The organism is Streptomyces sp. NPDC004609 (assembly GCF_042873655.1).
Lineage (GTDB): Bacteria > Actinomycetota > Actinomycetes > Streptomycetales > Streptomycetaceae > Streptomyces.
Window position 1 is genome coordinate 1 of sequence record NZ_JBIALS010000034.1, and the last position, 89,869, is coordinate 89,869.

Here is an 89,869-nt window from a genome sequence, read left to right on the forward strand (position 1 = left end):
CTCCGGCACAACGCCCGCGATGCCACCCGCCCTCTCGCGATCCTCACCATCCCGTGATCAAAACCAGGACACACCGGCTTCACGCCGAAGCCCTGGCACCGGACCCCCCGGAGCGACAACTGGGAGCTGAATCCGGCGCCCGGTCAGCGTGTGCGGCGCGTGGAGACGAACGAGGGCCACGGGCCCGACCAGGTGCTGATCCCCATCGCCGTCGTATGTGACGGATCCGCGCCGGTGGTGCACCGGATGTGCCTGTCCGTCACCGAGACCGAGCACCTCCGCGCACAGCTCGACTATGTGCTGAACTCGCCGCTCCGGGCCAAGATGGAGGAGCGCCTGCGGGCGCGGTGATCCGATGTCGCCCGACGCTCTCACAGGACCGCCTCCGCTTGCCCGTACCGCCGAGTGCTGCTGTTGTGAGCGGTCCACCGACGCACCGGTTCCCGTGCGCTGGGTGTCCCGCCCGGACGGCACGGGGACCACGCTCCACGCCTGCCCCGGCTGTGCCCTCTACACCGAACCCGGCCCCATCCGGGACGAACTGGCGGAGTCCGGCTGACGGCGATCCTGGGACCCCGCCCGTCACCGAGAGGCTGTGTGCTTCCGGGCATGCCCGCTCGTGGGCCGACACGGTGCGCGGGCCGGGCCCGTGGGTGTCGGTGGCCGGCGGTGGCGCGGGGGAAGGGACGCGGCCCTGGGCGCCGTCCGCGGTTCGGCCGGGGACGGGCTCGCCCGGTCCCGGTCCGAACAGCCCCGGCCTCCGGCCTCAGTGGCCCCGGTACTCCGGGGTCCGGCGCTCGACGAAGCTCGTGACGCCCTCGTTCGCGTCCCGCGTGGTCATATTGATCTCCTGCGCCGCCGCCTCCGCCGCGAACGCCGTTGCCCGGTCGGACTCCAGCGACGCGTTCACCAGCTGCTTGGTGAGGGCGAGGGCCCGGGTCGGCCCCTGGGCGAGCCGCTCGGCCCACTCACGGGCCGTCTTCTCCAGCTCGTCCGGGGGGACGACGCGGTTGACGAGGCCGAGGCGTTCCGCGTCGGCGGCCGGCAGGGAGTCGCCGAAGAACATCAGCTCCTTGGCGCGCTGCGGCCCGATGAGCCGGGGCAGGAGATACGCTCCGCCGCCGTCCGGGACCAGCCCCCTTCGTACGAACACCTCGATGAACCGCGCGGGTTCGGCCGCGAGAACCAGATCGCAGGCGAAGGCGAGATGCGCGCCGATCCCGGCGGCCGTGCCGTTCACCGCGGCGACGACGGGCTTCTCGCAGTCCAGGACCGCCGCGATGAACCGCTGCGCGCCCTGGCGGATCGTCCGGGCGACGTCCCCGGCGACCCGCTCCCGCCCGGTCGACGGCGAACCCCGCAGATCCGCGCCCGCGCAGAACCCCTTGCCGGTGGCGGTGATGACGACGGCCCGCACCTCCGGGTCGCCGGACGCCGTCCCCAGCAGCGCGATGATCCGCTCGCGCTGGTCCCAGGTGACCGCGTTCATCGCCTCGGGCCGGTTGAGGGTGATCCAGGAGACACCGTTCTCGACCCGGTGCAGTACCTCGTCCGCGTTCACCTGCGCGTCCTTCACCTGCGCGTCCTTCACCGGCGTATCGCTCACCGGCGTATCGCTCACCGGGGAGGCGTTCACCGGTGCGTCGTTCAGCGGCCCGTCGTTCACCGGCGTTCCTTTCATCGGCACACCGCCAGCGCGTCCAGCGCCACCGCGCCCTGACCGCGCGGCAGCACCGTCAGCGGATTGATGTCCAGTTCGGACAGTTCGTCGCCCAGCTCCAGCGCCATCCGCTGGACCCGCAGGACGACCTCGACGAGGGCGTCCACATCCATCGGCGGTCCGCCCCGGACGCCGTCCAGCAGCGCCCGCCCGCGCAGTTCGTCCAGCATGGCGCGCGCCTGGCCCTCGCCGAACGGGGGCACGCGTACGGCCGCGTCCCGGAGGACCTCCACCAGCACCCCGCCGAGCCCGACCGTCACGGTCGGCCCGAACAGCGCGTCCTGGGTGACGCCGACGACCATCTCCACCCCCCGTTCCACCATCTGGCACACCAGGATGCCGTCCAGCTCGATGCCCTCGTACCGCGCGATGTCGGTGAGTTCGCGGTAGGCGTCGCGTACCTGGCTCGCGGAGGTCAGACCGACCTTGACCAGGCCGAGTTCGGTCTTGTGCGCGAGCTGGGTGCCGGACGCCTTCATGACGACGGGGTAGCCGACCAGCCCCGCGGCCCGTACGGCCGCCGCCGCGCTGGTCACCAGTTGCTCGCGCGGCACCCGGATCCCGTACGCCCGCAGCAGCTGTTTCGCGGAGTGCTCGCTGAGCTGTTTGCCGGGGCGCATCAGCGCCTGGGCCTTGCGGAAGGAGGGGGAGGGGGTGCGCGGGGCCTCGTCGAAGGGGGAGAGATAGCCGGAGGCGAAGCGGTGGTGGTCGAGATAGGCGCGTACGGCGGTGATGCAGTTACCGAAGGTACGGAAGGTGGCGACGCGGGAGGACCCGAGCAGGGTCTCGCGGTACGCCGGCTCCGTACCGACCGGCGAACCCCACACCACACAGACCAGTTTGTCCGTCGCCTCGGCCGCGTCCACGAGGTCCTGGGCGAGTCGGTCGCTCATGGGCGGGAAGGGGCCGGTGATCGGACAGATCAGCACCCCCACCCCGGGGTCGGCGAGGATCGCGTCGATGATCTTCCGTCCGCGCCAGTCGCCCACGGGATGGCCGCCGTTGTCGACGGGGTTCGCGACGTTCAGATACTCCGGTATCCACTGGTGCAGCTCGTCCTGCTTGGCGCCGGACAGGCGGGGGAGACGCAGTCCGGCGGCGGTCGCGAGATCGGAGAAGTGCGCGCCCGTGCCGCCGGAGATGGAGTAGACGACGACCCCGTCGGCCAGCGGCCTGCGGGCGCGGGCCAGCAGGGCCGAGGTGTCCTGGAGTTCGTCGAGGCCGTCGACGCGGATGACTCCGTACTGCCGCATGGCCGCGTCCACGACCTGGTCGGCTCCGGTGAGCTTGCCGGTGTGGGAGGCGGCCATCCGCGCGCCCGCCTCGGTACGGCCCACCTTGACGGCGACGACCGGCACCCCGCGCCGGGCCGCCCGGTCGGCGGCGAGCAGGAAGGAACGCCCGTCCTTGAGCCCTTCGACGTAACAGGCGATGGCACCGACCTCGGGCCGTTCGGCGAAGTACGAGATGAAGTCGGCGGTCTCCAGATCGGCCTCGTTGCCGGTGGGCGCCCAGTGGGAGAGGCGTACCCCCAGCTCCTGCATGGTGAAGACCGGCCGGCCCTGGTGGCCGGACTGGGTGATCAGCGCGATCGCCGGTCCGTCGAGGTCGTCGCGGAACCTCTCGAAGGCGTTGAGATTGGTGTTGGGGCCGAGGAGCCGTACGCCCGCCCGTTCGACGGCGGCGGCGAGCCGGCTCTGGGCCACCGCGCCCTCCTCGCCGGTCTCGGCGTATCCGGAGGCGAAGGCGACGGCGAATCTGACCTTGGCCTCGGCGAGTTCGCCGATGACGGGCAGGGGGTCGCCGACCAGCAGGACGGCGAGATCGACCGGCTCGGGCAGGTCGGCCACGCGGGGGGCGCAGGGGAGCCCGAAGACCTGGTCCCGGGTGGGGTGGACGGGGTAGAGCCGCGCGCCCACGCGTCCGGCCCAGTCGATGAGCTGCCGGGTGATGCCCGTGTTGGGGCGCCCTTCGGCGTCGGAGGCCCCGACGACGGCGACGGACGCGGGCCGGAAGAACCGGTCGAGATCGGGCACCGGCGCGTACAGCGGACGCCCGCTGACATCCATGTCCCCATCGGCCGGGGTGACCGACGCGGTGTCGTGGATGGCGTCGCGGGGCTGTTCTCCGCAGGCCACTACGCGTGCGCGGAGGTCGGAGGTGAGGGTGCCGTGAGTAGATCCAAGCATCGGTGAGCCCCGCTCCTGCTCGTTGCCAAGTCCAAAGTTACTGACGCATAGTCAGATTACAGAACTGACGGCGCGTCAGGAACAGGCGTGCAGGCAAAGGGTGCCGGGGTTCACCGGGCCCCTACCCGAGACCCGGGGTTCTCCGGGCCCCTACTCAGGACCCGGGGGTTCTCCGGGCCCCTACCCGGGAAACGGCACCGGCAGACCACCGGATCGCATCGGTCCGGTCTGGCGTGCCCGGCCGGGGGCGACCCGGCCCGGGTGGGATGCGGTGTGGTCGGGGCCGGTGCGTCGCGATCCGGTGCCGCCGGTGGCCGTGCCCGGTCCGGCCCGGGCGCGGGTCGCCCTTGGTGTGTTCAGCACCTACGTCCCGTACGGCGCATACGGGGACGGCGGGGGCGGCCTGCCGCATGACCGGGTTCCGCCGGGCGTGTGGCCGAATCGCCGAGGCAGTAACAGAGTCGTCCGCGCAGACGCTGAGGTGAGCGGGCGACGAGCTTGCGCTGACCGGGCCGTACAGGGGAGGGCCCGGTCAGCGCGATCGGCCGTACGGCACCGTCCCCGCCCCGGCCACGTACCGCGCTTCCTGCCCGCCCGTCTCTCGGCGTGCCTGTGCCTCAGCGTGCCGCCAGTGCCTTCGCGATCCTGCGCGCGTCGATCGCCAGCTCACGGAGCATCCCGCTGACGGGATTGGTGAATCCGGTGAAGTACAGCCCGGGCGCCTGCGCCGGAGTGCGGCGGCCGTGTGCGAGGGGCTTCCCGTTCGCGTCGAGGACGCCGAGGTGGCCGATCATCCCCTCCAGCGCGCGCCGGTAGCCCGTCGCCGCGATCACCACGTCCGGGGAGAGCCGGGTCCCGTCGGCGAGGACCGCCTTGTCCGCCTCGAAGGCGGCGAGGGCCGCGACGGGTTCGACCTTCCCCGTACGCACGGCGTGGATCAGGCCCACGTCCTGCACCGGGACCGCGCCCTCCTTGACCCGCGAGTACAGACCGGTGTCCGGGCGCGGCAGGCCATGGGCGGTCAGATCCGGTACGGAGACCCGGGTCAGCAGCCCGGCCAGCCGGTCGACCACCGCGGCGGGCAGCCTGCGGACCAGGATGCCGCTGCGCTGGGCGGGCCAGCCGGCCACGGAGCGGCGCACGATGTGCGGGGTCGTGCGCACCGCGAGCCGCACCCGTGCGGCGCCGCCCTCCGCCAGGTCGACGGCGATCTCCGCGCCCGTGTTGCCCGCGCCGACGACCAGGACGTCCCTGCCCGCGTACGGGGACGGCTCGCGGTACTCGCACGCGTGCAGCAGCTCACCGCCCCAGCCGTCGCGGCCCGGCCAGTCGGGCAGCCGCGGGGTGTGGTTGTGGCCGGTGGCGACGACGACCGCGCGCCCGGTCAGCCGCCGTCCGCCCGTGGCGTGCAGCAGCCAGTCGGAGCCCGCCGGTTCGATACGGGACACCTCGACGCCCGTGACGATCTCCAGTTCGTGGAACTCGGCGTACTTCTCCAGATAGCGGACCACGTGGTCGCGGGAGACCCAGCGTCCGAACGACCGGGGCATGGCCAGGCCCGGCAGTGCCGACAGCCGCCGGGTGGTGTGGAGGCGCAGCCGGTCGTAGTGGCCGCGCCAGGAGGCGCCGACGGAATCGGACTTCTCCAGGACGACGGCCCGTACGCCCCGCTCCCGCAGCGCCGCGGCCACGGCGAGACCTCCGGGGCCGCCCCCGACGACATAGACGGGTCGGTCGTCGGTGCGGTCGAAGTCCCCGCCTCTGTCCGCCGGGGACTTCCTCCCGGACCTCCCCGCGGACTTCGATATTTCGCCGGCCATGAGGCGTGAGCGTACTGCCGAGTTCTGTTGGTGTGTCCCAGTCGAGGCGGAAATCGATTGCGAATTGATCACGTACGGTACGGCTGGTTCCGGCTTGTTCCGACTTGTTTCCCCTCCGGCCGGATCGGACGCGCACGCCTCTTGCGCTCCGGTGCCCCATCGGCTGAACTGACGTACCGTCAGAAAGTCTGGGGGAGAGGGAGGTCCGGTCCGGATGCAGACCATCTGGCTCACCGGCGCCGAATGGGGCGCCGTCCTCCGTATCGGTCTCGGCCTGTGGTGGCTGGAGAGCTGGCGGCACAAGGACAGGAAGGGCTGGTTCGAGCGCGGGACCGGCATCGCGTGGGCGGCCGAGGTGGCGGGCAAGCACCGGTGGCCGTTCGTGAAGGACGGCTTCCGGAAGATCGTCGAGCCGCGTCCCCGGATGATGGCGTACATCGTCGTCTACGCCGAACTCGCCCTCGGGCTCGGCCTGGTCAGCGGCTTCCTCACCCCGATCGCGCTCGTCGGCGGACTGCTGCTCAATCTGCTCTATCTGGTGCTGATGATCCACGACTGGGCCGAGCAGGGACAGAACGCGATGATGGCCCTGATCTCGTTCGTCGCCCTCTTCGCGATGTCCTGGCAGACGTGGTCGCTCGACAGCGCGACCGGACTGTTCTGATGGCCGCGAACCGTACGCCGGCGCCGCAGTCGGGGCCTTCGGCCGCGTCTCCGTCCACCGCGACGTCCGCCGCCGTGACTCCCTCGGCCGCGACGCCGTCCACGGCGGCGCCTTCCGCCGTGACTCCCTCGGCCGCGGCGCCTTCCGCCGTGACTCCCTCCGCCGCCACTCCCGACATCGACGACTTCACGCGTACGTACTGGGACGCGGCAGCCGGGGGGCGGCTGATGGTCCGCCGCTGTCGCGCCTGCGTGAAGGCACACCACTACCCGCGCGAGTTCTGCCCGTTCTGCTGGAGCGAGGACGTCGACTGGGAGCGGGCGAGCGGGCGGGCGACCCTCTACACCTGGTCCGTGGTGCACCGGAACGATCTGCCGCCGTTCGGTGCGCGGGTCCCCTATGCCGCCGCCGTCGTCGATCTCGCCGAAGGTCCGCGCATGATGACCGAGGTGGTCGAGTACGCGGAGGGGGAACTGGCCGTCGGGATGGACCTGGAGGTCACCTTCCGCGAGGACGGCGGGTCCCGTACGGAGGACCGGTCCCGTGCGGGGGCCGGGGGTGCGGGCGTGCCCGCGGGGACGTCCGTGCCGGTCTTCCGGCCGGTGCGGCGGTAGCACCCGCGAACGATCCGGATCCGGACCCCTCTCTTTCAGATCTGGCGGACGCACGCCAGACGCTCACTCCGCCAGGTGGTTTCAACCGCCGATGTCTTTGCGGACATATACGCGAACCTCCATTCGGGAGCAGCCTGTTGCGTACGGCACCGGACGCGCGCCGGACGTGTCCGGGGGCGACCCGAAGGGAGTGTGCGCAATGAAGGTCAACTTCGCCAAGTTCGACGGTTCTCTGCCTTATGCGTCCGAGCTGTACGGCGTGTATCAGCCCTTGCTGGGCTGGAAGTCGGCGCGGCTGTCCAGGCGGTTCGGGACGGCGGGCGGCGACCCCGGCCCCGGCCGTCGGCCGCCCCTTGTGCCCGGTGAGCCGAGGGGCTCAGGGCCAGAGCAGATCCCGCCGCCAGCCGCCGCCCGGGTCGCGGCGGTAGCGAAGCCGCACATGGCGCCGCTCGGGGTGGCCCTGGAAGAACTCCACCTCGCGCGGTTCCAGGACGTACCGCGTCCAGGTCGGGACCGCCGTCTCCGGCTCCGCCCGGGCCCGTTGCCAAGCGGTACGGGAGGCGGCGGCGAGTTCGTCGAGCGAGCCGAGGACCTCGCTCTGCCGCCCGGTGAGCGCGGCGGCCAGCGCACCCGTGGACCGGGCGTGCAGATCGGCCCGGCTCTCGTCGGACCCGGCCGCGCCCACCGGCCCCCGGACACGGATCTGGCGCCCCTGCACGGCCCAGTAGAAGCCGAGGGCCGCCTCCGGACGTGCGGCCAGTTGGCGCCCCTTCGCACTGGTCGCGTGGGAGGCGAAGTGCCAGCCCCGTTCGTCGGCGTCGTGCAGCATCAGGGTGCGTACGTCGGGACGGGAGCGTTCGTCGACGGTGGCCAGGGCCATGGTGTGCGGCTCCGGCTGCCCCGCCGCCACGGCCTGTGCGAACCACCGGTGGAACAGCGGCAGCGGCTCGTCCGGCGCGTCGGCCGGATCGAAGGCGGGCAGGTCGGCGTCCCAGACGCGCTGGGCGTGCAGGAGGCTGCGGAACGCGGCCTGAGGATCGGTGTCCATCACCCCAGTCAACCGCACCCGCGGGTCACTCCCGGCCCAGGACCACCGTTCCCGAGGAGCAGAACCAGCCGCCCGTGCCGGAGGCGACCGCCAGCCGGGGCGGTTCGCCGTCGCGCCGGAGGGTCTGATGGCCGCCGGCCTCGCCGCGTAGCTGCCGTACCGCCTCCACCAGCAGGAACAGGCCCCTCATCCCGGGGTGGCAGGCGGAGAGGCCGCCGCCGTCGGTGTTCACGGGCAGTTCGCCGCCCGGTCCGATCCGCCCCTCCCCGACAAAGGCGCCGCCCTCCCCCTTGGCGCAGAACCCCAGGTCCTCCAGCGTCACCAGGGTCATATAGGTGAAGGCGTCGTAGATCTCGGCGATGTCCATCTCGGCGGGGCGGAGCCCGGCGCGCTCGAAGGCGAGGCGTCCGGAGACCGCGGCCGGGGAGACGGTGAAGTCGTCCCACTCCGACATCGTGGTGTGGGAGACGTACTCGCCGGTGCCCAGGATCCACACCGGGGCCTTCGCCGTGTCCGGGACGTACTCCTCCGCGACGAGCAGTACGGCACAGCCCCCGTCGCTGCGGATGCAGCAGTGCAGCTTGGTGAAGGGATCGGCGATCATCGGCCCGTCCAGGACGTCGTCCACGGTGATCGGGCCGCGGAACATGGCGTCCGGGTTGGCGGCGGCGTGCGCCCGGGCCTGGACGGCGACCGAGGCGAGCTGCTCCAGGGTGGTGCCGTACTCGTGCATATGGCGGCGCGCGGCCATCGCGTACTTGGCGATGAGCGTGTGCCCGTAGGGCACCTCGAACTGGAGCGGCCCCCGGCCGCCGAAGGACAGATTGGAGGTGCGGCGCCGGGCCTTGATGTCGGCACGGGCGGTGGAGCCGTAGACGAGGAGGACGGCGTTGGCGTGACCCGCGGCGATGGCATCGGCGGCGTGCGCGGCCATGACCTCCCAGGTCGCTCCGCCGACGGCCGTCGAGTCCACCCACCGCGGCTTCAGCCCCAGATATTCGGCGACCTCGATGGGCGCGAGCGTGCCGAGTCCGGCCGAGCCGAAGCCGTCGACGACCGAGCGGTCGAGCCCCGAGTCGGCCAGCGCGCGGCGCGCGGCCTGGGCGTGCAGGGTGTAGGGAGTGGGACCGTCGACACGTCCGCAGTCCGACAGGGATATGCCGACGATGGCGACCTTGCGGGCAGTCCGCGGGGGAGTAGACATGAATCTGACGGTACATCAGATACCGGGGAGTGGAGTAGGGAGCGGAACATGGTCCAGAGCGCCGCGCCGGATGTGGACGGCTACCTCGCGGAAGTGACGGACGAGGGCAGGCGGACCGCTCTGGCGCGCATCCGGGAGCTGTGCCGTACGGAGCTGGCGGGATACGAGGAGCTGATGGCGTACGGAATGCCCGCGTACCGCCGGCCCGGCGCGGAGCAGGGGGAGATCGCCTTCGCCAACCAGAAGCAGTACATCTCCTTCTATCTGCTGCGTGTGGATGTGCGGGAAGCCTTCGAGGACCGGCTGGCCGGCCATGACATGGGCAAGGGGTGTCTGCGCTTCCGGCGTATCGAGAAGATCGACTACGACCTGGTGCGCGATCTGCTCCGTGCGACGGCGGCGGCGACGGAGGCCGGCCCGGGCCGGATCTGCTGACCCGGGCCGCCGGCGCCCTGGGTGGGCCTGTGCCCTGGGTGGGCCTGCCGCCTTGGGGTGGACCTGTGCCCCGGGCCGCGCCTGCCGACCCGGGTCGGGCCTGTGCCCCGGGCCGCCCAACACCCCGGGTCGGGTCTGTGTCCTGGGTGGGCCTGTCGACCTGGGGCGGGTGTGCCCCGGGCCGCCCAACACCCCGGGTCGGGTCTGTGTCCTGGGTGGGCCTGTCGACCTGGGGCGGGTGTGCCGCGGGCCGCACTTGTGCCCTGGGGGCCTGCCGCCCTGGGGTGGGCCTGTCGACCTGAGGCGGGCCTGTGCCGTGCGCGGCCGCATCTGACCCGGTCTCCCGTGGTTGCCCGGCCCCGCCGTTGACGGCCGGCCGTTGTCGCCTGCCGCCCGCTGCTCACCGTCGCCCGCCCCGGGCTTCACGAGGCGGCCTCGCCCGGGGGTCCGCCCTGGCCTGCCCCGCCCCAACCCGCCCCGGCTTCACCAGGCAGCCCCGCCCGGCGCGCCGGGCTGCCCGCCATGCCCCGCCAGGTCCTCCGCCCCGCCCGGGCGGCCCCGCCCCGGTTCTTCCCCCCCCACGGCCTCCCCGTTTCCTTTCGCCGACGTGTGCAGAGGGCTGTCCATCTGGAGGCGGCCCCCCTAGCATGACGCCCCGTCAGAAATGGAGGGGCCGTATGGACACCGCCTTCACCGCGGAACAGGACGAGATCCGCCGCACCCTGCGCGAGCTGCTCGCCAAACGCTCCGGCCCGAGCGAGGTCAGGGCCGCCGTGCTCACCGGCGACGGCCACGACCCCCGGCTGTGGACGCGGCTGTCCGAGCAGCTCGGGCTGCCCGGACTCGCGCTCCCCGAGGAGTACGGAGGCGTCGGCTGCGGGCTTCCCGAACTCGCCCTCGCCTGTGAGGAGACCGGCCGCGCCCTGCTGCCCTCCCCGCTCCTCGCCACCTCGGGCCTCGGCGCCCCCCTGATCACCGCGCTCGGCACCCCCGCCCAGCGCGCCGACCTGCTGCCGGGTATCGCCGACGGGTCCCTGACCTGCGCACTCGCCGTTCCCGGCGGGGGACTCGCCACCGCGCTCGGCCTCATCGGCGACAACGCCACGGGCGAGTGGGCGGGCGGGGGCAGAGCGGGCGGCATCCAGGCCCGCCCGGCGGACGACGGCTCGGGCGGCTGGCTGCTGTACGGGGAGGCCGCCCAGGTCCTCGACGGCCACAGCGCGGGGCTCCTGCTGGTCGCCGCGCACACCGGGGGCTTCCCGCGCAGCCGGACGCTGCTGTTCCTGGTACGGGAAGGGGCGGCCGGGCTCTCCCGTACGCGCCAGACCACCCTGGACGAGACCCGCCCCCAGGCACGGATCGAACTCCGCGACTGCCCCGCCGAACTGCTCGGCGAGGACATCGGCGAGGCCGGTGACGGCGTCGGCGCAGGCCACGGCGTCGGCGAGCGCGCCGGGGGCCACCGCGCGGCGGAGGTGCCCGGCGCGCTCGCCGCGACCGGTGCCTGGGCGGCGGCGCTGCTCGCGGCGGAGGCGGTGGGGGCGGCGGCGAGCGCCCTGGACCGGACGGTGGAGTACGTCAAGGCGCGGGAGCAGTTCGGCCGGGCGATCGGCTCCTTCCAGGCGGTCAAGCACCGGCTCGCCGATCTGTACGTCCACGTCCAGGCGGCCCGCTCGGCGGCGTACTACGCGGCACGGCACCCGGACGAGGCGGGACTCGCCCTCGCCCAGGGCCTGGAGGCGATGCGCGTGGTCACGGCGGAGGCGGTGCAGCTGCACGGCGGGATCGGCTTCACCTGGGAGCACGAGGCGCATCTCTACTTCAAGCGGGCGGCGGCCGACGAGCTGCTGTTCGGCCCGGTGCACCGGCTGCGGGGGCACGCGGCACAGGCGGCGGGCCTGTTCGTGGCGCCCGAGGTGCCCGCGGCGGAGGCGGTGTGATGGCGACCGGGGCGCCGATGGGCGTACGGCTGTTGCGGAAGGTCTCCTCCACCCGGGGCTTCGCCAGGGTCGCGCCGCACTTCATCCCGGCGATGGACCGCGCGGTGCACCGGCTGACCCGTGGCAAGGTCCTCCTGAGCGCCCGGATGCTGCCGGGTCTCGTCCTGACGGCGCGCGGCGCGAAGTCCGGACTGCCCCGGGTCACCCCGCTGGCCTGTATGCCCGAGGAGGACACCGGCTCCTGGATCCTCATCGGCTCCAACTTCGGCCGCGAGGGCCACCCGGCGTGGACGGCCAACCTCCTCGCCCACCCGGACGCCGACATCAGCTGGAAGGGCGAGGACATTCCCGTGCGGGCGCACCTGCTGGAGGGGGACGAGCGGGAGCGGGTCTGGGAGCGGGCCCTGCTGTTCTGGCCGCCGTACGCGACGTATCAGGCCAGGGTGCCCCGACGGATCCGGCTGTTCCGCCTGACCCGCGGATAACGCGGACGCCCCACCGCCCCGACCCGCGCCCCATTTCCCCAACCCGGGGTGCCACCCACCCGGCTCGGCGCCACCGCTCCGACCCGCGCGCCACCCACCCCGCTCGTGCGCCGCCCCACCCCGCCCCCGGGCGCCCTCTCCCCGGCCGGAGCCCTCGCCTCCGAGGCGCTGTCCGGCCGAAGGGATCCCGTCGGGCACGGCTCGCCGACTGGTTAGCTCTCGTTAAGAGTTAACGTGGATATATGTCCGATATCGGGCTGGCTGAGGAGCTCGGTGAGCTGGTCGTCGGTGTCAACCGGCTGGTGCGCCGCACCCTGCGCGGTGGTGTGGTGGGTCCCCCGCTGCCGACCGCCCAGGCAGAGCTTCTTCGACTGGTCCAGCTGAACCCCGGCATCCGCGTATCGGCGGCGGCGCGGGAGCTCCGGCTCGCCGGCAACTCGGTGTCGACCCTGGTCCGGCGGCTGACCGGCCGGGGGCTGCTGCTCCGGGAAACCGACCCCGGGGACGGGCGGGCGGTACTGCTGTACACCACCCCGGAGGCCGCACGGCGGCTGAAGGACTGGGACGACCGGCGGGCCGCCCTCTACCGGGAGCGGTGGCTGCGGCTCGGCGACGAGGACCGGGCCGCGCTGGCCGCCGCCGTACCGGCGCTGCGCAGGCTCGCCGCGCAGTTCCAGGAGGATTCACCCACCAGTACCCGGAGGTGACCCGGCCATGACCGGGAGCGCCATCGACTGCACCGGACTCGTCTACCGCTTCGGCGACACCCGCGCCGTGGACGGGGTGGACTTCTCCGTCACGTCGGGCGAGGTCTTCGGACTGCTCGGCCCCAACGGCGCGGGCAAGACCACCACCATCAGGGTGATCACCACCCTGCTCCCCGTTCCGGCCGGAATGATCCGGGTCTTCGGGCACGATGTGGCCCGGGACAGGATGGCTGTCCGGCGCCTGCTGGGGTACGTCCCCCAGCAGCTCTCGGCCGACGCCGCCCTGACCGGGCGCGAGAACGTCGTCCTCTTCGCCCGGGTGTACGACGTGCCCCGCCGGGAACGCGGCCCACGCGTGGCGCAGGCCCTCGACGCCGTCGGTCTCGGCGACGCGGCCGACCGGATGGCGGGCACCTACTCCGGCGGCATGATCCGCCGCCTCGAACTCGCACAGGCCCTGGTCAGCTCGCCCCGGCTGCTGATCCTGGACGAGCCGACCATCGGGCTCGACCCGATCGCCCGCACCAGCGTCTGGGAGCGGCTCGACGACGTACGGGCGGCCACCGGAATGACCGTCATGGTCACCACCCACTCCATGGACGAGGCGGACCGGCACTGCGACCGGCTCGCCCTGATGCACCAGGGGCGGATCCGGGCCATGGGCACCCCGGAGGCCCTGAAGTCCGGGCTGCCGCGTCCGGCCCCGGCCGGCCGGCCGGCCACGCTGGAGGACGTGTTCCGCCACTACGCGGGCAGCGGCCTCGACGACGACAACGGAGGCGAATTCCGCGATGTGCGCAGCACCCGTCGCACGGCGTCGCGCCTCGGCTGAACCCGGTGTTCTGCCCATCGAGCCCTCGGTGGTACGCACCGGCTGGGCCGTACTGCCCTCCCGGGTGGCCGCGATGTGCGCGGTGGAACTCCAGAAGCTCCGGCACGACCGGACCGAGCTGTACACGAGGGCGGTCCAGCCCGCGCTCTGGCTGCTGATCTTCGGCGAGACCTTCAGCCGGATCGGGGTGATCCCGACCGGGAACGTGCCCTACCTCGACTTCCTCGCACCGGGGATCATCGCCCAGTCCGCCATGTTCATCGCCATCTTCTACGGCATCATGATCATCTGGGAGCGGGACGCGGGAGTGCTCAACAAACTGCTGGTCACTCCCACTCCCCGGGCCGCCCTGGTCACCGGCAAGGCGTTCGCGGCCGGGGTGAAGGCGCTGATCCAGGCCGTGGTGGTGATCCTTATCGCCGCCGCGCTGGGTGTGGCACTCACCTGGAACCCGCTCCGGCTGGCGGGAGTGGCGCTGGTCGTGGTCCTGGGGTCGGCGTTCTTCGCCTGCCTCTCGATGAGCATCGCGGGCATCGTGCTCACCCGGGACCGCCTGATGGGCATCGGCCAGGCGATCACGATGCCCCTGTTCTTCGCCTCCAACGCCCTCTACCCGGTGGCCCTCATGCCGGGATGGCTCCAGGCGGTGAGCCGGGCCAACCCCCTCAGCTACGAAGTGGACGCCCTGCGCGGCCTGCTGATCGGCACCCCGGCCCACCTTCCCCTCGATCTCGCCGTGCTCTCCTTCTCGGCGCTGGTGGGCATCGTCTGCGCCTCGGCGCTGATGGGCCGGCTGGCCCGCTGAGCACACCCCGCCCGCTCACGAGCGCGAGCACCAGCGCTGCCCCGGAGCGGTCTCCACGGCGCCGGTGAGCCGTCGGGGTACGGCGGCCTGCCGGAGTACGGGACCTGCCCGGGTACGGGACCCGTCGCGATACGGGATCCGCCGGAGTACGGGACCGTCCGGCTACGGGATCCGCCGGGGTACGGGACCTGTCCGGGTACGGGATCCGCCGGCCGAACCGGTCGTACGCCTCCGGGCCGCCCGGCCCGTGGGCGAGACGGTCCGGAGACCGCCGTGGACGGCCGGAGAAGACGACGGCCGCCAGGCCGGCGGCCCCGAGCGCCAGGGGGAGTACCGCGAGCCGCCCGCCCGGGGCGAAGCCTCCGACGGCGAGAAGAGCCAGGGCGGGAAGGCAGAGGGCGAGACCGCAGACCAGCAGGAAGGGGGACCACCAGCCCGTGGGGCCCACGCCCGCCGGTGCGCGGAGCAGCGGTCGCTGAGCCCGCAGAAGAACCGGCACGAGCGGGATCATGACGGCGGTCAGCAGGGCCAGCCAGGGAACGCGCAGGCCCAGCCAGGCCGCGGTGCCGATGGGGGGCTGGGGTGCCAGGCCCGTCGGGTAGAGGGCGAGGGCGACCAGGATGACGGGGGCCATGTGCCAGAGGTAGACGGTCATGACAGCGGCGTTGAGACGGGCGACCCTTCGCCGGAGGCCGGAGCGGGTGAGCAGGCGCCGCAGCGCGGGCTCGGCCATGAGCAGAAGGCCGGTCTGGGTGGCGGCGAAGGCGAGCAGGGCGATCGAGGGCGGGGCGGTGTTGCCCACCCGTGTCCCCGCGCCGATCATGTCCACCGGGAAGGGGCCCAGGCTCAGCAGTGCGACCAGGAGAACGGCTCCTCCCGCGGCCAGCGCCCGGCAGCGCCATCGCGGGGTGGTCAGTGTGCCGTCCTGCCAGGCGAACCCCCACTGGTGCATCGAGCCCCACACCAGCAGATAGTTGAGGAAGCCGGTCAGCGGCAGCCGGGGCCCGAGCACCAGGGCGTCCACACCCGCGGCTCCCAGTGCCATCGCCGCGGGCACCGCGAGTCCCCACCGGCGGTGGGCCGCGTGCAGGAGGGGGGTCAGGAGGATCAGCAGCAGGTAGACGGGCAGGAACCACAGGTGCAGCGCCACCAGCCAGCCCGCCCGGGCCAGTCCTGAGGGTTCGGCGCCCGCGAGACGGGCCGCCGTGACGGCGAACGCGCACACCGCCACGTACACCGCCGTGGGCCACAGCAGGCGCGCGGCCCGGCCCTGCACCCAGGTCCGCCAGTCCTCGCCCTCCAGTCGGCGAGCCTGCCACGAGACCGCGTGCGCGTAGCCGCCCACGAGAAAGAAGACCGGCATGACCTGCAGCAGCAGGGTGACCCAGCGGGCCCAGCCGACATGGTCCAGGGCATTCAGGCCGGACAGCCGTCCGGCCCGGTAGGTGACGTCGACCAGCAGCCAGTGACCGAGCACCACCGCACCGATCGCGCACACCCGCAGGAGATCCGCGCAGCGGTTGCGTTCCGCCCTCACCCCACCCATGATCCCGCGGCGCGCCCCAGGACCGGAAACGGCGCACCCCTGCCCCCTCTACGCCTCCTTCCGCCGGGCGTAGTGGCGGGCGACCCGGGTGCGGTTGCCGCAGCGGGACGCCGAGCACCAGCGTCTGCGCGGATGGGCGGGGACGAACAGCAGGACACAGTCCGGGGCCTCGCACTCGCGCACCCGGCCCGCGTCCGGGCCGGACAGCAGCTCGGCGGCGGCCTCGGCGAGCCATCCCGCCACCCGCTGTCCCAAGGTCGCCCCGGCCCGGTGCCGTACGGCGGTGACGGCGGTCCCGTCCCAGGCGAGACCGCGTACGGCGGGTGCGTCAAGCTGCGCCCTGTTGAGGGCGTCCAGAGCGTCCGCGGGTGGCCGCTCGCCCCGCCGTACGGCTCCGAGGGCGGCCGCGGTGGCCTTCCGCACGTCGCGCGGTACGGCGAGTGGCAGGCGTGGCTGCGGGAGCACACCCCGCCCGTGCTGATCGTCTGGGGGAGCCGGGACCCCTTCTTCCCCGAGCCCGGCGCGCACGCGTATCTGCGCGATGTGCCCGACGCCGAACTGCACACCTTTCCCACCGGCCATTTCGCGCTGGAGGAGAACCTGACCGAGATCGCCCCGCTGATCGCCGACTTCCTCACCCGAGTCTGGAAGCGATCCCGTGAACCGGGAACAACCGTGATCCGCGACAACTGTGGACCGCGACAACTGTGGACCGCGACCTGAACCCTGCGGGCGTGAACCGAACCCCCGGGAAGGCCGTACTCCGGGTCGCACCCCGACGCCCCGACGCCCCGACACCCCGGTGCCGTGTTGTCCGCCGTGCCCCGGCTTGGGTGCCGGTGTCGGCACCGACGCCCATGTCGGAGTGTCCGGGCCCGCCGGGTTCACGGCCGCCCGGCCCTGGCCTCCGGTTTCGGGTGACCTGCTCCCCGTGCCGGGCTTCGGGCGACCCGCTCCCGTTTCCGCCCTTTTTCGCTCGTTCGGGTGATACGTGACCGGATCACGCGGCGCTGGTGGCGTCAACCCGACACCCTCGCAGACGAGTACGAAGGAGACATCAGGTGCTGATACCGCCCCTTTGCCCCCACTGTCCGCAGCGGCCGCCGCTGTGGAAGGACATGACCACCTTCGGCGGCCCGCCGGGAGACATCCGCTGGCGCTGGTTCTGCGCCGGGTGCCGCCGGGGATGGGAGCCGACCGCCGAGCACAAGAAGAGGCTCGCGCACGCGGTCGCGGCGGGGAAGCGGTACGCGTTGAGGTGACGGCCGGCCGGAAGGGGGCCGACGCTGTCGGTTGATTCGGCCCTTCGCGTGACGCCGGCCTTCAAGACCTCCCTACCAGAAGGGCAGCGGCGGTCACCGTCGCTCTGTTAACGGCCCTGGGTTCGGCGGGAGGCATCTCCGGCCCCGCAACAGCTCACCGTCCGCGGGAAGCGGAGCCTCTGGCCGCCGCCCTGACCGGAGCTCCGGACCTCGGCCGGGGCATGCCGTGGGCCTGTCCGGCGGGACACGGTGTTCAGCGGGAGCGGGGTCCGGCGCGGACGTGTACGCGCTCGCCCTGGCCGCCGAAGAGGTTGAGGACCTCCACGGCCGAGTCATCGGCGGGGCCGAACCAGTGCGGCAGGCGGGTGTCGAACTCGGCGGCCTCGCCCGGTTCCAGGACCAGATCGTGGTCGCCCAGGATGAGCCGTACACGTCCGGACAGGACGTACAGCCACTCGTACCCCTCATGCGTGCACGGCTCGGGCCGGTTCTGGGCGGCCGGAACGACCGACTTCCACGCCTGCAAGGGGCCCGGCCGGTTGGTCAGCGGAATCAGGGTCCGGCCGTTGCGCACGCGTGGCCTGCTGTGGATCCGGGGGTCGCCGACCTCCGGGGCCCCGACCAGCTCGTCCAGCGGCAGCTGGTGGGCCTGTGCGATCGGCAGCAGCATTTCGAGGCTCGCGCGGCGCTGGCCGGATTCCAGCCTCGACAGTGTGCTCTTGGAGATCCCCGTGGCCTCGGCCAGTGCGGACAGGGTCACTCCACGCTGCGTACGGATGCGTCGGAGCCGTGCGCCGACCTGTGCCAGCGTGGCGGCGACGGGGGATTGCTCGTCCATGAGCCCATTCAACCCAAGCCGTCCCGGAAATGGCAACAGAAGTTGTCTCCAGCGCAACACTGGAGCACGTTGGGGACCGGAGGTGATCGCCGTGATCAAGGCGACGAAGAACATGCAGAACGGCGGCGTGCTGCCGGGTGGCGACGAGGTCCACGACGTGGCGGTGATCGGCGCCGGAGCATCCGGTCTGAGCGCGGCACTCCTTCTGGGGCGGGCCCGCCGCAGGGTGGTCGTGATCGATGCCGGCGAGCCCCGCAACGCCCCCGCCGCGCACATGCACGGCTTCCTGTCCCGTGACGGGCTGCCGCCCGCGACCCTGCTCGACCTGGGCCGTGCCGAGATCGCCCACTACGGAGTCGACGTCATCCGGGGCCGGGTGGAGCACATCGGGCCCGGTTACGACGTGCGCCTTGAGGGCGGCCCCGTACTCAAGGCCCGTCGCCTCCTGGTCGCCACCGGGCTGCGCGACGAACTGCCCGACCTTCCCGGCGTCCGGGAGCGCTGGGGCAAGGACCTTCTCCACTGCCCGTACTGTCACGCCTACGAGGTCCGCGACCAGCCCCTCGCCGTCCTCGGCACACACCCGGGCGCCGTGCACCAGGCCCTGCTCCTGCGCCAGTGGAGCAAGGACATCGTCTTCCTCACGCACACGCTCGAACTCTCCCCACAGGAACGGGAACAACTGGAGGCGTTCGGCGTGAACATCATCGAAGGCAGGGCGATACGGCTCGTCGTCGACGACGACCGGCTGCGCGGTGTCGAGCTCGCCGACGGCCGTGTGATCCCCCGCACCGCGGCCTTCCTCTTTCCCCGCCCGGCCCCGCGCGACGACCTCATGACCCTGCTCGGCTGCGCCAAGGACGAGCACGGCTGGGTCGTGACGGACCGCACCGGCCGCACCAGCGTCCCCGGGGTGTGGGCGGCCGGCAACGTCGTCGATCCCCGCGCCCAGGTGATCGCCGCCGCCGGCATGGGCTCCACCGCCGCGTTCGCCATCAACGCCGACCTGCTCCACGAGGACGTGGAAGACGCCGTCGCACAGCACCGCGCCGCGATGGCCCTGCCCTGACCACCTACCAGGCCACGGGCGAGGGCTCTGCGCGCGCCCGCAGAGCCCTGTGCGGAGCCGGGGCGTCCAGACGGTCGACCAGGCCCACCCCTGGGCCCGGTCGGTGATCTCGGCGATCGGATCACCCCTGGTGCCGGTGTACGCGTTCACGTCGTCCCACCCGCGCTCGGCGGTTGCCTCAGAGAGGAGTCCCGCTCTCCGGCGCGGGCTGCTTCTGGACCAGCGGCGCGGTGGCGGCGAGGCGGAAGCACATCCTTCGAGCGAGGATGGAGGGGTGGGCTCGGCAAGCAGTATCACTTCTGCCCGGCCGTCTCGTCAGACCTGGTGGCGGGCCCACCGCCGTCGAACGAACGCACCGAACGCACCGTCGTCAAGGAAGACCATGAGCACTGTGAACCTCGGCAAGCAGCACCCCGCCACCTACAAGAGCCTGGGGGCGCTCAACGCGCAGGCCGACACCGCCGTGCGGGAGGCGGGGCTCGATCCACTGCTGGCCGAGCTGGTGAGGATCCGGGTCTCTCAGCTCAACGGCTGCGCCTTCTGCTTGCGCATGCACACCCGCGACGCTCTCGCCAAGGGCGAGAGCACCGACCGCCTCGCCGTCCTGGCCGCCTGGTGGGAGTCGCAGTACTTCACCGCCCAGGAACGCGCGGCCCTCGCCCTGGCCGAGCAGGTCACCGAACTGACCGTCCCGGAGCGGCGCACCTGGGACGACGGTTCCCTCACCGACGAGCAGGTCTCCGCGGTCAGCTGGCTCGCGATCGTGATGAACGCCTGGAATCGGGTCGCCATCACCAGCCACTATGCGGTCGCCCCCTGAAGAGGGCCTTGAGCGCTGTAACGGTTTTTGCCGTGATGGGTGGGTAGTTACTGGTGGTGTGTCCGTCGACCAGCGGTAGCCGAGCGCGGCCAGGCCGATGGACCAGACGACGGCGAGCCACCCGTTGTGGCCGATCTCGGTGCCGAGGAGCAGGTCGCGCAGGGTTTCGACGGCGGGCGTGAACGGCTGGCACTCGGCGATCGGCTGGAACCGGCCCGGCATCGCGTCGACGGGGACGAAGGCGCTGGAAGGGGAGCAGCATCATCGGCTGCTCCCGTCGCCCGCCCGTCCTTCCGGCGGCGCGGCCCCTCCACGTGCGGCGCAGTCAGCGGCGGCGCCTGGGTGATAATCCGATCTTTCTTCGGCTTGTGCGGGAGTGTCGCCTACGCACAGTAATGCTCCCTGTCCAGTCTGTCAGGGAATTCCCGGAACAGGAGACTCACGAGCACTGCACGAGAGAAGTCGATGTGATGAGAGCCGTCCTCGCGCGGTTGCGACAACGCTCCTGGACCACAGGCCTGGCCTGTGCCGTCCTCGCGGCCTCCGCGCCCGCGCTCGCCCTCCGGGACGGGCCCGTATCAGCGTCCTCTGGAGGAGCACCTGCGTGGACCTCGACCGGCAGCTCCTGTGGGCGCAGACCGGCGAGGACGTGGTGTTCGACCCCGTACCGGTACGCACGGGACGGGATTCGGAGGAGACCCGGCCCGGCTGGCACGAGATCTACTGGCGCAGCCGCGACCATGTCTCGACGATCTACGACGACGCCCCCATGCCGTACGCCCGGTTCTTCGACGAGGGCCAGGCGCTGCACGGCCGACTGGACGACCTCTACGACGGCGGGGGCTCGGCGGGATGTGTCAATCTGCGGCTCGGGGACGCCCAGAGGCTCTGGGATCTGCTGGATGTGGGCGACCAGGTCTACATCTGGGGCACCAAGCCCGGCACCGGCGGCTGAGGACGGAAACGGGGACGGCGGGGACGGGACGGCGGGAGATCGGGGGAAAGGGACGGGGGACGGGGCGGGGCCAGGGGCCCGATGTGCGGCGCGGGCGAGCGCGCCCCACTCGGGCCCTACTTCAGCGGCTTCCTGCCCGTGATGCCGAGGTGGACCAACAGCGCGAGGTTCGGCCTCAGTTCGGCCTGCTTCACGCCCCAGGTGGTGAATCCCTTCTGGTGCGAGGCCACCGCCGCCAGCATGGCGACGAGCGAACCGGCCATGGCCGCCGGGCTGACGTCCTTGTCGACCCGGCCCTTGGCCTGGAGTTCCTTCACCGCGTCCGTGAGGGAGTTGGTGACGGAGTTCAGGATCTTCATACGGATCTTGTAGAACCGCTTGTCGCCCTCCGCGGCCCCGAGGTCGACGACCCGCAGGATCGCGTCGTTACGGCGCCAGAAGTCGAGGAAACCCTCGACCAGTTCCTCCGAGGTCTGCCATGCGGCCTTGCCGACCCAGGCCCGGCCGGAGACCAGCTCGGTCAACCCCGCGCCCTCCTTCGCCATTTCCTCGGCGATTTCGAGGACGGCGCCCTCGACGTCGGGGAAATACTGGTAGAAGGTCGCGGGAGACGTGCCCGCTTTCCGGGCCACGTCGATGACTTTGACGTCCCGGTACGGCGAGGAGCTGAGCATCTCGCTGAGGCAGTCGAGCAGCTTCTGCCGCGTCGCCTGGCCGCGTCGTCCGGCCACGCGGCCGTCGACAGTGCGTACTTGTCCTGTCATGCCGTCAGCTTACCGAGGGGTGATCGGCGCGCTATTCGGCCGACTGCAAATGGGGTGCGCGCGGACCGGGGCCGTACCCCCGGTTCGGCCGTGCCGCCGCCCCCGATCGGGCAGAAGTTCGATTTTATCTGCTGCGATGTCTGTGATGCCCGGTTAACTTGGGTTACGCAGGTTTTGCAGACAGGGAGCCGCATTCATGGCCGTATTCCCCGAGGGCACCCCGTGCTGGGTGGACGCGGCACTGCCCGATGTCGAGGCGGGCAAGCGCTTCTACGGCGAGCTGCTGGGCTGGACGTTCCGGCAGGAGAACGGCGACCCCTATGTCGACGCCTTCAGCGACGGGAAGCTCGTCGCCGCGCTCGCGCCCAAGAGCGACGGCCGGATGCCCACGGTGTGGAACGTGTACTTCGCCACCCCCGACGCGGTGGCCCTCGCCCGGCGGATCACGGAGGAGGGCGGCCGGCTGATCGTCCCGCCGCGACGGGTCGGCACCCTCGGCGCGGTCGCGGTCGCCGCCGATCCGGGCGGCGCGGTCTTCGGGCTCTGGCAGGCGGGGGAGCGGGCGGGGTTCGAGAAGCAGGCGAAGCCGGGCTCGTTCGGCTGGACCGAGGTCTACACCTGGGACAAGGAGCGGGCGGACCCCTTCTACGAGAGGGTCTTCGGCTTCTCCGGCACGGATCTGGCGCCCGAGGGCGCGGCGGCCCCGGGTCCCGACCGGGGTCCGCAAGCCGGCGCGGGTCCGGTCACGGCTCCCGGCCCGGGCTCCGGTACGCATGCCGGCCCGGGTCCGGTCACGGATACCGGCTCCCGTGCCGCCACCGCCCCCGGCCCTGCCACCGCCCGCGCCCCCGGCTCCGGTACGGATACCGGCTCCGATACGGCTGCCGGCCCCGGCCCCGGCCCCGGCCCCGGCGCCGATGTGCGGATCTGGTCGCCGCGGGGCGCCGAGCCCGGTGAGGACACGGCCGTCGGCGGCCGGTGCGTGCTCACCGAGCCCGCCTTCCCCAAGGAGCTGCCCGACCACTTCCTCGTCTACTTCTGCGTCGAGGACTGCGACGCCACGGTCGCCGCCGCCGTCCGCCTCGGCGGTCGTGTCCAGGCCCGGCCGTTCGACATTCCCCACGGCCGTATCGCGGTCCTCACGGACGATCAGGGGGCGGCCTTTGCCGTACTGGGGCAGCCCGCGGCCGGGGCGGGTACGCGGACGAGGGCGGCGGACGAGGCCGCGGACGCGGACGATACCGAGCGCGGGACGCGATCCGTGCCCGAATCCGGGTGAGACACCCCGATCCGCCCCCGGGTTCGCCACCGTCGCCTCCGGCAGGAAGAATCGGGGTGCGCAACCGCTGAGGGGCTCGGTGGTGAGACGCTGCACGGGGCTGTGGATGACGGGCCCATTTGGTTCTGGGCCCGTACGGGGAGGTGGCAGGCAGGTATGGAGCAGCTGACGCAGCACGATCCGAGACGGATCGGCCCTTTCGAGGTGCTGGCCAGGCTCGGTGCCGGTGGCATGGGGCTGGTCTATCTGGCCCGGTCGGCGTCCGGCCGCCGGGTGGCGATCAAGACCGTGCGTACCGAACTCGCCGAGGACCAGCTGTTCCGTGTCCGCTTCACCCGCGAGGTGGAGGCCGCCCGTGCCGTCAGCGGCTTCTACACGGCCGCCGTGGTGGACGCCGACCCCCGGGCCGCGGTGCCCTGGCTGGCGACCGCGTATGTGCCGGCCCCCTCGCTGGAGGAGATAGTGAACGAGTGCGGGCCGCTGCCCGCGCAGGCCGTGCGCTGGCTCGCGGCGGGCATCGCCGAGGCGCTCCAGTCCATCCACGGCGCGGGTCTGGTGCACCGCGACCTCAAACCGTCGAACGTCCTCGTCGTCGAGGACGGCCCCCGGGTCATCGACTTCGGTATCGCGTCCGGTGTCTCCAACACCCGGCTGACCATGACGAACGTCGCCGTCGGCACCCCCGCGTACATGTCGCCGGAGCAGGCGCGGGACTCTCGGAGCGTGACCGGCGCGAGTGATGTGTTCTCGCTCGGCTCCACGCTCGTCTTCGCGGCGACCGGCCACGCGCCCTTTCACGGGGCGAACCCCGTCGAGACCGTGTTCATGCTGCTGCGGGAGGGCCCCGACCTGGAGGGCCTGCCGGCCGAGCTGCGCCCGCTGATCGAGTCCTGCATGGGCATGGACGCCGCCCGGCGGCCCACGCCCGAGGACCTCCAGGCCCAGCTCGCACCGCATCTGTTCTCCTCCGGCGGCGACGACAGCGGTACGGCGTCCGCGTGGCTGCCGGTCCGGGCCACGGCGATGATCGAGGCGCGCCGGGGCGGCGGGCGCACGGCAGCGCCCCCGCCCGTCCCGCAGCCGCCCCCCGGCCCTCCTCCCGGTCCCGGTCCCGGCCCGGGTCCCGGTCCCGGCCCGGTCCCGCCGCAGCCCTCGCAGGCCCCGACCCGCCGCAACCCGGACTGGGCGCGGCGCGGCGGCGGCGATCCGCGCACCGAGCCCGCGCCCGTCGCGCCCGTCGCCGGTCCGGCCGCCGCCGGTCCCGTACTGCTGCCCGGTGTGAAGGCCCCCATCGGCCCCGGCCCCCGGGTCGCCGACTCGCGCGCCGCCCTCGCCGACGCGCCGCCCGCGACCGGCTGGGTCCGCCCCCCGGCAGCGCTGAACGGCTCGCCCGCACCGGCCCCCGCCGTCCCCGTACAGCAGCCGGTCCCCCCTCCCGTACCGTCCGCGGACGGGCCCTCGCGCTGGCGTCCCTGGCGTTTCCGGATGTCGAACGACGTCTGGGGAACCCCCGTCGTCGCCGGTGATCTGCTGTACGTCACCTCGTTCGAGGTCCACGCCCTGGATGTGGCCACCGGCCGCCGCCAGTTCAAGACGCGCGATGTGGCCTGGGCGATGGCGGTCGACGGCGGCCGTATCCACGCCTCCGACGGCCCCACGCTCTACGCGCTCGACGCGACAGGCGGCCAGGAGCGCTGGCGTCTGACGACCGACGCCTGGGTCTACTCCCTCAAGGCCGACCGCGGCACGGTCCTCACGGGGACGCGCGGCGGCGGCGTCCAGGCGTGGGAGGCGTCCAACGGCGAGAAGCTGTGGGAGATCACCGGCGCGCAGACGGACTTCGAGACCCCGGAGGCCGGTCCCGTGCTCTTCGGCGACACGGTGTACGTGTGGCGGGACGCCCGGCTGCGCGCGCTGGAGGCCCGTACGGGGGCCGAGCGCTGGTCGTACCCCATCGGTGACGCGGCCTCCTGCGGCAATGTCCCGGTCCGCGTGCAGCCCGCGCCCGACGGCTTCGTCTATGTCTCCGCGGGCACCCGCGTCCTCGCCATCGACGTCTCCAACGGGCTCGTCCGCTGGCACTTCGAGGCCCCCGCGGTGTTCCTCTCCCCGCCCGCGTACGCCCCCGGGCCCGCGGTCACCGGCGGCGGTGTCTACCTGGCCGACTACCTGGGCACGGTGTACGCCCTCGACGCCGTCACCGGCAAGGACCGCTGGCGCATCGCCACCGAGTCCCGCCAGTCCATCGAGCCGGTCCTCGTCACCGGCGGCAACGTCCATGTCGGCAGCGGCAGCGCCCTCTACACCCTCGACGCCGTCACCGGCACTCCCCTGTGGCGCTTCGCCGCGGGCGGTGAGGTCATCGGCGCTCCCGTCGTCGCCGACGGGCGGGTCCACTTCGGCTCCGCCGACCATGTCCTCTACACCCTCGACGCCTCCGGCGGACAACTCCGCTGGAAGCTCGCCACCGGCGGTGAGATCACGGGCTCCCCGGTGGCGGAGGGCGGCGTCGTCTACGCCTGCAGCAAGGACCGCTGCGTCTACGCCCTGGACGCGGTCAAGGGCACGGCCACGGGCCGCGGACGCTGACGGCGGCCTCCCGCTCGCGTCGCGGGGCCCCCGGGCGTACCGTCGTGGCGACGGCCGCCGTCCCACTCGCCGCCCTTCCGTGGCCGGGGCGACGGTCGTCTCCTCGGCCTCATTCGCGCCCGTCGGCCGGTTAAACCACCGCCCCCACCAAGGCTTGGTAAAGCCTTGGCGAACCTGTCACCGTCCGCTGCTAGGGTGGCGCGCACTCGCCAGGGGAGGCGAGTCCAACACGCCACTTTCAACGGGGGGTTGAAAAGTGAAAATGCGTCATGCCCGCGCCGTCGCCGTCTTCGGCATCGTACTGATCACGCTGACCGGAGCCCGCGGCTCGGGCGGCGGAGGCTGCAAGAGTGACAGCGACAGCAGCAGCAGTAGTAGCAGCAGTAGCAGCGGAGGCAGCTCCCCCGGGGGCTCGATCGGCGGCTCCAGGAGCCACAACGCGGCGAACGACGTCACGATCGTCAGCTGTGGTCTGGACGCGACCGGCAAGAACCTGACCGCACGGGTCACCGTGAACAACCCCGACGCCGAGGCGTACAACTACGTCGTGAACATGGAGTTCAAGGGCGACCTCGCGGACATCGATGTCACGAGCGCCTTCGCGACGCTGACCACGAAGGTGGAGGCGAACGCCTCGGCCTCCGCGGAGGGCTCGACCGCGTACACGGGGACGAAGGACGGCTCGGAGTACAAGAAGTGCGAGGTGACCAGCGCGACCCGTACCAAGGTGTGATCCCGCCGGCGCCCGGTCCGGCGGCTTTCCGGCCGCCTGGTCCGAGCCGCCCGGTCCCGGCGGCCCGAGCACCGGGCCCGGTCTCTTCGGCCGGTCCCGCGCCCGGTCGCCGCGGTGCTTCCGACGGCCCCGTCCGGCCCGGTCCGGCGGGGCCGTCCGCGTCGTCGGTGTCGAGCACCTGCAGTCTGTTCGAGGCCGTCCGCCGTTTCCGATGACTTCCGGCCGCCGTGGCGGTCCGCCTTCTCACCCGTACACGCGAGAAGGTGAAGCTGTGACCAGCCTGGGCGACATCCTGAAAACACACGTCGACGACGGAACGGTACCGGGCGCGGTGGGCCTGGTGGCCCACGGCGGCCGGACGGAGGCGGTGGCCGTGGGCTTCGCCGACACCGAGGGGACCACGCCCCTGGCCAGGGACTCCGTCTTCCGGATCGCCTCGCTGACCAAACCCGTCGTCGCCGCCGCGCTGATGATGCTCGTCGACGAGGGCCGTATCGCCCTGGGCGACCCGGTCGGCACCTGGCTTCCGGAACTGGCGTCACCGAGTGTCGTCCGGACGCCGGACGCCCCGGTCGACGACGTGGTGCCGGCCACCCGGCCGATCACCGTCATCGATCTGCTGACCTCCCGCACGGGATACGGCTTCCCGCCCGACTTCTCCTTCCCCGCGGTCGCGCCGCTGTTCAGCGAGGGACTCCAGGCCCCGACTCAGCCGCAGGTGCCGCCCGCTCCGGACGAGTGGCTGGCCCGCCTGTCCCGGATCCCCCTGCTCCACCAACCGGGTGAAGCCTGGCTCTACCACACCAGCTCCGACCTCCAGGGCGCCCTGATCGCCAGGGTGTCCGGCCGTCCGCTGCCCGAGTTCCTGGCGGAGCGGCTGTTCGAGCCCCTGGGCATGACGGACACCGGATTCCACGTCCCGGCCGCCCGCCTGGACCGGTTCACCGGTCTGTACCGGCACGGCCCCGACGGCGGCCTCGAACTCGCCGACGCCCCCGACGGCCAGTGGAGCCGTCCCCCGGCCTTCCCCTCCGGCGGAGGCGGCCTGGTGTCGACCGCCGACGACTGGCACGCCTTCGCCCGCCTGCTCCTCGCCGACGGCACCGCCCCCGACGGCCGCCGCCTGCTGTCCCCCACCGCGATCCGCCGGATGACCACCAACCATCTGCCCCGTCCCGAACGCGAGACCAACCGCGTCTTCCTGGAGGGCCAGGGCTGGGGCTTCGGCGGCTCCGTCGACGTCACCCCCACCGACCCCTGGAACGTCCCCGGCCGCTACGGCTGGACCGGCGGCACCGGTACGACGGCGCATATCGTCCCGTCCACCGGCGTGTGCACCCTCCTGCTCACCCAGGTCGAGATGTCGTCGGCGGCCCCACCCGCGCTGATGCGCGCCTTCTGGGCCCACGCCACCCGCCCGTGACGCTCGTCCCCCGGCACACGACCCGAGCGGCGCGTCCCCGGCCGGACGCGCTCATCCCGCCCGTGCCCGCAGTTCGCCCTTGAGGACCTTTCCGCTCGCGTTCCGCGGGAGTTCGGTGAGGAACTCGACCTCGCGCGGCACCTTGTAGTTCGCCATCTCGCGGCGGGACCACGCGATCAGGTCGTCCGCGGTGAGGGTCGAGCCGCGGTGGCGTACGGCGTAGGCGCGGCCGACCTCGCCGAGGCGGGGGTCGGGGACGCCGATGACGGCGATGTCGGCGATGTCGGGGTGGAGGCCGAGGAGCTGCTCGATCTCGGCGGGGTAGGCGTTGAAGCCGCCGACGATGAACATGTCCTTGATGCGGTCGGTGATCCGGAGGTTGCCGGACGCGTCGAGGACGCCGATGTCGCCGGTGTGGAGCCAGCCGTCGGAGTCGATGACGGCGGCGGTTTCGTCCGGGTCCTCGAAGTAGCCCTGCATGACGTGGTGTCCGCGCACCAGGACCTCGCCCGGTCGGCCCGGTTCGGCCAGGACCCGTATCTCCGTGCCGGGGATCGCGCGGCCGGAGGTGGAGGCGATGGTCTCGGGGGAGTCGCCGCGGCGGCACATGGTGACGATGCCGCTGGCCTCGGAGAGGCCGTAGGCGGTGAGGACGGTGTCGATACGGAGCTCGGTCCGCAGGCGTTCGACGAGCTGGAGGGGGACGACGGCCGCGCCCGTGACGACCAGGCGCAGCGCGGACAGATCGTGGGAGCCGCGCGAGGGGTGGTCGAGGAGCGACTGGTGGAGGGTGGGCGGGCCGGGGAGGACGGAGATGCGCTCGGAGGCGATGTTGGCGAGCACGGTGTCCACGTTGAAGACGGGCTGCGGCACCATGGTCGCGCCCCGCGTCAGACAGGCGATGATCCCCGCCTTGTAGCCGAAGGTGTGGAAGAAGGGGTTCACGATCAGATAGCGGTCGCCTTCCCGCAGGCCCGCCAGCTCGCTCCACACGTCGTAGCAGCGCAGTGTCTGGGCATGGGTGATGACCGCGCCCTTGGGGCTGCCGGTGGTGCCGGAGGTGAAGATGATGTCGGAGGGGGCCGAGGATTCCACCGAGTCGGCGCGGGTGCGGACCTGCTCGGCGCTGACGGAGTCCCCACCCGCGAGGAAGTCCTTCCAGGTGCGGTAGTCCTCGGGCGCGCTGTCGGCGAGCACCACGACCTGCTCCAGGTCCGGAAGATCGGCCCCGGCGCGCCGCAGGGAGGCGACGTAGGAGGTCCCGAGGAAGGTCCCGGTGACGAAGAGGAGCCTGGCCCGGCTGCGCCGCAGGACATAGGCCGCCTCCGTGCCCTTGAAGCGGGTGTTCAGCGGCACCAGCACCGCGCCGGCCGTCACCGCGCCCAGCGCGGAGACGATCCAGTCGAGGGTGTTGGGGGCCCAGACGGCGACCCGGTCGCCCTTCTCCACCCCGGCGGCGATACAGGCCGCCGCCGCCCGTTCGACGCGCTGTCCGAGTTCGGCGTACGAGACGCGGGTGCGGCCGTCGACGACCGCCTCCCGCTCCCCGTAGGACGAAGCCGCGTCGCGTACCAGCTCCGGGATGGTGCCCCACTCCAGGTCGCCGCGCATAGAAAGCCCTCCCGTCGCACTAGCTGACTACTCGTCAGATTAGCTGTAGCCTGACGCGCTGTCAGCAGTCGGGATCGAACGGCGGAGGTACCCGTGGCCGGTCTCAAGGACGCGACGGCGATAGCCGGCATAGGCCAGAGCGCCTTCGCGAAGCAACTACCCGAGTCGGAGAAGACGCTGGCCTGCCGTGCCATCGTCGCCGCGCTCGACGACGCGGGGATCGCCGCGTCGGAGGTGGACGCGTTCGCCTCCTACACGATGGAGGAGACGGACGAGGTCGAGATCGCCAAGTCGATCGGCGCGGGCGACGTCACCTTCTTCTCCAAGGTCGGCTACGGCGGCGGCGGCTCGTGCGCCACCCTCGCCCATCTGGCCGGCGCCATCGCGACCGGCCAGGCGAGCGTGGGCGTCGCCTGGCGCTCCCGCAAACGCGGCAGCGGCCCGCGCCCCTGGAAGAACACCGCCGCCCAGCTCCCCACCCCCGCCCAGTGGACCCGCCCCTTCGGACTGTTGCGGCCGTCCGACGAGATCGGGATGCTCGCCCGCCGCTATATGCACGAGTACGGGGCCACCCGCGACCACCTCTTCAATGTGGCCCTCGCCTGCCGCAACCGGGCCAACCAGAACCCCGCGGCCATGATGTACGAACGCCCCCTGACCCGCGAGATGTACATGACCTCGCGCTGGATCAGCGAGCCGCTCTGCCTCTTCGACAACTGCCTGGAGACGGACGGCGCGCTCGCCTGCGTCATCGTCTCCGCCGAGCGCGCCCGCGACCTCCGGCACCGGCCCGTCTACATCCACTCGGTCGCCCAGGGCCTGCCCGCCCAGCACCACGGCATGGTCAACTACTGGAACGACGACCCCCTCACCGGCCCGGCCTGGACCGCGGCCCGCCACCTGTGGAAGACCGCCGAATTCGGCCCCGAGGACGTCGACGTCGCCCAGATCTACGACGCGTTCACCCCCCTGATCCCGCTCTCCCTGGAGGGCTACGGATTCTGCGGACGCGGCGAGGGCGCCGCCTTCACCGAGGGCGGTGCCCTGGAGATCGGCGGCAGACTGCCGATCAACACCGGCGGCGGCGGCCTGAGCGAGGCGTACGTCCACGGCTTCAACCTCATCAACGAGGGCGTGAAGCAACTGCGCGGCACCTCCACCGCCCAGGTCCCGGGAGCCGCGACCTGCCTGGTCACGGCCGGCGAGGGCGTACCCACATCGGCCGTACTGCTGAGGAGCTGAGCCATGTCCCTGCTGCGACCCGAACCCGACGACGACGGCGCCCCCTTCTGGGAGTACGCCGCCCTGGGCGAACTCCGCGTCCAGACCTGCACAGCCTGCGGCGAACCGCGCTTCCCGCCCCGCCCCTGCTGCCCCCACTGCCAGTCCTTCGACAGCGAGTGGCGCCGGATGAGCGGCCGGGGCCGCATCTGGTCCTATGTCGTCCCGCATCCGCCGCTGCTGCCCGCGTACGCCGAGATGGCGCCCTACAACGCGGTCGTCGTCGAACTCCTCGACGCCCCCCGGATCCGGCTCGTCGGCAATGTCGTCGCCGCCCCCGAAGCCCCCCTGAACTCGGTGGATCCCGCGCGGCTGCGCATCGGCGCGGGCGTCAGGGTCGCCTTCTCGCCCCCCTCGGACGACGGCGTCCGCCTTCCGCGATGGCTGCTGGAGCGCTCATGAGCATCCGCGTGGACACCGACGGGACCGAGGAGACGGGCGTCGCCGTCGTCGTCATCGACCGGCCCCGGAAGCACAACGCGATCGACCTGGAGACGGCCCGGGAGCTGTCCGCCGCCTGGCGCTCCTTCCGCTACGACGACACCGTGCGCGCGATCGTGGTCACCGGCGCGGGCACCGAGGCGTTCAGCACCGGCATCGACCGCTCGGCCGCCGTTCCCCAGCCGACCTCCCCGTACTCCATCGACGACCCGCTCATCGCGATCGGGCCCAAGGCGAACGACCTCTGGAAGCCCGTCGTCGCGGCGGTGGAGGGGATGGCCTGCGGTGGAGCGTTCTATCTGATCGGCGAGAGCGAGTTCGTGGTCGCCTCCCGCGAGGCCACCTTCTTCGACCCGCACACCACGTACGGGATGGTCAGCGCGTACGAGTCCGTCCTGCTCGCGCAGCGCATGCCGTACGGGGAGGTCGCACGGCTGGCCCTGATGGGCACGGCGGAACGCCTCTCCGCGGCCCGCGCCCATCAGACGGGCCTGGTCTCCGAGCTGACCGAGCCCGGGGAGGCGCTCCCCGCGGCGATCCGGGCGGCGGCCGTCATGGCGTCCTACCCCACGGGCGCGGTCCAGGGCACGGTCCGGGCGCTGTGGGCGGCCCGCGAACCCGCCCGCAGCCAGGCCCTCGCCCTCGCCCCGCACCTGATCAGGCTGGGAAACCTGGACCCTCAGGAGCAGGGCCGGCTGTTCGGCTCCCGGAAGAACTCCGGGGGCTACCGGCTGCGGTGACCCGGCGGGACCTCTGCGGCGGACCGGGCGGGTCTCTTGCGCGGACCGGGGGTCCTCTGTGCTGACGGGGCGGGTCTCTTGCGCTGACCGGGGGTCCTCTGTGCTGACGGGGCGGGTCTCTTGCGCTGACCGGGGGTCCTCTGTGCTGACGGGGCGGGTACCGCCTGCGGTGACCCGGCGGGACCTCTGCGGCGGACCGGGCGGGTCCCCTGCGCTGACCGGGCGGGGGCGGAACCCGTCCCTCCCCGCGCTCCCGCCCGCCACCCGGCCGGGGGCCTCGTCCGGGACATGTCCCGGACGGGGATTCCCTGGTCCGGACCGGGCGGCCGGACCCAGGCTGGTGCCGCGTCGGCGAACGACGTGCCACCACACCAGGGGAGCATCCATGTCCCGACCGGTCAGGAAACAGGCGACCAGGGCCGCGCTCGCGGTGCTGCTGGTCGCGGGAGCGATCGCGGGAGTCCCCGCGACGGCCGCGGCGAGTACGGGAGCGGCCACGGGTCCCTTGGCGGCGGCCGCTTGTCCCACGGCCGCGCCGCCCGCCAACCTCAACCCGTGGAGAGAGACGGACTACGCGCTGCGGACCGCGCCCGTGCGGATGGGACCGTACGGCGAATGCCGGTCCGTGGGTTCCTACTCGGCCGGCCAGGCCGTGACGGTCAACTGCTACACCACCAACTCCCACGGCAACACCTGGTCCTACATCCGCGGATACGGCTGGATATGGGACGACCACCTCCGCTACCGGGGGGCCAACAACCGCTGCATCTTCTGAGCGGTTTCACCGGCTCCCCTCGGCCCTCTCTCCCGGGACGATGCCTCCGAGGCGCTGAGGGGTGCCGACGGCCGGTCGTGCGCGACCCCGCGTACCCGGCGGTCCGCGCGCGTTCTGCCCGGCGGCACCGCCGCGCCTCTTCGGCAACGGCCGTCCTCACGGCCCGACGTGTTCGTCCGGGCCTGGCCCCGGGGACAGCAGCGGTGCGCACTCCGGGCACACGTACTGGGGTGTTCGGCCCGTCCGTCGTGCCCGCCGGGGTCACGGATCCCGACAGCAGCACCGCGCCGCCGGACAGGACGTGAGGTCCGTGTCCGGCGGCGGGCCGGGGGAGCGGGACTGACGTTGTGTCAGAGCAGCTCGGGGCGGGTCCTAGACGGTGCTGGACCGGGAGGCGTCCGCTGCGGCGGGTGCCGGGGCCGGGTTGGTGCGGAGGGTGAGCCAGGCGAGGAGCGCACCGGCCGCGGCGATGGCCGCGGCGCCCACGAAGGCGGCCGAGAAGCCGTCGGTCAGGGCGACGGGTTTACCGAGTTCCTTCGCCCCGTAGGCGGAGGCGACGGCGGTCATCGCGGCCAGCCCGAGGGCCGAGCCCACCTGGTAGCTGGTGTTGACGATGCCGGAGGCGAGGCCGCCTTCCTCGGGGCGCGCGCTGGACAGCGCGGTGCCGAGGGAGGGGATGAACGCCAGCGACATACCGGCGGCCGCGAGCAGCGACGCGGGCAGGACGTCGACCCAGAAGTTGCCGTCCGGGCGGGCGAAGGACAGCCAGACCATTCCGGCCGCGAGGGCGAACAGGCCCGTCACGATCAGGGGCTTGGGACCGAAGCGGCCGATCATCCGGGGCGCGAGCACGATCATCATGATCATGATGGCGACCGTCATGGGCAGCAGCGCGGATCCGGAGGCGAACGCCCCCAGGCCCAGGACCTGCTGGAGGTAGAGGTTGAGGAAGAACCACATGGGGATCCAGGCGCCGGCCATGAGGAGTTGGGCGATGTTGGCGCCCGCGAGGTTGGGGGCGCGCCAGATGGCGAGCCGCATCAGCGGTTCGCGGCGCTTGGCCTGGATCGCGATGAACGCGCCGATCAGTACGGCGCCCGCGGCCAGTACGAGCCAGGTCTCGGCCGAGGCCCAGCCGGTCTCCGGGGCACGGACGATGGCGTAGACGGCGATGGCGAGACCCGCGGTGACGGTGACGGCGCCCGCGAGGTCGATCGAGCCGCGGCGCGCGGGGGCGGACGGCATGGCGCGCGGGGTCATGGCCAGGACGATGGCGGCGATGGGGAGGTTGATGTAGAACACCCAGGGCCAGCTCGCGAACTCGGTGATCACCCCGCCGAGGAAGACGCCGGCCGTACCGCCCGCCGGGGCCGCGGCGCCGTACAGGGCCAGTGCCTTCGTCAGCTCCTTCGGGTTGCCGCCGAAGAGCATCATCAGCAGCGTCAGGGCTGACGGCGCGATCAGCGCCGCGCCGACGCCCTGGAGTGCGCGGCCGGTCAGTTCGACCCAGACCTCGCCCGCCAGACCGGCGGCGAGGGAGCCGCCGGCGAGGACGATCCAGCCGGCGGTGAAGAGCCGCTTGGCGCCGAAGAGATCGGAGAGGCGTCCGCCGAGGAGCAGGAGTCCGCCGAAGGCGACGACGTAGGCGTTGAAGACCCAGGACAGGTTCTCCTGCGAGAAGCCGAGGTCACTCTGCATCTTGGGGAGCGCGACGCCGATGATCGAGGTGTCCATGATCACCATGAACTGGGCGAGGGCGATCAGGCCGAGCGCCGTCCAGCGGCGCGGATCGGCTGGAGCGGTGGGTGATGACATGACGTTCTCCTATAGGGGAGGGGGTATGCCCGGTTCGAAGGGGAACCGTATACCCCCCTGGGGTATTCCTGTCCGGCAGGGAAACGCGTCAGAGGTGAAGAGGGCGGGGCAGTCGCGGACGCGTTTCATTCCCTGAGCAGGGGGTGTGGCCTTGTCTTCTGCGGCCCGTACGCATGGCGGACCCGGGGTCGGGCGGAGAGGGGTCGGGCGGGGAGGGGTCGGGAGCGCGGGAGCCGGGCGATCGTCCGGTGGCGTCCCGCCGCCCTTCCCCGTGACCTGGCTGCCGCCGCGTCCTACGGCTCGGAGTGTGCGGCGGTTGTGGAGTGCGGCGGGCGTGATGGCGGTGTACGTGGCCTGACCTTGGCCGCCGTGCTCCGCTCGACCGCGTCCGCCCTGTCGGTGAGTGCCTCTGGAGTCCTCCGCAGTTCGATGGCAGATACCCCAAGGGGGTATTGACTTGCGGGATCTATGTATACCTCCCCCGGGTATGCTCTCGCAAGAGTGGAACCCGAATTGACTACATACCCAGGGTGGGTATGTAGAGGTGGGCAGCCGCCGCTGCGGAGTACCCCTGCGAGGAGCCGCGCCGGACACGGAACTCCAGCTCCCCGCCGCCGCGACCGCCGTCAGATTCCCGCTGAGCCGCGCGGGGCGCCGCCGTGCAGCAGGCCCCGCCTCACTCGGCGGGCGGGTTCGGCGTGCCGGAGGCGGGACCGGGCGGCGGCGCGCTGGCGGATGACGTCTCCGGGTGTTCGCCCCCCGCCAGGATGGCGGTCATGCTCCGGAAGGCGGCGCGGTAGGCGCGGGGGCTGGAGCCCGTCAGGTTGTGGAAGTGGTGGCGGAGGTTGGCCGGGGTGCCGAACCCGGCCTGGACGGCGATCTGTTCCACGGGCAGGTCGCTGTACTCCAGGAGCTGCTGCGCCTCGTGGAGACGGATGCGGAGCAGGTACTGGAGCGGGGGCAGACCCGTCTGGGCGCGGAAGCGGCGGCCGAGGCTGCTGACGCTGAGGCGTGCGTGGGCCGCCAGGTCGGCGAGGGTGAGCGGGCGGTGGGCGTTGGCCTCCAGCCATCGCAGCGTGGGTGTGATGTCGGTCTTCTCGGCCAGCTCGCGTTCCACTTCCCGCCGGTCCGCGGCCACCGTGTCGTACAGGGGCATGATGATCCGCCGCGCGGTCTGCGCGGCGGTCGCGGCTCCGTGGTCACGCTCGACGAGTTCGACACAGAGATCCAGCCCGCCGAAGACGCCCGCAGCGGTGTGGAACGGGCCGTCCTCGACCGTCGGAGTCCCCGCCGGAACGACCCGTACCCGGGGATACCGCTCCGCGAGTTCCCCGAGCTGGAGCCAGGACGTGGTGGCCCGGCGGCCGTCGAGCAGTCCGGTCGCGGCCAGGGTGAAGACGCCCGTACCGATCGCCGCCATCCGGCAGCCCCGGGCCGCGCTGCGGCGGAGTGCGTCGGCGATTTCCGGTGCGGGCGGCTCCCGGAAGGCGCTGTGCCCGGTGACGAGCACCGTGTCGCTGTCCTCCAGGGCCTCCAGACCCCACGGCGTGACCAGGCCGAGTGCGGGCCCGCCCGTGGTCACGGACCCGGTCGCCGAGCAGATCCGCACCTCGTAGTCGGCCGTGCCAGCGGCATCCCCCGCCGAGGCGAACACCAGTCCGGGCAGGGTCAGCTGGTGTGCCGGGACGCCGTCCGCGACGAGGACCGTGATCACGGGCATGAGCAGAATTTAGCGCAGGGAGACAGGACGCCGCTTTTTTGAGGGTGAAGTCCGCTTGCAGGATGGAGGCTGAGCGCCGGAAGCGAGGGGACGCCCGGGGCTCGCCTCCATTCACCTCGGACGGACGGGACAGCTCTGTGCTTCATTTCAGGACAAACCCATCAAAAAGTTCTGACGGCGTCAGCCCCGGGCGTCGTTCGGGCCGGTCAGCGGCCATCGCTCTGGCCGCGATCCTCGGCACGGCCGCTCCCGTCCTCGGCTCGGCCGCTCCCGCCGTCGCGGCGGGCCCGCAGCCCGCCGTGGCCGCCCAGCCCGCCGCCGTGGCCGCGACCGGGTCGGACCGGGCCGTGGCCACGGCTGGGTCCGACCGGGCAGTGGTCGCCGGGATCGAACGCCTCGCACATCCCCTGCGGACCGCCGAACCGGGCGGCCGGAGCGGCGACCTGGCGGCCTTCTCCCGGATCGTCGGGGACGCGAAGATCGTCGGCGTCGGCGAGGCGACCCACGGTTCCAAGGAGCTGTTCCGGCTCAAACACCGGCTGTTCGAGCATCTGGTGAAGAAGAAGGGGTTCTCCACGTTCTCGCTGGAAGTGCACTGGTCGGCCGGTGCGCGGCTCGACGCGTACGTACGCACGGGCGAGGGCGATCTGCGTCAGATCATGCGCGAGGAGTTCCAGTACACCTTCGAGGACTGGAACAACGAGGAGTTCCTGAGCCTCTTCACCTGGATGCGCGAGCACAATCGCACCGCCGGTCCCGCGCGGCAGGTCCGCGTGATGGGCAACGACATCGGCGATGTGGGCCGGGCCCAGTATCAGCGCATCCTGACCTGGGCCGCCGAACACCAGCCCGGCCTGCTGCCCGAACTGCGACAGCGGTACGCCGGACTCCTCGCCCTGCCCGACAGTATGGGCGAGCGGATGAAGCTGCTGGCCACGATGGAACTGGAGCGGCGCAAGGCTTACGACCGGGACGCGCGGGCCGCCTACCGTCTGCTGGAGCAGGCGGGGACCAAGGAGCCGTGGGTGCTTCAGGAAGCGCGGGTCGTCCAGCAGATGACCACGCTCTTCGCGTTCGACATGCTCAACGACCCCGCCCAGCACGCCGAGTCCAACCGCCACCGCGACCGCGCGATGGCGGAGAACACCGTGTGGTGGCAGCGCCACACCGGCGGCAGGGTCCTCGTCTCCGCCCACAACGCGCACCTCGGCTACGAGTCACCGTTCACGGAGACCCACCCGGTGGTGCAGGGCGCCTTCCTGAGGGAGCTGGCCGGGCCCGACTACCTGGCGGTCGGCACCACCATCCACAGTGGTGAGTACCGGGCGATGAACAGCGAGACCAACGAGTACGGGGTGTTCTCCACCGGCCTCGCGGCCCCCGGCAGCAACGAGCACACCCTCGACAAGGTCCGCCACCGCGACTACTACGTGGATCTGCGCCGCGCGGGCCGTGACCCGGCGGTGAGCGGCTGGCTGGACGGCTCCCGGCCCACCTTCGTCGTTCCGGGGGCGTATCCCAACGAGCCGCTTCCGGTCTCGCTCGGACGCGCTTTTGACGTGATCGTGCATCTGCACCACGTCCGTGCGTCGGTGCCGGTGCAGTAGGCACGGAGCGGGGACGCACAGAAGCGCACGACGAGGCGAGGCGAGGCGGGGCACGGACCGTCCCCGCGCCCCGGCCCGCCCCGTGTCGGCTCCGTACCCGGCCCGCGACCGGGCCGGGGCGACCGCCTCGCGATGGACGTCCGCTCCGGCGCACAGCACAGGAACGGCCGCGGCGGCTCCCCTCCGTCGCCGCCGCGACCGTTCCCGATGGTGCCTGTGCCGGCCCTACGGCTTCACCGCACCGCCGCCCTGGGGCGCCGGAGGCGCGGGTGTGTGGCGGTCGGTGCTGGTGATGTCCCCGGCCTGCGGTGCCGGGGGCGCCGGCGTGTGGCGGTCGGTCGAGGTGATGTCCCCGGCCTGGGGCGCGGGGGGTGCCGGTGTGTGCCGGTCCGTGCTCGTGACATCCCCGGCCTGGGGTGCCGGGGGCGCGGGTGTGTGGCGGTCGGTGGAGGTGATGTCCCCGGCCTGAGGGGCGGGCGGCGCGGGTGTGTGCCGGTCCGTGCTGGTGATGTCGCCGGCCTGGGGTACGGGCGGTGCCGGTGTGTGCCGGTCCTGGGGGACGATGCCGCTGTCCACCGGAGGCGACGGCGTGTGCCGGTCCAGGGTGGTGATGTCGTCGGTCGGCGGCACGGGCGTCTGGCGGTTACCGGTCACGATGAAGTCTTCCGAGTTCTTGTCGCTCATGTCTGCCCCCAGTTGGCACGTGGGTCGTTCACTACCTGAACAGAGGCGGCCTTCCGGCCGGAGACTCCCCCGAGGGTCGCCGGACGGAAGGCCGAGAGGGCCTTCCCTCGCCCCCCGGTGAGGGGAAGGCCCAGTGGTGATCCGTCTGCCCCCCGACGCAACGGATCGACTGCACAGAAGCATCCATGACCGTCATAAACGTTCGATGAACGTCCTGGAAGAAAGCTGTCACAAGCCACCTGAGCTGCGTAAATCGGGCGGCCGGACATCGGAGACGGCGACGGGACCCCCGTTCTCCGCCCGGACGCACCCGCGCCCCGCACCCGTCCCCCGCACCCGTCCGGGCCGCGCCCGATCCACGCCCGGCCCGGACACCCGGCGCCCGGCCCGCACGCCCAGGGGCCCGCACTCCGACAGCCCGGGCGCCCCTGCTCTCCGACGGCCCGAGCCCCCTGAACCCCCCGCCGCCCGCTACGCGGTGCTGAGCGGTGACGACAGCAGCCGGCGGGCCTCTTCCGCCTCCGGAGCGCCCGACGCCTCGTGCAGGGACAGCGCCTCGCGCCAGCAGGCGCGGGCCCGGTCCGGCTGGCCGAGGGGGGACAGCGCGCGGCCCAGGGTGATCAGGACGTTCCCGCGGATGCGGTCACCGCCTATGAAGCCGATGGCGAGCGCCTGTTCGGCGTGCTGGGCCGCCTGCGGGGCGCGCCGCGCCGCCAAGTGGGCCTGGGCGATCCGGAAGTGGGTCGTCCCCTCCCACAGCCGCTGCCGGTTCGCCTCGAACAGCTCCAGCGCCGCGAGCAGCTGCTCCAGCGCGTCGGTGTGCCGGCCCGCCTGCGTGAGCGCGATCCCGAGCGCGTAACGCCCGTTCGCCAGCCGCAGGGTGTGACCGATGCACTCGTAGAGCTGGACTCCTTGCTCCGCCATGGTGATGGCCTCGGAGATCCGGCCCATGGAGATGTGGATACGGGACAGATTGCACAGCGCGCTGGCCTCGCCGGGACGGTTGCCGTCCGCCCGCGATCCCTCCGAGGCCCGGCGCAGATGCTCCTCGGCCTCCGAGTACCGCCCCTGGTTGAAGGCGATGATCCCCCGGTCGTTGTCGGACCAGTACCCGACCACCGGGTCGCCGACGGCCCGCGCGAGGGCCCCGGCCACCTCCGCCTCGCCGTCCGCCTGCTCGTAACGCCCCGCCACCAGGTGGACATGGGTCACCGAGGTGCGGGCCCGCGCCTCGGCCCGCGCGTCCCCCGCCGCGTGCGCCGCGTCCCGCAGCGCCAGCGCGGCCCTCTCGTACAGCTTGGAGTTGGCGCCGGACTCCGCCAGATCCCCGGCCGCCCACAGCAGGTCGACCGCGAGCCGCAGCCGGGTGCCGGTGGCGGCCTGACGGGCGCTCGCCAGCAGGCAGTTGGCCTCCGAGTACAGCCAGTCCTGCGCCTGCTGACGGCCGGTGAAGACCAGACCCTCGTGGGCGGCGGGCCCCAGATGGTCCACCAGCCGGTCGCCGGGGCGCTCCACCGCGAACACCCGTACGGCCGTCGCCAGATAGAAGTCCAGCAGCCGCGACAGCGCCTCCTCGGACGCGTCCGGCAGCTCGTCCCGTTCCGCGCATGCACGCGCGTAGAGGCGTACGAGATCGTGATAGCGGTAGCGGCCGGGTGCGGCCGACTCCAGCAGGGAGGTGTCGACGAGGGCCTCCAGCAGGTCCTCGGTCTCGTGCAGCGGCAGCGCGAGGACCGCCGAGGCGGCCATCAGCGACATGTCGGGCCCGTCGGCGAGCCCGAGGAGCCGGAAGGCACGGGCCTGCGCGGGCTCCAGCTGCCCGTACCCCAGCTCGAACGTGGCCTTCACCGCGAGGTCCCCGGCCTGGAGCTCGTCCAGCCGCCGCCGCTCGTCGGCGAGCTTCTCGGCCAGGACGGACACGGTCCATGTCCGGCGCGCGGCCAGCCGGGACGCGGCGATACGGATCGCGAGCGGCAGGAACCCGCACGCCCCCACCACATCGAGCGCCGACTGCCGCTCGGCGCCGACCCGTTCCTCCCCGACGATCCTGGTGAAGAGCTGGAGCGCCTCCTCCGGCGACATCACATCGAGGTCGACCAGATGCGCTCCCGCGAGATCGACCATCCTGACCCGGCTGGTGACCAGGGCCGCGCACCCCGCCGTGCCGGGCAGGAGGGGACGGATCTGCGCCGCGTCCCGCGCGTTGTCGAGGAGGACCAGCACCCGGCGGCCCGCCATCGTCGAGCGGTAGAGCGCCGACCGCTCGTCCAGGGTGTCCGGAATCGCCGAGTCCTGGGTACCGAGAGCGCGCAGGAACGCGCCCAGGACCGCCTCCGGTTCGGCCGGGCGGCTGCCCGTGCCCTGGAGGTCGACGTACAGCTGCCCGTCCGGGAAGTGCGGCCTCACGTCGTGAGCGACATGGACCGCGAGCGTCGTCTTGCCGACGCCGCCGATGCCCGCGAGCGCGGAGACCGCCATCACCGTGCCCTCGGCGGCCGCCAGCCGGCCGCCCAGCTCTCGTACGAAGGAGGCGCGGCCGGTGAAGTCGGGAACCGTGGCGGGCAACTGCGCGGGCTGGGTCATCCGCGCGGGCACGGCGGCCGGCTCACCGGGCGCGGCCAGCTCCGCGTCCGCCCGCAGGATTCGCTGCTGCAACTGCGCCAGTTCGGGGCAGGGGTCGACGCCCAGCTCCTCGGCGAGCAGCCTGCGGGTGTCGGCGTACACGGCCAGCGCCTCGGCCTGCCGCCCGCTGCGGTACAGCGCCAGCATCAGCAGCTCGCGCAGCCGCTCCCGCAGCGGGTGGGCGGCGGTGAGCGCGGTCAGCTCGGAGACCGCCTCCGCGTGCGCCCCCACCTCCAGGTCGAGATCGAGCCGCGTCTCCAGGAGCTGGAGCCGCCACTCCTCCAGACGGGTGCGCTGGTTCTCCGCGTACGGCCCCGGGACATTGGCGAGCGGCTCCCCGTCCCACAACCCCAGCGACTTGTTGATCAGCAGCCGGGCCCGGCCGCGCTCCCCTGCCGCGCGCAGCTTCTCCGCCTCGGCGGCCAGCTCCTCGGCCACACCGAGGTCGAGACAGTCCCGCTCGGTCCGGATCGCGTAACCGCCGGCCTCGCTCACCAGCGCCTGGGGCGTGAGGACCTTGCGCAGCCGTGAGGCGTACGTGCGCACCGCGGCGAGCGCCTGGAGCGGCGGGTCCTCGCCCCAGATCGCGTCGATCAGCTCGGAGGCGGTGGCGGTGCGCCCGTCGCGCAGGAGCAGCGCGGCCAGCAGGGCCCGCTGCTGCGGGGAACCGGACGACAACGGCTTCCCGGCGCGCCATGCCCGCACCGGTCCGAGCACGCTGAAACGCAGGCCGACATCGCCGGCTCCGCTGCTGTCGCTGCCTTCACCGGGCGTCGGAACCCGTTGTTCCGGAACGCGTGGCCCGCTGTCACGGTCCATTGTGCCCCCTGCCCCCAACTGCCGGTTCGCCCCCGACAGTCTGCCCTGTGCACGGCGGGTCCGTCAGCCACCGAGCGGTTACTGTCCGCTCCTTGCCCCTGCGGACCGGCGCGCCGACCGGGTTGGCGTACTCTCGCCGCGCCCGGGCGCGGGCGGGGTGGCGGCCCCGGACGCGGCCCGGGATGCGGCCCCGGATGCGGCCTGGAGGGACGGGCGCGAAGGCGGGGCGGGGTGGGGCGGGGGAAGCCGCCCGGTGGAGGTCCCGGTGGAGGTGTCGGCGTGGCGCCAGGGAGGTGCCGGGTGGTCAGTACGGCCGCCTTCCGGTGGGTCCGGACGGCCCTCGGCCACGGTGGACCCTGCCCGGTTCGGCTTCTGCGGGCGCGAGGAGCTGGGATACGGAGTGTCCTGATCCGTACAGCCCGGGAGTTGCGTGGAGTGCCGTGGTCCGTACGGCCCGGGGGTGCGGACGGGTGCCGGCGACCCCTCCCTTGAACGCCCCTCGCGGGCATCCCGCGGGTCCTCCCGCGGGTGCCGCTTTGGCCCGTCGCCGATGAGGGACCGGCCCCCGGAGCGCGCGCGGGCCGCAACTCAACCGCGTCCTGGTAGCTGACGAACCGTCAGATCGACGCTACCGTGGACCGTATGGAGACCTTCCCGAAGATCATCTCGGTGGACGACCACACGGTGGAGCCCCCCAATGTCTGGCGGGACCGGCTCCCGTCCAAGTACCGGGACGTGGCCCCGCGCATCGTCCGCGCGCCCTTGAAGGAAATGACCTTCATGGGCGGCAAGTTCGCGCCCGTCATGGGCGCGAAGGGCGACGACGGCCCGGTGGGCGACTGGTGGGTGTACGAGGATCTGCACCGCCCCCTGACCCGGCTCGACACCGCCGTCGGCTACGACCGCGACGAGATCAAACTGGAGATCATCACCTACGAGCAGATGCGCCCCGGCTCCTTCAGCGTCCCGGAGCGTCTCGCGGACATGGACGTCAACCATGTCCAGTCGGCCCTGTGCTTCCCCACCTTCCCCCGCTTCTGCGGCCAGACGTTCACGGAAGCGAAGGACCGTGAACTCGGTCTGCTCGGCGTCCGCGCCTACAACGACTGGATGGTCGACGAGTGGTGCGGCCCCGAAGCGCAGGGCCGGCTGATCCCGCTGACCCTGATCCCGCTGTGGGACGCCGAACTCGCGGCGGCCGAGGTCCGCCGCAACGCGGCACGCGGCGTCCGCGCGGTCGCCTTCTCCGAGATACCCCCCTTCCTCGGCCTCCCCTCCGTCCACGGCGACGAGTGGGACCCCTTCCTGCGCGCCTGCGACGAGACCGGCACCGTCATCGCGATGCACATCGGCTCGTCCTCCAAGATGCCCTCCACCTCGGCGGACGCCCCGCCCGCCGTCGGTTCGACCATCACCTTCGCCAACTGCTGTTTCTCGATGGTCGACTGGCTGATGAGCGGCAAGTTCGAGCGCTTCCCCAACCTCAGGATCATGTACGCCGAGGGCCAGATCGGCTGGATCCCCTACATCCTCGAACGCGCCGACGTCGTCTGGGAGGAGAACCGCGCCTGGGGCGGGGTCGCCGACAAGGTCCTGCGCCCGCCGTCCGAACTCTTCGCCGAACACGTCTACGGCTGTTTCTTCGACGACGCCTTCGGCCTGCGCAACCTCGACGCGATCGGTGTCGGCAACGTGCTCTACGAAACCGACTACCCCCACTCCGACTCCACCTGGCCCAAGTCCAAGGAGGTCGGCGAATCCCAGATGGGCCACCTGTCCCCGGACGTCGTCGAACGCATCGTGCGCGGCAACGCGATCGACCTGCTGGGCCTCACGCCGGAGGGACTGTGGGCGGGCTGAGCGGTTGAGGGGCGCCGCTCCGACGCCCCCGCCGCTGCGGACCCCTGTCACGCACTGGATAGAACGCTCACTCTAATTGAGGTACACCCCCGGGCGGGCGGGGACGACGGACTCGTCGGCACCCGCCCGGGCCGACGGCCCGGCATCGGGCCCCGGAGTGCCGGAACATCCCTCAGCGGTACGGGGGGACGATCTTCCGGCACCTGCCTGTCCTGAAAGGCCGGGCCGACGGCACAGGGCACCACGCGCCCCGGGCCGCCCGGCTCCGTCACGCCGTCTGCTCCGGCCTCCTGAGCACCTCCGTCAGAGCCGCCACGCTGTGGTCGCCGTGGCCCGCCTCGGCCGCCCGCTTCACCACGTCGTACAGGGGAGCGAGCCACGCGATGTCGACGTTCGTCTCCTTGGCCAGCTCCTCGTCGTGGGCCTCTCCCGCGAGGAAGAGGTTCACGGAGGAGGCGGCATCCGTGTAGTCACCCCTGTCGATCTCCGTGGCGTAGACGGGCAGCAGGGACTTGATCATGTCCAGCCACTTCCCGGCGAACCGCACCATGCTGCTCACCTCCAGCCCCCGTGCCTGCACGGCCGCGGCTCCCTGGAAGAACCCGACGAGCGCGGGCAGCAGCATGGCGCCCACCGCCATCTCGTACAGGGCGGCGAGATCGGTCTCGTCCCCGAGATGGACGGTGTCACCGCCCAGAACCCTCAGCGCCGTCTCGTACTCGTCGAAGACGGTCTTGTCGCCGCTGTAGTACAGCAGTGTGTCCCGCGCCCCCACGGCCGACGGCACGTTCTTGACGGCCCCGGCGAGGAACCGGACGCCGTGCCCCGTCGCCCAGGCATCCGTCTCACGGGCATCGGCCGGAGAACCGCTGTTCAGGGTCACCAGGGCGCGCCCGGGCAGCGCCGCCGCGGCCGGCTCCAGGACCCGGCGGGTGTCCTCGAAGGTCGTCAGGCAGGTGATGACCAGCGGGCTCGCGGCGACCGCCGCCTCCACGTCCTTGGCCCGGACCGCTCCCTTGGCCACCAGCGGGGCGGCCTTGCCCGGCGTACGGTTCCACACCGTCGTGGGGTGCCCGGCCTCGATGAACGCGTCCGCCAGCGCCCGGCCCATCGACCCCAGCCCGATGACGGTCACGGGCGTGCGCTTGTCCCCAGCCATGTTTCGCTCCAGTCCACAGTCGGATCGTCGATCGCCGAAGGAGCGCCGCGCGGGCACGTCCCCGCTGGTCAGTGGCGTCCTCGGCGTGACGCTCGTTCCATGCTGGAGCTTCACACGCATTCCATCAAGTACCTACTATTCGGTCAGGTACCCACATTTTTGTTAGTAGGAGTCCTGATGCCAAGCGGACCTATACCTGCGGACTCGATGCCGCCATCGCCGTCATGGGAGGTAAGTGGAAGGGGCTGATCCTGTTCTCGCTCGGCGACGGTCCGTTCCGCTTCGGCGAACTGAGACGAACGGTCCCGGGCATCAGCGAGAGGATGCTGACCCTTCAGCTCCGGGAGATGGAGACCAGCGGCCTGGTGCACCGCGAGGTCTACCACCAGGTCCCGCCCAAGGTGGAGTACTCGCTGACCGAGTTCGGCGACTCCCTCAACACCGCGCTGGCGCCTCTCGGCGCGTGGGGCGAGGAACACCTGGACCGCATCGAGGCCCTTTCCTGAACAAAGGGCGGATGGTGTTACGGGGGCCGCTCGCCGTCGGCGTTGTGCAGGAGAGGGAGGGCGCGCGCCAACAGCCTTGGCAGTATCACCAGGTCAGGCCAGAGGTCGGCAAGTGCCGCAGGTCGGGGCGGTAGCTCGGCGTGACTGGGGGGCTCGACATCGGGCTGCCCGCCGGAGTGGTCCTCGGGAACTGTCGCCATCACGGGGCCGCCTCTCCCAGAAGAAGCATTTTCATGGCCCGATGGGGCGCGGGCAGCGGTCGGTGTTCGTGCAGGGCCCGCCGAAGCATCGCGGGTCCGACGAGATAGCGGGACTGGCAGGGGCGCAGCCAGTACGAGCGCCCGGCATCCGGTGCCTGCCGGTCGAGCGGGGGCACCCTGATCGTCGCGGGGGCACCGACACACACGGCGTACGGGTGGTGCGCCCACCGGGCGGTCGTGCCGGGCGGGAGAAGCCAGTACAACCATGGTCGCTCCGGTTCTGCGATGACCGGCCCGCATCCCTGTGGATGCCATAAGTCGATGGTCGCGGCCACGGCGTGCCCCGCCTCCCCGGCCGCGCTGACCGCCACGTCGAACAGTCGGCCACCAAGCGGTACGACGGCTTCCTGACCCGCGTCCGTGCTCATCAGCGCCCTCACGCGCTGGGCAAGGTCCACCATGTCCCGTGCCACCGGCCCGACCGGGCCGGACGGTCGTGCGAAGATCACGAGCCGCTCCGGTCGAGCGTGAGGACGCACCACGTGCCACTGGCCGTGACGCCCCAGCCGTCCGCGAGCGCGCCGACCAAGTACAGCCCTCGCCCGTTCTCGTCGAGTGGCCCGGCTTCCGTCGGGCGGGGCGTGTAGGTGCTGGCGCAACCCACCTCGATACAGAGCTGGGTGCCGGTGCGCCACACCCTTACACCCACGGCACCCTCGCCGTGCTGGAGCGCATTGGTGACCAGCTCGCTCATCAGCAGGTCGACGGTGTCGGCGAGAGCGTCCAACTTCCACAGACCCAGGTGCGCTTGCGCCGCGCGTCGCATGAGTCCCGGCCAGAGCCGGTCCTCGTCGGTCAGTGGGTCGCCGGCCTTTCCGGCCTGGCACAAGCTCACTTCGAATCCGGCCAATGCTGTGGTGTCCGGTCTGGTGATCGTGATCGGCATAGCCGGGTCCTCTCGCAAGCCTGTGATGGGGTCGCGCAGGCGTGCGAACAGACACCTTGCGAGTGCTGAAATCCACAAGGTCGTACCTGCGTGTGCTTCCTCAACTACGGTGGCGCCCAGGCGGAACGGGTCGCAACCGATACGCCGCTGAATAACCAGCGCGAGCTCAAAGTGGACTATGCGCGCATGTGCGCAGCGGCCCGAACCACCTGCGCAGGGGTGCAATACACCTGCGCAGGGCCATACTTAGCAGGCACAAGCGCACTGGAGGGTGCACACGTGGGAGCCAAGCGCGGGGCGACAGGGCGTCGTCTGGAACTCGGCATTCAGCTACGTCAGTTACGGGAGAACTGCCCGCCGGTCGAACGGGCCGGGGCCAAGGGCATGAGCCGGAAGGAAGCGGTCCGAGGGCTGAGGGACTTCTCCGAAGCAACCCTCACCCGGATTGAGCTGGGCGAACTCAATTTTCGCCGCAATGTCGGCGTGCTCCGGACGCTGCTGAAGCGGTATAGCGTGACCGACGAACAACTGATCCAAGAATTGGTGGAGTTGAATCGTGAGGCGCCGAATGAGGATTGGCTGACGCAGTACCGCAGCTTCATGCCTCCCGGAATGCCGCACTTCGTGGGCCTCGAAGCCGAGGCCGTCGCGATTATGGCGTACCACCCGACCGTGGTCTATGGCCTGCTCCAGACACCGGCGTATGCCAAGGAGGTCCACGAAACAGCTCGTGCCATCGAGGATACGACGGCCGAGTTTATCGGTCGTAATGTCGAACTCAGAATGGAACGTAAGCGGAGGGTTCTGACGCGAGAAGACCCTGTACGCCTGCGTATCATCCTTGGAGAAGCGGCCTTGCGGATCCCAGTCGGAGACGACGAGTTGATGCGGGAGCAGTACGAGGAGATTATCAGGCTCGCGGGAAAGGACCACATCTCCGTACAGGTCATGCCCTTCCGGCGCGGGTATCGCACGATCCACGACTTCAGGATCCTGGACCTTGGCGATCTGCCCTCCCGTGTGCAAACCGACAACGCCTGGGGAGCGGTTTCCACGTCTGATAAGCCGCGCGAGGTGGACCGGTTCACTCGTCGATTCAACGCGATGGTAGGCGCGGCCCTCGGGGTCGAAGAATCCATCGAATTCCTGACGGACCTAGCGAGAAGGTAGTAGAGCCATCAAAATTCAGATACTGGCCACCGAGCTGGCCCCTGGACGCGCCTGGTTCAAGTCGTCCTACAGTGACGGCACCGGCAACAACTGCATCGAAGTCGCCTGGTTCAAGTCCTCCTACAGCGGTGACACAGGCAACGACTGTGTTGAAGTCGCCTGGCTCAAGTCGTCGTACAGCGGTGGCACCGGCAACTCCTGCGTCGAAGTCAGCGACCTCACCACCCACATCGGAGTCCGCGACTCCAAAGACGTACAGCGCCCCGCTCTCGTCGTACCCGCCGCCGCCTGGTCGTCGTTCGTGACCTTCGCGGCCGGGTCGGTGTCTCCCTGAGCGGATGCGGACCGACTGACCGTGACGCGGGGCGCTCCTCCCACGACACCTGGGTGAGCGCCTCGCTCACGTGCCTCGTGGCAGCGAGCGCCTGCTGCCCTACCCTCACCGACTGTAATGAATGTTCTATTCAGTCGGACAACAGGGTGTCCGCCCCCCCCTCGCACCCCTCCGCGTCCCGGCCCTTTCGCCTCGGTCCGGCCGGCCCCGGCCTTTCGGTGGGAACGGGGCTCCCGGCAGGGCACGGCTGTGCCACGCTGTGGTGCCTATGAGCTCATGTTCGACAGGAAGACGCATACTCACAGGCGCTGTTGCCGCCGCCGCGGCCTGCTTATTGGCCGCATGCGGAGGCGGTTCGCAGCCCGCCGACGACAGCCCCCGGGGCGACGGGACGTCGAAGCCGACGCCGTCCGTCGCGGGCGCGGCACCAGGGGCCCCGCAGGGTCCGCCGGAGGCGTTCGAGGCGGAGGGAGCCGTACTCGACGCCGAGTCCCCGGGCCTTGTCGACCACCCGGCGGAAATGCTGGCGCTGGGGGACGAAATCGCCTACGGCTACCGCTTCGGGAAGGGCCTGGACGAAGTCCCCGGCATCGACGCGTTCCGGCTGGACTCCGGGGAGGCGGCCTGGCGTGCGAAGGTGCCGGACGGCGCCGATGCCTCCCACGCCCCCGCTCTGGTGGGCGATGTCGTCGTCGGGGCCTTCGCCACACGTACGGAGGGGGAGGGCACGTCCGCCGGGCAGGACGGGATCCGGGTCGTCGCCTACGACGCCTTGACGGGCGAGGAGCGGTGGGCACGCGATGTGATGACGGACCGTGACTCCCTCGATCTCGTGCCCCGTGTCGTGGCCGGACGCGCCGGAAGGGTGCTGGTGTCCTGGGAGGGCAGCGCCTACAACGAGCCGCCTCCCGCGAGCGCTCTGCTGGACACCCGCACGGGCAGGATCATCTGGACGGCGGAGGACTTCGACGGGGTCGACCTGGAGGACCGGGTGGCCGTGGGGATGCGGGCCGGTGGCAGCACCTTCGTGGGCAAATCGGTCTCCGGCAAGGAGTTGTGGAAGCGTAGGCTGCTGCTGTCCGAGTGGGGGTCCAGCCCGGATCCCGGGCCGGGCCTGACCCTGGTGAGCGGCAGGATGCTCACAACCGTTTCCACGGGCGAGGAGACGGATGCCTGGCTGCTCGATCCCCTGACCGGGAAGACACGCCTGGACCTGCGCGACATGTCCCCGGGCTCCTGTGTCCACGACGGTCGGTCCACGACGATCTGCTCCGGGAAGGACACGGTGGTGGCGGTCGACGTGCCGACCGCCCGGGAGCTGTGGCGCCTGCCGGACAAGGCGGCGAACCGGGTCGCGCCGACCGTCACCGCCGCATGGCAGGGCATCGTGTACGCGGAGGGCGTCAACGGTGCCATGACCCTGGACGCCCGCACCGGGAAGGACCGCCGCACGGGCCTCACCCTCGCTCCGGAGCTGGTCAACGGCAAGTACGGCCTCGTCTACGAGGATGGGGGGTGGCGCGGGGTCAAGTCGTTCCGCGCCAGCGGGTGACGTCGGGAAGGGCGGGTGCCGGGCGGGCTCAGCGCAGATCGCGGCGGTGCCGTCCCGGTCCCGGGATCCGGCTCGCGAGCAGATAGGTCGTGGCGACGATCGTCACCGCCTGGGCCAGCGCCGCGATCCACTTGTCCGCGGTCCACTCGGGCTCGTACATGTTCGGTACGGGGCCCAGCTTCCCGACGTCCACATAGCGGTAGACCAGGAGCAGCGCCAGCCCGCCCGCCGCGACGAGCCACGCGAAGGCGTCGGAGGGCGGGCGGCGCCAGACGAGGACGAGGAGGGCGGCGAGGGAGGCGAGGGCGGCCTCGACCCGGAAGAGGTCGCCCTGGCTGACGGTGGCGGAGACGTCGTCGTAGCGGTCGGCCAGCCGGGCGTGGATGTACGCGTCGACGGCGAGGCCCGCCGCGGCGATGAGCCGGGCGACGGCGTGGGCGGGCGGCCGGGTGCTTCGGGGCGATGACATGGTTCCTCCAGGGCCCGGGTGGGTCCGGGCCGGGCCCGCTGCGGGCCGCGGGGCGCGGTCGGCGGGCAGGGGTCAGCGGACGGTGAGCCTGCCCTTCATGTAGGGGTGGATCGTGCAGATGTACGCGTAGTCGCCCGCCGTGCCGGGTGCGGTGAAGGTCGTGGTGGCGCCGGCCGCGATGTCGCCCGTGTCGAAGGGCTTGGCGCCGGTGGCGGTCACGGTGTGGGGCACCGAGTCCTCGTTCCTGACGGTGACCTGCGTGCCGGGGGCGACCGCGAGGGACGCCGGGGTGAAGGTGAAGTTCTTGATGACGATCACCGCGCGGCCACCGGCGGGGGACGAGGCCGTCGCGGGAGCCGTGGCCGGGCCGGTGGCGGACTTCGTGGGGGACTCGGTGGGGGACCGTGTGGTGGGTGTCGCCGGGGAGGACGAGCCGCCGCCGTTCGAGCAGCCCGTCAGCGCCAGCAGGCACAGGGTCCCGGCGATCGCGGCGATCCGCATCAGTAGCCACCGCCCGGTGTGCCGGTCGTCGCGCCCGGGCTCGGAGGGGTGTCCGGGTTCTTGCTCGCACCGACCGGAATCTTGTTGCCGTCCGGATCGACGATGTACCACTCCGCGCCGAAGGCCCGGGAGCCCTCGCCCGTGATGTCGCCGGGCTCCTTGTCGCCCACGTAGTAGTAGAGGGGGTGGCCGTTGTAGGTGACCTGCTTGGTGCCGTCGGCGCGGTCGGTGGTGCCCAGCAGTTCGCCCGTCACCTCGCTGCCGGGGCTCGGGGAAGCGCCCTCGGCCGTCATGGGCGGCCACTCCTTCGCGCAGTCGCCTGTGCATGTCGACTCGTGGGAGGCGTCGGCCTCGAAGAGATAGAGGGTGCGTCCGCCCCCGTCGACGAGATGCCTCCCGAGAGGGCCGGAACGGGTGGTCACCTCCGAGCGGCCCCTGACGGCTCCGGGCGCCGACGAGGTGGGGGAGGAGGCGGGAGCCGCGGAACTCCCACTCGGCGACTCGGAGGCGGACGAGCCCCCGCCGCCGTCGGAACAGCCGCCCGCCAGTACGGCCACGAGGGTGGCCCCGGCGACGGCGGCGCGCGCGTTCGTCCCCCGTCGTCTGCTGGACACGCTGGTCGGGCTGATCATGTCGGAACTCCTGGGCAGGTACGGCATCCGGTCTCCGGCCTCCGGGATCGGGCCTCCGGGTGCGCTGCGCACCACTACACGGCAGCCCCGTCCACCGGGCCACCGGACGGGTCCGTCCGGCCTACGGCGCGAACGGCACTGGAGTGACCGGCACCGGGCGGGCCACCGGTTCCGCTCGACCGGTTCCGCTTGACGGGTTCCGCTCCACCGGCGGTGCGCCGACGGGGGCGGAGCCGACGCCCCGGCTCGTTCCCGTGGGGCCGTCCGGGCGGGTCGTGCCCCGCCCGGGGGAGCGGCACCGGCGACGGATCCCGGCAGGGGCGACCGGCAAGGGCGACCGGCAGTGCCCGGGGCCGCGCGCGGCCCGGCAGCGACTCTGCGGCGGATGTGCCGGAGACCTCGGGAGCGGGTGTGCCGGGAGCCGGGTGTGCGGGAGCCGGAGGAGCCGGGAGCCGGGAGCTGGGTGTGCCGGACACTCCCAGGTGCCGGAGACCTCGGGAGCCAGAGGCCCCGGGAATCGGAGACCCCCGGGAGCGGGTGTGCCGGGTGTGCCGAGACCCCGGGAGCGGAGACCTCGGGAGCCGTAGGCGCCGGGCCGTCCCGGGAACGCGTCGGCCCCGCCGCCTGCCGCCCGGCGCTCCCTCCCGGGCAGCAGTCGGCAGCAGCACTCGGCAGCCGGCAAGGCAGCCGGCAGGCATCGGGGCGCGCACCCCGCACCCCGCGCACCGCCCAGCCCGCACCGCCACCCCCGCGCACCCCCCGCACCCCGCGCACCGCGCACCGCCACCCCCGCGCACCCCGCACCCCGCGCACCGCCCAGCCCGCGCACCGCACCCCCCGCACCGCCCAGCCCGCGCACCGGGCCACCCCGCACCGCGCACCCCGCGCACCCCGCACCCCGCGCACCGCCCAGCCCGCGCACCGCCACCCCCGCGCACCGCGCACCCCGCGCACCCCGCACCCCCCGCACCGCCCAGCCCGCGCACCGCCACCCCGCACCGCCCAGCCCGCGCGTACGAGACCGACGAGACCCTTGTCTGATGGAGTGTCAGGTATCACGATGGGCTCGATCACTATTTGACGATTCGTCAGATCGGACGAGGAGGCCCGTACGGTGCATGCGCAGGTACTGCCCGAAGGACGGCTGTCGTACGGAATGCAGCTCCCCGTCCAGTCCCAGAGCGCCCTCTACGCCGAGCCCTGGGAGGCGCGCGCCGGGGCCGAGGACCTCGCCGAGATCGCGCGGGCCGCCGACCGGGGAGGGTTCGCGTATGTCGCCGTGTGCGACCACATCGCGATACCCCGGCGGCTCGCGGACGCCATGTCCACCGTCTGGTACGACCCCGTAGCCACCCTCGCCTATCTCGCGGCCGTCACCCGGCGCGTACGGCTCCTGAGCCATGTCGCCGTCGTCGGGCTGCGGCATCCGCTCGTGAGCGCCAAGCAGTACGCCACGCTGGACCATCTCTCCGGCGGGCGCCTGATCCTCGGGGTGGGGGCGGGGCACGTCCGGGAGGAGTTCGAGGCGGTCGGAGCCGACTTCGAGGGGCGCGGGCGGGTGCTCGACGAGACCATCGACGCGCTCAGAGCGGCGCTCGGGCCGGAGGAGTTCCCGGAGTTCCGGGGGGAACGGTTCTCGTTCGGCGGGCTCGGCCAGCGGCCCCGGCCCGCCCAGCCGCGTATCCCCGTCTGGGTCGGCGGATCGTCACCCGCCGCCGTGCGCCGGGCCGCGCTGCGCGGGGACGGCTGGCTGCCCCAGGGAGACCCGCGCGCCGAACTCCCCGGCCAGATCGCCCGGCTGACCGCCCTGCGGGAGGAGGCCGGGATCGGGGAACCCATCGAGATCGGCGCGATCGCCGAGCCGCTGTATGTGGGGGAGCCCGGCTGGGAGGTCGGGCGGCGCACCCTCACCGGGAAGCCCGACGCCATCGCGGAGTCGCTGCGCGGCTACGCCGCGATGGGGGTACGCCAGATCCAGGTGAGGTTCCGCAGCCGCAGCCGCGGGGAGCTGACCGATCAGATGGCCGCGTTCGCCGCCGGTGTCGCTCCGCATCTCGACAGCTGAAGGGAGCCGTTCCATGGGAAAGCTCGACGGCCGGGTCGTACTGATCACCGGAGCCGCGCGGGGGCAGGGCGAGCAGGAGGCCCGGCTGTTCGCGGCCGAGGGCGCACGCGTGGTGCTCGCCGACATCCTGGACGACCAGGGCGAGGCCGTCGCCGGGGAACTGGGCGCGGACTCGGCGCTGTACGTCCGGCTGGACGTGTCGCGGGAGGACGACTGGCGGGCCGCCGTCGCCACGGCGAAGAAGCGCTTCGGGCGGATCGACGGGCTCGTCAACAACGCGGGCATCCTCCGGTTCAACGAACTGGTCGCGACCCCGCTGGAGGAGTTCCAGCTGATCACCCAGGTCAACCAGGTGGGCGCGTTCCTCGGCATCCGTACCGTCGCGCCCGAGATCGAGGCGGCCGGCGGCGGCACGATCGTGAACACCTCCTCGTACACCGGGCTGACGGGCATGGCGTACGTGGGGGCGTACGCCGCCTCCAAGCACGCCGTGGTGGGGCTGACCCGGGTCGCGGCCCTGGAGCTGGCGGGCAAGGGGATACGGGTCAACGCGGTCTGCCCGGGCGCGGTGGACACCCCGATGACCGACCCGGCCGCACTCGACCCGGACGCCGACCCGGAGGCGTCGAAGGAGGCGGTGGCGGAGCTGTACCGCAAGCTCGTACCGCTCGGGAGGGTGGGGCGGGCGGAGGAGGTCGCGAAGCTCGCGCTCTTCCTGAGCTGCGAGGACTCCTCGTACATCACGGGGCAGCCGTTCGTCGTGGACGGGGGGTGGCTGGCGGGGGTGAGCCTCATGTGACCTTCCCGGGCGTCCGTCGCGCAGGACCAACCTATCTGACTGTGCGTCAGGTATTGACGGTCCCGGCGCGCGGTGGAACAGTCGAGCACATCGAGATCTGACGATGCGTCAGAAACTTGAGAGACCATAGGACGGTGAACCCCCTTGGAATTCGGGCTCTTTGTACAGGGATACGTCGGCAAGAGGGCCGAGACCGACCCCCTCGCCGAGCACAAGGTGCTCATGGAGGAGACCGAGTACGTCATCCAGGCGGACAAGTCCGGGTTCAAGTACGCCTGGGCCTCCGAGCACCACTTCCTGGAGGAGTACTCCCACATCTCCGCGAACGACGTCTTCCTCGGCTATCTCGCGCACGCCACCGACCGCATCCACCTGGGCTCGGGCATCTTCAACCCGCTGGCTCCCGTGAACCACCCGGTGAAGGTCGCCGAGAAGGTCGCCATGCTCGACCATCTCTCCGAGGGGCGCTTCGAGTTCGGGTCCGGCCGGGGCGCGGGCAGCCACGAGATCCTGGGGTTCATGCCGGGCATCACCGACATGAACCACACCAAGGAGATCTGGGAGGAGACCATCGCGGAGTTCCCCAAGATGTGGCTCCAGGAGGAGTACTCCGGCTTCCAGGGCAAGCACTGGTCCCTGCCGCCGCGCAAGATCCTCCCCAAGCCGTACGGGAAGGCCCACCCGGCGATGTGGTACGCGGCCGGCTCACCGTCCTCGTACGCCATGGCGGGCCGCAAGGGGCTCGGCGTCCTGGGCTTCAGCGTGCAGAAGGTCTCCGACATGGAGTGGGTCGTCGACTCGTACAAGACGGCGGTCAAGGAGGCGAAGGCGGTCGGGGCGTTCGTCAACGACAACGTCATGGTCACCTCCACCGCGATCTGCGCGGAAACCCACGACAAGGCCGTCGAGATCGCCGTGGGCGGCGGGCTGAACTACCTTCAGTCGCTGCTCTTCCGGTATCACGACACCTTCCCGAGGCCCGAGGGCGTTCCCGAGTGGCCCGAGCTGCTGCCGGAGTACAGCGCGGAGATCATCGAGCTGCTGATCGCGGAGGAGCTGATGATCTGCGGCGATCCCGGCGAGGTGCTCCAGCAGTGCAAGCGGTGGGAGCAGGCGGGCGCGGACCAGCTGTCGTTCGGGCTGCCGATCGGGATCTCGTACGAGGACACGATGAACACGATCAAGCTGATCGGTGAGCATGTGATTCCCCAGATCGACACGGATCCGGTGCACCGGACGACGCGGTTCCGTGAGGCGAGTGCCTGAGCCCCCCGGCTCAGGGGCGGGGTGGCTTCCCGGTCCACCCCTGCCGTCGGGCGGGCCCGGCCGACAGGAGCGTACGCCTGCCGGCCGGGCCCGGTCCGCACCGTGAACGTGCTCCGGCCGGGCCCGGTGTCCCCGGCCCGTGTCTCCGGCCCTGTGTCCCCGGCCCCCGCGCCCCGGACGGGCGCGATGACATCCCACCCCACCTCCAGGACGTACGGAAGGAACAACCATGCTCGACCACCTCATTCGCTCCGCGACCGTCGTGGACGGGACGGGGGCGGACGCGTACGTCGCGGACGTCGGGATCCGGGACGGGCGGATCGCCGTCATCGGTGAGCCCGGTACGGTCACCGAGGACGCCGGGAGCAGTGAGGACGCCACCGGGCTGATCCTCACGCCCGGGTTCGTCGATCCGCACACGCACTACGACGCCCAGCTGTTCTGGGACCCCTACGCCACCCCCTCCATGAACCACGGCGTGACCACCGTCGCGGGCGGCAACTGCGGCTTCACCCTCGCGCCGCTCCACCCCGACCGGCCCGAGGACGCCGACTACACGCGCCGGATGATGTCCAGGGTCGAGGGCATGTCCCTGGTCGCGCTCGAAGAGGGCGCCCCCTGGAACTGGCACACCTTCGGGGAGTACCTGGACGCCCTGGAGGGCCGGATCGCGGTCAACGCCGGGTTCATGGTGGGGCACTGTGCCCTGCGCCGGCACGTGATGGGCGCGGACGCGGTCGGCGGGCAGCCCACCCCCGCCCAGCTGCGGGAGATGGTCGATCTGTTCCACGACGCGATGAACGCGGGCGCCTGGGGACTGTCCACCACCCAGTCGTCCACGCACTCCGACGGCGACGGCGCGCCCGTCGCGTCCCGCCACGCGAAGCCCGGGGAGCTGCTCGCCCTGTCCCGGGCCGTCGGGGAGCACGAGGGCACGCAGCTGGAGGCGATCGTCGCCGGGTGCCTGGACCAGTTCAGCGACGAGGAGATCGATCTCTTCGTGGAGATGACCGCCGCCGCCGGGCGCCCGCTCAACTGGAACGTGCTCACGATCGACGCGTCCGTGCCCGAGCGTGTACCGCGCCAGCTGACAGCGAGCGAGCGGGCCCGGGAGGCCGGCGGCCGGATCGTCGCGCTGACGATGCCGATCCTCACCCCCATGAACATGTCGCTGGGCACGTTCTGCGCGCTGAACCTCATCCCCGGCTGGGGCGAGATCCTCGGGCTGCCCGTGCCCGAGCGGATCGAGAAGCTGCGCGACCCTGAGGTACGGGCGGAGATGCTGCGCCGCGCGGACTCCAAGGAGGCGGGCGTCTTCCGGCGGCTCGCGAACTTCGGCCGCTATGTCATCGGCGACACCTACTCGGCGGAGAACGAGGGGCTCAGCGGCCGGGTCGTCGGGGACATCGCCGCCGAACGCGGCCAGGACGCGTTCCACTGCCTGGTGGAGATCTGCGCCCACGACGAGCTGCGTACGGTGCTGTGGCCCATGCCCACCGACAACGACCCCGACTCCTGGGAGCTGCGCCGGGCGACCTGGCAGCACGAGGACGTGATGCTCGGCGGCTCCGACGCCGGCGCGCATCTGGACCGGATGTGCGGGGCGCCGTACACGACCCGGTTCCTCGGGGACTGTCTGCGCGGGCGGAAGCTGGTCCCCCTGGAGGCGGCGGTGAAGATGCTCACCGACGATCCGGCGCAGCTGTTCGGGCTGCGGGAGCGCGGGCGCGTCCAGGAGGGCTGGCACGCCGACCTCGTGCTCTTCGACCCGGAACGCATCGAGGCCGGCCCCGCCACCCTCGTACACGATCTGCCCGGTGACAGCCCGCGGCTGGACGCCAAGGCGATCGGGATCGTGTCGGTGCGGGTCAACGGCGTGGAGACGATCCGGGACGACGAGGTCACGGGCGCGGTCCCGGGCACGGTGCTGCGCTCCGGGCGGGACACCAGGACGGTGTCCACCAAGTGAGCGGCGAAGGGGGCGGGCGGGTGACCGGCCGAGGCGCCGGCGAAGGCACCGGCGGCGGAGCAGACGGCCGGGGCACGGGGCCGGTTGGCGCGCGGGTGAGTGGGAAGGGCACGGGGCCGGGGACCGCGCGGGTGAGCGGGAAGGGCAGCGCGCCGGAGCGTCAGCGGCTGTTCATCGGCGGCGAGTGGGTCGAGCCCGACGGCGGGCACTACGAGGTCGTCAACCCCGCGACCGAGACCGTCGTCGGCCTCGCGCCCGAGGCGAGCCGAGCGCAGGTGTACGCGGCGGCCGGGGCCGCCCGCGAGGCGTTCGGCGCCTGGTCGCGTACGGCACCGGACGAGCGCGCCCGCATCCTCGACGCGGCCGCCGACATCATCCTGCGCAACTCCGCCGCGTACGCCGAACTCGCCCGTGAGGAGAGCGGCGCGACGGCCGCCACCGCGCGCGGTATGCAGGTCGCGGTGGGCGCGGCCCGCTTCCGGCGCTACGCGCGGGGCGCGCTGGAGCCCGTGGAGCAGCCGCTGCCCCCGCAGATCAATCCCGCCGGGCCCATGGGGAAGGCGGGTGTCTTCGGCGCGGTCGCGGTACGGCGGCCCGTCGGGGTGGTCACCTGCATCACCTCGTACAACAACCCCTGGGCCAATCCGGCGGGCAAGGTCGCGCCCGCGCTGGCGGTGGGCAACACGGTCGTCGTGAAGCCCGCGCCCCAGGATCCGCTGTCCGTCTTCAGGATGGCGGAGGCGCTCCAGGAGGCGGGGGTGCCGCCGGGGGTCGTCAACGTGGTGACGGGTTCCGCGCCCGGTGTGGGGGAGGCGGCCGTCGACTCCCCGGACGTCGACATGGTCAGCTTCACCGGCTCCACGGAGGTCGGACAGCGGATCGCGGAGGTGTGCGGGCGCGGGATGAAGCGCCAGCTGATGGAGCTGGGCGGCAAGGGCGCGGCGCTCGTTCTCGACGACGCGGATCTGGACTCGGCGGTCATGGGGATCGGGACGACGTTCTCCTTCTACAGCGGCCAGATCTGTACGGCTCCGACGCGGGTGATCGCCCAGCGCGGGATCTACGACCGGCTGGTCGGGCGGCTGGCCGCGTATCTGGGCCGGCTGACGGTCGGCGACCCGGCCGAGCCGGGCACGGTCGTGGGGCCGGTGATCTCGGCGGCCCATCGCGACCGGGTGGAGTCGTACATCGAGCTGGGCCGCACGGAGGGCGCGCGGCTGGTCGCGGGCGGTGAGCGGCCCGCGTTCGGCAAGGGCTTCTACGTCGCCCCCACGCTCTTCGCGGACTGCGCGAGCGGGATGCGGGTGGTGCGGGAGGAGATCTTCGGCCCGGTCGTCGTGATCGTCCCCTTCGACACGGAAGAGGAGGGCATCGCGCTCGCCAACGACAGCGACTACGGCCTCATCGACTACGTGTGGTCGGGCGATGTGGCCCGCGCCTTCCGGATCGCGGGCGAGCTGCGCGCGGGCGGGGTGGGGCTGAACACGATCGGACGGAACATGGAGGCGCCGTTCGGGGGCTTCAAGAAGAGCGGGGTGGGGCGGGACGTGGGTTCGTACGCGCTGCACGCCTACAGCGAGACACAGGCGCTGGTCTGGCCCGGCTGAGCGGCGCGGGATGGGAGGCCGTGGAGGTCGCGCGGGATGTGAGTCGCGGAAGTCGCACGGGAAAATTTGAAAACGGGCAAATCGGTCACTGTTGCGGTTATCGTACCGAGGGAGATTCGTGTCGACCTTGTGAAGTGGGTGGGCAAGTCGCAGTTGCTCTTCCATGTGTAGGTAATCTTGCGTACTTGCCAGCGAAGCGAAGGTTCGATATCCGGACGTTACTGATCCGTATATGGAAACCGTACCGGTTAACGTCCTGTTCATGACTCAGCTCGACGCGCGGCCCCAGGCCGGAGACACGGTAAGGGGCCCCGCCGGGGGCGAGAGCGGGCGCGGGGGCGTACGCACCAAGGGGCTCGGCGGGAACTCCGTCGGGCTCACCGGAAGCGCCGTCATCGGCATCTCCACCGTCGCCCCTGTCTACTGCCTCACCTCCACCCTCGGCTCCACCGCCGGCGAGGTCGGCCTCCAGATGCCCGCGGTCTTCCTCGCGGGCTTCGTGCCGATGCTGCTGGTGGCCTTCGCCTACCGTGAGCTGAACCGCGTCATGCCCGACTGCGGCACCTCCTTCACCTGGACCGTGAAGGCGTTCGGCCCCCGACTGGGCTGGATGTGCGGCTGGGGTCTGGTGATCGCCACGATCATCGTGCTCTCCAATCTCGCGGGCGTCGCCACCTCCTTCTTCTGGCTGCTCGCGGGCGAGATCACCGGCAGTGAGTCCATCGCCGCGCTCGACGACAACAAGGCCGTCCACATCGTCACGGTCCTCCTCCTGATCGCGGTCGCCACGGCGATCAGCTACCGGGGCATGACGGCGACGAAGGGCGTGCAGTACACCCTCGTCGGCCTCCAGCTCCTCGTCCTCGGCCTCTTCGTCGCGATGGCGATCGGCAAGGCGGGCTCCTTCGACACCTCGCTCTCCTTCTCCTTCGAGTGGTTGAACCCGTTCGCCGTCCAGTCCTTCGCCGCGTTCACGGCGGGCCTGTCGCTGTCGATCTTCATGTACTGGGGCTGGGACGCCAGCCTCGCCGCGAACGAGGAGACGACGGGCAGCGACAAGACCCCCGGCCGGGCGGCTCTGATCGCGATGGTCGTCCTCGTCGCCTCCTACCTCGCCACCGGTATCGCCGCCCAGATGGCCGTCGGCTCCGGCGACTCGGGCCTCGGCCTCGCCAACCCGGAGACCTCCGACAACGTCTTCGCCGTCCTCGCGGGCCCGGTCATGGGCCCCGGCCTCGGCATCCTGCTCTTCGTCGCGGTCCTGGCGTCCGCGACGGCCAGCCTGCAGACGACGTTCATCCCCGTCGCCCGCACGGTCCTCGCGATGTCGACGTACGAGGCGCTGCCGCCCTCGTACGCACGGGTGAACAAGCGCTTCAAGACCCCCGGCAAGGCGACCGTGGTCGCGGGCATCGCCACCGGCGTCTTCTACACGGTCATGACCCTGGTCAGCGAGCACGTCCTGATCGACACGATCTACGCCCTCGGCCTCATGATCTGCTTCTACTACTCGCTGACCGCCTTCGCCTGCGCCTGGTACTTCCGCCGCGAGCTGCTGCGCACTCCCCGTGACTTCGTCTTCAAGGGCCTGTTCCCGGTCCTCGGCGGGCTGCTGCTGGCCGCCGTGTTCGGGAAGACCCTCTACGACATGTGGGACCCGGCGTACGGCAGCGGCTCGGCGGTCTTCGGTGTCGGCTCGGTCTTCGTGATCGGCGTGGGGCTGCTGGTGCTGGGACTGGTCATCATGCTGGTGATGCAGCGCAGGAGCCCGGCGTTCTTCCGGGGCGAGGTCCTCAGGCGGGACACGCCGTCGCTGATCATCGCGGACTGACGCCCCCCGCTTCCGCGTACGCCGGGCACGGAAACCGCGGACGTACGCCGGACCGGCCGGGGATGTCCCCGGCCGGTCCGGCCCTTTCCGTGCTGCCGCCGCGGTGTCAGTGGAAGGTGGGGGCGGGGACCGCGGGCCGGTCGGTGTCCGTGTCCGCGTCCTCGCCGGTGGTGCTCCGCCCCCGGAGCAGGAATAGGGCGGCCGCGAAGGCGGCGACGAGGATGCCGGTGCCGACGGTGAAGGCGAGCTGGTAGCCGCTGGTCAGCGCCTGGGCGGTGGAGTCGCCCCGGTCCAGGCCGGACTCGGTGCGGGAGGCCGCCAGAGTGGTGAGGACCGCGACGCCGATCGCGCCGCCGAGCTGCTGGGTGGTGTTGAAGAGCCCGGACGCCACGCCCGCGTCCTCGGCGGCGACCCCGCTCATCCCCAGGGACGTCAGCGCCGGGAGCGCCAGACCGAAACCGGCCGCGAGGATCATCACCGGCAGCAGGTCCGTCACATAGTTGGCACCGGTCGCGGGGACCCGGGTCAGCAGACCGAGCACCCCGACCAGGAGGACCAGACCGGTCAGCAGGACCGCACGCTCACCGAAGCGGCCGATCAACCGGGCGGAGACACCGAGGGCGGTGACCCCGATGATCACAGCGGCGGGGAGCATCGCGAGACCCGTCTCCAGCGCGCCGTAGCCGAGGACGTTCTGGAGGTAGAGGGCGACCAGGATCTGGAAGGCGAAGAGGGCGGCGACCATCAGCATCTGGACCAGGTTGGCGCCGACCAGGCTGCGGGAACGGAGCAGCCGCGGGGTGATCAGCGGGGTGCGGGCCCTGGACTGGCGGACGGCGAACGCGGCGAGCAGGGCGGCGGCGACGGCGCCGAGACCGAGCGTGTGGGCGTCGACCCAGCCGTAGTGCTCCGCCTTGACGATGGTGTAGATGCCGAGCGTCAGACCCACGGTGACCAGGGACGCGCCGATGATGTCGGCGCCGGCCTTCAGGCCGAGCCCGCGGTCGTTGGGCAGCAGCGGCAGGGCGAGGGCGAGGACGGCGATACCGAGCGGCAGGTTGATGGCGAAGATCCAGCGCCAGTCGAGGGCGTCGGTGAGCACTCCGCCGAGGACCTGACCGATGGAGGCGCCCGCGGCGCCGGTGAAGGCGAAGACGGCGATCGCCTTGGCGCGCTCGCGCGGTTCGGTGAAGAGGGTGATCAGAATGCCCAGGCCGACGGCGGAGGCCATGGCGCTGCCGACGCCCTGGAGGAAGCGGGAGGCGATCAGGACGGCCGGGGAGCCCGCGACCCCGGCGAGGAGGGAGGCCGCGGTGAAGACCCCGATGCCCGACAGGAACATCTTCTTGCGGCCGATGAGGTCGCCGAGCCGTCCGGCGAGGAGGAGCAGCGCGCCGAAGGGGATCAGATAGGCGTTGACCACCCAGCTGAGCCCGGCCGGGGTGAAGCCGAGGTCGCTCTGCATGGCGGGCATCGCGACGGTCACGATGCTGCCGTCGAGGATCAGCATCAGGGTGCCGACGGCGACGACCGCGAGGGCGGCCCAGCGGGACCGGGCCGCGGGTGCGGGTGCGGCGGCTGAGGACTCGGGGGGTGCGGTCTTGGACCGGTCTTGCGAGCCCTTCGCGGTGGTCCTGGCGGCGGTCTTGGCGGCGGTCTTGGCGGCGGTCCGCGTGGCGTCGGGGGTGCTGGTGGCGGTGCTGCCGTCGGGGGTGGGTGCCGGCGTGGGCTCGGCCGAGATCAGCGACATTTCTCTCTCCCGTCATCGGTGGCGACGAGAAAGACCGTAGCAGATAGTTCCGTTGCAGACTATCTATCTCGGTTGGTTTTTCTGTTGTGGCGCCTCCGCGGCCGGCCGGGCCTCCGGGGTCAGCGCTGCCGCGGCCGGCGTGCGGAAGTGTTCTCGTCGGGGGTCGACAAAGGCCCCTTGACCAGCTGTTTCAGTACGTTCACCAGGGCCGCGCCGTCCGCCTCCGAGAGGGTCCCCAGTACTCGCCGGTGTACGTCGTCGACGATCTTCTCGCTCTGCTCCAGCAGCTCCTCGCCCTTCTCGGTCACCGCGATGATCCGCGCCCGGCGGTCCTTGGTGGACTGCCGCCGCTCCGCGAGCCCGGCCTTCTCCAGGGCGTCGACGGTGACCACCATCGTGGTCTTGTCGATGTCCCCGATCTCGGCGAGCTGTGCCTGGGTGCGCTCCTCGTCCACCGCATGCACCAGGACGCAGTGCATCCGCGCGGTCAGCCCGAGCTCCGCGAGCGCGGTGGCCATCTGGGTGCGCAGAACGTGACTGCTGTGGTCGAGGAGATAGGTGATGTCCGGCTGTCTGCGCTTCTGCTTCGTCATGGAGGTCATACGTCCAGGCTAGCCAATCCCGGTCGGTTGCGGATTATCCGCAATCGGACTGTTTCTGTCTGGCCGGGAGGAACGGGCGAGTGGCCGGCGCCGTTGTGGTGGTGCGGGGAGGAGGCCGGCTCGCCGACCGACCCTCCCGCTGTCGCATGTCGTCGACCGCCAACACCGAGGAGCTGGGATGCGCATCACGGTGACCACTGCCCTGACCGACGAGACGATCACACCGGTGAGACTGGCCCGGGAGCTGGAGGAACGCGGGTTCGCGGGGATGTATCTGCCCGAGCACACCCATATCCCCGTCGAACGCACCACTCCGTTCCCCATGGGCGGTGAACTGCCCCGTGAGTACGGCCGGATGATCGACCCCCTGGTGGGGCTCGCGCAGGCCGCGGCGGTCACCTCCACGCTCGGCCTCGGCACCTGCGTTCTCCTGGTCGCCCAGCACGACCCGATCGTCCTCGCCAAGCAGATCGCCACCCTCGACCATCTCTCCGGCGGCCGTCTCACCCTCGGCGTCGGTTACGGCTGGAACCGCGAGGAGGCCGCCGACCACGGCGTCGAGTGGTCCCACCGGCGGGAGACGGTCCGCGACCGGCTGGCGCTGATGCGCGCGCTGTGGGCGCCCGAGCCGACCGCCTACAAGGGCGAACACGGTTCCGTACGGGCGTCCCTGGCGCACCCCAAGCCGGTCGGCGGTCCCCGGACCCTCGTCGGAGGTGCGGCGGGCCCGAAGCTCTTCGCGCACATCGCGGAGTACGCGGACGGCTGGATGCCGGTCGGCGGGGGCGGGCTGCGGGAGTCGCTGCCCCTGCTGCGTACGGCGTGGGAGACGGCGGGGCGCGACCCCGAGGACCTCCAGGTGGTCCCGGTGGCCCTCGTGTCGACGCCGGAGAAGCTCGCGTACTACGAGGAGTTGGGCATCGAGGAAGTGGTGATGCTGCTTCCGTCGGCCGGGGAGGCGGAGGTGCTGGCCACGCTGGACTCGTACGCGCCGTTCCTGTAGGGGCCGTCGGCCACGTCCGCGCCTCGTTGCCCGCCGACTGTCCTGCCCCCGACTGCCCCTTGCCTGCCCCGGTGTGCCGCCCGCCGCACAAACCCGACACCGTCCCTGTTGTCCATTTCACGTCCTTCTCATGAATCCGGACCGGATCCCCGTTCGCCGCGCTCGTATGCTCGATCCATGACAGATCACCGGCTCGGCCGCCAGTCCGGTTCCCCTCCCGGGCGGCCCACCGAGAACGCCATGCGCCGTGCCCTCAAACGAGCCCGGGACGGAGTCGCCCTCGATGTCACCGAGGCCGCGGTGCTCCTCCAGGCCCGCGGCGACGATCTGGACGATCTGTGCGCGTCGGCCGCGCGGGTGCGTGACGCCGGTCTGGAGGCCGCCGGGCGGGCCGGGGTGATCACCTACTCGAAGAGCGTGTTCATCCCGCTGACCCGCCTGTGCCGGGACAAGTGCCACTACTGCACCTTCGCGACCGTGCCCGGCAAGCTGCGCAGGGCGGGGCACGGGATGTTTATGTCCCCCGACGAGGTGCTCGCCATCGCCCGGCGCGGGGCCGAGACGGGCTGCAAGGAAGCCCTCATCACCCTCGGCGACAAGCCCGAGGACCGCTGGCCCGAGGCCCGTCAGTGGCTGGAGGCGGAGGGATACGACGACACCATCGCGTATGTACGGGCCATGTCGATCCGCATCCTGGAGGAGACCGGGCTGCTGCCCCATCTCAACCCCGGCGTCCTGAGCTGGACCGACTTCCAGCGGCTCAAGCCCGTCGCGCCCTCCATGGGCATGATGCTGGAGACCACCGCGACCCGGCTGTGGAGCGAACCCGGCGGCCCCCACTACGGCTCCCCCGACAAGGAGCCCGCCGTACGGCTGCGGGTGCTGGAGGACGCGGGCCGCAGCTCCGTACCGTTCACCAGCGGACTGCTCATCGGGATCGGCGAGACGTACGAGGAGCGGGCGGACTCCCTGTTCGCGCTGCGCCGTGTCTCCCGCGCCTACCACGGCATCCAGGAGCTGATCCTCCAGAACTTCCGCGCCAAGCCCGACACCGCCATGCGCGGCATGCCGGACGCCGAACTGGACGAACTGGTCGCCACCGTCGCCGTCGCCCGCCACATCATGGGCCCCTCCGCCTGCCTCCAGGCCCCGCCCAACCTGGTGGACGCCGAGTACGCGCGCCTGATCGGCGCCGGCATCGACGACTGGGGCGGTGTCTCCCCGCTCACGCCCGACCATGTGAACCCCGAGCGGCCCTGGCCCCGGATCGACACCCTCGCCGAGCACTCCGCGGCCGCCGGCTTCCGCCTGGAGGAACGGCTGTGCGTCTACCCGGAGTTCGTCACCCGCGGCGAGCCCTGGATGGACCCCAGGCTGCTGCCCCACGTGCGCGCGCTCGCCGACCCCGCCACCGGGCTCGCCCGGCCGGACGCCCGGCCCGCCGGCCTGCCCTGGCAGGAGCCCGACGAGAGCTTCACCTCCACCGGCCGCACCGATCTGCACCGCACCATCGACACCGAGGGCCGTACCGCCGACCGCCGCGACGACTTCGACGAGGTGTACGGGGACTGGGACGAACTGCGGGAGGCCGCCAAGCCGGGCATGGTGGCCCAGCGGATCGACACGGACGTACGGCAGGCGCTGAAGCAGGCCGCCGACGACCCGACCCGGCTCACCGACGACGAGGCCCTCGCCCTGCTGCACGCCGACGGTCCCGCCCTCGACGCGCTCACCCGGATCGCCGACGAACTGCGCCGTTCCGTCGTCGGCGACGACGTCACCTACATCGTCACCCGCAACATCAACTTCACCAACGTCTGCTACACCGGCTGCCGTTTCTGCGCCTTCGCCCAGCGGCGTACGGACGCCGACGCCTACACCCTCTCCCTCGACCAGGTCGCCGACCGGGCCGCCCAGGCGTGGGACGTCGGCGCCGTCGAGGTGTGCATGCAGGGCGGTATCCACCCCGACCTGCCCGGCACGGCCTACTTCGACATCGCGCGCGCCGTCAAGGAACGCGTCCCCGGCATGCACGTGCACGCCTTCTCCCCGATGGAGGTCGTCAACGGCGCCTCCCGGACCGGGATGTCGATCCGCGAATGGCTGACGGCCGCGAAGGAGGCCGGACTCGACTCCATCCCCGGCACCGCCGCCGAGATCCTCGACGACGAGGTCCGCTGGATCCTCACCAAGGGCAAACTGCCCGCCGCCACCTGGATCGAGGTCGTCACCACCGCCCACGAACTGGGCATCCGCTCCTCGTCGACGATGATGTACGGCCATGTCGACCAGCCCCGCCACTGGCTCGGCCACCTCCGTACCCTGGCGCGCATCCAGCAGGAGACCGGCGGCTTCACCGAGTTCGTCACCCTGCCGTTCATCCACACCAACGCGCCGGTCTATCTCGCGGGGATCGCCCGGCCCGGCCCCACCGACCGGGACAACCGCGCGGTCACCGCGATGGCCCGGCTCCTCCTCCACCCGCACATCACCAACATCCAGACCAGCTGGGTGAAACTGGGCACGGAGGGCGCGGCGGAGATGCTGCGCTCCGGGGCCAACGACCTCGGCGGGACCCTGATGGAGGAGACCATCTCCCGGATGGCGGGCTCCCGTTACGGCTCGTACCGCTCCATCAAGGATCTCGTGTCGATCGCCGACCTGGCGGGCCGCCCCTCGAAAGCGCGTACGACGTTGTACGGCGATGTCCCGGAGGAGCGCCTGAGGACGGCCGAGGAGTCGGACGGGCAGCTGCCGGAACTGCTGCCGCTGGTGACGGACTGACCCACGGTGCGATCCCTGCCCTGAACCGCCGCATCCTGGAGGCGGCTGACGAAGTGAGCGCCTCAACGGCGCCGAGGGAGCCGCGGATAGCGGGGCGTACTCTTGTGCGGTCATCCTGTCGGTGCTATGGGAAAAGCCCTTTCCCGGAATCTGTTCGCTCTTCTTTCCCGCACCGCTCGAATGCGCTGCGTTAGCCTCTCGATGCGTCGCCAAGGGGAGGGCGCGTATGAGGAAAGGGAAAGGTGAGAAAGGGTGTCTGATTTCGACTCGGCGCGCTGGCAGGAAATGTTCGGTCTGGGCCAGACCCGCAATCCGGCGACGGCAGTCACGGGCGATACCGGCATGGCTCTCGCCTCGACGACGTCCCCCGGCGCGGGCGGGGCGGGCACGCTGAAGCACAGCGGCGGACCGTGGGCGAGCGCCTCGGACACCGCCGGGGAGTTACGCACGAACACCGAGAAGAGCCGCCGCGCACTCCGCTCCGGCCACGAGGGCGTCGCGCAGGGGGCGGCGGGACTGACGTCCGTGGCCGCGCTCATGGCCGTGCTGACGTCCTGGGAAGACCGCCTCGTGGCCGTGCGCGACGAATGCGCCTATCTGGATGGCGCGTTACTGAGAGTTGCCCGGGAGCTGCGGCAGACCGACGCAGGCGTGGGCGACTCCATCCCGTCCGCCCGGAAGGCGGGCGAGGCAGGATGACCGCCGGCACACTGACCTGGCAACAGCTCAGGGACCTGAAGAGGTCCGGGTTCGAGGACGCCGGGGACGCCTGGAACGAGGTCTCCGCCCGGTCGGGCGCCGATCGCGAACGCACCAACCGGGCGATGTCGGCGAAACTCCGCTCCACCCAGGAGAGCCGGTCCGCGGAGGCGGCACTCGGACGGCTGCGGCGCCTGAGCCGCAACTACCAGTATCTCCAGACCGAGTGCGGCCTGGTCCGTACGGCGCTCAACGGCCTTGCGTCCGACCTCGCCGAGCCGCAGCGCCAGCTCCGACTGGCCCTGGAGGAGGCAGCCGCCCTGAATTTCACCGTCCAGCCCGACGGCTCGGTCTCGTATCCGCCCGCCACCTACTGTGCACCGGGCGGTGAGAAACAGTCCCCCGGAGGTACGGCGCGGGGTAGTGCCCGCTCTCCACTGGAGCCTCCGGGCTTCGGGGAGTTGGGGACCGCCGGCTCCGGGGTCCTTCCGGGAGCCGGTGCCGTCAAGGTGCCCAACCCTTCTGCCGAAAGAGCCAAGGACATCTCGGACCGCATCGCCCGCGCCGTACGGTCCGCCACCGAGATCGACGCCCGGTATACGCGGACGCTGAACCGGCTCAAGGCCGCCAAGGGCCTCGACGTGACCGAGGCGACCTGGAAGGACGTCCGCCAGGACACGGTGGACGTCCGCGCCGACACCTACCGGTACCTCGCCGCCGGCGTTCCCGAGGACAAGTCCCCCGCCGCGCGCAGGGAATGGTGGGACAGCCTCGGCGACGAGCAGCGCCAGGAGTACCTGAAGATCGCCCCGGACCTGATCGGCTACCTCGACGGCATCCCGGCGCTCGCCCGCGACGAGGCCAACCGGAATTTCCTGCCGGTCCTCATCGCCGAGCTGTCGGTGCCGGGGGCCAGCGACGCCGACCGGACCCAACTGGAGGGGTTACGGGCGATCGAGGAGAAGTTGCGGAAGCCCAGCCAACCGCCGATGTACCTCCTCGGAATCGGGACCGAGGGGAACGGCCGGGCCATCATCGCCTACGGCAATCCGGATACTTCACGGAATGTGTCGGCGTATGTTCCCGGGCTGAACACGCAGCTCGATGGAGAGTTCGCCGGGGGAACCATGAGGCGGGCACAGGATACGGCTCTGGGCGCGCAGGGATACGACGGCTCCAGCGCGTCGATCGTCTGGCTGGGTTATGACGCCCCCCAGTCCGCGGACGTCGCAAGCACCGGTGACGCCAGCAGGGGAGCGCCCGCCTACAACAGCTTCATGGCCGGGCTGGAGGCCACGAATGAGAACCGGGACCCTCACCTGACGGCCATCGGGCATTCCTATGGCTCACTCACGGTCGGAACCGCGGCCAGGCAGGAGGGCGGGATTCCGGGCGTCGACGACATCATTCTGGTCGGGAGTCCGGGAGTCGGCGTCGATAGGGCGGAGGATCTCGGTGTCGGCAAGGAGCGTGTTTTTGTGGGCTCGGCCGACAACGATCTTGTCACCAAGGTGCCGACGAAGGCCGAGGTCGCGTTCTCCCCTGCTCTGAGTGTTACGGGAGTGTTTGTCAACAGCGGTGACATCAACCTGAGCGGTGATGACAACTACTTTGGGAAAGACCCGGCCAGTGAGGCTTTCGGGGCGCAGCGCTTCAAGGTTGGCGATGGGCCGAATCCCGTACTTGATGGTGAAATCATCGCGGCCCACTCCCAGTACTTCACGCCTGAGAAGGACAGAGAATCCGCCGACAATATCGCCCGGATCGTCTCGGGGGAGTACGGCATCAAGCGCGAGGAGTATCGGTGAAGCGGGTCCGTCCGGCAGCGCGAACTGCCTTCTTTGTATCACTGGCGGCCGTGTTTGCCGCCGGATGTGGAGTTCTGAAAGGTGAGAACGAGCCGAGGGGGAGGGTCATGAATATTGATATGCAGCAAGCAGCGGAGAAGGCGGATGAGATGCTGGATGCCACGATGGGCGCGGTCGTGCCGGAGATCCAGTGGACGCATCGCGCCACCACGACGGGGACCTGTGATGTGTCTAGGTACCGGGCAGTGATGACGATCATCTCCGAGGAGCGGCGCGGTAGCTTTCTCGGCGTGACCGAGCGGTTCTGGAAAGAGAGCGGCTATAAAATCACCGGAAGGAATGAGGACCGGGAGCACCCCGCGATCTTCGCCGTCTCGCGCGAAGGATTCGCGATCACTCTGGTCATCGGTGACAAGGGTCAGGCATTCTTCGATGTCTCCACCCCGTGCGCGCAGAAGTCCGAGGTCGCCGAGCCGACCGTCAGGTCCAACGGAGGCCCCGACTACTCGGGGGGAAAGATTCCTTATCCCAACGTGCGATCCGACTTCTGGTCAGCCGCGAGCCCGCCCCCGTCGTCCCCGCCTCCATCCCCCTCGAAGACACCCCCGCCCCGCTGACCGATCGCGCCCGGGCCCACGAGACGGCAGGACGGTACGAGGCCGCGCTCGCCGATCTCGACCGGGCGGTGGAGGCCGTTCCGGGACATCTGCCCGCGCTCCGGGCCCGCGCGCGGGTGCGTCGGGAACTCGGCGATACGGCGGGGGCGCTGGCGGAGGTACGGGGGCTGGTGGAGCTGGGGGACCGGGCCGGGGCGACGGAGGTTCTGGAGGAGGAGCGTCTGCCGGTGCTGCCGGAGCCGCGTGAGCTCCTGACGACGCTGTCCGCGTTCTGAGGGCCCCGCGGCCCCCGCCCCCACCGGGGCTCCGCCCCGGACCCCGCGCCTCAATCGCCGGCGGGGCTGGGATTGCCCAGGTCGCCCGCCGGGCCGGGGGGCGCTGCGCTTCAAGCGCCGGTGGGGCGGGGATGGCCGGGATTTCCCTCAATGACCGGAGAAAGGTGGGCCTCGTCACTGCTGGAGATGGATGCCAGTGGATGGGCGGGGAGGCAAAACCAGCCCCTCCGGCGTTTGAGGAGCGGGGTCCGGGGCAGAGCCCCGCAGGGTGCCGCGCCGGGCAGGGGCCGCGCACCGGGCGCGGTGGGGGAGACGGGCGACGGTGCGGCCCGCCCGGGGTGAACCTCGTTCGATTACAGTGCTGCGCCGGGCACACATTCGCACAGGAACCACGTCCAGGGAGGGACGCGCGGTGAGCGCAGCAGCCACAGGCGTCTGGGGACGTGCCGAACAGCAGGACTTCAGGGCCAGGGTCCGCGGCGCCCTCCTCGGCGCCGCGATCGGGGACGCCCTCGGCGCGGGCGTCGCGGGGTCCACCCTGGAGGAGATCCACGCCGCCCACGGGGCCGAGGGGGTCGCCGACCTCGTTCCCGCCCACGGCCGCCGGGGCGCGGTCACCGCCGCGACCCAGCTCACCCTGTTCACCGTGGACGGTCTCATCCGCGCCCAGGTCCGCCGGGACACCGGCGCCTGGCACCCGCCCACGGACGTGCACCGTGCGTATCTGCGGTGGGCGGCCACCCAGCGCGACTGGGGTCCCGACGAGCGCCGCAAGGACAACGGCTGGCTCGCCCGTGAGGAGTGGCTGTACACCCGCCGGGACGCCCCGAAGGCGAGCCTCTTCGGTCTCGCCGACGAGAACATGGGCACGGTGGAGGCGCCCAAGAACCCCACCGCCCGCGACCCCGGCGCGCTGGCGCGGTCGACGCCGTTCGGGCTGCTCGTCGGCTGGGAGCCGCAACTCGTGTGCCAACTCGCCGTGGAGTGCGCGGCGCAGACCCACGGCCACCCCACCGCGTATCTGTCGGCGGGCGCGTTCGCGGTGATCGTGCACGGGCTGGCCCGCGGGGAGTCCCTGGAGGCCGCCGTGCAGCGGGCCCTGGCCCTGGTGTCGTCCCGCCCGGGCCACCAGCCGGTGACGGACGGGCTGGGGCACGCGCTCGGCGCCGTACGCCAGGGCGTGCCGAGCGCCGCCCGGGTCATGTCGCTCGGTGAGGGCCACCACGCCGAGGACGCGCTCGCGATCGCCGTGTACTGCGCGCTCGTCGCGGAGGACATCCGGCACGGTCTGCGCCTGTCGGTGAACCACGACGGCCCGTCGGAGACCACCGGCATCCTGACCGGCGCGCTGCTCGGGGCGCTGCACGGGGAGACCGCGCTGCCGCCCGCGTGGCTGTCGGAGCTGGAGGGCCGCCCGACGATTCTGGAGCTGGCGGACGACTTCGCGATGGAGATGACCCAGGGCCCGGCGCTGCACGGCCCGACGATGGCGTCCCCGGGCTGGCTCACGCGCTACCCCCGTACCTGACGCCGGAAGCGGACCTCCACGCGCCCCGTTCCCGCCTTGCCCGCGGCCGCATCGCACACGGCCGCCACCGCACGGCTCACCGCCTTGCCCGGGCCGCATCGCTCACCGCCCTGCCACCGCATCGCATGGCACGGCACACCGCCACCGCATCGCACGGCACGGCATACCGCCCCGCCACCGCAGGCCCGACGCCCGCCCTCCCACACCGTCCGTCACCGCCCGGCCGTCGTCCCCAACACCCCTGCCCACCAGCGCCGTTCGTCTACGATCACGCCATGGATGCCTCAACCGTCGCCGTACGTCTCGCGTCCAGTGCCCTCGCGCCCCTGGTGCGCAAGCTGTTCGTCCAGCCCGCGCCCGGCGCGGGCCTCGTGGAGGGGCCGGTGCGGATCGCCGGACTGGTGTCGTTCAGGGGCGAGAAGCGCACGCTGGGCGAGGCGGAGCTGCGCAGGCTGGCCGGGGAGCTGGTGGACCGGGCCGTCCGGGCGTACGGGCCGCACGAGGCACCCGGCGACGACATACGCCGTGAGGTCACCGACGCGCTCACCACCGCCCTCCACAGCCTGGGCGACCTCCACATGGACGACGTCCAGGCCGTCCGGCTCGGGGCCGACGGCCTGGCCGCCCGTCTCGCGCGCCCGGCGGGCCTGTCGGCGGAGGCGGCCGCGCAGGTCGAGCCCCTGCTGAGCGCGGCCTGCCTGCACATCCTGAACTTCTTCACCCAGCGCTCCACTTTCATCGCCCGAACCCTCGTCGAACAGGCACGCGCGATCGACCGGCTGATCGCGACGACCGATCTGCTGCTGGAGCGGGTCCCGTCGAGGCGCGGCGACGACGCCCGTTTCGAGGCACGGTACGCGGAGCACATCGCGCGCAAGCACAGCGAGCTGACGATCTACGGCCTGGATCTCAACCACGCCCGGGAGTGGCGGCTCGACGCCGCGTACGTGTCGCTGGAGGCGGTCTGCGACACCGCCGTACCCGTGCCCGCCGAGGCCGCTTTCTCCGCCCGGGACAGGGTGCTGCTGCGCGGGAACGCGGGATCGGGCAAGACGACGCTGGTGCAGTGGCTGGCGGTGACGGCCGCGCGCCAGGACTACGCGGAGCTGGGCGGTGATCTGTCGCCCCTGGTGGGCCGGGTGCCGTTCGTCCTGCCGCTGCGCCGGGTCATGAGGGACGGAGCTCCGCCGACGCCCGACGCCTTTCTGCACGCGGTCCGCAGCGCTGTCGCGGGCGCGCAGCCCGACGGCTGGGCGGACCGGGTGCTGACGGCGGGGCGCGCCCTGCTGCTGGTCGACGGCATCGACGAGATCCCGCCGGCCGAGCGCGAAGAGGTCCGCCGCTGGCTGCGGGAGCTGATGGGCGACTTCCCGGGCAATCTGTGGCTGGTGACCGCCCGTCCGTCCGCCGTCGGTGAGGACTGGCTCACGGACGAGGGCTTCAGCGAACTGTCGTTGTCCGTCATGTCCCGGGACCATGTGACCCGTTTCGTCCGCCGCTGGCACGAGGCCGCCCATACCGGGCCCGAGCCGGGCGAGGCCCTGCTGGAGGCCATCCGCTCCAACGGCGACCTGGGGATGCTCGCGGTCAACCCGCTGATGTGCGGCCTGCTGTGCGCCCTCCACCGCGAACGCCGGGGGTTTCTGCCGCACGGCCGCAAGGACCTCTACGACGCCGCGCTGCGGATGCTGCTGGAGCGCCGTGACGTGGAGCGCGGGGTGGCCGCCGGGGACGGGCTGCGGCTGTCGTCGGAGACCCAGATCCTGCTGCTCCAGAAGCTGGCCCACTGGATGATCCGCAACGACCGCCCGGAGATGGACCGCGCGGACGCTCTCACCCAGCTCGGCCGGGCGCTGGAGTACATGGCCCACGTCCCCGGCCCGCCCGAGGCGGTCCTCGGCCATCTCCTCGTACGCTCCGGACTGCTGCGCGAACCGGCGGCCGGGCGCGTCGACTTCGTCCACCGGACGTTCCAGGACTATCTGGGCGCCAAGGCGGTCGTGGAGGAGGGCGACTTCCCGCTGCTGCTGGACAACGCCCACAAGGACCAGTGGGAGGACGTCGTACGGATGGCGGTCGCCCTGGGCCGTCCGGCCGAGCGGGAGCGGATCCTGCGCGGTCTCGTCGGCGCCCACGCGAGCGAGGCCGGGGCACGGGCGCAGGCGGAGCTGATCGCGGACTGGGACCAGGCCCGCCCTCTGCGGCGCGTGCTGCTGGCCGCGAGCTGTCTGGAGCACGCCACCGAGGTCGGCCCCGGGATCCGGCGGCAGGTCGTCTCCATGGCGGAGCGCATCGTCCGCCCGGGCAGCAATCGCCAGGCCCGTCTGCTCGCCGAACTCGCCGGTCCCAAGGTGCTGGGCCTGCTGCCCCGCCCCGACGGCCTGACGGACGAGGAGGCCGTCCGCGTCCTCATCACGGCCACGCGCGTCGGCACGGAGGCGGCCCTTCCCGTGCTGGTCCGCTTCCGTGACCACCCCTCGCTGCTGGTCCGCCGCCAGCTCGCCTGGTCCTGGTACAAGTTCGACACCCGGGAGTACGCCGAGGAGATCGTCGTCCGGCTCGATCAGACGGACCTCTACTTCACGGCCCACCACAACGGCCATCTGCGCGCGCTGCGGGACATGGGCGGCCGGGAACGCGTCCAGGTCGTCGGCATGTACCGGCCCGCCGATCTGGTGGAGTTCCTGGACGCGGACCGGCTCACCCATCTCTGGCTCCGCGACGGCTACTTCACCGTGGGTGGTGAGGAGTGGCTGCACCGCTTTCCCCGGCTGCGCACGCTCGTGGTGCCCGAGCGCTCCCGGGGCACCCGTCACGGCATACCCGGCCACATCACCGTCACCCCCGTCCCGGCCCGGGCCGCGATCTGAACCGCGCGGCCGTATGCCCGGCCCGCCTGAGCGAGCACCGGCCCGCCTGAGCGAGCACGGGGCGGCCGGGAGGAGGGAGCGCCGGCCTCCGTTCGCGGACGACCGGCTATCTCATCAGCTCGCCCGCGTTCACCAGCAGCGACTGGCCCGTGATCGACCGGGCCCGGTCGGAGGCGAGGAAGGCCGCCGCGTCGGCGACGTCCCCGTCCGTGGCCAACTCGGGCAGGGCCATCCGCTCGGTGAGCCGGCCGAGCACCTCCGGTTCCGGTACGCCCTCGGTGTGCGCGGTGAACCGCACGTACGCCTGGACCGGCGGCCCCCACATCCAGCCCGGCAGCACCGTGTTCACCCGGATCCGGTCGGGGCCCAGCTCCCGCGCCAGCGAGTACATCGCCGAGGTCAGCGCGCCCTTGGACGCCGCGTACGCGGCCTGCCACACCTGTGAGGGCGCGGCCACCGACGACTGGGTGCCGATGATGACGACCGAGCCGCCGTGTTCCCTGAGGGCGGGCAGGCAGGCCCGTGTCATCCGCAGGGTGCCCAGCAGATTCACGTCGATGACCTGCTGCCAGGTGGCGAAGTCGGCGTCCGCGAGTCCGCCGAAGTAGCTGTCCCAGGCGGCCACATGGACGACGGCGTCGATCCGCCCGAACCGTTCCACGGCGAGCGCCGCGAGCGCCTCGCACTGGCTCTCGTCGGTGATGTCCGCCGTGCGGTAGGCGGTCCTGGTGCCGCCGGGGTCGATCTCGCCGGCCGACGTGGCGAGGTTCCCCTCCGTACGCGCCCCGAGGACCGCGTTGCCCCCGTCCCGTACGACGGTCTCGGCCACCCGGTGGCCCAGTCCGGCGCCGACCCCGGACACGACGACGGTCTTCCCCTGCAGCAGCATCTGGGTGCCTCCCCACTCTGGCGCATCATCTGACGGGCCGTCAGAGTAGGGGCGTTCGCAGGAGAGGGGAAGGGAGCCGGTCCAATGAACGACGCCACGAACAAAGCCACGGATGACGGCACGAACGGCGGCACGAACGGCGGCGCGGGCGATACCGCCCACGGCGGCGGCACGCGTGACGGCGACACCCGCAGTGAGGTCTACGCGGAACTGGCCGCGGTCGGCCCCTACGGAGTCCGCCCGGGGCACGCCCTGATCACCATGGTCGAACCGCATCCCGGCCATGAGTACGCGTACAACCGCTGGTACGAGGACGACCACTACTACGCGGGCGCGATGGCGATGCCCTGGATGTACGCGGGCCGGCGCTGGGTCGCCACCCGTGAACTCCAGCGGCTGCGCTACCCGGAGAAGTCGGCCGTGGCCCAACCGGTATCGGCGGGGTGCTATCTCTCCACGTACTGGATCACCGACGGCCGCTACGCCGACCATATGAAGTGGACCGTCGGCATCAACAAGCGCCTCAACCGCGACAGCCGCGTCTACCACGACCGTACGCACGTCTTCACGGCCTTCCAGGACCATGTGGCGACCGTGTACCGCGACGGCGCCGCCGGTCCGCGCGACTACCACGCCCTGGACCATCCCTACGCCGGGCTGGTCCTGGAGGTCATCGACGCGGACGGCCCCGGGCAGCGCGCGGAACTGCTGGAGTGGCTGCGGACACGGCATCTGCCCCAGCGGCTGCCGGGCTCGGGCGCGGCGATGGTGACCGTCTTCCGGCCCACCCCGCTGCCGGGCGACCGGATGACCTATGTGAAGCAGGTGGAGGGTGTCGACACCCGGCTGACCCTGCTGTGGTTCCTGGAGGAGGACCCGGGGGAGCGCTGGGAGGCCCGGTTCGCCGGGCTCGACGAGGAGGTCGCGGAATCGGGTCTCGGGCGGGTGGAGCTGGTGGCTCCGTTCATCCCCACGGTCCCGGGCACGGACCGCTACGTCGATCGGCTGCGCTGAGAAGTGCGCTGAGAAGTGCGCTGAGAAGTGCGCTGAGGAAAGGGCCGAGCCCCCTCGGCCGGGACGGCGGACCAGTCGAGAGGGCTCTGTCAGGTGGTGCACACGCGGTGGACGCGTGCGCGGTGCGAGTACCGCACGTCTCGCTCGGTGCGGTGCTCAGTCGACGTCGAACGCGCCCTGGCCGATATTGTTCACGAACGCGTTCCACGAGCCGGGGACAAAGGAGATCGAAGGGCCCGCGGGCACCTTGGAGTCACGTACGGAAACAGCCTCCATGACCGGGGACTTCACCTCTACGCAAGCACCGTTTCCCCCGGAGTACGAGGACTTCGTCCAGGTCTCCGTGGCTCCCTGAATGATTGCCATTTTCGCTCCGCTTCGGCAGTGGTGTGATGGTGCGCCAACCAGGTGTTGGTGCGACCGACGCTACTCGCCGGAGCCGGGGGGCGGGGCAGGCATTCACCCGGTCGGATGGCATATTCCATGGGACTCTTCCACGGAGCGGGGGCGGGGGTGTACCTTACGTCCCCCTCGCCGCCACTTCCCCGCAATGAGCCCTTCGGAGCGATCTGGGCGCCCCGGAACACCTCGGACCCTCGCCTCGGGCCTCAGTGCATCTTCGCGTACTCCTTGGCGATGTTCTCGATGAAGACCTTCGTCTGGTCCACGTTCAGCGCCTGGGCCCGCAGATGTTCGTACATGACCGTGTACTTGTGGACGTCGTTGGCCTTCTCCAGATAGAGATCGCTGGTGACGCCCTCAATGTAGACGACGCTCGAATCCGAGGCGTCGGGGAACTCCAGGATCGCGTACTGGCCGTTGATACCGGGGTGCGCGCCCATGTCGAACGGCAGCACCTGCACGGTGACATGCGGCAGCTGCGCGATGTCCACCAGGTACTCCAGCTGCTCGCGCATCAGGTTCGTCCCGCCGATGACCCGGCGCAGCGCGGCCTCGTCGATCACGGCCCACAGCCGCAGCGGCTGCTCGGCCTCCCTGATCCGGCCCTGGCGGCGCATCCGGACGCTGACGCGCTTGTCGATGTCCGAGGGGGTGCTCTCCGGCAGCGCTCCCGCGATGAGCGCCTCGGCGTACTGCTGGCTCTGGAGCAGGCCCGGGATCACCTGGGGCTCGTACACCCGCAGACTGGCCGCGTCGGTCTCCAGGCCGATGTAGACGCTGTACGGAATGTCGCCGAAGGCGTGCCACCAGCCCTGCTGGCGGGAGTCCTTGGCCATCTGCATCAGCGAGTCGACGACGCGGTGGTCGTCGACCTCGTACACCCCGCACAGATCGCGGACGTCGCGCTGGCTGATGGAACGGCGGCCGTTCTCCAGCCGGCTGATCTTCGACTGGGAGACCAGCAACCGGTCGGCCACTTCCTCCGCCGTCATGCCTTTGATCTCGCGGAGCCGGCGCAGCTCCTGCCCCAATCGGCGTCGCCTGACGGTGGGATTGACGTTGGACGCCACGGAAACTGCACCTCCGATTGCGTAGCTGAGCGTATCTACTGCTCAGCAGACTGCCACCAATACTCAGGGCCGCGCGGCGAAATAGCCACACGCACCGCGCTCATGGCGCCGCGCGCGGCACAGAAAGTCCGGCCGGCGCTCCGGTGGTGGCGAGCTGAGGGCGAATCGGGGTGGAGATCGGGGTGAAGGCCGTCACGGCGCCGCGGCAGCACGGCATCACGGGGGTACTGGCCGCGTGGCCCCACCGCGTGCGAGGCACGGGCGGCACGGCCGTGACGCATCGGCCGCACGGCGCCGCGGCGCACGGGCGGCACCCGTCACGATCGCGGACGCCGTAGGCCGTGGAGAAGCCGTGGAGATGCGAACGCGCGGGGCAGCGGCGTGCTGCCCCGCGCGTCGCGGGTGCGGCTCCCGGACCGGCCGGCCGACGCGGTTCCGGCACCGGCTCGGGGTGAGCCGGCACCGGTGCGCCGGTGATACGTGGGTGATATCCGGGTGGATATCCGGGTGAGTGAGTCGGTGTCGAGGGTGGGTTGAGGGTAGGTGGTTCGGTTACGCGGCCGAGTCACCGCACGGCTGAGTCACTGCACGGGTGACTCAGCGCACGGCCGACTCGGGCGCGGCTGATTCAGTGCGCGGCGACGCGGGCCATGCCTCCTCGGCGTGGCTGCATCGAGACGGCCGACTGACGGCTGCCGCCCGCGGCGGTGGGGCTGCGGCGCGGCTGTGCCGCCACGCCGTTCTGGACGTCCATCACGGCGTGCGCCACGAGTCCGCCCATGGGGTCGTGCCTGATGAGATCCCGCAGGCGGGATCGCGAGGAACGCCCCTCGTTGCCGGGGTAGAGGTGCTTGCCGAGTCCGACCGCATGGGCCAGCGCGGCGAGCGCCGCGGTCCGCGGATCCGGTGGGACACCGGTGCGGATCGCACTGTCCAGCCGGGCCCTGATGTCCCGGCTGATCGCCGTCTCCGTCGCCTGGTAGCGCGTCGTCGGCAGCACCCCGCACATCTGGCCCGCCACGGCATGCACCATGCCGCAACGCTCCAGGTGAGCGAGGTAGATCTGGCGCAGCCCCAGGCGGGGTCCGCCGATCCAGTGGACCGCCCGGACCGGGCTGCCGCGTCGCCGCAGCAGCTCCAGTGCGGAGTCCAGTGTCGGATCTCCTGTCGGCCGTGGCATCACCACGGCTATACGATCCCCGTCAGGGGCTATCCGACCCGCCAGAGCCAGCTCTACTAGCTGTGCTCCGGCCAGGCCGAGGTCGAGCGACTGCGGCTGCGCTGTGGTACCCGTGGCCGGGTCCAGAGCGAGCAGCAGAAGCTCCTCCGGAAGTGTTCTGCGGCTCCTGCCCATCCATGCCTCCCCGCGTGGATGAATGACAGGGTGACCCCTCTCACATTGGTCTGTCGAGAGTGCCTGGGTGCTTTGTATGGGAACCGTTAGGTATGTCGTTCTCGTCTAGGCCCCAGGGGCGTGTTCTCACACAGGACACTGAGAGATGGTTCGGACAACACGGGCCCTCGATTCGACAGCGCCGGTACTTGGTACGTACGGCGGCAGCACATCGTTCATGGTTCATGGAGGAGGCACGGTGGCGGGCGAGTCCCCCGACAAGTCGGAGCAGCGGAAGTCGTCGGGGGAGACGGCTTCGGGCGAACATGACCCGCGGCTCGCCTTGCTCGGCCAGTCGACGTCGGCGTCACCGGCGATCGCGCCGGATGCGGACCAGCCGACGGCGGTCTTCGCCCTTCCCCCCGAGCCGCGCCCGGCGGCGCCCGGCAGGTCGCGCCGCGAGCCGGGCACGGACACGGGTTCCGCCGCGGGGGACGCGCAACTGCGTTCGGCGGTGGCGGCTTGGGTGGCATCCGCGGACGACGACGCTGACGACGACGCCGGCGGGGAGCCGGGCAGCGGGGGCGGGACCGGCACGCGGGTAGACGCCGGTGCGCGCGCCGGGGGTGACACCGGCGGTACGTCCGGCGTCGGCACGGTCCCGGCCCCGGACACGGACCATGACTCGGACTCGGACTCGGGCTCCGGCCCGGACTCGGCACCGGGCTCCGGCTCGGACCGTGGCTCGGAGAACGGCACCGGCTCGGGCAGCAGCGCTGGTACGGACGCCGGAACGGGCCCCCGCGCCGGGTCCGGTGACTCCGCGGCCGAGGTGACCGCCGTGCTCCCCGAGTCCCGTGAGACCCCCGAGACCACGGCCGAGGTGACCGCCGTCATCCCGGAAGCCGCTGAAGACCCCCAGGAGGCCGCGGAGGCCGCCTCGGGCAGCGCGGGGCCCGCGAGCGGCCCGGAGGACGCGGTGGAGGCCGGTACGGCGTCTGGAGGGCCCTCGGGGGGCGCCTCCGGCGCGTCCGGTGAGACCGAACCGGAATCCGAAACGGAACCGGAGGCGTCGGAACGTCCTGCTTCCGGCCCCAAGGACGGCCCCAAGGATGGCGCGAAGGCCGGTGCCGGGGACGGGCCCGGCACCGGCGGCGAGGAGAGCCCGGCGCCCGGAGGCACCGCGGCCACCGCCCCGGCCGCCCCCGCCGAGGAGGCTTCCCGGGACGCGGACCCGGCGGCCGGCGCGGATGCCGCCGACGCCGGGATGGCCGGCACCACCGGTGCCGAGAAGCCGGACGGCGGTACCGGCACGAGCGTTGACACGGAGACGAAGGCGAACGCCGGCTCCGGCTCCGGCTCGGACACCGGAGCAGGCTCCGGGCCGCGTGCGGGCGCCTCCGGACCGGACGCAGAAGCCGACACAGATGCAGATGCAAACGATCCGGACGGAACCCCGGGCGCCCTCGGAACCCCCCGCCGCGAGGTCGACCAGCCCACCGCCGTCTTCAAGGCGCTCCGCGAACCGTCCGCCGCCCCCGCCGTCGACAGCCCCACCACCGCCCTCAAACTCCCCCCGGCCCCCCGGCCCGTGGCCGACCCCGGGCCGGCCTCCGATTCCGCGGGGCGGCCGAGCACCTTCGTACCGCTGCGCGGGGACGACGCGGCCCCCTCCGAGGCGTCCCGGGCCGGGACGCCCGGGACGGCCGCGACTTCCGGGACGGCCGCTCCCGCCGGGCTCACCGAGGCCGAGCGGACCACCCAGCAGCCCGTGCCGCCGCTGCCGCCGCTCGATCTGCTCGCGGAACTGACGAACACGCCGGAGACACCCGTACGGACGGTGGTGCGGCGGATCAAGATCTGGACGCCGCTCGTCCTCCTCCTGGGGGTCGTCTTTGCGGTCGTACAGATGCTGCGCCCTCTGCCGGACCCCGAACTGACCCTTTCGGCCGCGCCCGCCTACACCTTCGAGGGCGGCCGCCTCAGCCTGCCGTTCCCGGCCGGGGGCCAGGGCGCGGTGGAGGTCGAGGGACTCGGGGTGATCGGGGCGTACGGGGCGCAGAAGCCCGCGCCGATCGCGAGCGTGGCGAAGACGATGACGGCGTACGTGATCCTGCGGGACCACCCCCTCAAGGGCAAGGAGGAGGGGGAGAAGATCACCGTCGACAAGCAGGCCGCGGACGAGTCCGACAACTGGGAGAACGAGTCCGTCGCGAACCTGGTGGAAGGGCAGGAGCACACGCTGAAGCAGATGCTCCAGCTCATGATGATCCCGTCGGGGAACAACGCCGCCCGACTGCTCGCCCGCTGGGACTCGCCGTCGGAGGCCGCGTTCGTCGAGAAGATGAACCGGGCCGCCGAGGACCTCGGGATGAACGACACCGTCTACACGGACCCCAGCGGCTTCAAGAAGACGACGATCTCGACCCCGATGGACCAGCTCAAGCTGGCCAAGGTCATGATGAAGAACGACGTCTTCCGGGGCATCACCGACACGACCAACGCCGACGTCCCCGGCAGCGGCAAGATCCGGAACGGCAATGACCGCACGCTGCTCCAGCCCGACGTCGACGGCATCAAGACCGGCTCGTCGACCCCGGCCGGAGGCAATCTCCTCTGGTCGTTCCAGACGGAGGTCGACGGCCGGTTCCACCGGGTCAACGGCATCACCATGAACATCCAGGACGGCACGAACCCGTACGAGAAGACACAGAAGGCGATCACGCACAGCATCGATGTGATCTCCAAGGTCAGGGAAGGCGTCACCTCCGCCACCGTCGTCAAGAAGGGCGATGTCCTCGGCCACCTCGACAACGGGATGGGCGGACGGTCCGCCGTCGTCGCCACCAAGGATCTGAAGGCGGTCGGCTGGGCCGGTCTGCGGATCGAGCTGGCGCTGGACGACGGCGGCAGGAGCCTGCCGGACTCCGGCCGGAAGGGCGATGCCGTCGGCCAGGTCTCCATCGGCACCGGGCCCGCCAAGGTGTCCGTCCCGGTCGCGCTCCAGCAGGACCTGGCGGAACCTGGTTGGGGCGACAGGCTGACGCGCATCGGCTGAGACGGGCCGGAGCGCCGCTCCGGCCGGGAGCGAGGAGGGCGTCCCGAAGCTCCGGGGCGCCCTCGTGTTAGCGTCCCGACAGCTCAAGGTCGCCTGACGGCGCAACTCATTCATGCCCCGGCTGCGTCCTTGGAACGAGGGACCGGACCACAGCAGACCGAGACGGGGAGAGCCGCAGTGACCACCGCAGAGCCGGTCAGGACGGACGGCGGCGGCTCCCGGACGGGGCCGCGAATACGGCAGTCGCCGGCGGGCTCCGAACAGCGGCACGACGAGCGGCGGTCCGGCCGCCTCGCCGACGTCTGGGACCGGCTCACCCGCCGTCCCGTGCTCGTCACGACGGCGGTCGCCGCGGTGGTGCACGTCCTCTGGTTCTTCTTCTTCGCGAACAGCGGCGGCGACATCGCGGCCCAGGACGCCTGGGCCGAGTTCGTCGGCCGCCACCCCGACTCCGCGTACAACCTCGCCTGGTACGGCGGGATGCACCCCGTCTCGTACAGCGTCGTCTCGCCGTATCTGATGTCCCTGATCGGTGTACGCCCCACGATGATGGTCGCCGGGACGGTCTCGGCGGCGCTCACCGCGCTGATCCTGGTGCGCGTGAGGGCCGTCCGCAATCCGCTGCCGTGCGCGCTCGCCGGGGTCTTCGCCTTCCTCTGCAACGCCCTGTCCGGCCGGGTCACCTTCGGTCTGGGCACCATGTTCGCGCTGGGCGCGGTCGCCGCGGTCTTCTGCTGGCCCCGGCCCTGGCGTATGAAGCGCTGGGCCAAGGCCGCGGTGGCGGCGCCGCTCGCGGGGCTGGCCACCGCCGCGAGCCCGGTCGCGGGTCTCTTCCTGGGGGTGGTGGCCGCCGCGCTGTTCCTGAACAAGCGGCGGCCGGGGGCGTACGCGCTGGGGCTCGCGCCCGTCGCGGTGGTGGCGGTCTCCTCCTGGCTGTTCCCCTTCTCCGGGACACAGCCGATGTCGCTGGCGTCGACCTCGCTCCCCTTCCTCTACGGGGTCTTCGTCTTCCTGCTCGTGCCGAAGGAGTGGCGCACGGTCCGGGTCGCCTCGGCCGTGTACACGATCGGGACCCTGCTGACCTGGGCGGTCGACTCCCAGATCGGCTCCAACGTGTCGCGGCTGCCGATGCTGTTCGCGGGGGTGGTGCTGCTGGCCGTCCTGCCGTACACCGTGCCGCGTTCGCGGAAGTGGTACGCGCTGCTCGTCGCGTTCGCGGGCCTGAACTTCTGGATCGGTTTCAAGGCCGTCGACGACGTGGTGCGTACGGCTCCGACGGCGTCCTGGAACTTCGAGCTGGCGCCGCTGGTCAACAAGCTCCAGGAGGTCGGCGCCGAGCGGGGCCGGGTCGAGGTCGTCCCCGCCAGCAGCCACCGGGAGGCCTCCGCGCTCGCGCCGTACGTCAATCTGGCACGCGGCTGGAACCGCCAGGCCGACATGAAGCGCAACCCCATCTTCTACGACGAGGACAAGACGCTCACCTCGGCGGACTACCGGGCCTGGCTGGACCGCTGGGCGGTCCACTACGTCGTCCTGCCCGAGGGGTCGCCCGACTCCAGCGGCGCCCGGCAGGAGGCCGACCTGGTCCGGGAGGGGCAGCCGTATCTGACCCGTATCTGGGGCGACGCCAACTGGCAGGTGTTCGCGGTCAAGGATCCCGCGCCGATGGCGGAGGCCCCCGCGACGGTGGAGCACGCGGGCGCGGAGAAGGTGACGATCCGGGTGAAGGAAGCGGGCCGGGTGCTGATCCGGGTGCCGTACTCGCCCTGGCTCGGCCTGGTCGACGAGGACGGCCGGAAGGTGAAGAGCCCGCAGGAGACGGAGGAGTCGAAGCGCCGTGAGGACGGGCAGCCGAAGACGTTCGTCAATCTGAACGGGTGCCTCATCAAGGCGGAGCAGGACGCGGAGGGCGACGAGTGGACCGAACTCCTCGCGCCCAAGCCCGGTACCTACCGCCTCGCGGGCAAGTACGGCTTCGAGCGCGGCACCCCGTGCCCGGATGAACTTCGCTAGTCCTTACCGCCGTTAACACCTATCTGCTCAAGGTTCCCTCATGCATAGTGGGGTTCGTTTGAACATACCGAGCAGTTGGTCCAGTGGTTCAGGTGCGACATGGCATGCGAACGATGCGGTGACAGGGGCGGGCGCGCGCTGCCGGGTATGAGGTGCCCGGAGTGCGGTGTCGCGGCCGGCGGGCGGGCGAACGGCGGGGGTGCGTTCGGAGGCGGCCGGACCGGGGCCGGTTGGGCCGTGGCCGGCCGGGGTGCCGGCGGCGCGCGCGGAGCACTCGGAAGGGCGCTGCTGGTCGGCGGCGTGGCGGTGGCGGTGCTGGCTCTGGTGGCCTCGATCGTCGCGTTCTCCGGTGACGACCCCTCCGGGACCGGCGGCGCCGCGGACGTCCCGGTCTCCGGCGGCGCCGGGAGCCTCGGTGGCATCGGCGGCGTACCGGAACGGATCCAGCCCACATCGGAGCCCTCGCCAGGCGAGCCCGGCGCGGTGGCCCCCGCCCCGAGCGGCACCCTCGGGGTGCCCGGTGACGGCGGTGCCGCCACCCCCGGCACCCGCCCCCCGAGCGGAACCGCGCACCCCGAGTACTCCGCCTGGGCGGGCCCCGGCTGCACCGGAGGCGGACAGTACAAGGAGCACGGCCGCTACGCGGACGGATTCGAGGGCTGGTACACGGTCAGGACCGGCGGCCACAGGGGCGACGGCTGCGACGGCAGGTTCAGCGCGATCCCGATGTCCGGCAGCGAGTCGAAGGACAACGGCAACACGGCGACCTGGTCCTGGTACGTCGGCAGCGGCTACACGACCTGTTCCCTCGCCGTGGTCGTCCCGAAGGCCCCGCGTCCGCAGGATGTCGCGGGAGAGCCCTCCGTCTACCGCGTCCTGGCCGATCCCGCCGACGACGACAGCCTGATCAAGACCTTCGAGGTGAACCAGACGCAACTGCGGGGGCGGGGCGCCGTGATCCAGAAGATCCCCGTCCGGGGACAGCGGCTGACCGTGCGGCTGGTGGACCGCGGCAGGGACTGGGGCGGTGACCGCGAGGGCGCGCACCACGCGGCGGCACAGATGCGGGCCGACTGCCGGCCGTGACACGGAGTGCCGAACACCGGTGCCGGAAGCGGAATGTGAGGGGTAATACAAGGAACTCTCGGTGACCGCCGGGGAATTCTTATTGTTATCCGGAGATACCTGCCAGGCGGTATGGCATTGCTGCATAGTGTCCGCCATGGTTTGCGAGGCGTGCGGGCGTATCCACACAGGAACGCCCACGGGGATGACGTCGTACGGGTGCGCCGCGAGTGCCGCGCCCAGGGGCCGGCACCGGGCGGTCAGGGGGAGCAGCGTCGCGCGGGAGCCTGCCCCCGAGCGGATATCCGTGCTGTCCCGGGTCGGGAAGACCATGATGGGCACGGGGGTGGCGCTCGCGCTCGGAACGCTGGTGACCAGCGTCGTGATCATGACGGACAACGGCGCCGAGGGGAGCACCCGGAACCGGGCGAGCCCCATGGACCTGGACCTGGAACTGGGCGGCGGGCCGGCACAGGACGGGCCCACGGGGGCGCCCGAGGAGGAGTCCGCGGCCGATGTGACCTCGGGTGCGGCCGAGGGGGCCCGGGCGGGTGCGTCGGATTCCGTGGCTCCGGTCGCCGGGCGGGTACGGAAGCCGGCGGCCGGCACCGCGCCACGGGCGGGCAGGGCCGCCTCCGGCGCGAACACGGCCAAGGCCGAACGCCCCGCCGGACGATCGGCACCGCGGGTCCCGGCCCCTCCTCGGGAGCGCCCGGGGCCCGGCGACGGGGACGGCTGCCGCCACGGCAACGGCGGCTCCTTCACCGGCTCCGGATGGGGCTCCGCGTTCGGCTACGACGGTCGTCCCGGCAGCGACGACGACGATGATGATGACGACGACGACCGGGACTACGGTGACGGTGGCCGCGACTGCCGATAGCGGCGGGGGTCCGCGACCGGCTCAGGACTTCTGACGTCCGGGATACGGCGCGAAGGGCCCCGCGGCGGACTCCGGCTGCCCGAACGGCGGCGGGGACGAGTTCCTGGCCGCCCTTGGGTGTACGCGTTCGGCGGTGACCGGCGGGCGGCGCTCGACCGCTGACGGACCACCGCGGAAAGGGACCGCTCGAAGACGGTGGAGCCGATGTACGGACACGGAACGGGGAAGGATCCCGCGGTCCCGGCCGGAACCGGCATCTGCCGTCGAGAAGAGATCCCGGCGGACCGGTCCTCCCGTATCCGGAGTTCGGCGCTCCCGGGACGTACCGGACCGCACCGGCCCGTCGGCCCCGCCGGCAGCCGTTCCGCCGTGGGCCGGGCAGCCGTTCCGCCGTCGGCCGGGCGGCCGTCGTACCGCTGGGCCCTTCCGTGCCACATCACCTCATGGGGTGTCAAGTTGCTGTATACACACGTCTGTTGACGTATGACCATGCCTCGTCGGTACCCCGGCGAGGCAGTACCCTGCACCAACGGGGTCACGCCCTGTGTCTCTACGGGAAGGCGGAGTGCGCGCTGTGGTCAGTGACAATCGTTCCGAGCAGCCCTCGGTACCCTTCGACATCCCCACCTCGGCCCGGGCCTACGGCTGGATGCTGGGTGGCAAGGACAATTACGAGGTCGACCGCAAGTTCCTTCTCTCCACGCTGGCGGACTTTCCCGAATGCGTGGACATCGCGCGGCAGAACCGCCAATTCCTCTACCGTGCGGTGCGCTATCTGGCGCAGGAGGCGGGCATCCGCCAATTCATCGACCTGGGCTGCGGACTGCCCACCGACAACAATGTGCACCAGGTCGCCCAGAGCTTCCTGCCGGACGCCCGGGTCGTCTACGTCGACATCGACCCGATCGTCCTCGCACACGGCCAGGCGCTGCTCGCCGAGGACACCAGCACCACCGTTATCACCGGTGATATGCGCGAGCAGCAGCCCATCCTCGACCACCCCGATGTCCAGCGGCTGATCGACTTCGGCGAGCCCGTCGCCGTGCTGTTCCTGTCGGTCGTCCATCATCTCGCCGACGCCGACGACCCGCGCCGGGCGCTGCGTACGATCATCGACCAGGCCGCGCCCGGCAGCTATCTGGGCCTGTCCCAGGTCGTCTGCGACGACGCGGCCTGGGGCGCGGAGATGTCGGCGCACATCTCCGGCCTCGGCATCCCCTGGCAGACCCGTACCCCCGACGAGGTCAACGCCTTCCTCGACGGGCTGGACCCGGTGGAACCCGGCCTGGTGAACCTCGTCGACTGGCGCCCCGACCCGGACCAGCCGCCGCTCGCGAGTGTGCATCCGTCCCTGGTGCCGTATCTGGGCGCCACGGAGAAGAACCTCCGTGTGTACGAGTACGGGGGGCTGCTGCGCAAGCCGTAGCGCTGATCGCGGGACGAGCCGCGCGGCCCGTCCCGCCCGGTTCGAACCCGGGGCGGGGTCCGTGCGCCCGCCCGCGCCGGCTCCGGGCCGGGACCGGACCGTGCGGACGCGTCCGGCGCTGACCCGACGGGTTGGTCCGCGCCCCTGACCGTCTCCGGGCCGGGCCCCGGCCGTATGGGACCCGGGCTCGGCGCGGCCGACTCGCCGGGGCGGGGCTCCGGTCCGCCACCGTGGACCGCTGGTCGAGACGGACGCCGATGAGCCGCGTCCGGATGGGTGCGGCCCGGCTCCCGGGCGAGCACCGCGCCGCCCCGGCCGCCGCCCTGGACCCGCAGCGCGGATCACGGGTGTCCCCGGTGCGCCGGGCACCCGGACCGCCCCGGACCATCGGCTGCCAGGATGACCGGCCCCCCCGGGCCGCAGGCCACCCGGACGACTGGCCCCCTTGGACCATCGGTCCCTTGGACCATCGGCCCGCAGGCCGCCGGGCCCGCCGGCCAAAGGCCCGCCCGTATCCTCCGGTCGTCCCGCGCCCGGATCGCGCGCCGCTCGTATCCCCGGCTCCGGGATCGCGGGCCGTCCGTATCCCTCGTACCCGGTCCGACGCCGGCTCCGGGTGACCAGCCCCCGGAGCACCCCCGGAGCCCCCGGCCGCGTCGCCGTTCACCCGGATCACCCGGATCACGTGAGCCCGTCGCGCACGACGGAGCCTCGGTCCGAGCCGCGCTCCAGGCCGTCGTGCCATCCCCGGAATCCCGTATCGCCTTATGGAACAAGGGTATTGACGATTCCCGGACCCCCCTTCTTGGTCTAGACCTATTCCTCCGGGAGAATCCCTTGTGTCACAGTTCGGCCGCACCACTGCTTTCGGCCTGCGACGGGATCTACGGTGTGGCCACCTCATCAGCACGCGCCTTTGGGGGGCACATGTCGAACCACCAGCCACCACAGGGCTGGGGCCAACCGCCCCAGCAGCCCCAGCAGCCGTCGCAGCCGGGCTGGGGCCAGCAGCCCGGCCCCGGTCCGTCCGGCTGGGGCACGCCGGGACCGCGGCCGCCCAAGAAGTCCCGTATGCCCGTGATTCTCGCCGTGGTGGGCGTGTTCGTCGTGCTGATCATCGCGGTCGCGATCACCCAGAACGACGGCGGCGGTTCGCCCGACGGCAAGTCGTCGACCCAGAGCAGTGGGAAGGTCGCGGACGCGCCGGTTCAGCAGGACACCAAGGGAGCGGACCGCCCCAAGGACCTGAAGCCGGAGGACGATGTGAAGATCACCTCCTGCGAGGTGGACTCCGCCCTCAGCTGGCCGTCGGCGAAGCTGACGATCACCAACCAGTCCTCGGACACGTCGAACTACCTCGTGTCCGTGGAGTTCGTGGACGCCCAGGGAGTCCGTATCGGCGAGGGCTTCGCGGCGACGAACAACCTCGCGCCGGACCGGTCCGCGAAGGAGGTCGCCCAGGGCACGGCGGAGGCCAAGGGCAAGATCACCTGCAAGGTCACCAAGGTCACCCGCTACGCCTCGTAGCGCCCGTACGACCGCGCCCCGCACCCGGAACGACGGCCGACGGGGCCCGGCGCCGCGCTCGTCCGGCCCGCGGTCCACGGTTCATGCCCCCACAGTCTGCTACGGGGACCGCCACGCATCCTGGATGGCATGGTGGAGACCGGCCATCAGTCGCCGGGCCGCCGGCTCGTGGTCGTGGAGGTCACGGAGGTCACGGAGGTCGTCGAGGGGGAACCGCCCCCGGTAGGCGTCCGCCAGGCGCCGCCCGCCCCCGGCGGCCGTCCCAGGGGGCCGGTGGGACGCCAGGAACAGCTGCCAGCTCACGACGTCGAAGAGCAGCGGCCCCCAGCTCGGGGTGCCCCAGTCGGCCCTCACGGCGGTGTCCGGTCCTCTCGGCGGGTGGCGGTGTCGTCCCGTCGCGGGGGCGGGTCCCCGCGACGGGACAGGCGCCGGGCTTCCCGCTACCGGGTCTAATCGCAGTGCACCGGGCTTTGGCCCGGTGGTGGAGCGATTCTGAGAAGTGCTCTGACTCGCGCTGTGCGCACGGGTCCGCAC

Annotated in this window: 76 protein-coding genes and 3 pseudogenes; 51 read left to right on the forward strand and 28 right to left on the reverse strand. The window is 71.8% G+C overall.

Features of this window, described 5'->3' with window-relative positions:
• Positions 1–159 precede the first annotated feature (159 nt).
• Entirely contained in the window at positions 160–351 is a 192-nt protein-coding gene (locus tag ACFYT4_RS27925) for a hypothetical protein (protein ID WP_389274718.1), read from the forward strand.
• Positions 352–766: 415 nt separating this feature from the next.
• Here the strand turns inward: ACFYT4_RS27925 and ACFYT4_RS27930 are convergent, their stop codons facing one another.
• A complete protein-coding gene (locus tag ACFYT4_RS27930) occupies positions 767–1,489 on the reverse strand; it encodes an enoyl-CoA hydratase/isomerase family protein (RefSeq protein WP_389274721.1) in 723 nt (240 codons plus the stop codon).
• On the opposite strand from ACFYT4_RS27930, the gene ACFYT4_RS27935 reads away from it, so the two are divergent.
• A complete protein-coding gene (locus tag ACFYT4_RS27935; protein WP_389274724.1) occupies positions 1,452–1,748 on the forward strand; it encodes a pentapeptide repeat-containing protein in 297 nt (98 codons plus the stop codon). The two genes, ACFYT4_RS27930 and ACFYT4_RS27935, sit on opposite strands and share 38 nt — an antisense overlap.
• Here ACFYT4_RS27935 and ACFYT4_RS27940 read toward each other — a convergent pair.
• Positions 1,678–3,909, reverse strand: coding sequence for an acetate--CoA ligase family protein (locus ACFYT4_RS27940; protein ID WP_389274727.1), 2,232 nt, complete (start codon positions 3,907–3,909; stop codon positions 1,678–1,680). The two genes, ACFYT4_RS27935 and ACFYT4_RS27940, sit on opposite strands and share 71 nt — an antisense overlap.
• 617 nt (positions 3,910–4,526) lie before the next feature.
• Positions 4,527–5,717, reverse strand: a complete 1,191-nt coding sequence (locus ACFYT4_RS27945; RefSeq protein ID WP_389274924.1) for a flavin-containing monooxygenase — start codon at positions 5,715–5,717, stop codon at positions 4,527–4,529.
• Positions 5,718–5,943: 226 nt separating this feature from the next.
• On the opposite strand from ACFYT4_RS27945, the gene ACFYT4_RS27950 reads away from it, so the two are divergent.
• A complete protein-coding gene (locus tag ACFYT4_RS27950) occupies positions 5,944–6,393 on the forward strand; it encodes a DoxX family protein (protein ID WP_389274730.1) in 450 nt (149 codons plus the stop codon).
• A 149-nt stretch (positions 6,394–6,542) separates the two neighbouring features.
• A complete protein-coding gene (locus tag ACFYT4_RS27955; RefSeq protein WP_389274733.1) occupies positions 6,543–7,007 on the forward strand; it encodes a Zn-ribbon domain-containing OB-fold protein in 465 nt (154 codons plus the stop codon).
• A 376-nt stretch (positions 7,008–7,383) separates the two neighbouring features.
• Here ACFYT4_RS27955 and ACFYT4_RS27960 read toward each other — a convergent pair whose 3' ends face one another.
• Together ACFYT4_RS27960 and ACFYT4_RS27965 are read right to left on the reverse strand one after the other, a co-directional pair.
• A complete protein-coding gene (locus ACFYT4_RS27960; protein ID WP_389274736.1) occupies positions 7,384–8,055 on the reverse strand; it encodes a pyridoxal 5'-phosphate synthase in 672 nt (223 codons plus the stop codon).
• Positions 8,056–8,080: 25 nt separating this feature from the next.
• Positions 8,081–9,259 carry an acetyl-CoA acetyltransferase gene (locus ACFYT4_RS27965; protein WP_389274739.1) on the reverse strand — a complete coding sequence of 393 codons (1,179 nt, stop codon included), beginning with the start codon at positions 9,257–9,259 and terminating at the stop codon, positions 8,081–8,083.
• 48 nt (positions 9,260–9,307) lie between these two features.
• On the opposite strand from ACFYT4_RS27965, the gene ACFYT4_RS27970 reads away from it, so the two are divergent.
• The 6 genes from ACFYT4_RS27970 (at position 9,308) to ACFYT4_RS27995 (ending at position 14,463) form a co-directional block, all read left to right on the forward strand.
• Entirely contained in the window at positions 9,308–9,694 is a 387-nt protein-coding gene (locus ACFYT4_RS27970) for an iron chaperone (protein WP_389274742.1), read from the forward strand.
• 677 nt (positions 9,695–10,371) lie between these two features.
• Entirely contained in the window at positions 10,372–11,634 is a 1,263-nt protein-coding gene (locus ACFYT4_RS27975) for an acyl-CoA dehydrogenase family protein (RefSeq protein WP_389274745.1), read from the forward strand.
• Entirely contained in the window at positions 11,634–12,119 is a 486-nt protein-coding gene (locus ACFYT4_RS27980) for a nitroreductase/quinone reductase family protein (protein WP_389274748.1), read from the forward strand. Before ACFYT4_RS27975 ends, ACFYT4_RS27980 begins: the two co-directional genes overlap by 1 nt.
• A 242-nt stretch (positions 12,120–12,361) precedes the next feature.
• Complete coding sequence (locus ACFYT4_RS27985) at positions 12,362–12,826, forward strand: MarR family winged helix-turn-helix transcriptional regulator (RefSeq protein WP_389274751.1); 465 nt, start codon at positions 12,362–12,364, stop codon at positions 12,824–12,826.
• Positions 12,827–12,833: 7 nt separating this feature from the next.
• Positions 12,834–13,658 carry an ABC transporter ATP-binding protein gene (locus tag ACFYT4_RS27990; RefSeq protein WP_389274754.1) on the forward strand — a complete coding sequence of 275 codons (825 nt, stop codon included), beginning with the start codon at positions 12,834–12,836 and terminating at the stop codon, positions 13,656–13,658.
• Complete coding sequence (locus tag ACFYT4_RS27995; RefSeq protein WP_389274757.1) at positions 13,618–14,463, forward strand: ABC transporter permease; 846 nt, start codon at positions 13,618–13,620, stop codon at positions 14,461–14,463. The genes ACFYT4_RS27990 and ACFYT4_RS27995 overlap by 41 nt, the downstream gene beginning before the upstream one ends.
• A 511-nt stretch (positions 14,464–14,974) precedes the next feature.
• Here the strand turns inward: ACFYT4_RS27995 and ACFYT4_RS28000 are convergent.
• Together ACFYT4_RS28000 and ACFYT4_RS28005 are read right to left on the reverse strand one after the other, a co-directional pair.
• Positions 14,975–16,009 (reverse strand): annotated as a pseudogene (locus ACFYT4_RS28000) (acyltransferase); the annotation flags it as partial.
• Positions 16,010–16,057: 48 nt separating this feature from the next.
• Positions 16,058–16,474 carry a CGNR zinc finger domain-containing protein gene (locus ACFYT4_RS28005; RefSeq protein ID WP_389274760.1) on the reverse strand — a complete coding sequence of 139 codons (417 nt, stop codon included), beginning with the start codon at positions 16,472–16,474 and terminating at the stop codon, positions 16,058–16,060.
• Between the two features lie 9 nt (positions 16,475–16,483).
• On the opposite strand from ACFYT4_RS28005, the gene ACFYT4_RS28010 reads away from it, so the two are divergent.
• Positions 16,484–16,732: an alpha/beta fold hydrolase gene (locus ACFYT4_RS28010; RefSeq protein WP_389274763.1), complete on the forward strand. Its 249-nt coding sequence runs from the start codon at positions 16,484–16,486 to the stop codon at positions 16,730–16,732.
• Between the two features lie 338 nt (positions 16,733–17,070).
• A complete protein-coding gene (locus ACFYT4_RS28015) occupies positions 17,071–17,271 on the forward strand; it encodes a hypothetical protein (protein WP_389274766.1) in 201 nt (66 codons plus the stop codon).
• 253 nt (positions 17,272–17,524) lie between these two features.
• On the opposite strand, the gene ACFYT4_RS28020 is transcribed toward ACFYT4_RS28015, so the two are convergent.
• A complete protein-coding gene (locus ACFYT4_RS28020) occupies positions 17,525–18,109 on the reverse strand; it encodes a helix-turn-helix domain-containing protein (RefSeq protein ID WP_389274769.1) in 585 nt (194 codons plus the stop codon).
• Between the two features lie 112 nt (positions 18,110–18,221).
• On the opposite strand from ACFYT4_RS28020, the gene ACFYT4_RS28025 reads away from it, so the two are divergent.
• Entirely contained in the window at positions 18,222–19,178 is a 957-nt protein-coding gene (locus ACFYT4_RS28025; protein ID WP_389274927.1) for an NAD(P)/FAD-dependent oxidoreductase, read from the forward strand.
• A gap of 382 nt (positions 19,179–19,560) precedes the next feature.
• Positions 19,561–19,998, forward strand: a complete 438-nt coding sequence (locus tag ACFYT4_RS28030) for a carboxymuconolactone decarboxylase family protein (protein WP_389274772.1) — start codon at positions 19,561–19,563, stop codon at positions 19,996–19,998.
• 63 nt (positions 19,999–20,061) lie between these two features.
• On the opposite strand, the pseudogene ACFYT4_RS28035 reads toward ACFYT4_RS28030, so the two are convergent.
• Positions 20,062–20,247: pseudogene (locus ACFYT4_RS28035) on the reverse strand (ABC transporter permease); the annotation flags it as partial.
• A 127-nt stretch (positions 20,248–20,374) separates the two neighbouring features.
• Between ACFYT4_RS28035 and ACFYT4_RS28040 the strand changes: the two are divergent.
• The gene (locus tag ACFYT4_RS28040; protein WP_389274775.1) at positions 20,375–20,953 is read left to right on the forward strand and encodes a L,D-transpeptidase; all 579 of its coding nucleotides are present in this window, start codon (positions 20,375–20,377) and stop codon (positions 20,951–20,953) included.
• Between the two features lie 116 nt (positions 20,954–21,069).
• On the opposite strand, the gene ACFYT4_RS28045 is transcribed toward ACFYT4_RS28040, so the two are convergent.
• Entirely contained in the window at positions 21,070–21,717 is a 648-nt protein-coding gene (locus ACFYT4_RS28045) for a TetR family transcriptional regulator (protein WP_389274778.1), read from the reverse strand.
• A 196-nt stretch (positions 21,718–21,913) separates the two neighbouring features.
• Here ACFYT4_RS28045 and ACFYT4_RS28050 point away from each other — a divergent pair, with 196 nt between their 5' ends.
• The 4 genes from ACFYT4_RS28050 to ACFYT4_RS28065 all read left to right on the forward strand — a co-directional run bounded on the left by ACFYT4_RS28050 (position 21,914) and on the right by ACFYT4_RS28065 (position 27,741).
• Positions 21,914–22,996 carry a VOC family protein gene (locus tag ACFYT4_RS28050; RefSeq protein ID WP_389274781.1) on the forward strand — a complete coding sequence of 361 codons (1,083 nt, stop codon included), beginning with the start codon at positions 21,914–21,916 and terminating at the stop codon, positions 22,994–22,996.
• Between the two features lie 156 nt (positions 22,997–23,152).
• Complete coding sequence (locus tag ACFYT4_RS28055; RefSeq protein WP_389274784.1) at positions 23,153–25,585, forward strand: PQQ-binding-like beta-propeller repeat protein; 2,433 nt, start codon at positions 23,153–23,155, stop codon at positions 25,583–25,585.
• Positions 25,586–25,847: 262 nt separating this feature from the next.
• Positions 25,848–26,318, forward strand: coding sequence for a hypothetical protein (locus tag ACFYT4_RS28060; RefSeq protein ID WP_389274787.1), 471 nt, complete (start codon positions 25,848–25,850; stop codon positions 26,316–26,318).
• 271 nt (positions 26,319–26,589) lie between these two features.
• Positions 26,590–27,741 (forward strand): serine hydrolase domain-containing protein, encoded by a 1,152-nt coding sequence (locus tag ACFYT4_RS28065; protein WP_389274790.1) that lies wholly within the window; start codon positions 26,590–26,592, stop codon positions 27,739–27,741.
• Positions 27,742–27,792: 51 nt separating this feature from the next.
• Here ACFYT4_RS28065 and ACFYT4_RS28070 read toward each other — a convergent pair whose 3' ends face one another.
• Positions 27,793–29,352: a FadD3 family acyl-CoA ligase gene (locus ACFYT4_RS28070; RefSeq protein ID WP_389274793.1), complete on the reverse strand. Its 1,560-nt coding sequence runs from the start codon at positions 29,350–29,352 to the stop codon at positions 27,793–27,795.
• 93 nt (positions 29,353–29,445) lie between these two features.
• Between ACFYT4_RS28070 and ACFYT4_RS28075 the strand changes: the two genes are divergently transcribed.
• The 4 genes from ACFYT4_RS28075 to ACFYT4_RS28090 all read left to right on the forward strand — a co-directional run bounded on the left by ACFYT4_RS28075 (position 29,446) and on the right by ACFYT4_RS28090 (position 32,589).
• Positions 29,446–30,594, forward strand: coding sequence for a lipid-transfer protein (locus ACFYT4_RS28075; RefSeq protein ID WP_389274796.1), 1,149 nt, complete (start codon positions 29,446–29,448; stop codon positions 30,592–30,594).
• Between the two features lie 3 nt (positions 30,595–30,597).
• Entirely contained in the window at positions 30,598–31,035 is a 438-nt protein-coding gene (locus tag ACFYT4_RS28080; RefSeq protein ID WP_389274799.1) for a Zn-ribbon domain-containing OB-fold protein, read from the forward strand.
• Positions 31,032–31,814, forward strand: coding sequence for an enoyl-CoA hydratase/isomerase family protein (locus ACFYT4_RS28085; protein WP_389274802.1), 783 nt, complete (start codon positions 31,032–31,034; stop codon positions 31,812–31,814). Before ACFYT4_RS28080 ends, ACFYT4_RS28085 begins: the two co-directional genes overlap by 4 nt.
• Before the next feature lie 385 nt (positions 31,815–32,199).
• Positions 32,200–32,589, forward strand: coding sequence for a hypothetical protein (locus ACFYT4_RS28090; RefSeq protein WP_389274805.1), 390 nt, complete (start codon positions 32,200–32,202; stop codon positions 32,587–32,589).
• Positions 32,590–32,961: 372 nt separating this feature from the next.
• Here ACFYT4_RS28090 and ACFYT4_RS28095 read toward each other — a convergent pair whose 3' ends face one another.
• Together ACFYT4_RS28095 and ACFYT4_RS28100 are read right to left on the reverse strand one after the other, a co-directional pair.
• Positions 32,962–34,404, reverse strand: a complete 1,443-nt coding sequence (locus tag ACFYT4_RS28095; protein ID WP_389274808.1) for an MFS transporter — start codon at positions 34,402–34,404, stop codon at positions 32,962–32,964.
• A gap of 676 nt (positions 34,405–35,080) precedes the next feature.
• Positions 35,081–36,124 carry a GlxA family transcriptional regulator gene (locus ACFYT4_RS28100; protein WP_389274811.1) on the reverse strand — a complete coding sequence of 348 codons (1,044 nt, stop codon included), beginning with the start codon at positions 36,122–36,124 and terminating at the stop codon, positions 35,081–35,083.
• 347 nt (positions 36,125–36,471) lie between these two features.
• On the opposite strand from ACFYT4_RS28100, the gene ACFYT4_RS28105 reads away from it, so the two are divergent.
• On the forward strand, positions 36,472–37,731 hold the full coding sequence (locus ACFYT4_RS28105) for an erythromycin esterase family protein (RefSeq protein ID WP_389274814.1): 1,260 nt from the start codon (positions 36,472–36,474) through the stop codon (positions 37,729–37,731).
• A gap of 225 nt (positions 37,732–37,956) precedes the next feature.
• Here ACFYT4_RS28105 and ACFYT4_RS28110 read toward each other — a convergent pair whose 3' ends face one another.
• Both ACFYT4_RS28110 and ACFYT4_RS28115 read right to left on the reverse strand, forming a co-directional pair.
• On the reverse strand, positions 37,957–38,415 hold the full coding sequence (locus tag ACFYT4_RS28110) for a hypothetical protein (protein ID WP_389274817.1): 459 nt from the start codon (positions 38,413–38,415) through the stop codon (positions 37,957–37,959).
• 471 nt (positions 38,416–38,886) lie between these two features.
• Positions 38,887–41,856, reverse strand: a complete 2,970-nt coding sequence (locus tag ACFYT4_RS28115) for a BTAD domain-containing putative transcriptional regulator (protein ID WP_389274820.1) — start codon at positions 41,854–41,856, stop codon at positions 38,887–38,889.
• 642 nt (positions 41,857–42,498) lie between these two features.
• On the opposite strand from ACFYT4_RS28115, the gene ACFYT4_RS28120 reads away from it, so the two are divergent.
• Positions 42,499–43,716 carry an amidohydrolase family protein gene (locus ACFYT4_RS28120; RefSeq protein WP_389274823.1) on the forward strand — a complete coding sequence of 406 codons (1,218 nt, stop codon included), beginning with the start codon at positions 42,499–42,501 and terminating at the stop codon, positions 43,714–43,716.
• A gap of 268 nt (positions 43,717–43,984) precedes the next feature.
• On the opposite strand, the gene ACFYT4_RS28125 is transcribed toward ACFYT4_RS28120, so the two are convergent.
• Positions 43,985–44,875 carry an NAD(P)-dependent oxidoreductase gene (locus ACFYT4_RS28125; RefSeq protein ID WP_389274826.1) on the reverse strand — a complete coding sequence of 297 codons (891 nt, stop codon included), beginning with the start codon at positions 44,873–44,875 and terminating at the stop codon, positions 43,985–43,987.
• Positions 44,876–45,099: 224 nt separating this feature from the next.
• On the opposite strand from ACFYT4_RS28125, the gene ACFYT4_RS28130 reads away from it, so the two are divergent.
• The gene (locus ACFYT4_RS28130) at positions 45,100–45,381 is read left to right on the forward strand and encodes a winged helix-turn-helix transcriptional regulator (RefSeq protein WP_389274829.1); all 282 of its coding nucleotides are present in this window, start codon (positions 45,100–45,102) and stop codon (positions 45,379–45,381) included.
• A 199-nt stretch (positions 45,382–45,580) separates the two neighbouring features.
• On the opposite strand, the gene ACFYT4_RS28135 is transcribed toward ACFYT4_RS28130, so the two are convergent.
• On the reverse strand, positions 45,581–46,090 hold the full coding sequence (locus ACFYT4_RS28135; protein WP_389274832.1) for a hypothetical protein: 510 nt from the start codon (positions 46,088–46,090) through the stop codon (positions 45,581–45,583).
• Positions 46,087–46,527, reverse strand: a complete 441-nt coding sequence (locus tag ACFYT4_RS28140; RefSeq protein ID WP_389274835.1) for an ATP-binding protein — start codon at positions 46,525–46,527, stop codon at positions 46,087–46,089. Before ACFYT4_RS28140 ends, ACFYT4_RS28135 begins: the two co-directional genes overlap by 4 nt.
• Positions 46,528–46,617: 90 nt before the next feature.
• On the opposite strand from ACFYT4_RS28140, the gene ACFYT4_RS28145 reads away from it, so the two are divergent.
• The 3 genes from ACFYT4_RS28145 to ACFYT4_RS28155 all read left to right on the forward strand — a co-directional run bounded on the left by ACFYT4_RS28145 (position 46,618) and on the right by ACFYT4_RS28155 (position 49,583).
• On the forward strand, positions 46,618–47,697 hold the full coding sequence (locus ACFYT4_RS28145; RefSeq protein ID WP_389274838.1) for a DUF5753 domain-containing protein: 1,080 nt from the start codon (positions 46,618–46,620) through the stop codon (positions 47,695–47,697).
• A 34-nt stretch (positions 47,698–47,731) separates the two neighbouring features.
• Positions 47,732–48,031 (forward strand): DUF397 domain-containing protein, encoded by a 300-nt coding sequence (locus ACFYT4_RS28150; RefSeq protein ID WP_389274929.1) that lies wholly within the window; start codon positions 47,732–47,734, stop codon positions 48,029–48,031.
• Between the two features lie 334 nt (positions 48,032–48,365).
• Entirely contained in the window at positions 48,366–49,583 is a 1,218-nt protein-coding gene (locus ACFYT4_RS28155) for a PQQ-binding-like beta-propeller repeat protein (protein ID WP_389274841.1), read from the forward strand.
• 28 nt (positions 49,584–49,611) lie between these two features.
• Here ACFYT4_RS28155 and ACFYT4_RS28160 read toward each other — a convergent pair whose 3' ends face one another.
• The 3 genes from ACFYT4_RS28160 to ACFYT4_RS28170 all read right to left on the reverse strand — a co-directional run bounded on the left by ACFYT4_RS28160 (position 49,612) and on the right by ACFYT4_RS28170 (position 51,185).
• Positions 49,612–50,052 (reverse strand): hypothetical protein, encoded by a 441-nt coding sequence (locus tag ACFYT4_RS28160; protein WP_389274843.1) that lies wholly within the window; start codon positions 50,050–50,052, stop codon positions 49,612–49,614.
• A gap of 72 nt (positions 50,053–50,124) precedes the next feature.
• Positions 50,125–50,553 (reverse strand): cupredoxin domain-containing protein, encoded by a 429-nt coding sequence (locus ACFYT4_RS28165; protein WP_389274846.1) that lies wholly within the window; start codon positions 50,551–50,553, stop codon positions 50,125–50,127.
• Positions 50,553–51,185 carry a hypothetical protein gene (locus tag ACFYT4_RS28170; RefSeq protein WP_389274849.1) on the reverse strand — a complete coding sequence of 211 codons (633 nt, stop codon included), beginning with the start codon at positions 51,183–51,185 and terminating at the stop codon, positions 50,553–50,555. The genes ACFYT4_RS28165 and ACFYT4_RS28170 overlap by 1 nt, the downstream gene beginning before the upstream one ends.
• A 1,156-nt stretch (positions 51,186–52,341) precedes the next feature.
• Between ACFYT4_RS28170 and ACFYT4_RS28175 the strand changes: the two genes are divergently transcribed.
• The 6 genes from ACFYT4_RS28175 to ACFYT4_RS28200 all read left to right on the forward strand — a co-directional run bounded on the left by ACFYT4_RS28175 (position 52,342) and on the right by ACFYT4_RS28200 (position 60,722).
• Positions 52,342–53,250, forward strand: a complete 909-nt coding sequence (locus ACFYT4_RS28175; RefSeq protein ID WP_389274932.1) for an LLM class F420-dependent oxidoreductase — start codon at positions 52,342–52,344, stop codon at positions 53,248–53,250.
• Positions 53,251–53,263: 13 nt separating this feature from the next.
• Positions 53,264–54,049 (forward strand): SDR family NAD(P)-dependent oxidoreductase, encoded by a 786-nt coding sequence (locus tag ACFYT4_RS28180; protein WP_389274852.1) that lies wholly within the window; start codon positions 53,264–53,266, stop codon positions 54,047–54,049.
• Positions 54,050–54,193: 144 nt separating this feature from the next.
• Entirely contained in the window at positions 54,194–55,315 is a 1,122-nt protein-coding gene (locus tag ACFYT4_RS28185) for an LLM class flavin-dependent oxidoreductase (RefSeq protein ID WP_389274855.1), read from the forward strand.
• Between the two features lie 229 nt (positions 55,316–55,544).
• On the forward strand, positions 55,545–57,284 hold the full coding sequence (locus ACFYT4_RS28190) for an amidohydrolase family protein (protein ID WP_389274858.1): 1,740 nt from the start codon (positions 55,545–55,547) through the stop codon (positions 57,282–57,284).
• 131 nt (positions 57,285–57,415) lie between these two features.
• On the forward strand, positions 57,416–58,891 hold the full coding sequence (locus tag ACFYT4_RS28195; protein ID WP_389274860.1) for an aldehyde dehydrogenase family protein: 1,476 nt from the start codon (positions 57,416–57,418) through the stop codon (positions 58,889–58,891).
• Between the two features lie 262 nt (positions 58,892–59,153).
• Positions 59,154–60,722: an APC family permease gene (locus ACFYT4_RS28200; protein WP_389274863.1), complete on the forward strand. Its 1,569-nt coding sequence runs from the start codon at positions 59,154–59,156 to the stop codon at positions 60,720–60,722.
• A 106-nt stretch (positions 60,723–60,828) separates the two neighbouring features.
• Here ACFYT4_RS28200 and ACFYT4_RS28205 read toward each other — a convergent pair whose 3' ends face one another.
• Together ACFYT4_RS28205 and ACFYT4_RS28210 are read right to left on the reverse strand one after the other, a co-directional pair.
• Positions 60,829–62,232 carry an MFS transporter gene (locus ACFYT4_RS28205; protein ID WP_389274935.1) on the reverse strand — a complete coding sequence of 468 codons (1,404 nt, stop codon included), beginning with the start codon at positions 62,230–62,232 and terminating at the stop codon, positions 60,829–60,831.
• Between the two features lie 359 nt (positions 62,233–62,591).
• Positions 62,592–63,074 carry a MarR family winged helix-turn-helix transcriptional regulator gene (locus tag ACFYT4_RS28210; protein WP_389274866.1) on the reverse strand — a complete coding sequence of 161 codons (483 nt, stop codon included), beginning with the start codon at positions 63,072–63,074 and terminating at the stop codon, positions 62,592–62,594.
• Between the two features lie 178 nt (positions 63,075–63,252).
• Between ACFYT4_RS28210 and ACFYT4_RS28215 the strand changes: the two genes are divergently transcribed.
• The 9 genes and pseudogenes from ACFYT4_RS28215 to ACFYT4_RS28255 all read left to right on the forward strand — a co-directional run bounded on the left by ACFYT4_RS28215 (position 63,253) and on the right by ACFYT4_RS28255 (position 74,658).
• On the forward strand, positions 63,253–64,077 hold the full coding sequence (locus ACFYT4_RS28215) for a TIGR03619 family F420-dependent LLM class oxidoreductase (RefSeq protein WP_389274869.1): 825 nt from the start codon (positions 63,253–63,255) through the stop codon (positions 64,075–64,077).
• Positions 64,078–64,254: 177 nt separating this feature from the next.
• On the forward strand, positions 64,255–66,861 hold the full coding sequence (locus ACFYT4_RS28220) for a bifunctional FO biosynthesis protein CofGH (RefSeq protein WP_389274872.1): 2,607 nt from the start codon (positions 64,255–64,257) through the stop codon (positions 66,859–66,861).
• A 252-nt stretch (positions 66,862–67,113) separates the two neighbouring features.
• Positions 67,114–67,560, forward strand: coding sequence for a hypothetical protein (locus ACFYT4_RS28225; RefSeq protein WP_389274875.1), 447 nt, complete (start codon positions 67,114–67,116; stop codon positions 67,558–67,560).
• Positions 67,557–69,368: an alpha/beta hydrolase gene (locus ACFYT4_RS28230; RefSeq protein ID WP_389274878.1), complete on the forward strand. Its 1,812-nt coding sequence runs from the start codon at positions 67,557–67,559 to the stop codon at positions 69,366–69,368. Before ACFYT4_RS28225 ends, ACFYT4_RS28230 begins: the two co-directional genes overlap by 4 nt.
• Positions 69,369–69,475: 107 nt before the next feature.
• Complete coding sequence (locus ACFYT4_RS28235; protein WP_389274881.1) at positions 69,476–69,985, forward strand: hypothetical protein; 510 nt, start codon at positions 69,476–69,478, stop codon at positions 69,983–69,985.
• Positions 69,982–70,041, forward strand: a pseudogene (locus tag ACFYT4_RS28240) (hypothetical protein); the annotation flags it as partial. The gene ACFYT4_RS28235 and the pseudogene ACFYT4_RS28240, both read left to right, overlap by 4 nt.
• A 12-nt stretch (positions 70,042–70,053) precedes the next feature.
• Positions 70,054–70,260, forward strand: a complete 207-nt coding sequence (locus ACFYT4_RS28245; RefSeq protein ID WP_389274938.1) for a hypothetical protein — start codon at positions 70,054–70,056, stop codon at positions 70,258–70,260.
• Positions 70,261–70,672: 412 nt separating this feature from the next.
• A complete protein-coding gene (locus ACFYT4_RS28250) occupies positions 70,673–71,788 on the forward strand; it encodes an ADP-ribosylglycohydrolase family protein (protein ID WP_389274884.1) in 1,116 nt (371 codons plus the stop codon).
• A 275-nt stretch (positions 71,789–72,063) separates the two neighbouring features.
• Entirely contained in the window at positions 72,064–74,658 is a 2,595-nt protein-coding gene (locus tag ACFYT4_RS28255) for an NACHT domain-containing protein (RefSeq protein WP_389274887.1), read from the forward strand.
• Between the two features lie 106 nt (positions 74,659–74,764).
• Here ACFYT4_RS28255 and ACFYT4_RS28260 read toward each other — a convergent pair whose 3' ends face one another.
• Positions 74,765–75,547, reverse strand: a complete 783-nt coding sequence (locus tag ACFYT4_RS28260) for an SDR family oxidoreductase (RefSeq protein ID WP_389274890.1) — start codon at positions 75,545–75,547, stop codon at positions 74,765–74,767.
• An 84-nt stretch (positions 75,548–75,631) separates the two neighbouring features.
• Between ACFYT4_RS28260 and ACFYT4_RS28265 the strand changes: the two genes are divergently transcribed.
• Positions 75,632–76,561 (forward strand): hypothetical protein, encoded by a 930-nt coding sequence (locus ACFYT4_RS28265; RefSeq protein ID WP_389274892.1) that lies wholly within the window; start codon positions 75,632–75,634, stop codon positions 76,559–76,561.
• Between the two features lie 156 nt (positions 76,562–76,717).
• Here ACFYT4_RS28265 and ACFYT4_RS28270 read toward each other — a convergent pair whose 3' ends face one another.
• The 3 genes from ACFYT4_RS28270 to ACFYT4_RS28280 form a co-directional block, all read right to left on the reverse strand.
• Positions 76,718–76,927 carry a DUF397 domain-containing protein gene (locus tag ACFYT4_RS28270; RefSeq protein WP_389274895.1) on the reverse strand — a complete coding sequence of 70 codons (210 nt, stop codon included), beginning with the start codon at positions 76,925–76,927 and terminating at the stop codon, positions 76,718–76,720.
• A 242-nt stretch (positions 76,928–77,169) separates the two neighbouring features.
• Positions 77,170–78,033, reverse strand: a complete 864-nt coding sequence (locus ACFYT4_RS28275; RefSeq protein WP_389274898.1) for a helix-turn-helix domain-containing protein — start codon at positions 78,031–78,033, stop codon at positions 77,170–77,172.
• 628 nt (positions 78,034–78,661) lie between these two features.
• The gene (locus tag ACFYT4_RS28280) at positions 78,662–79,387 is read right to left on the reverse strand and encodes a GPP34 family phosphoprotein (protein WP_389274901.1); all 726 of its coding nucleotides are present in this window, start codon (positions 79,385–79,387) and stop codon (positions 78,662–78,664) included.
• Positions 79,388–79,604: 217 nt separating this feature from the next.
• Here ACFYT4_RS28280 and ACFYT4_RS28285 point away from each other — a divergent pair, with 217 nt between their 5' ends.
• The 6 genes from ACFYT4_RS28285 to ACFYT4_RS28310 all read left to right on the forward strand — a co-directional run bounded on the left by ACFYT4_RS28285 (position 79,605) and on the right by ACFYT4_RS28310 (position 89,335).
• Positions 79,605–82,424, forward strand: coding sequence for a serine hydrolase (locus tag ACFYT4_RS28285; RefSeq protein ID WP_389274904.1), 2,820 nt, complete (start codon positions 79,605–79,607; stop codon positions 82,422–82,424).
• Positions 82,425–82,601: 177 nt separating this feature from the next.
• Complete coding sequence (locus ACFYT4_RS28290; protein ID WP_389274907.1) at positions 82,602–84,437, forward strand: MFS transporter; 1,836 nt, start codon at positions 82,602–82,604, stop codon at positions 84,435–84,437.
• A gap of 237 nt (positions 84,438–84,674) precedes the next feature.
• Positions 84,675–85,523, forward strand: a complete 849-nt coding sequence (locus ACFYT4_RS28295; protein WP_389274910.1) for an adhesin — start codon at positions 84,675–84,677, stop codon at positions 85,521–85,523.
• A gap of 184 nt (positions 85,524–85,707) precedes the next feature.
• Positions 85,708–86,382: a hypothetical protein gene (locus tag ACFYT4_RS28300; RefSeq protein WP_389274913.1), complete on the forward strand. Its 675-nt coding sequence runs from the start codon at positions 85,708–85,710 to the stop codon at positions 86,380–86,382.
• A gap of 574 nt (positions 86,383–86,956) precedes the next feature.
• The gene (locus ACFYT4_RS28305) at positions 86,957–87,808 is read left to right on the forward strand and encodes an SAM-dependent methyltransferase (protein ID WP_389274915.1); all 852 of its coding nucleotides are present in this window, start codon (positions 86,957–86,959) and stop codon (positions 87,806–87,808) included.
• 1,071 nt (positions 87,809–88,879) lie between these two features.
• Entirely contained in the window at positions 88,880–89,335 is a 456-nt protein-coding gene (locus tag ACFYT4_RS28310) for an FxLYD domain-containing protein (RefSeq protein WP_389274918.1), read from the forward strand.
• Positions 89,336–89,434: 99 nt separating this feature from the next.
• Here the strand turns inward: ACFYT4_RS28310 and ACFYT4_RS28315 are convergent, their stop codons facing one another.
• On the reverse strand, positions 89,435–89,689 hold the full coding sequence (locus tag ACFYT4_RS28315) for a hypothetical protein (protein WP_389274921.1): 255 nt from the start codon (positions 89,687–89,689) through the stop codon (positions 89,435–89,437).
• Positions 89,690–89,869: the final 180 nt, after the last annotated feature.

What these genes read in the sequence shown, in the direction of transcription:
- ACFYT4_RS27935 (WP_389274724.1), top strand. Translation starts at nt 1,452, where the DNA reads ATGATCCGCTCGCGCTGGTCCCAGGTGACCGCGTTCATCGCCTCGGGC.
- ACFYT4_RS27930 (WP_389274721.1), bottom strand. Translation starts at nt 1,489, where the DNA reads ATGAACGCGGTCACCTGGGACCAGCGCGAGCGGATCATCGCGCTGCTG.
- ACFYT4_RS27940 (WP_389274727.1), bottom strand. Translation starts at nt 3,909, where the DNA reads ATGCTTGGATCTACTCACGGCACCCTCACCTCCGACCTCCGCGCACGC.
- ACFYT4_RS27950 (WP_389274730.1), top strand. Translation starts at nt 5,944, where the DNA reads ATGCAGACCATCTGGCTCACCGGCGCCGAATGGGGCGCCGTCCTCCGT.
- ACFYT4_RS27960 (WP_389274736.1), bottom strand. Translation starts at nt 8,055, where the DNA reads ATGGACACCGATCCTCAGGCCGCGTTCCGCAGCCTCCTGCACGCCCAG.
- ACFYT4_RS27965 (WP_389274739.1), bottom strand. Translation starts at nt 9,259, where the DNA reads ATGTCTACTCCCCCGCGGACTGCCCGCAAGGTCGCCATCGTCGGCATA.
- ACFYT4_RS27970 (WP_389274742.1), top strand. Translation starts at nt 9,308, where the DNA reads ATGGTCCAGAGCGCCGCGCCGGATGTGGACGGCTACCTCGCGGAAGTG.
- ACFYT4_RS27975 (WP_389274745.1), top strand. Translation starts at nt 10,372, where the DNA reads ATGGACACCGCCTTCACCGCGGAACAGGACGAGATCCGCCGCACCCTG.
- ACFYT4_RS27980 (WP_389274748.1), top strand. Translation starts at nt 11,634, where the DNA reads ATGGCGACCGGGGCGCCGATGGGCGTACGGCTGTTGCGGAAGGTCTCC.
- ACFYT4_RS27985 (WP_389274751.1), top strand. Translation starts at nt 12,362, where the DNA reads ATGTCCGATATCGGGCTGGCTGAGGAGCTCGGTGAGCTGGTCGTCGGT.
- ACFYT4_RS27990 (WP_389274754.1), top strand. Translation starts at nt 12,834, where the DNA reads ATGACCGGGAGCGCCATCGACTGCACCGGACTCGTCTACCGCTTCGGC.
- ACFYT4_RS27995 (WP_389274757.1), top strand. Translation starts at nt 13,618, where the DNA reads ATGTGCGCAGCACCCGTCGCACGGCGTCGCGCCTCGGCTGAACCCGGT.
- ACFYT4_RS28020 (WP_389274769.1), bottom strand. Translation starts at nt 18,109, where the DNA reads ATGGACGAGCAATCCCCCGTCGCCGCCACGCTGGCACAGGTCGGCGCA.
- ACFYT4_RS28025 (WP_389274927.1), top strand. Translation starts at nt 18,222, where the DNA reads ATGCAGAACGGCGGCGTGCTGCCGGGTGGCGACGAGGTCCACGACGTG.
- ACFYT4_RS28030 (WP_389274772.1), top strand. Translation starts at nt 19,561, where the DNA reads ATGAGCACTGTGAACCTCGGCAAGCAGCACCCCGCCACCTACAAGAGC.
- ACFYT4_RS28045 (WP_389274778.1), bottom strand. Translation starts at nt 21,717, where the DNA reads ATGACAGGACAAGTACGCACTGTCGACGGCCGCGTGGCCGGACGACGC.
- ACFYT4_RS28050 (WP_389274781.1), top strand. Translation starts at nt 21,914, where the DNA reads ATGGCCGTATTCCCCGAGGGCACCCCGTGCTGGGTGGACGCGGCACTG.
- ACFYT4_RS28055 (WP_389274784.1), top strand. Translation starts at nt 23,153, where the DNA reads ATGGAGCAGCTGACGCAGCACGATCCGAGACGGATCGGCCCTTTCGAG.
- ACFYT4_RS28060 (WP_389274787.1), top strand. Translation starts at nt 25,848, where the DNA reads ATGCGTCATGCCCGCGCCGTCGCCGTCTTCGGCATCGTACTGATCACG.
- ACFYT4_RS28070 (WP_389274793.1), bottom strand. Translation starts at nt 29,352, where the DNA reads ATGCGCGGCGACCTGGAGTGGGGCACCATCCCGGAGCTGGTACGCGAC.
- ACFYT4_RS28080 (WP_389274799.1), top strand. Translation starts at nt 30,598, where the DNA reads ATGTCCCTGCTGCGACCCGAACCCGACGACGACGGCGCCCCCTTCTGG.
- ACFYT4_RS28085 (WP_389274802.1), top strand. Translation starts at nt 31,032, where the DNA reads ATGAGCATCCGCGTGGACACCGACGGGACCGAGGAGACGGGCGTCGCC.
- ACFYT4_RS28090 (WP_389274805.1), top strand. Translation starts at nt 32,200, where the DNA reads ATGTCCCGACCGGTCAGGAAACAGGCGACCAGGGCCGCGCTCGCGGTG.
- ACFYT4_RS28095 (WP_389274808.1), bottom strand. Translation starts at nt 34,404, where the DNA reads ATGTCATCACCCACCGCTCCAGCCGATCCGCGCCGCTGGACGGCGCTC.
- ACFYT4_RS28100 (WP_389274811.1), bottom strand. Translation starts at nt 36,124, where the DNA reads ATGCCCGTGATCACGGTCCTCGTCGCGGACGGCGTCCCGGCACACCAG.
- ACFYT4_RS28110 (WP_389274817.1), bottom strand. Translation starts at nt 38,415, where the DNA reads ATGAGCGACAAGAACTCGGAAGACTTCATCGTGACCGGTAACCGCCAG.
- ACFYT4_RS28115 (WP_389274820.1), bottom strand. Translation starts at nt 41,856, where the DNA reads ATGGACCGTGACAGCGGGCCACGCGTTCCGGAACAACGGGTTCCGACG.
- ACFYT4_RS28120 (WP_389274823.1), top strand. Translation starts at nt 42,499, where the DNA reads ATGGAGACCTTCCCGAAGATCATCTCGGTGGACGACCACACGGTGGAG.
- ACFYT4_RS28125 (WP_389274826.1), bottom strand. Translation starts at nt 44,875, where the DNA reads ATGGCTGGGGACAAGCGCACGCCCGTGACCGTCATCGGGCTGGGGTCG.
- ACFYT4_RS28130 (WP_389274829.1), top strand. Translation starts at nt 45,100, where the DNA reads ATGGGAGGTAAGTGGAAGGGGCTGATCCTGTTCTCGCTCGGCGACGGT.
- ACFYT4_RS28140 (WP_389274835.1), bottom strand. Translation starts at nt 46,527, where the DNA reads ATGCCGATCACGATCACCAGACCGGACACCACAGCATTGGCCGGATTC.
- ACFYT4_RS28160 (WP_389274843.1), bottom strand. Translation starts at nt 50,052, where the DNA reads ATGTCATCGCCCCGAAGCACCCGGCCGCCCGCCCACGCCGTCGCCCGG.
- ACFYT4_RS28165 (WP_389274846.1), bottom strand. Translation starts at nt 50,553, where the DNA reads ATGCGGATCGCCGCGATCGCCGGGACCCTGTGCCTGCTGGCGCTGACG.
- ACFYT4_RS28170 (WP_389274849.1), bottom strand. Translation starts at nt 51,185, where the DNA reads ATGATCAGCCCGACCAGCGTGTCCAGCAGACGACGGGGGACGAACGCG.
- ACFYT4_RS28175 (WP_389274932.1), top strand. Translation starts at nt 52,342, where the DNA reads ATGCAGCTCCCCGTCCAGTCCCAGAGCGCCCTCTACGCCGAGCCCTGG.
- ACFYT4_RS28180 (WP_389274852.1), top strand. Translation starts at nt 53,264, where the DNA reads ATGGGAAAGCTCGACGGCCGGGTCGTACTGATCACCGGAGCCGCGCGG.
- ACFYT4_RS28190 (WP_389274858.1), top strand. Translation starts at nt 55,545, where the DNA reads ATGCTCGACCACCTCATTCGCTCCGCGACCGTCGTGGACGGGACGGGG.
- ACFYT4_RS28200 (WP_389274863.1), top strand. Translation starts at nt 59,154, where the DNA reads ATGACTCAGCTCGACGCGCGGCCCCAGGCCGGAGACACGGTAAGGGGC.
- ACFYT4_RS28205 (WP_389274935.1), bottom strand. Translation starts at nt 62,232, where the DNA reads ATGCTGATCCTCGACGGCAGCATCGTGACCGTCGCGATGCCCGCCATG.
- ACFYT4_RS28210 (WP_389274866.1), bottom strand. Translation starts at nt 63,074, where the DNA reads ATGACCTCCATGACGAAGCAGAAGCGCAGACAGCCGGACATCACCTAT.
- ACFYT4_RS28215 (WP_389274869.1), top strand. Translation starts at nt 63,253, where the DNA reads ATGCGCATCACGGTGACCACTGCCCTGACCGACGAGACGATCACACCG.
- ACFYT4_RS28220 (WP_389274872.1), top strand. Translation starts at nt 64,255, where the DNA reads ATGACAGATCACCGGCTCGGCCGCCAGTCCGGTTCCCCTCCCGGGCGG.
- ACFYT4_RS28230 (WP_389274878.1), top strand. Translation starts at nt 67,557, where the DNA reads ATGACCGCCGGCACACTGACCTGGCAACAGCTCAGGGACCTGAAGAGG.
- ACFYT4_RS28235 (WP_389274881.1), top strand. Translation starts at nt 69,476, where the DNA reads ATGAATATTGATATGCAGCAAGCAGCGGAGAAGGCGGATGAGATGCTG.
- ACFYT4_RS28255 (WP_389274887.1), top strand. Translation starts at nt 72,064, where the DNA reads ATGGATGCCTCAACCGTCGCCGTACGTCTCGCGTCCAGTGCCCTCGCG.
- ACFYT4_RS28260 (WP_389274890.1), bottom strand. Translation starts at nt 75,547, where the DNA reads ATGCTGCTGCAGGGGAAGACCGTCGTCGTGTCCGGGGTCGGCGCCGGA.
- ACFYT4_RS28265 (WP_389274892.1), top strand. Translation starts at nt 75,632, where the DNA reads ATGAACGACGCCACGAACAAAGCCACGGATGACGGCACGAACGGCGGC.
- ACFYT4_RS28270 (WP_389274895.1), bottom strand. Translation starts at nt 76,927, where the DNA reads ATGGCAATCATTCAGGGAGCCACGGAGACCTGGACGAAGTCCTCGTAC.
- ACFYT4_RS28280 (WP_389274901.1), bottom strand. Translation starts at nt 79,387, where the DNA reads ATGGGCAGGAGCCGCAGAACACTTCCGGAGGAGCTTCTGCTGCTCGCT.
- ACFYT4_RS28285 (WP_389274904.1), top strand. Translation starts at nt 79,605, where the DNA reads ATGGTTCATGGAGGAGGCACGGTGGCGGGCGAGTCCCCCGACAAGTCG.
- ACFYT4_RS28300 (WP_389274913.1), top strand. Translation starts at nt 85,708, where the DNA reads ATGACGTCGTACGGGTGCGCCGCGAGTGCCGCGCCCAGGGGCCGGCAC.
- ACFYT4_RS28310 (WP_389274918.1), top strand. Translation starts at nt 88,880, where the DNA reads ATGCCCGTGATTCTCGCCGTGGTGGGCGTGTTCGTCGTGCTGATCATC.